A 115,343-nucleotide genomic window follows, 5' to 3' on the forward strand; every position below is an offset into this window, starting at 1 on the left:
AACGGCGTCAAGGCCGTGGCCGCCGAATCGACGAGCAAGCGCGTGCGTCCCGAGTTTTTCCAGGAGCACACGGTCACGGAATTGATGGAACAGTCGGACTATGATCTGGAACAACATGGCCGCCTGACGGACCCCATGGTCTACGACGCGGCCAGCGACAAATACCAGGCGATAGCCTGGGACGACGCGTTCGCCCTCGTGGCGCACCATTTGCACGCGCTGGACGACCCGAACCAAGCCGCCTTCTACACGTCTGGCCGCGCCAGCAACGAAGCGGCCTTTTTGTATCAGCTGTTCGTGCGCGCCTACGGCACGAATAACTTCCCCGACTGTTCCAACCTGTGCCACGAAGCGACGAGCCGTGGCTTGCCGGAAACCGTCGGTATCGGCAAGGGCACGGTGCTGCTCGACGATTTCGAGCATGCGGACACCCTGCTGCTGTTCGGCCAGAACCCGGCCACCAACCACCCGCGCATGCTGGGCGAATTGCGCGAAGCATCGCGCCGCGGCGCCACCATCGTCTCCATCAACCCGCTGCACGAACGGGGCCTGGAGCGTTTCACCAGCCCGCAGCATCCGCTGGAAATGCTGACGGGCGGCAGCACGAACATCTGCTCGCTGTTCATCTGCCCCACCCTGGGCGGCGACTTCGCTCTGATCAAGGCCATGGCCAAGCGCGTCGTCGAGCTCGATGATGACGCCATCGCCCACGGCCAGGAGCGCGTGCTCGACTGCATCTTCATCGCCGAACACACGAGCGGCTTCGACGCCTTCGCCGCCGACCTGCGCGCGGAAAGCTGGGACTTGCTGCTGGCCGAATCGGGCGTGGCGCGCGACAAGATCGAAGAGCTCACGCAAATCTACGTGAAGGGCAAGGCCGTCATCGCCACCTGGGGCATGGGCGTGACGCAGCACAAGAATTCGCTGGCCACCGTGCAAATCCTGTCGAACTTGATGATGATGCGCGGCAATATCGGCAAGCGCGGCGCGGGCCTGTGCCCCGTGCGCGGCCACTCGAACGTGCAGGGCGACCGCACCATGGGCATCGAGGAACAGCCGACCAAGGAATTCCTCGACCGCCTGGGCCTGGTCTTCGGTTTTGAACCGCCGCGCCACCACGGCTACGACGCCGTCGGCACCATCGAAGCCATGCTGGAGAAAAAGGTGAAAGTGTTTGTCGCCCTCGGTGGCAATTTCTCGATGGCCACGCCGGACACGCCGCGCACCTGGGACGCGCTGCGTTCGTGCGACCTGACGGTGCACATCGCCACCAAGCTCAACCGCAGCCACCTCGTGCACGGCAAGGATGCGCTGATCCTGCCTACGCTGGGCCGCACGGAAATCGACGTGCAGGGCGGCGTGGCACAAGGCGTGACGGTGGAAGACTCGATGAGCATGGTGCACATCTCGTTCGGCATGAACCAGCCCGCCTCGCCCAATCTGCGCTCGGAAATCGCCATCGTGGCCGGCATGGCGCAGGCGACGCTGGGCAGCGACAAGATCGACTGGCTGCGCTATTCCGGCAATTATGCGCTGCTGCGCGATTCCATCGAGCAAGTATTCGATGACTTTTTCGACTACAACTTGCGCATCGCCAAGCCGGGCGGTTTCCACCTGAAAATCGCCTCGCGCGAACGCGTGTGGAAGACGGCAAGCGGCAAGGCGCAATTCCTCGTCAACGCCGTCGAGCTCGACACGCCGATCCATCGCGCGCGCCAGCAATACGGCGAGCGCCTGATGGTGCTGATGACGACGCGTTCGCACGACCAGTACAACACGACGATCTACGCCATGGACGACCGCTACCGCGGCGTGTTCGGCCAGCGCCGGGTCGTCTTCATCAACAAGGACGACCTGGCCATGCTGGGCTTTGCGGCCGGCGACTGGGTCGACCTGATCGGCGTGTGGCATGACGGCATCGAACGCCGCGCCGACCGCTTCCTGCTGGTCGAGTACGACATTCCGCGCGGCTGCATCGGCGCCTACTACCCGGAAACCAATCCGCTGGTGCCGCTGGGCAGCGTGGGCGAAGGCTCGCGCACGCCGACCTTCAAATCCATCCCCGTGCTGCTGGCGCCTTCGGCCGCCGCCAGCTGAACAGGAGAACGCCATGTTCGGTTTCGATACCCTGGACCTGTCGCGCGCACAATTTGCGATGACGGCCATCTTTCACATCCTGTGGCCCATCTTGACGATCAGCCTGTCGCTGTTCCTGTTCGTCGTCGAGGCGCTGTGGCTGCGCACCAGCGACCCCGTCTACTACCGCCACGCGCGCTTCTGGAGCAAGCTGCTGGTGCTCAACTTCGCCGTCGGCGTCGTCAGCGGGATTCCCCTGGAATTCCAGTTCGGCACCAACTGGGCGCCGTTCTCGCACCATTCGGGCCAGTTCATCGGCAACATCCTCGGCTTCGAGGGCGCCATGGCCTTCATGCTGGAAGCGGGTTTCATCGGCGTCATGATGTTCGGCTGGGGCCGCGTACCGAAGGGCGTGCACCTGTTTGCCACCGGCATGGTGGCGCTCGGTTCCAGCATTTCCTCGTTCTGGATCATGGTCGCCAATTCCTGGATGCAGACGCCGGCCGGCGTGCGCGTGCTTGATGGCAAGATCATCGTCACCGATTACGTGGCCGCCATCTTCAATCCCGACATGGCCTGGGCCGTGGGCCACATGTGGGTGGCCGCCGTGGAAACGGGCTTGATCGTCATCGCCGGCATTTCCGCCTGGTATATGTTCAAGCGCCGCGAGCCGGCCTTCTTCGCCCGCTCGTTCAAGCTGGCGCTGATGCTGTTGCTGGTCATCGCACCGTTGCAAGTGTGGCTCGGTGATTCGAGCGGCGTCGACGTCTTCAAGACCCAGCCCGCCAAGGGCGCGGCCATCGAAGGCCACTGGCACACGAATCGCGATGGCGAAGGGGCGGCCTGGTCCCTGCTGGCCTGGCCCAACCAGGCGGAGCAGAAGAACGACTGGTCGCTCGAAGTGCCCGGCATGCTCAGCGTGATCGCCACGCATAGCGCCACGGGCAAGATCACGGGCCTGGCCGACATCGCCCGCGCAGACCAGCCGCCCGCGCTGCCGCTGCTGTACTACGCGTTTCGCGCCATGGCCGGCATCGGCATGTGGTTCGTGCTGCTGGCGTTCTGGACCTTTGTGGCCTGGCGCAAGGCAGGTGGGCGGGTGCAGGAGTTCGTGCGCAACCGCAAGCTGCTGCTGGCCTGGGTGCTGACGATACCGCTGCCGTATATCGCCGTCGAATGCGGCTGGATCGTGCGCGAAGTGGGACGCCAGCCATGGGTCGTGTACGGCCTGCTGCGCACGCGCGACGCCGTCTCCGACGTGGCCGCTCACGCTGTGGCCGGCAGCATGCTGATGTTCTTCGTGTTTTACATCGTGCTGTTCGTCACTTTCTTTGTATTTGCCAGGAAATGGCTGCAACAAGGCCCGGACGTGACGCTGCCCCTGCCGGACGCCGCCCATGCCGCGGGGTATTGAGATGCGCCCCCATCAATCAAGGAGTATGTAATGGATATCAATTCGCATGCCATGCTGGGCAATGCCTGGTTCGGCCTGATCGGCCTGATGCTGGTGTTTTACGTGGTCACGGACGGCTTTGACCTGGGCGTGGGCATCCTCAGCCTGTTCACGCGCCGCGAGCAGGAACGCAACCTGATCTTCCAGTCGATCGAGCACGTGTGGGACGCCAATGAAACCTGGCTGGTGGTGGTGGGCGGCGCCCTGTTCGGCGCCTTTCCCAGCGCCTACGCCACCCTGCTGGAACAATTGTACATTCCCATCATGCTGCTGATCGCCAGCCTGATCATGCGCGGCGCCTCGATCGAGTTCCGCCATGCGGCCGGCAACAAGCGCCTGTGGGACCTGGTCTTCGGCGTGGGCAGCCTGCTGGCCGCCGTGGCGCAGGGAGTGGTGCTGGGCGAGGTCATCACGGGCTTGCAGCCGGGCCCGCTGAGCGGCACCTTCACGGCGTGCACGGCGCTGGGCGTGGTGGCCGGCTATTGCCTGCTGGGCAGCACTTATCTGATCAAGAAGACGGGCGGCCAGCTGGAAGCGGCGGCGCGCCGTTACGCGACCACCAGCGTGCTGGCGACGGTCGCGGCCGCCATCGTGCTGTCAGCCGGCACCATGGTCTTCAGCGCCATCGGCCACGACCGCTGGGCGCAGCCGGGCGTGTTCGGCGTGCTGCTGGCCCTGGCCGCCGTCGCCGCCAGCGCGTTTATTTACATCCTGTGGGCCGTGCACGTGAATGGCGTGCGTGGCCCCTTCCGCGGCGCCATCGTGCTGTTCCTGGCGTCGTTCGCGGGCCTGGCCATCAGCTTCTTCCCCGACCTCGTGCCGGGCAAGCTGAGCATCGCGGCGGCCGCGTCCGATGAGCCGACCCTGATCTTCATGCTGATCGGCATGGGCACGATGCTGCCGATCATGATCGGCTATAACCTGTTCCAATACTACGTCTTCGAGGGCAAAGTCGTGCCCCGCAAGCATTGATCGGCATCAGATCATGATCATTCGGCCTACCACCAACTGGTTCCGCATGCTGTTCGTCTGGAACGGCTCGGTGCTGCAAGCCATCATCCCGCAACTGCTGCTGATGCTGGTCGTCAGTTCGCTGGCCTTGCTGACGGACGGCCGCATCTTCGGCGTCAAGATTCCGCTCGATACGGCGCCGTTCCCCATGGTCGGCATCAGCCTGGCGATCTTCCTCGGCTTTCGCAACAACGCCAGCTATGCGCGCTTCGTCGAGGCGCGGCATATCTGGGGGCAATTGCTGATCGCCGCGCGGGCCCTCGCTTCGCAGGCGCTCACGTATCTGCCGCAGCAAACGAGCGGCCTGGACCACCAGTTGCTGCTGCGCCGCCTGATCGCCTTCGTCTACGCGCTCAAGCACCAGCTGCGCCAGACCGACCCGCAGCAAGACCTGGCGCGCTACCTGCCGGCCGAAGAAGTGCAGCGCTTGCAGGGCGTCAACTTCAAGCCCATCGCCATACTGCATGCGGTGCGCGCCATGCTGCACGACGCCGTGCAGCGCCAGCCGGGCCAGACGCAGCTGCTGTGGATGCTCGACACCCAGCTCAACGACCTGGCCGCCACCGTGGCCGGCTGCGAGCGCATCAAGAACACGCCGATTCCGTATCCGTATGGCGTGCTCGTGCACCGCACCGTCTACATGTACTGTTTTTTACTGCCGTTGGGCCTGGTGGACGCCATCGGCGTGGCCACGCCCCTCATTTCCGTCTTCGTTGCCTACACCCTGTTCGCGCTGGAAGCCATCGCGCAGCAGATCGCCGAACCGTTCGGCCTGGCGCCCAACTGCCTGGCCCTGAACGCCATGACGCGGGAAACGGAACGTTCGCTGCTGGAATTGAACGGCGACCCGCTGCCGCCTTCGATACGGCCCTGCCCGCGCTATCAGATCGATTAACTGGAGGAAAAATCATGGAATGCGACATCGGCATCACCACCATCGAACGCGACGGTTTCCTGGAAGTGCCCATGGTGCGCCACCAGGCCGGCGTGGCCACGGCGGGCCGCGACATGGTGGCCGAGGAGTATCCGGTGGCCCTCGTCTACAACGGCATCGCGCATGCCGTGATGATGGCCACGCCGCGCGATCTCGAGGAATTCGCCGTCGGCTTCACCTTGACGGAGGGCATCGTCGGCAGCGTGCGCGACATCTACGACCTCGACGTGTGCTGCGGCGCGGACAGCGCGGAAGTGCGGCTGACCATCGCGCAGCCCGATTTGATCAAGCTCAAGGCCCGCCGCCGCGCGCTGACGGGGCGCACGGGTTGCGGCGTGTGCGGCATCGAAAGCCTGGCCCTGCTGGACCTGGTACCGGAAAAGATTACGCGGCCCCTGCCGCCGCTGGTAGCCAGCAGCGCCATCCTCGGCCGGGCCGCGCGCGAACTGCTGCCCTACCAGGAACTGATGCACAAGACGGGCGGCGTGCATGCGGCCGCCTGGTGCACGGCCGAGGGCGCGGTGGTAAAAGTGTTCGAGGACGTGGGCCGGCATAACGGCCTGGACAAATTGATCGGCTACCTGGCGCTGCACCGCATCGCCATGCACGACGGCTTCGTCTTCCTGTCGAGCCGCGCCAGCTATGAACTGGTGCGCAAGTCGGCGCGCATGCATATCGGGCTCGTCGCCACCATCTCGGCGCCCACCTCGCTGGCTATCCGCATCGCGCGCCAGGCCGGCATGCAGCTGGCCAGCTTTTGCCGCCGCGACGGCTTTGTCGATTACACGGCGGGCGAAGGGGAAAATAGCGGCCAGCATGCACCTTGAACAGCCGATGCTACATTTTTTTCCGCAAAGCAAGTGCACGCTTGACTTGCCGCCGCTGCGGGCATTCAATGGTAATGGTTACTAATTATTAACTTTGCCTGCTGCCACGCTCCCGGCGCGGCAGCGATGAAAGGATGGCGCGATGGCCCTGGCACACGAGCAGCATCTGGCAGATACCTGGCAGACGGGCGGCCTGAAGCCGCGCGCCTGCGACTGCGGCGGCACCGTCTTCACCATCCTGCACCAGCGCGTGATGGCGGACATGCGGCGCCGGCAATTTCTCGGCGGCACGGCCGCCATGCTGGCGCCGTTCATCGGCCTCGGCCTGTCCAGCGGCAACGCCATCGCCCAGCAGCCGCAAGCAGCCAACCGCCCCCTGTTGCTGACCAATCTGCGCCTGTTCGATGGCACGGGCAAGGCGCCGCGCGCAGGCATCCACGTGCTGGTGACGGGGGCGACAATTACCGCCCTGCTGCCGGCCGGCGAGAAAGTCGAGGGCGCGCAAGTGATCGATTGCCAGGGCAAGCTGGTGATGCCGGGCCTGATCGACGCCCACTGGCATACCATGCTGGCCGCCATCAATCAGGTGACGGCCATGACGTCCGATGTCGGCTATTTATATCTGGTGGCGGCGCAGGAAGCGCGGCGCACCCTGCTGCGGGGGTTCACGTCCGTGCGCGATCCCGGCGGCCCCGCGTTTGCATTACAACGCGCCATCGATGAAGGCATCGTCGACGGTCCGCGCATCTTCCCGTCGGGCGCCATGATTTCGCAAACCTCGGGCCACGGCGACTTCCGCATGCGTTCCGATATCCCCCGCGCGGCCAACGCGCCGCTGGGCATGGCGGAAACGGCGGGCATGGCCATGATCGCCGACGGCGAAGCGGAAGTGCTGCGCCGCGTGCGCGAGCAGCTGATGCTGGGCGCGACGCAAATCAAGATGATGGCCGGCGGCGGCGTCGCCTCGATGTACGACCCGCTCGACAGCACCCAGTATTCGGAACGCGAACTGCGCGCCGGCGTGGAAGCGGCCGCCGACTGGGGCACGTATGTGATGACCCACGTCTACACGCCGAAAGGCATCCAGCGCGCCATCCGCGCGGGCGTGCGCAGCATCGAGCACGGCCAGCTGGCCGACGACGAATCCGCGCGCATGATGCGCGACACGGGCACGTGGTGGAGCTTGCAACCGTTCCTGCAAGACGCGGATGCAAACGTGTATCCCGACGCGGCGCGCAAGGCCAGCCAGGCCATCGTCTCGGAAGGCACGGTGAAGGCATATGCGCTGGCGCAAAAGTACGGCATCAAAACCGGCTGGGGCACGGATATCCTGTTCAACGCGAAAAACACGCCCACGCAGGGCCGCCAGCTGGCCAAGCTCACGCGCTATTACGATCCCCTGACCCTGCTGGCGCAGGCGACGGGGCAGAATGGACAATTGCTGGCCCTGTCCGGCCAGCGCGCGCCCTACCCGGGCACTTTGGGCCGCCTGGCCGTGGGCGCCCTGGCCGACTTGCTGGTGGCCGAGGGCGACCCCGCGAAGAATCTCGATTTCCTCGCCCAGCCGGAAGAAAACCTGCTGCTGATCATGAAGAACGGGCGCATCTACAAGGACAAACTGGGCGCGCCGCTGGCAGGCTGAAGGCGGGCGCGTTGGCAACGGCGGTGGCTTGCCGCATAATGCGCCCATGTTCAAACTGACTTTTCTCGGCACGTCTTCCGGCGTGCCCACGCGCCACCGCAACGTCACCTCGCTGGCCCTGCAAACCACGCACAACCGCGACTGGTGGATGATCGATTGCGGCGAAGCCACGCAGCACCGGCTGCAGCGCCTGCCCTTGTCCGTACACGACCTGGTGGGCATCTGCATCACCCACGTGCATGGCGACCACAGCTATGGGCTGCCGGGCCTGCTGGCCAGCGCCTCGATGACGGGGCGCAAGAAACCCTTGCTGCTGATCGCCCCGGCCGCGATCAAGGCCTGGATCGACGCGACCCTGCTGCACACGGAACTGTTTTTGACGTACCCGCTGATCCACATCGACGTGGACAGCGCGCCAGTCGTCCATGCAGCAGCGGGCTTGACCGTCTCGCGCCACGCGCTGTCGCACCGCGCACCGAGCGTCGCGTATCGTTTTGCGCTGGAAACGAGCAGATGGAAACTGGACAAGACGGCCCTGCAGGCGGCCGGCGCGCCGCCCGGCCCCGCCTGGGGGCTATTGCAGGCGGGCCAGGATGCGCTGCTCGACGATGGCACGGTCTTGCGCGCCGCCGCTTTCCGCCAGACGGAAACGCAGCGCGCCACCGTGGTGATCGGCGGCGACAACGACACGCCGTCCTTGCTGACGGACGCCTGTGCCAATGCGCAACTACTCGTGCATGAAGCCACCTACACGGAAGCCATGCTGCAAAAAGTGGGACCCGGCCCCACGCACAGTTCCGTGCAGCGCGTGGCGCAGTTTGCCGAAGCGGTCCGCTTGCCAAACCTGATCCTCACGCACTTCAGCGCCCGCTATCACAATGCGGAAGGCATGGCCGAGCTGGAAGCGGAAGCACGGCTGCATTACTCGGGTAAACTGTTCCTGGCGCACGATTTCGACAGCTATGAACTCGATGCGGCGGGCGTGCTGACCAAGGTGCCGGCGAAATCGTCGTTCAGTGGGGATTGACGCCGTACTGCGCCGCATATTCAGCGGCCAGCGCGCGCGCCGCCTGCTGCTGTGACGGCGTGAGTATCTCCAGCAACTGGTCGCGGTTCTTGATCGATTGCGTGCTGCCCGCCTCGGCCGGCATGGCGATCCACGCGTACGCCTGCACGTAATCGAGCTCCACGCCCTGCCCTTGCGCATACAGCAAGCCGTATTCGTTCTGCGCCGACAGGGAACCGGCTTCGGCCGCCTGCTTGTACCAGAAGGCCGCCTCGGCGTAGTCTTGCGGTACGCCATCACCCTTGCGGTAGGCCTGCGCCAGGTTGAATTGCGACTGGCCATCGCCCGCCTCGGCCGCCTGGCGTCCGTACGCGAGCGATTGCGCCATGTCTTGCGCGACGCCGTCGCCGCTTGCATACATCAGGGCCAGGTTGGCCAGCGACGGGGGAAAGCCCGCCTGCGCGGCCGCCGTGAACAATTCCACCGCTTTCGGCAAGTCTTGCGTCACGCCATGGCCCTGGTAATACAGGCTGGCCAATAAATGCTGGCCGGCGGGATCGGCGGTGCGCGCGGCGGCATCGAATTGTTTAAAGGCCTCGGCGTAATTGCCGTCGTTATAAGCGAGGATGCCCGCTTCATTAAAAGATGCACTGGAAACAGTCATGAAGATTCCTTGTTCGGGGATTTTTGGCATTGTACACAGCACTGTTACTGGCAGAATGCACAATAGAAACCGTGTGGCGCATTGCCCATATCCTGCGTTATGATCATTCTCCACCTGATGCAATCGGGGCATTGTGACCGAAGAATAACGCCATGAAATTGATTGTTCTGCTTTTATCCCTGCTTTCCACCTCCGCTTATGGCGGTACGCTGCATCTGGACAAAGCCGCGACAGGGAAAGTACGGCAAGCGGCCGATATCCGCTATGCGAATCACGATGAAAAACAGACCTACCAGCTGAAAATCGGCAAGCAGTGGATGACTGGCAGTTGCAGCACCAGCGGCACGGGCAATTTGCACGCGCTGCTGGCCGACATGAATTTCGATGGCCATGCCGACCTGTGGGTGACCGGCTATACGGATAGCCAGGGACGCATCCGCTGTTCCGATGTGTGGCTGTGGGATGCGCAAGCAAAACAATACAGTTTCAACAAACCCTTATCCGCGATTCCAAATCTGAAAATTAGCATCGCCGGGCAAAGAATCGAAGGCGGCATCGCCAATTGCGGCTGCGCGGCGCAATGCTTTTATGAAGACAGCTATAAGTGGCAGGCTAACAAATTAATCACCGTCGCCCGGCGCGCACAGGATTGCGAGCGCTACCGGGAATATGGATTGAACGATAAAAACGACCTGGTCATCGTCAAGGATGAAAAAATCGATAGCGGCAATCCCGGCCAGCAAGCCATCGAACATACCCAAGCCTATGACTGGCAGCGCCACGCGCAGATCATGCGCAAATCCTGGGAATAAATCCTTCACTACCATCGAATAATTCACTTACACATGACGACACATTCAGCATCAATTACTTTCCATGCCGCCAGGGCGGAAGATACCGCGGCCTTCATCGCCTTGCGCGGCAAGACGCGGCAAAACGCCGTTTCCAAAGAACGCCTGGCGGAAGTGGGCATCACGGCCGACACCTGGGCCGATATGATGCGCTCGGGCAGCCTGCCCGGCCAGGTCTGCCATCACGATGGCCAGCTGGCCGGCTACTGCTTCGGCGAGCGCGACACGGGCGAAATCATCGTCCTGGCGCTGCTGCCGGAATTCGAAGGCCTGGGCATCGGCAAGACCTTGCTGGAACTGGTGATGGCCGAGCTGCGCGCGCAGGGCCACCAGCGGCTGTTCCTCGGCTGCTCCAGCGACCCCGCCTCGCGCTCCTACGGCTTTTACCGCTACCTGGGCTGGACGGCGACGGGCGAGACGGACAAGTATGGCGACGACGTGCTGGAGTTCGTGCTCAACTGACAGCAAGGGACGCCGTCGCAGCGCTTTCGTCGTCCCCTGTCATGCGCAGCTCCATCGTATTTCCCGCCGCCACCCGTGCTGTCGAGCATGACGATTTCGCGTATTGGCGACAGCCACGCCACCGTCATCAAAAAAACGCCTGTTGACAATTTCCTCCATGCATGAATTACCCACAAGGCAATCGCCTTGAAGCATGGGATTTCCGTCTGGAGCGGCATGTTCTCTCATGTCCACCGCCTCGTTGCCTCACGCTGCGCGCGTTTCCTTCCGATCATCATCTTCCGAAAACACGGAAATTTCAGCAGCATCCATTTGTAAAGAAAATCTTTACTGTTGTAAATAAGAGCAACAGTGATAGATAAAATTGACATTTCCCATATGGAAATGTTTTTATGTGTCTTCTAGGTAAAATGAATATCACATTTTACAAAAAATGACTGCAATTGAACGGTCAAACTAGATCGAGTTGGCAGGCGCGTGCCTATCGCAAGGTGCTTGTTTCAACAGTTTTTCACATATAACGGGTCCTGAGAATGACTCGTACGGAGAAGTGAATTGACTAAGAAGTTTGTTTTGAAGCGCAGCGTCGTCGCTGTCGCATTGACATTGTCCTCATCCCATATGGCGTTTGCCCAGGAAGCACCGGCAGAACCGGCATTGCAAAAAGTCCTGGTGACCGGTTCGAACATCAAGCGCACTGAAAAAGAAGGCTCCTCGCCTATCCAGACCTTGAATGCCAAGCAGATTGCCGCTACCGGCGCCAATACTGTGGCCGAACTGTTGCACTCGATTCCTGCCTTCGGATCGGGCTCGTCGGTGGACGTGACCGACGGCGGCTTTGCCCGCGGTGCGGCAACCGCCTCCATGCGTGGCCTCGGTTCGTCTTCCACGCTGATTTTGCTCAATGGCCGCCGTATCACCGCATCCGCCTATGCCGACCCGAATCAGGGAAAATCGGCCGTCTATGACTTGAACAGCATTCCCGTCTCGGCCATCGAACGCGTCGAAGTATTCAAGGATGGCGCATCGGCCGTGTACGGTTCCGACGCCATCGCCGGCGTCGTCAACTTCATTACGAAAACCAAGTACACTGGCGCCGAAATGAGCGCCAGCATCAGCGCCAACGACGACGGCGAATTTGCCCGCAAGAGCGCCAGCGGTATCTTCGGCTTTGGCAAGGACCGCTTCAATGCCTTCGTCAGCTTTGACGTAGCCAAGCGCGACAGCACCATCATCAAGAACGAAAATGACGTCGAGAAAGGCATGTATGCCGACATCAACGGCCGCCTGAACCCTTTCTCCAGCAGCCTGACCACGTCGCCTTTCTTCTACGCTGAAACGAAGCCTGGCACGAAGAACTTCGCCACCACCTACGCCCAGCGCGCGCAAATCATCAACCGCCTGGACTGCCCGGCGTCGCAGCAAATCACCGGCAACATGGCGGCGCATAACATGCTGGCAAGCGACCCGCTGGTAGGCCGCACCTTCTGCAACTTCAACATCGACGATTACGCCGAAGTGCAAAGCGCCGGCAAGGATGCCAACGTGCTGTCGCGCGCCACGTTCGAGATCAATGACGACGTGACCGCCTTTGCCGAAGCCGGCTACAGCCGTTCGGAGCGCACCTATCTGCGCGTGCCGACGGCCTTCCGCAGCACGGCTTCGACTACCGTGTATCAACTCAACGGCGCACCGCAGCAGTTCCAGATGATCTTGCCGGTAGGTCATCCTGACAATCCATTCCCGACGCAGCGCGCCGCTGTCGGCTACCGCGTCAGCGCCCCGGGCGGCGCCTCCAATCTGAACGAAAGCTATCGCTTGCTCGCTGGCGTGCGCGGCACGACAGGTGCGTGGGATTGGGAAACGGCCGTACTGTGGAACCGAGCCGAACGCACCGAAAACTGGAACGGCATGCTGTATCGTCCGACCCTCGAAAAAGTGATGACGCAGAACTGGACCCTGGCGCAGGTCAATGCCGACCCTAGCGTCACGCGTGACCTGGAAAACCGCGGCTTTGCCCAGGTAACGCAAGTCGACGCCAAGGCGAGTACCGCATTTGGCCAGCTGGCCGGCGGCCAGGTCGGCGTGGCGTTCGGCGCCGAATTCCGTCAAGAAAAAATCGGCCTGACGCCAGACATGGCGACGCAGCGCGGCGACATCATCGGCCTGGCCAACTCGTCGGCCGATGGCCAACGCAATGTCAGCTCGACATTCATCGAAGTACGCACGCCGTTTGCGAAATACTTTGAAATGGACTTTGCCGGCCGTTACGATAAATACCCTAACCTGAAGGGCAACTTCGTGCCGAAAGTCGGCGCCAAGTGGACCATCAGCGACCGCGTAGCCGTTCGCAGCACCTATGCCGAAGGTTTCCGTGCACCAGCGCTGACCCAGGTTTCGCCTGGCGGCGTGCAATCGTTCAGCAACGTGGTTGACCCGCTGCGCTGCCCGGACGGCGTCAATCCGGCCACCGGCGCGGATAAAACTGATTGCAAGAAAGGCATTTCCAGCCTATCCGCAGCCACGCCTGATCTGCGCCCTGAAACATCGAAGAGCTACTCGCTGGGCCTGATTCTGGCGCCGACCAAGGAAATCGACGTGCTGGTCGATTACTACCGCATCAAGAAAGTGGATGAAACCGCTTTGTTCAGCGCGCAGTACATGGTGGATCGTCAAGAACGCTATCCTGGCAGCGTGATACGCGATAACAATCCGGCCAATCTGGTGACCGATGCCAATGGCAACGTGGTGCCTAACTCGGGTCCGATTTCCCAGGTCAACCGTTCGTATGTGAACCAGGGCAGCACCGAAGTGCAGGGCATCGATTTCGAAGTGGCGTACCGCAAATCGCTGGGCGATCTGGGCCGTCTGACCGCCAACCTGAACTGGAGCTATCTGATGAGCTTCAAGCGCGCCGAACGTCCTGGCGAAGTGGCAACCGATACCTCCGGTGCGAACGGCGGCCTGTCCGACTATGCCACCTCGGTCGGCGACAATCCCAAGAACCGCGGCAACCTGTCGGTCAACTGGACCCGTGGCGACCACTCGCTGACGACATCGGTAGATTTCGTCGGTCCCGTATCGTTGCTGCGCCGTAGCGACAACAATGTGGTCTACGAGAAACCATACTGCCAGTACGGCGTGGGTCAGCCGAAGTCGGCATATGGGCTCGGTGGTCTGCCGAAGTACAGCAACTACATCAGCAGCTGCGACGTGAAGAGCTGGACGACGACCAATATGGCGTACTCCTACACGGGCTTCAAGGATCTGACCCTGTCGTTCAATATCAAGAACCTGTTTGATATCAAGGCGCCATATGATCCACGTTACCCAGTGGAAGGCTTCAATCCGCAGTTGCACAATGGTCAAGGCCGCTACTTCCGCATCAGCGCCAACTACCACTTCATGTAATCCTCTGCTGCCGGCGTGATGGTGCGCCAATAGCCAAGGGCTGAGTCCTGTGCTGCACAGGACTCAGCCCTTTTTAGTTTCAGATGGGGAATGCCGAAGGTCAGCCCATGCACCAAGCCCGGAATCGACAGTTTCCGCCAGGTTTCAGCCGCTGACAAGCAGTGTGCTGCCCGGCCACCGCCGGCTCAAGGCGTCTTCGTATCCTCTTCCTTGTCGGCCGCCGCCAGCCCCCAGTCATTCCAGCCTTCGCCAAACAGCTCGACCGGATGCTGCGTACGCTCGGAACCATTGCCGCAGCGCATGGCGTCCGGCGGACAATACTTGTCGCAACCCCAGCAGATGCGCTCGGGGTTCTTGGGGTTCAAGGGAAAGGGCTTGGCCATGGGGGCGATGGGGTCGGTTGAGGTCTCGTTGACGACTCTAGACCTGGCGCGGAGGACGGTCAAACGAATTTCGGTTGGGAATTTGCTTAAGTCAATTTTGCGAAGATTACTGCGGCGGCAGCTTGCACCCTGCGTGCCCCCAGAAGACCAGCGTATGTCATTCCCCCTCATAACTGCTTACCGCATCATTGGCATGACTCTTGATGACCTTCATTATTTTGGCATTGCCTTTATATTTCACCTCAAGAACTCTCTGCTGATTTTGCGCCACCTTGCAGTATTGATGTATGTTCTTGAGGAGATCATCCTGCTGCCGCTTAGGTAGCTCTCCATCAAATTCTCCCGCCAGGTGCTCACATGCTTCGGCGTTATAGATAAATCTGCTGACATCCTTAGGGAGTGGCTCGGCTGAAAAGGCAAAAGGAAGAACAAAGCAAATAGGCACTATCAGAAGAAATTTTCGCATGACTTTCCTTTAATAGCCATTATTGGACCAGTGTGGCCGGTCGCTTCCAGGCCCGCTGTATTTCTTTACCCCATATGTTGCAGCGACCGCAATAAGTTGCCTGTTCATGCCCGTCCTAGGCAAAGTGGCAATCCTCACCAGATTGCCGCTCGCATCTTTCACCTCAACCGCTCCGCTCCACAGCAAATCCATATCAATCGCCAGACCAGAATTGTGTTGCGAGCGCAGTGCGGGTTTGATGGGTAAATGATTAATCTGCAAGACAATCAACATTGCCTTTGCAGCCTTGACAGATGCGTCAATTTCGCCGTGATCCCATTCTATATGCACACCCGCCATTTTCGGGATGTGTTGGGGATCAAGCTGTTTTCTTGCGATTCTCCACGCATAATGCATCAGGTAGGAGCGCTGCGACGGTCTGTAGGTGGCATTGATTGCAACCCTGATCCCCGCCTCTTTCATTGCATATAGAAAATCTTCTACTGCCAAACGAAAATTTCCTGACAAATCCCTGGTGTTGGTGCTGCCTGGAAATTTTCGCCCCCATTTCTCACCACTGAGTTCGTCGTTCATCTCGCCTCCATCATCATCAAATACCCTTAATTTAATGCAAACCTGGAGGGATGTTGTTGACAGAGAACAGGAGGCTTATGGCAGCGGTATCAAGTGGATATAAGCGCCTTATGACGCAGAAACGGACACTTCCAGCACGATCCGCGCGTAGCAGGCACCACCGTCAGCCGCCTGCGCCTTCATCTCGTCCAGCGCATACACCATCGTCACCGTGGCGCCGGGCACGAACAGCTTGATGTCCTGCTTCCGATGCGTGTAGATGCTCTCGTCGACTGTCGAGCCATCGGTCAGGCGCAAAGTGAAGCTGTTGACTTGATCGCCGCGCCGGCTATCCTGGCCCGCGAAATACGTGCGCTCGATACAGCCCGTCAACGTTTGCGTCTGGATACGGCCGGCTTTGATGCTTTCCCACCATGCTACGGAAGCGAACAGGCCGTGCCTGCCTTTCAGGCCCATGTGGGGCCGGGAGCTGTCGAGGGTAAGAGCCTGGGTCTTGGCCACGCGAGCGGGGTCTTGCGCCAGGGCTTCGGCGAGGGTATAGACGGGTTTCATACGGGCACAAGCGTTCCTGGAAGCGCTCACTTAATGTTTGCGCCGAATGATAAAAGCATTGGCGGCAGGTTCAAAACCGAGCGTCGGATAGTAGGACATGGCATCAGGGGCGGAAAGCAATATCAGGGACACTTCGTCGCCGATGACGGCCTGGGTGCGCTGGACAAGCGCTTTGCCGATACCCAGGCCCTGGTATTGCTTGTCTACCGCCAGATCCGAGAGATAACAGCAATACGCATGGTCGGTCAACGACCGGGCCAGCCCCACAAGCTGGCCATCCACCCATGCCGACAGCACCAGACAAGGCGCGGCAAACATGCGCGCGATTCGCGGGAGGTTGCTGGTGGGCCGCTTGATGCCGGACTGATCGAAGACGCGAACAACGTCCAGTGGATCAAGAGGAAAGTTATGACGATATTCGACAGTGGTGTTTTTCATTGGTTCACGGGTGTAAGGAGATGGCGCATGGGAAACCTCTGCCATGCACCTAGTATAAGCAGCGATGATCGCGGCATGTGGACGATACGGCATCGGTGACGGGGCGCCAGGAGTGCGTGCCAGAGGCGCCATGCTGCCAGCGGCCACATCGCCGGCATGCCCGTTCAGTGATTAAACCGCCTCCGATCTGCTAAAATAGTTGAAAATTTTAATGATCCGTGAATAACCTGTATTTTCCGACACAAGGAATGTGTTTAGCAAATGAAAGCCATTATATTCTGCACCAGCTTTATAAAAGATGCACCATCATGGGAAAGCCGGTATCAACGGTGGCTCGATTACTATAAAGACATTCCAATCGATGCAGTAAAGAAGATAATGATTGACGATGGGTCGCCATTTCTTCCACCTGCCGACATTATCAAGACAGTTTCCCATAGCGCTCCTCTGGCTTCGAATGACGATAAAAATCTCATCATTCGCTTCGACAACAACCTGGGACGGCAAAGCGGGGCTGACTACCCTGGCTGGTGGCGCAGTTTTCTGCACTCGGTCAAGGTGGCCAATGAATTAGGCGTGGATAAAATCATCCATATCGAGTCGGACGCCTATATCATGACGCCGCGCCTGGTAAAATTCATCAATGAAATCGAATCAGGCTGGAATGTCCTGTGGTCCCCGCGCTATCGCATGCCAGAAACGGCCATTCAAGTCATCTGCAGAGATCAATTTGGAATTTTCGAGAAATTCAAGGATAACCACCCAGATTATTCTTTCCCGGATATTGCGGAAAAGTTGCTTCCTTTTACAACTGTACATAAACAGTTCAAGGGCGACCGTTACAGCGATTTCACGAAAAACAGATGGATATTTCGTTCGAAAAAATTCAACAAAATCCCCATTTTTAAACATGTTTTTTTCTGGGAAACAATCCCGCCCGATGCGGACTTCGTCACGCAAGGCATTCAGCGTCAACAATTCATGTTCAGGCGCGATGAAGTGGCTTGATTTTGTGATGGCGGGGGATATCAAACAGCCTCGGCAAGGAGTGTAAAGATGCAGCTACCGTTACGATGGAATCAACGCATGTGCGCCGCCCTTGCCGGCGCTCTTTTTCTTGCCGCTGGCATCGCCTCGGCAATCGCTGCCACGCTTGACGAAGATAGAACCCGCGGTGACATACATGGCTTGTTTGAGATCAGGGAGGCCGCAGTCAAGTTCATGGCAGCAGAAAATGCCAAAAACGGCACACGGTGGCAAGTATTGGAGCCGAACCGGAAGATTCTGGTGACGAAATGCGCGCTACCTTTGCATGTGGCATGGGTGCCGAAGAGCCATGGCCTTTCTGGACCGAATGTTGCTGTGAGTTGCGCCAGGACCGTAAAGCCGACAATACAACATAAATGGGAAGTGTTTGTGCCGGTCGACAAGAGGCCACAACGCGCCGCAGGTATGCCAGCAAACTCCTGAGATTCCCCAACGCGACGGGCAGTTCCGTCATTTGGACACGAACGGATGCGTTGGGCGTCGTAGAAGCCGGCTCGGCGCAAAAGCTACGCAGGCCGACTCGTCAGAGGCTCGATACAGTCGATACGGTGATGACGCGGACTGATGGTTACTCTCGCCCCATGCCGCTCGGTCAACGTCTTCCCAAACGGTCATGTAACGCACAACTCGTCCCTGCCCGAGTCAAGCTCCGCCAGGGACGAGACTCAAGTACATTGGCGGCGGAACTACTCTGCCGTAGTCGGATCAATGACTGAGATGACTTCCGACACACGGTTTGCAGGAAAGCCACCTTGCTGGGCATGTTCGCGAACCTGCGCTTCATTTTCAGCGATGTAAACGCAATAGATTTTATCGCCAGTAACATAGCTTTGCAGCCATTGAATTTGTGGCCCCATCTTGTTTAAGACACTGCAGGACTTCCGCGAAATGGCTTGAAGTTCTTGCTCAGACAACTTCCCGGCCCCGGGAATATCACGCTCGATAACGTATTTTGGCATAGCGGTCTCCTTATGAGGTTTCCTGGCGAGCACCACACTCGCCGGTTCTGTGCGTCACACATGCAGTGACATGTATTCGTTATATACCATGCTGGTGGGGTGATGTTGTTGGAATTGCTACAAAATACACTGGAGTTTGGTCTGACATTCAGGCACGGGCTTAGGCGTGGATGCTGTGAGAGCTGGTTCGGTCGAAAAGCTGAAAAGTCTTTGTATACCTGCACCAATGCAATTTTTGCTATGAAAATCAAATGTAGACTGAAATGGCGCGCAGCCGCATGCTCTCGCGCACGCTAGCCGCATGGCCGCGCGCATGGCATCATGCGCGCAGAACATTCACTATGGTGACACATGGAGCAATTTCATTTCCTTGTAGGCGAATTCAAAAAGAATAGCCCATTTATTCCTGCCGCCGCCAGCGCGCAACTGTTTGCCTGGTTTGAGCAGGTGGGCGAGCGCGTCGATCGCTACGGCAGCAAGACCGGCAAGGTCGTCAAGTTTTCGCAGAAAAACTACGAGAAAACCCTGTTCGCACCTGATGCCGACAGCATCAGCCTGTATTCGCCTCGGGTCGTACCACCCGACGATATAGACGAGTGGGCGAACTGCGACGTTCTCGCCCTGTATTCAAATAGCTGTTCGCTGATGCTGGCTATCAACGCCAGCAAACTGTCGCTGGCACAGCTGTTTCAATGCGCAGAGGGCATATCTGGCTTGCTCGATCATTGCGATTATGTGTACGGCTACAGCGAAACGCTGGGCTATGGTACGGGTTACGCAGGCGGCTATCGGATAATCGATGAAGCCCATCCGTTTGTACCGGCCAGTTCCGATCCTGGCAATAATTGGGGCGCCATCAAGCGCAACGGGCTGCAGTATGAGCATATACGCGACGTGTATCCCATCAATATTTTCAGCCAGTCCAGGCTCGACGCGCTACCGCCGGAGCGTCAACAGGCATTGCGCAAGGCGATGCAGGCATATGGCAGCAGTAATACGCAAGACGGCAGGACGCACTGGATTTTAAGCGGCGAGGAAGAGGCGGCGGCCCGTAGTGACCTTCAAGCGCACGCCATGCTGGGTTCCTTGATCGACCGTTAACCCCATGAGCACGCATCCTCGCGCACGCATCCGGTAAGGGCCGCAACCTGTTGCCGCTTGCATTCTGAACCGGTAGCCCTAGACTGGTCCAAAGTGGACTTCGTGCGCGGCTGGTTCGATTCCCGCCGTCTCCACCACTGAATTCTTTAAAATCAAGTAGTTAGCAAGAAGAAGCCTGTCATTATTTGGGTTGTTTTTGGGCTGTTCTAGCCTAAGAATGACAACAAAATGACAGCTTTTTTTCTGCGTGCAAGCCTAACACACTGATCTGGCATCGGCACTTCAATCATGCCCCTGCGAGACAACGATGATGCAATAGCGTATCTCACTATGAATCTAGCCCACAGAACATAAAAGTTACGCTAGTTACGCTATTCTTTTCGTCGTTTCCTGTTCGACTTGAGTTCTCCAGGAGCATTCAAAACATCCCGGATCGACTTGAGTTCCTGAGGAGCATCTACACCCTTCCGGTTCAACTTAAGTCCCCTAGGAGCATCAACAACGTTCCGGATCGACTTGAGTACTCCAGTAACATCAAGGCTTTCCCCAATCGACTTGAGTCCCCTAGTAACATCAAGGTCGTGATATGTGTAGAGTATACGTTGCAGTACTCCCAAAATAACCTGCAACGCAACTGTCAAATCCAGATATAAATCGCGTACTCTGGAACCTATCACTATGTTTCATTCCACTTTCCAAGGGGAAACTTATTCCGTTTCAGGCAATGATGAGTAAAAAACAAATTGGATTAGTTGGTATTTTAAGCGCTACAACGAGTATCGGTGCTGCTTTTCTGGCGTATATGTATGCTGAATCGCTCCCTGACGTCCTAAAGGTACTGGCGGTCATCGCGGCGGGGCTTTTAACAGGTATCCTTCAAGGTATAGTTTTAGGAAGCTCCTGGCTCAAAACCATTGGCATCAGTGCATTCCTTGGTGCGTTGGTACTATGGACACCTGTCGTCCTTGTTACTTACGGATTCGCGGTGGTGGCACTTCCGCTACTTGCTGCTTTCGCAGCTATAATTTGGTTAGGGGGCAAACTAGGTGCCAGTATTGCAATAAAACTCAGGAGGCGGGTCGGTGGCGCCGACTTATAATGGCTACTGGTGTTGCTTGGCAGCGAAATCAGCCTCACTTTGCCGGGGCGCGAGGGTCAGGTCCGCTATTCGGACACGAACTGATGCGTCGGGTGCTGTGAAAGCTGGCTCAGTCGCAAACCTAATTAGAACCACGAACGCGCGCCCTCGGCGCGCGGGGCTGCCGCGCAGCGGCAGCGGTTGGAGGATTCGGGGCGGGCTGGGCCCGTAGGCCCAGCCCTTCGAATCTCACACGCAGGGCGCGAAGGCGCCCGGGCGCGGGGGTCAGGTCCGCTATTCGGACACGAACTGATGCGTCGGGTGCTGTGAAAGCTGGCTCAATCGCAAACCTAATTAGAACCACGAACGCGCGCCCTCGGCGCGCGAAGCTGCCGCGCAGCGGCAGCGGTTGGAGGATTCGGGGCGGGCTGGGCCGGTAGGCCCAGCCCTTCGAATCTCACGCGCAGGGCGCGCAGGCGCCCTGCTCGCTTCCGCCAGGAAATAAAAAAAGCCGCCCAAGGGGGCGGCTCTTCTTTTTATTTCCTGGCGGAAGCGGTGAGATTCGAACTCACGAACAGTTTAACCCGTCGCTAGTTTTCAAGACTAGTGCCTTCAACCACTCGGCCACGCTTCCAGATGGCAGCATTATACATAAAGGTCACTGGCTTACCAATGGCTAGTACTGTCGTGGCCTTACTCCCCCAACGGCAAGGGCTGGGGCAGGCACCTACACACCCCAGTTTTCCCGCAGCGCCCGCTCGAACTCCCTCGCCGGCAGCGGGCGCGAGAACAGGTAGCCCTGCACTTCGTCGCAGCCGGAACTCTTCAGGAAGGCCAGCTGCTCGGCCGTCTCCACGCCTTCGGCGATCACCTTGTGGTGCAGCTGCTGGGCGATGCTGATGATGGTGCTGGCGATGGCGCAGTCGCTGGCGTCGGTGGGGATGCCGGTGGTGAACGAACGGTCGATTTTCAGGGTATCGATGGGAAAGCGCTTCAAATAGGACAGACTCGAATAGCCGGTGCCGAAGTCGTCCAGCGACAGGGCCACGCCCAGGGCCGTGATGCGGTCCATGATGGCGATGACCCTCTCGATGTTGTGCATCAGGGTGCTTTCCGTGATTTCCAGTTCCAGCCAGGCCGCTTCCAGGCCGTAGCGGGCCAGGGTCGCCGCCACCCTGGCGGGCAAGGCTGCCGTGAATTCGCGCGCGGAAACGTTGACGGCCAGGCGGATCGGCGGCAGGCCAGCCAGCTTCCATGCTTGCGCCTGGGCGCAGGCCGCTTCCAAGACCCATTCGCCCACCTGCACCACCAGGCCCGTCGATTCGGCCAGCGGGATGAATTCGGCGGGCGGGATCATGCCGTGCTGCGGGTGATGCCAGCGCACCAGTGCTTCGGCGCCGATGATGCGCCCGCTGCCGAGCGCGTACTTCGGCTGGTAGTGCAGCAGCAGTTGCTGTTCCGACAGGGCCTGGCGCAAGCCCGTTTCCAGGCGCATGCGCGCCTGCATGCCCTGGTTCATGTCCTGGCTGTAGAAGGCCACGCTTTCCGCTTCGCCGCCGCTATCCTGCTTGGCGCGGTACATGGCGATGTCGGCCAGGCGCAGCAGGGTTTCCGCGTCCTGCCCGTCCTGCGGATACACGCTGATGCCGATGCTGGCGCCCACGCGCAGGTCGTGGTCCTCGATCAGGAACGGCTCCACCAGCGAGGCGAGAAGTTTTTGCGCCACCATGCTCGCTTCGAAATGCTGGCCGATGTCGAACAGGCCGACGGCGAACTCGTCGCCGCCCAGGCGGGCCACCAGGTCCTGGTCGCGCAATACTTGGCGGAAACGCAAGGAGACCTGGCGCAGCAGTTCGTCGCCGATGCGCCGGCCCAGGGTGTCGTTGATCAGCTTAAAACGGTTCAGGTCGATGAACAGCACGCAACCGAGCATCTTACTGCGCTGCGCCACGCTGAGAGCCTGGTCAACCAGCTTGGCCAGCAAGGTACGGTTGGGCAGGCTGGTCAGCGGGTCGTAGTAGGCCAGGTGGTGCAGCCGCTCTTCGGCCAGCTTGCGTTCCGTGATGTCCGTCAGGTAGGCGATGAGTCCGATGGGCTTGTCGTCCAGGTCTTGCAGCGGCGACAAGGACAGGCTGGCCCAGAAGACCTCGCCCGACTTCTTTCGCCGGCGCACCTCCATCAGGCGCCCTCCCTGTTCCAGGAAGGCGTCGTGGAAGCCCGTGTCTTCGTCGTCGTACAGGAACAGGATGTTGCGCCCCACGGCTTCCACCGAGGTGTAGCCGAACAGGCGTTCGGCGCCCTTGTTCCAGCTGGTGATGTAGCCCGTCAAGTCCATCGTCAGCACGGATTCGTGCAACTGGTCGAGGATTTGCGTCTGCTGCGCCAGCAAGGCTTCGACTTGCGCGTAGGCATGGGTCGAGCGTTGCGCCAGCGAATGCACCTGCAAGACGCCGGCCGTCAACGATGCCAGGCTGGCCAGGTGGCGGCGGTCGGCATCGTTATACAGCGGTCGGCCGGCCACGCTGTAATGACCGAAGCAATGGCCGTCGAAGCTGACTTCCTGCAACAAGGCGGGCATATCGCGGGGAAACGGCACGGCTGGCGCAGCGGCGTCCGTACTGGCCGCGGGCAGGAACTGGCCATGCGGGCTGGCCATCACGGTGCTGGCGATACGGCCCAGCTCAGCTACCAGCGCGGAGCCGCGCAAACGCACGACGGCGTCGCACAGGGCGGCGCTGTCAGCGAGGAAATCCGACACCGGAAACAGGGTCATGCTAGAGATTCCGGCTGACCTGGATGGCCCATTGGTAGGCCTGCAGCAGGCTGCGCCAATAGGTTTCTCCATCGATGCCGGCGCGGCGCAAGCCGTCGGGCGGCGGCGTGGCGCTTTCGACCAGCGCCAGCAAGGTGCCCAGCTCGCCATTACGTTCGAGCAAGGCCGTGCTCACTTCGGGCGCCAGGTTCAGGGTGGCGATGATGTCTTCCATCGGCATGCCCAGCAGGACGTCGAGCAGGGAAAACACGCCTGCCATGAAGGCCAGGTCTTGCGCGTCGCGGTCGCCGCCGCGCAGCTGGCACAGCGCTTCCATCTGCGCCGCGCGCACGGCCGCCAGCGGCAGCAGCGCGTGGATCTTGCCATCGTCTTGCTGGCGCGCATACAGCAGCAGCTGCAGCCAGCGCTGCAGCTGGCGCCGGCCCAGCAGGGTGATGGCCTGGCTGAAGCTGCTAATCGGCGCCGTGAAACCGAAGGCGGCGGAATTGACCAGTTTTAATAGATGATAGCTGAGCGATGGGTCTTGCTTGAGCGGCACTTCCAGCTCGTGCGCGTCGGCATCGCGGGCCAGCAGGCCCAGCAGCGCCAGCACGCGGCGGCGCGACGTGGCGTCTTCCGGCTCGCTTTGCTGGCGCGCATGGTGCAGGGCGTAATCGCCGGCAAACCAGCTCACGCCGAGTTCTTGCAATTCGGCAATCTGCCCCGCGTCGGCGATGTTGTAGGCCAGGTGCGGCCCCGGCAAGGGCAGCAGCTGATGCAGGGCCGGGCGGGCGCCGGCCGCGTCAAAGCTCAGCGCACGCGCATCGACCTGCGCCGCCGTCACGGGACCGGCCTCGGCGCCATCGAGCAGGATGCGGTAGCCGGCGTCGCGCCATTGCCGGCATTTTTTCTGCAGCGCTTTGTCGTCGGCAAGATGGGCAGGCAAACGGAAGATGGTGCGTTGCGGCGCCAGTTGCGCCAGCACGGCCTCGTCCACGCCATGCGGGTCGGCCAGGGGAATGATGCAGTCGAGCGGCGCCAGGAAGGCATACGCATCGGCGGCGGCCAGCGCCGCCAGCAACGACGCCGTCGAGGCCTGCGGTACATGCAGGGTAACAGCGACCCACTCGTTATGAGCATTGGCTACTGCTTGTAATCCCACCAACGGAAACAGGTTTGATTCAGACGCTGACATCGGTATCTCAGTGTGGGTAGGGCGCCATAGTAAATAAACTGACCAGCATTGGCAACCCTGGCCCGACAGGGATGCCATTTCGACAGCGAGATTCATTCTATCCGAATCTCACCCATGAAACAGTTTAATTTTGGCAATAAATATTCAAAAAGAACATTCCCCCGCGAGACCCGCCTGGCATGCGGGTGCCGCCGCGCGCGCCTTCTCAGGCGCTGCCGCCCTGTGCATGCTCGACCGCATATTTGATCAATTCGGCCTGCCCTTCGATGCCGAGCTTGCGCTTGATGTTCAGCCGGTGCGTCTCCACCGTGCGCACGCTCAGGTCCAGCACGCGGGCGATCTGCTTGTTCGACTGGCCCGCCGCGATGTGCTGCAGCACTTGCTGCTCGCGCGTGGTGAGGAAGGAATCGTGGACTTGCGGGCGCGACAGCTGCCGCGCCAGCGCCGCACTGTAATAAATGCCGCCGGACATCACCGTCTCGATGGCAAACACGATATCTTTCCCTGGGGCATCTTTGAGTACATAGCCGCGCGCGCCCGCGGCGATGGCTTGCGACACGTATTCGAGCTTGTCGTGCATGGACAGGATCAGCACGGCAATCTGCGGAAACGCCTGCTTGAACTGCGCCGTCGCCTCGATGCCGTTCGTGCCGCGCATATTAATATCCATCAACACGAGGTCCACCTGGTGTGCGCGCGCCTGGGCCAGCGCTTCGTCGGCGCCGCCCGCCTCGGCCACCACGTCGAAATGCGCCACCGCTTCCAGGCGCGCGCGCAAGCCGTCGCGCACGAGGGGGTGGTCGTCCACCAGCAGGATGTTGATCTTCTCGGTCATGGTTGCGTATCTGTTCTTAGTGGGTGGATGAAAGGGCGAGCCGCGCCAGCACCACGGTGCCGGCCGGGGACGAGGTGATGTGCAGGCTGCCGCCGATGGCTTCCATGCGTTCCGTCATGTTGCGCAGGCCGATGCCGCGCTGCGGATGCAGGGCGATGCCGTCAAAGTCGAAGCCGCCGCCGTTATCCTCGATGCGCAATTCCACGGCCTTGCCCGCCTCGCGCAGGCTCACTTCCACGCCGCGGGCGTGGGCATGGCGCTCGCAATTGGTCAGCGCTTCCTGGGCGATGCGGAACAGCACGGTATTCACCATGTCGGGCAAGCCCTCGCCCGCCGCCGCCGGACTGGCCGTGAAACTGGCTTGCGCGCTGCTGCTGTCGTTAAATTCATGCACCAGGTGGTCGAGCGCGGCGGCCAGGCCCAAGTCGTCGAGGATGGCCGGGCGCAGGTTGTGCGAAATGCGCCGCACCTCGCCCAGCACCTTGTTCAGCTGCTCGGCGGCACGCTCGAACGTGGCCGGCGCCTTGTCTTTCTGTTCCGCATTGCCGGCCAGACGCGCGATGCCCGCCTCGATCTGCAGCTTGATCGACACCAGCCACTGGCTGATGCCGTCATGCAAGTCACGCGACAGCCGCGCCCGCTCTTCTTCCTGCGATTCGACCACCCTCTGCGCCAGCACTTTCAGCTTGGCATCGGCCACGCGCAGTTCGCGCAAGTTCAGCACGAGGCCGCAGGCGGCGACCAGCAGGGAGCCGAGGATGGCGATGGCGGCGATCAACTCCATGGTCGAGCGGATATTGCGCGACTGCTGGGCGTCGACCTTGGCCAGCGCCTGGTCCACGTCGTCCATATAAATACCGGTCCCCATCATCCAGCCCCACTCCGGCATCAGGATCACATAGCCGAGCTTGGGCGCGGACTTGTTGGTCGACGGCTTGATCCAGTTGTAGCGCTCGAAACCACCGCCGCTCTTCGCCCGCTGCATCAGGCGCTGGATGGTCAGATTGCCCTCGGCGTCGCGCAGCTCCCACAGATTCTGCCCCACCAGCTCGGGCTGGCGCGGATGCATCAGCGACTTGCCCTGCAAATCGTAGATGAAGAAATAGCCGTCGTCGCCATAGCTGAGGGCGGACAGGATGCGCTTGGCCTCCTCTTGCGTGGCGTCATCCTTGCGGCCAGAACCATATAACGAGGCGATGGAATGGCTGGCCAGGGTCACGTAATGCTTGAGCTCGGCTTCCTTGCTGGCCAGGTACGCTTGCTGGATGGTGGCGCGCTGCTGCTCGGCCAGGGTGATCGCCTGGTGCCGCACGGCAAACGCAATGGCGCACAGGGCGAGGATGAGCGGCGTGAGGGCCAGGAAGATGACTTTCTGTCTGAGTTTCATGGCCTTGCGCGCTCCGGCGGCGTCGATGCTGGTGGGAATGGGTGATTTTACGTCGCGGCGCGGCGATCGGTCTGCGTAGTAATACTGAGCGTTACTGCGTAGTGCTGCGCTTGCGGCAATTATACGATTCCTGAATACTCGCCATAAGCTGCAGATACACCAAAAGTAACATCCAAACTGGCGACGACCAGGCTCGGCAGCACACATCATCGCACGGCACAGCGCCCGTCAATCTCTGGAGGAAGCATGAACCGCATTTTCAAACAGCTCGGCTGGGCAGCGCTTGCGCTGGCAGGCGCCGGGTCCCTGGGCGTTGTCGCCCTGCAACGTGGCGAACCGATCAGCGCGATCTGGATCGTCATCGCCGCCGTCTGCGTCTATCTGATCGCCTACCGTTTCTACAGCCTGTTCATCGCCGACAAGGTGCTGGGCCTCGATGCACGCCGCATGACGCCCGCGTTCAAGCACAACGATGGCCTCGACCACGTGCCGACCAACAAATATGTGCTGTTCGGCCACCATTTCGCGGCGATTGCCGGCGCCGGCCCCCTGGTCGGGCCCGTGCTGGCCGCGCAGATGGGCTATCTGCCCGGCATGCTGTGGATTTTGGCGGGCGTCGTGTTTGCCGGCGCCGTGCAGGATTTCATCGTGCTGTTCATTTCCATGCGCCGCGATGGCCGTTCCTTGGGCGACCTGATCAAGGCTGAACTGGGCGAAATTCCCGGCATGATCGCTCTGCTCGGCTGCTTCATGATCATGGTCATCATCCTGGCCGTGCTGGCACTGATCGTCGTCAAGGCTCTGACGGGCTCGCCTTGGGGCAGCTTCACCGTGATGGCGACGATTCCCATCGCCCTGTTCATGGGCGTGTACTCGCGCTTCATCCGCGTGGGCCGCATCGGCGAAATCTCCATCATCGGCTTTGTCTTGCTGATGCTGGCCATCATCGGCGGCCAATACGTGCAGGAACATGCCGTTCTCGGCCCGATGTTCACGTTCACGGGCACGGAACTGACGTGGATGCTGATCGGCTACGGCTTCATCGCTTCCGTCCTGCCCGTGTGGCTGCTGCTGGCGCCGCGCGACTACCTGTCGACTTTCCTGAAAATCGGCACGATTCTGGGCCTGGCCATCGGCATCATCGTCGTCGCGCCTTACCTGAAAATGCCGGCCATGACCAAGTTCATCGACGGCTCCGGCCCCGTCTGGTCGGGCAATCTGTTCCCCTTCCTGTTCATCACGATCGCCTGCGGCGCCGTTTCCGGCTTCCACGCGCTGATTTCCTCGGGCACCACGCCGAAGATGATTGAAAACGAAAGCCACGCCCGCTTCATCGGCTACGGCGCCATGCTGATGGAATCGTTCGTGGCCATCATGGCTCTGGTGGCCGCCTCGACCATCGAGCCGGGCATCTATTTCGCCATGAACAGCCCGGCCGCCCTGATCGGCACCACGGCGGAATCGGCCGCCCAGGCGATTTCGCAGTGGGGCTTCTATGTCACGCCGGAAATGCTGACGCAAACGGCCAAGGACGTTGGCGAGCACAGCATCATTTCGCGCGCGGGCGGCGCACCGACCCTGGCCGTGGGCATGGCGCAGATCCTGTCCGGCGCCATCGGCGGCAAGGCCATGATGGCCTTCTGGTACCACTTCGCCATCCTGTTCGAAGCGCTGTTCATCCTGACGGCCGTCGATGCGGGCACACGTGCCGGCCGCTTCATGCTGCAAGACTTGCTGGGCAGCTTCGTGCCAGCGCTGAAACAGACGGAAAACGTCATCGCCAACCTGCTGGCCACGGGCCTGTGCGTGGCGGCCTGGGGCTACTTCCTGTACCAGGGCGTGGTCGATCCATTGGGCGGCATCAACACCCTGTGGCCGCTGTTCGGCATCGCCAACCAGATGCTGGCGGCGATTGCACTGATCCTCGGCACGTGCGTGCTGTTCAAGATGAAGCGTGGCCAATATGCATGGGTCACCATCACGCCGACGATCTGGCTGCTGCTGTGCACCTTGACGGCGGGCTGGCAAAAGATTTTCGACGCCAATCCGCGCGTCGGTTTCCTCGCGCATGCGAAGAAATACTCGGCGGCCCTCGATGAAGGCACCCTGCTGGCGCCGGCCAAGTCCGTGGCGCAGATGCGCCAGATCATCTTCAACGACTACCTCGACGCCGGCCTGGCCGCCTTCTTCGTGGTGGTCGTCGTCAGCGTGCTGTTCTTCGGCATCCGCACCATCATGAAGGCGCGCGCCGACAGCAAACCGAGCACCAAGGAAACGCCGTTCCAGGCCATGCCCACGGTGCAATGATGATCGATGAAATCATCAAGGCTGGACGGTATCTGGGGCAAAGCATGCGGCTCATGTGCGGCTTGCCCGAGTACGACACCTATGTGGCGCACCGGGAAGTGACCCATCCCGGCGAGCCGATGATGACGTATGAAGAGTTTTTCCGCGAACGGCAGGAAGCCCGCTACGGCGGGGCGGGAAAACGTGGAGGTTGTTGTTAATAGTATGGTCAGTCCCTTCGGGATCGGCATGTGCCCCATTGGGACACATGCCCCCTCCTGGGTCTGCCCCCGGCCTTTCAGGGGTTTAATTGCATCCCCAAAAGCAAATACCGGGGTCAGTTGCGTAGGTCGGATTAGCTCGTAGAGCGTAATCCGACAACATCGTTGGCGCGGCCGGTGGTGGTGTCGGATACGCGCGGCTTTGCCGCGCTAATCCGACCTATGTGCTGCCCTCCGTTGTTTCATCTCGTATAAGTTCCCCTCCCCTCTCCTCCATTAGACCCACATCAATATCGGGATGTGTCTTCGCGTCTATATTTTTCCAATAGGAAATTAAAAAACAGTCAACAGGCCGACCGGAGAAGCGCCACAACCATGTTCAATTTCCAACGCTCCAGCATCAGCCAGAAGCTGACCATGATTTCGGTATTGTCGTCGGGCTGCGCGCTGCTGCTGGTGTTCGTGGCGTTTGCGCTGACTTCCGTGCTCAACCACAAGAACGATGAAGGCAAGCAACTGCTGTCGCTGGCGGGCGTGATCGGCGCGGCCAGCGCGGCGCCCATGCTGCTGGGCAAGCCGGCGCAGGCGCAGGCGGAACAGGTGCTGGCGGCACTGTCCGCGCGCGACGAGGTCGCCCAGGCGGCCCTGTTCGACAAGGGCGGGCGCCTGTTCGCCCTGTACCGCGCGCCGCAGCATGCGGACGGCCTGGCGGCGCCGGAAGACATGGACCCGGCCCTGCTGGCCGACATGGCCGTGCAGCCCGTCACGCAAGGCTCGGGCACGACCCTGGCGCCCGCCATGCGCTTGTACCGCCCCGTCTACCGGCCAGGCGAGCCGCAACAGATCATCGGCGCCGTGCTGATCGAGGCGGACCTGAACCACATGTGGCGCGACATCGGCCGCCACGTGGGCGCCATCGGCGGCGCCACCGTGCTGTCCTTCCTGATCGCCGTGTTCCTCGCGCGGCGCTTCAAGAGCGTGATCGCCGAACCGATCACCAAACTGATCGATACGGCGCAAAAAGTATCGAGCAGCCAGACCTACAGCCACCGCATCGCGCACCAGCGCAGCGACGAGCTTGGTGTGCTGATCGACAGTTTCAACGATATGCTGGCGCAGATCGACAGCCGCGACAGCACCCTGGCCAATTACCGCGACCAGCTCGAGCGCCAGGTGGGCGTGCGCACGGCGCAGCTGGAAAAGGCCAAGGATGCGGCCGAGGCGGCCAGCCAGGCGAAGAGCGCGTTTCTCGCCACCATGAGCCATGAGATCCGCACGCCCATGAACGGCGTGCTGGGCATGACGGAGTTGCTGCTGGCCAGCCCTTTGAGCCCGCAGCAGCGCCACTACACGAGCATGGTGCAGCGCTCGGGGCAGAATCTGCTGGTGATCATCAACGACATCCTCGACTTTTCCAAGATCGAGGCGGGCAAGCTGAGCGTGGAATACATCCGCTTCAATTTCCGCGAATTGCTCGACGACATAGAACACGTGTTCGCGCCGCAGGCGGAAGCGAAGAATATCAGCCTGGAATTCGACATCGCCTACGACATTCCGATCGCCATCTGCGGCGACCCGAACCGTTTGCGCCAGATCATCGTCAATCTGCTGGGCAACGCCATCAAGTTTACGGAAACGGGCAAGGTCACCGTGAAGGTGACCGTGTGCAGCGAAGACGCGCCCAGCGTGGGCTTGCGCTTCGAGGTACACGACACGGGCATCGGCGTATCAAACGAGGCGCAGACGCGCATCTTCGAATCGTTCTCGCAGGCGGACGGCTCGACCACGCGCAAGCACGGCGGCACGGGCCTGGGGTTGACGATCTCGAAACAGCTGGTGGAACTGATGGGCGGCACTATCGGCGTTGATAATGCTTTAACGCAAGGCTCGATCTTCTGGTTCGAAGTAAATTTCGATAAGCGGCGAGTCGACAGCGACGACCCCTCCTTCAACCTGAAAACCACGCGAGGGTTACGCGCCTTGATCGTCGACCACACACCCGCCACGCGCGCCGTGCTGGAGCGGCAACTGGCCAGCTGGCACATCGTCAGCGACAGCGCCGGCACGGCCAGCGACTGCCTGGCCAAGCTGCGCGCGGCGGCCCAGGCGGGCACGCCATATGGCGTGGCGCTGCTCGACATGGAATTGCCGCGCACCAGCGGCCTGGCCCTGGCCGCCACCATCAAGAGCGACCCGCTGCTGGCCGACCTCAAATTACTGCTGCTGAGCACGGAACAGGCGGCGGCCGACCCCGTGCAGCGGCGCGAGGCGGGCGTGGCCTTCCAGCTGATCAAGCCGGCCCGCGAATGCGATTTGTTCGACTGCATCGTCACGCCGCCGCGCGCCAGCGATAGCCTGCGCATCCATCCGCCGCACGCGGCGCGGCAGGTGGGCCGGCGCCAGCGCCGCCGCGTGCTGCTGGCCGAAGATAACCCCGTCAACGTGGAAGTGGCGCTGGCCATGCTCGACAGCCTGGGTCTGGACGTGGTCTGCGCGCGCAACGGCGAAGAAGCCCTGCAGGCGGCGCAGGCCGAGGATTTCGATCTGATCCTGATGGATTGCCAGATGCCCGTGATGGACGGCTTTGCCGCCACGGCGGAAATCCGCCGCCACGAACAGCAGTGCGGCCACGCGCGCGTGCTGCCCATCGTCGCCATCACGGCCAATGCGCTGCAGGGCGACCGCGAAGCATGCCTGGCGGCCGGCATGGACGATTACCTGAGCAAACCGTTCACGCAGCTGGACCTGGGCCACACGATTGCGCGCTGGATCACCCTGCCGCGCGCGGCCACCGTGCACCACAGCGAAGCGCCGGAGCCGCAGACGCCGCAAGAAGCGCCGCAGGAAGCGCCGCCCGGGCCGCCGCCCGAGGTGACGCCGCCATCCGCCGCCACGGCATCGGTCCAGCCGCTGAACCGGCAAGCGCTGGAAAACATCCGCGCCCTGTCGCACGCCGACGGCGATGCGCTGCTGGAACGGGTCATCCAGGCCTTTACCGGCGAGACGCCGCGCCAGTTGAGCGCCATGCGCGAAGCGATCGCCGGCGCGGACGCGGAAGCGCTGCGCAAGGTGGCGCACAGCCTCAAATCAGGCAGCGCCAACGTGGGCGCCGACGGCCTGGCGCAGCTGTGCAAGGAGATGGAAAAACTGGGCCGCGCCGGCAGCACCGAGGGCGCGGCTCCCCTGCTGCTGCAGATGCAGCAAGCCTTCCTGACCGTACGCGAATCGCTGAACGCCATCCTCGTGAAGGAACACTGACATGACAGCGCCCCTCTCCCCTCCCCGCGGCCTGGTGCTGGTGGCCGACGACGATCCCGTGATGCGCTTGCTGATGCGGCAAATGCTCACGCAAGTGGGCCTGGACGTGATCGAGGCCGAAGACGGCGTGCAGGCGCTGGCCAGCTACAAGCACAGCGGGCCGGACCTCGTCATGCTCGACGTCGACATGCCGGCCATGGACGGCTTTGCCGTGTGCCGCGAAATCCGCCACCAAGAAGTGGGCGGCACGGTGCCCGTCATCATGGTCACGGGCGGCGACGAACTGGAAGCCGTCACGCGCGCCTACGAGGTGGGCGCCACCGATTTCATTTCCAAACCCATCAACTGGCCCATCCTCGGGCACCGCGTGCTGTACGTGCTGCGCGCCAGCGACGCCATCGCCCGCCTGCGCATCGCCGACGCGCACAACCGCGCCGTGCTGGCCGCCATCCCCGACACCTTCTTCCGTCTCAACCGCGAAGGCTTTTATCTCGACTACGAACAGGGCCACGACGCCAGCGCCGGCTTTTCCATCAGCAACTGCGTGGGCAGCCATATCCGCGACGTGCTGCCGCCCGAAATCGCCGCGCGCCTGCTCGACAAGGCGCACGCGGTGCTGGCCACGCAGCACATCGGCTCGGTCGACTACACGCTCACGCACGAGGACAGCACGCGCCATTTCGAGGCACGCCTGGTGGCGACGGGGGCCGACGAGGTGCTGGGCCTGGTGCGCGACATCAGCGAGCGCAAGCGCACGGAAGAGCAGATCCGCCGCCTCGCCTATTGCGACAGCCTGACGGGCATCCCCAACCGCCAGGCCTTCCTGGAAACCCTGGAACGGGAACTGCTGCGTTCGAAAGAGCACGACAAGAAATTCGCCGTGCTGTTCATGGACCTGGACGCCTTCAAGCGCATCAACGACACCCTGGGCCACGACGTGGGCGACCATTTGCTCAAGGTGGTGTCCGAGCGCCTGCGCGAAACCATCCGCCCCAGCGACCTGGTGCTGCGCGCCGAGCACGAGTTCGAGGCGTCCTCCGGCGGCAGCAACCTGGCGCGCCTGGGCGGCGACGAATTCACGATCCTGATCCCCGACCTGGAGCGGGTGGAAGACGCGCTGAACGTGGCGCACCGTGTCAAGGAAGCCATGCGCCGGCCTTTCATGATCGAGGGGCACGAGATTTTCGTCACGGCCAGCATCGGCATCTCGCTGTATCCGGAAGATGGCGAGGACTGCAACTCGCTGTTGAAATATGCGGACACGGCCATGTATCACGCGAAGAACTGCGGCAAGAACAACGCCAAGCTGTACAGCTCCTCGCTGACGATGGAAATCATGAGCCACGTCAAGATGGAAGTGGGCTTGCGCAAAGCCTTGCAAAACAACGAACTGTATCTGCTGTACCAGCCGCAGATCGATGTGCCCAGCACGCAGATCGTGGGCGTGGAAGCGCTGGTGCGGTGGCGCCATCCGGAGCGGGGCATCATCTCGCCCACGGAATTCATCCCGCTGGCCGAAGAGACGGGACTGATCGTGCCCATCGGCGAATGGGTGCTGCGCACGGCCTGCAACCAGGCCAAGGCCTGGCAAAGCCATGGCGGGCGCGCCATCCGCATGGCCGTCAACCTGTCGGCCAAACAATTCAAGGATGAAAACCTGATGCAGATCGTGCTCTCGGCACTGGCCGACACGGGCCTCGATGCGCGCCTGCTGGAACTGGAATTGACGGAAGGTACCCTGATGGACGATGCGCGCGCCACCATGGTGACCCTGGAGCAATTGCGCGGCATCGGCGTCTACCTGTCCATCGACGACTTCGGCACGGGATATTCGTCGATGAATTATCTGAAGCGCTTCGACGTGCGGGCTTTAAAAATCGACAAGAGTTTTATCGCCGGCTTGCCGCAGGATACGGAAAATGCGGCCATCACGCGCGCCATCATCGCCATGGCGCACGGCTTGAAAATGGTGGTGGTGGCCGAGGGCGTGGAGACGGACGAGCAACTGCTGATGCTGGAAGAATACGGCTGCGACATGGCCCAGGGATACTTTTTAGGCCACCCGTCGCCGCACGACACGATCACGGCCATGCTGGCCAGGCAGGCGGGCCAGCTGGCCAGCCTGGAAACTAGAGCACTTCGAAGGCAAGGATTTGCGTGACTTGCTGCGGATTGAAATTGTCGTCGGAAATCACCACCAGGCTGCGGCGGCCGTTTTCCAGACGCGGCCCCCAGCTGATGCCTTCGATATTGTCGACCCGGGGCAGGCCGGTCTTTTCCAGGTCCAGCAGCAATCGCTTGCGCGCCGGCACATAAGCCGCGCCCGCCAGGGCCGGGATATCCCGGATATCGGTGGCGCCATCCGTCTCCATTTCGTAGATGCGCACGTGATTCGTGTACAGGCCGTTCGCGTTGGCCACGCCGGCCCGCTCCACCACCAGCACCTGATGGCCGTTCACCGCGAGGATTTCCGACACGCCATTGTCCGCCTCGCGCCCCGGTGCGGGCCGCGACGCCACGGGCTCAATCGGATACGCATACTGGCCCAGCACCTTGCCCGCGCGGTCCAATCGCGTGATGCGCACCACGGAGCCGTTGTCGGGCGTGGCCAACGGGCCGTCCTGGTACAGGGCCGCTTCCATGCCCAGCCACAAGCTCTTGCCATCGCTGGCAAACGACAGCGCTTCAAACGTCATGTTGTTGCGCGAGCCGATTTCTTCCTTCGAGACATTGAACATGGCGGGCGTGGGCAAGGTGGCGAGGAATTTTCCATCGCGGTCCGCATGGCGCACGAACGGATGCAAGCCCACTTTACGGTTGCCTTCGCTGCCGTACCACAGGCTGCCGTCCTGCGGATCGACGCGGATGGTTTCGATGTCGGGCACCTGGTCGCCCCGGTCCAGTTTTGCATGGGCCAGGTTCGGGTAGCGGCTGCCGTCGGGCTGCGTGAAGAAATGCACACTGCTCAAGGTCACGCCGGAGAACGCCTTGCTGTCGTAATTCAAGGCAGCACGGTAGAAGCGGGCCGGATTGATTTCCGAGCGGTCATCGCTTTCCATCACCCAAGTATTGCTCGCCGCATCGTAGTCGATGCCGGACAAGCCGCCCACCGTGGTGCCCTCGAACGCGTACTTAAGCGCGATGCGCTGCTCGCCGATCAGGCGCAGGCCGGTAATCGGCGCGTCGTGGGGAAAGCTGGCGCAGGCGGAGAGGAGGATAGTGCTGGATGCCAGGACAAGCGCGGTACGGAAAATTCGATGCATGACAGGTATCAGTGAGTTGCGTAGGTCGGCTTAGCGCGAAGCGCGTAAGCCGACAACATTGTTGGCTTGGCTGGTGGTGTCGGTAACGTGGCGTGGTGGTGTCGATAACGTGACGTGGTGGTTGTCGGATTACGCAGCTACGCCGCTAATCCGACCTACCCGACCTACCCCACCTAGCCGTCACTCATCTATCTGATCCTATCTATACCACCCCATCGGCCTTCAGTTGCGCGATGGCGGCGGCGTCATAGCCGAGCGACGCCAGCACCTCGTCGTTGTGCTGGCCCAGGGCCGGCCCCAGCCACTGCGTCTTGCCCGGCGTGGCCGACAGTTTCGGGCTGATGGCGGGCAATTTGACGGGCGTGCCGTCGGCGAAATGGTGCTGTTCGAACATGTCGCGGGCGAGAAATTGCGGATCGCTCATCATGTCGCGCACCGAGTAAATCTTCCCGGCCGGTACGTCGGCGGCCTTCAGCACGGCCAGCGCGCTGGCTATCGTGTGCGTGGCGCACCAGGCGCCGATGGCGTCGTCGATTTCCTGCGTGCGCGCCACCCGGCCGTCGTTGCGCGCCAGCTGCGGGTCGCCCGCCATGTCGATGCGGCCCATGGCCAGCATCAAGCGCTTGAAGATGGCGTCGCCATTACCCGCAATCACGATGTTTTCGCCGTCGCCCGTCGTGTAGGTATTCGAGGGCACGATGCCGGGCAGCGAGCCGCCCGTGCGCTCGCGCACCACGCCCGCCTGGTCGTATTCGGGCACCAAGGACTCCATCAGGTTGAACACGGATTCATACAGGGCCACGTCGACCATCTGCCCTTGCCCGCCGTCCCGCCCGCCCGTCACGTCGCGGTGGCGCAGCGCCATCATGGCGCCGATCACGCCGTGCAGGGCCGCCACCGAGTCGCCGATCGACACGCCGACCCGCACGGGCGGACGGTCGGCAAAGCCGGACACATAGCGCAAGCCGCCCATCGATTCGCCAATGGCGCCGAAGCCGGGCAAGTCCTTCATCGGCCCCGTCTGGCCAAAGCCGGACAGGCGCACCATGATCAGAGACGGCTTTTCCTTTTTCAGCTGTTCATAGCCGAGGTCCCACTTTTCCAGCACGCCGGGGCGGTAGTTCTCGATGATGATGTCCGCTTCCAGGGCCAGCTGGCGGGCGATTTCCCGCCCTTCCGGCGCCTTCAGGTTCAAGGTCAGACTTTTCTTGTTGCGCGCCTGCACCGACCACCACAGCGAGGTGCCGTCCTTCAGCACTCTCCAGGTACGGATGGGGTCGCCGCCATCGGGCGACTCGATCTTGATCACGTCGGCGCCGAATTCGGCCAGCATGCGGGCGCAGAACGGCCCCGCGATCAGGGTGCCCAGTTCCAGCACTTTAATGCCTTGCAATGGACCAGTGGTCGCGGAGGATTCTGTCATGTTGTGCTCAGGTTGCCCTGCGGTCGAGCATCGCGCGGGCAATCGTGCCCGCGTCGACGTATTCCAGTTCGCCACCCACGGGCACGCCGCGGGCCAGGCGGCTCACGCGCAAGCCCCGCGCCTTCAGCATTTCGCTGATGTAATGGGCCGTCGCTTCGCCTTCATTCGTGAAGTTGGTGGCCAGCACCACTTCACCGACCACGCCATCGTTGGCGCGGTTTAATAGTTTTTCGAGGTGGATATCTTTCGGGCCGATGCCGTCCAGCGGAGACAGTCGTCCCATGAGGACGAAATACAAGCCCTTGTAGGTCAGCGTCTGCTCGATCATCAGCTGGTCGGCGGGCGTTTCCACCACGCACAGCAAGCGCTTGTCGCGCTCTTCGTCGAGACAGGTCTCGCACACTTCATGTTCGGTAAAGGTGTTGCACAGGCCGCAGTGATGCACGGCATCGACGGCCTGGAACAAGGCGCGCGACAGCATGGCCGCGCCTTCCCTGTCGTGCTGCAACAAATGAAACGCCATCCGCTGCGCCGACTTGGGGCCGACGCCGGGCAGGCGCCGCAGCGCCTCGGTCAAAAATTCAAGCGACTTGGACATGGATCAACCCTGCCCCGTGCCATCGATCGGGCGCATGCGGTATTGCATCAGAATGGCATTTTGAAGCCGGCTGGCAAGTTCATGCCGCCGGTCAAGCCTGCCATTTTTTCCGCGGACGTCGCTTCCGCCTTGCGCACGGCGTCGTTGAAGGCGGCAGCCACCAGGTCTTCCAGCATGTCCTTGTCGTCGGCCAGCAGCGACGGGTCGATGGACACGCGCTTGACGTCGTTCTTGCACGTCATGACGATTTTCACGAGGCCGGCGCCGGACTGGCCTTCCACTTCCACCAGCGCCAGTTGTTCCTGGGCCTTTTTCATGTTGTCTTGCATTGCTTGCGCCTGCTTCATCAGGCCAGCCAGTTGATTTTTCATCATAAGAATGCTCCGTTAATTCAGTTTGTGAGTGTGTTAATCATCAATGCAGGGTCGGCGCGGCGGAGCCGGCCGGTGCAGGGGTAATCGTTCCCGGCACGACAAAAGCGTCGAATGCACGCTTCATGTCGAGCACAAAGGGATCGCTGGCGATGGTTGCTTCCGCGGCAAGCTGGCACGCCTCGCGGTGGGCCTGCGCTTCCGCGCTGGCCGTGTACCAGACGGCGCCCAGTTCCGTATCGACATTGACCTTGCGGCCGAAGCGCTCGCTCAGCGCGGCCGCCAGTTTTTCCACGTTGGCCGGGCTGCGCCACGTGTCGATCGGCACGCGCAGGCGGAACGTGGTGCTGTGGCCGTCGTGCAGGCATTCGATCAGCTCGGCCTGCACGGCCAGCTGCTGGGCCACGCCGCGCAGAGGCAGCACGGCGGCCACGGCCGGCCAGTTGCCGTCCCAGTCCAGGCCGGGAACGGGCGTGATCACATACGGCCCGCTGGGCGCTGCTTGCTTGGCGGCACGCTGCGGCATGACGACGGCGGGTTGCTCGCTGCCCTGCGCGGCGGGCGCGGACACGGCGGCAGAGGCGCTGTCGTCGGAAAATTCGGTAACCCACGGCGGCAAGTCGTCATCTGCTTGCTGCTGTGGCGGCGGCGCGGCAGGACGCGCAGGCGGCACCGGCGCGGGCGCTTCCATCACGGCCACGGGCGGCGCATCGTCCCACGGCGCCGGCGCTTGCGCGGCGGCCGGTGGCGGTGCCGCCTGGACGGGCGCGGCCGGGGCTGGCGCGGCGACTACGGCGGCCGGTGCCGGAGCGGCCGGCTTGGGCGCCGACGATGGCGCCGACGGCGCGCTGCCAGGACGGCCTTTCGAGGCGGCGCGGGCCGCTTCCAGCGCCGCATTGATGGCGGCGCGGGCGGAACTGATCGGGGCGCCCGATGCTGCCGGGGCAGCCGCAGGAACAGGAGCGGCGGGCGGCGGCGCCGCTGGTGCGGCTGCCGGGGCTGCTGCAGGTGCGGGTGCGGGTGCCGGTGCGGGCGCCGCTGCGCGTGGCGGCGGCGCTTCGCTGCGGGCCATGCTGGCGGCGGCTGCGGCCACAACGGCGGGCGGTGTCACGGCGGCATGGCTGGCCACGCTGTTCGTGGCGGCGCGGGCGGCCGGTGCGGATGCGCCGGCGGCGGCGCGCGCGGCGGCCACGGCGGCGGGACGATTGCCAGGAGCCGACGCAGGTGCGGCAGCCGGCACGCCTTCGGCGCCGCCTATGCCGGGCCGAAAGGCCAGCATGCGCAGCAAGGTCATGGTAAAGCCTGCGTATTCATCGGGCGCCAGGCCCAGTTCATTGCGGCCATGCACGGCGATCTGGTAAAACAGCTGCACTTCTTCCGCGTCGAAGGCGGCGGCCAGACGCACGATGTCCGCGTATTCGGGCAAATCCTGCGGCAAGGCAGCGGGCACGGTTTGCGCCAGCGCAATGCGGTGCAATAACGTGCCCAAATCCTGCAGGGCGCCGTTGTAGGACAGGCTGCGCGAGGCCATCTCGTCGGCCACGGCCAGCAAGTCGGCGCCATCCTGCTGCGCCAGCGCGTCGAGCAGGCGCACCAGGTAGGACTGGTCGAGCGCGCCCAGCATGCCTTGCACGGCGTCGAGCGTGACTTCGCCGGCCGCATACGCGATGGCCTGGTCCGTCAGGGACAGCGCGTCGCGCATGGAACCGTGGGCGCCCTGGGCCAGCAGGCGCAAGGCCGGCTGTTCGAAGGCGATGCCTTCCTGCCCCAGGATATTGTCCAGGTGGCTGATGATGTGGCCGGGCGGCATCTGCTTGAGGTTGAACTGCAGGCAGCGCGACAGCACGGTCACGGGTATCTTTTGCGGGTCCGTCGTGGCCAGGATGAACTTGACGTGCTCGGGCGGCTCTTCCAGCGTCTTCAGCATGGAATTGAAGGCGTGATTGGTCAGCATGTGCACCTCATCGATCATATAGACCTTGAAGCGCGCATTGCTGGGCGCGTAGACCGCCTGCTCCAGCAGTTGCGCCATTTCATCGACGCCGCGGTTCGACGCCGCATCCATCTCTATATAGTCGACAAAGCGTCCCGCGTCGATCGCCGTGCACGCTTCGCACACGCCGCAAGGCTGAGCCGTGATGCCGCCCGTGCCGTCGGGACCGATGCAATTGAGCGATTTGGCCAGGATGCGCGACAGGGTCGTCTTGCCGACGCCGCGCGTGCCCGTGAACAGGTAGGCGTGATGCAAGCGGCCGCTGTGCAAGGCATGCGTGAGCGCGCGCACGACGTGCTCCTGGCCGACGAGCGTCTCGAAATTCTTGGGGCGGTATTTACGGGCGAGGACTTGATAGGACATGCTGAGATTTTACCATGCGATTTTGCGGGTGATCCTGCGCGGCGGGCGCAAGCCTCATGGCCGGGCCAGGCAAACCTGGCAAACGCGGCAAAGCAGCAATTGTATAACATGGCCAGCTGGAAATATGGAAAACACGGCAAGCCCGGCAATGCTGCGGCGTCGCAGGAAAATGGCGCCGTAAAAGCAAAAAAGCTGCCCATGGCAGCTTGATTGTTGATCCTGATAAAACATTCCCGAAGGAGGCGAGCCTGATCTGCGGCACTCATGGTTAATAGCCGTGGCTGCTTCGTTCCCGACCTGACCAGGTTAGCCATGCCACGATGCGCAGGGGCCCGCCAGGGACAATTATAACCGACCTGCGCAAGATTGGGAAATTGCCGTCTCAATGCTGTGTACGTCGGCGCAGGTCGGCGTAGGTCGGCTTAGGCCGCAGGCCGTAAGCCGACACTGCTGAATACGCGGCCGACACTGCCAAGCCGCAACGTCGGGTTACGCGCCAGCGCTAACCCGACCTACCCCGACCTACCCAATACCTACAAACCCAGCTCTTGCCAGATGCCGTCCACCCTGGCCTTCACTTCCGGCGTCATGGCGATCGTCGTGCCCCACTCGCGCGTCGTTTCGCCCGGCCATTTATTTGTCGCATCGATGCCCATCTTGCTGCCCAGGCCGCTGACGGGCGAGGCAAAGTCCAGGTAATCGATGGGCGTATTGTCGACCAGGGTGGTGTCGCGAATCGGGTCGACCCGCGTGGTGATGGCCCAGATGACTTCTTTCCAGTCGCGGATATTCACGTCTTCGTCGACGACGACGATGAACTTGGTATACATGAACTGGCGCAAAAAGCTCCATACACCGAACATCACGCGCTTGGCGTGGCCCGCGTACTGTTTCTTGATCTGCACCACGGCCATGCGGTAGCTGCAGCCTTCGGGCGGCAGATAGAAATCCGTGATTTCGCTGAACTGCTTTTGCAGCAGCGGCACGAACACTTCGTTCAGGGCCAGGCCCAGCACGGCCGGTTCGTCCGGCGGTTTGCCTGTATACGTGGAGTGGTAGATCGGGTCGCGGCGCATGGTGATGCGGTCGATGGTAAACACGGGGAAACTGTCCTGCTCATTATAGTAGCCCGTGTGGTCGCCATACGGTCCTTCCAGCGCGTGCTCGTAGCCGCTCGGATGATTTTCGTCCGGGTAGATATGACCTTCGAGCACAATTTCGGCCGAGGCGGGCACGCGCAGCTCGCTGCCGATGGCTTTCACCAGCTCCGTGCGGCTGCCGCGCAGCAGGCCGGCGAACTGGTATTCGGACAGGCTGTCCGGCACCGGCGTGACGGCCCCTAATATAGTAGCGGGATCGGCACCGAGGGCGACGGCGATCGGATACGGCTTGCCCTTGCTCTGGATCGCATGCTCGCGGAAGTCCAGCGCCCCGCCCCGGTGCGCCAGCCAGCGCATGATGACCTTGTTACGTCCCAGCACTTGCTGGCGGTAGATGCCGAGGTTTTGCCGCTTCTTGTTCGGACCCTTGGTGATCACCAGGCCCCAGGTGATCAGGGGAGCGACGTCGCCGGGCCAGCAATGCTGGATCGGCAGGCGCGCCAGGTCGACGTCATTGCCCTCCCAGACGATTTCCTGGCATTTGGCGCCGCGCAACTCTTTCGGCGACATATCCCACACGGATTTCACCAAGGAACCCAGGCCCAGCAGATCCTTGAAATCCTTCGGCGGCTCCGGTTCCTTCAGGCGCGCCAGCACATGGCCGATCTTGCGCAATTCGCTGACGTCTTCCGCGCCCATGCCCAGCGCCACGCGGCGCGTGGTGCCGAACAGATTGCCCAGCACCGGCATGTCGTATCCCGTCGGATTGTTGAACAGCAAGGCCGGTCCGCCCGCGCGCAGGGTGCGGTCGCACACTTCCGTCATCTCTAAAATCGGTGAAATGGGGGTCGAAATGGGCTTAAGTTCACCCATTTGTTGCATTTGAGAAATAAAATCTCGTAAATCTGAATATTTCATGTGTTTTTAATTTTTTTTGACGTCGGACGCCGTTGCTGAAGGATCTATGCCAAGTAATTGATTTTATTGGCTTTTGGCACAATGCAAGTCAAAAAGTAAGACATAAAAGTAATAAAGAAACGATTCGTTAGTATTGACTTGATATAAAACGGCTTCTACAATTCGCCCAACTTGAAAGAGCACGCCGGCCCAGAGCTTGATTTTAGCGTTTCTCTTTCATTCACGGAGTCGGGGCTCCACATGACATTTTAAGGAGTGTTTTCAAAAGGCGTCTGCCTTACCCCCGGTAAAAGTTGTATTGCGACTGATCCAATACCAGCATGGGACCGATCAGCTCAAGCAAGCAATGACGGCGTTTCTCGCACGCATCCATACGCGGCGGAAACGATGATATTTCTGATGCACGGCATTGGCAGTACCCACAACACCGCGACACCGCGGAGGGACCGCCTGTTGACGCGACATTTCGGGGAACTCTATGACTCATCGTAGCACTGAAGCAGCATTGCCTGCTTCAACCGTGGCTGGCCAGCCAGCGTTGGCGCGTTTGCGCGCCCGCGCACAAGCCATTTCGGCACGTGGTGTTTTGACCACCGCGCAACACACACTGACAGTCTTCGGCATTTCCGCCCTGGCACTGATCGCCCTGCTGATGTTCCGCCCGGACCTGGGCAAGCAACTGACGCACAGCCTGTTCCCGCTGCCGATGGCAGAGGCGCAAGCCGTTGAAGCGCCGGCCCTGTCGGCCCTGATGGAAGCGCCGGCATCCGTGCAAACGGCCGCCGCCAGCGAAGCACCTTTGACCAAGGAAGAAAAAGCCTTGCTGGGCACGCAAAAGCAGCAGCAATGGGTCACCAACTGGCTCTCCAAGCGCTACCGCGTGGCCAACGATGCGACCAATATGCTCGTCTCGACGGCATACCTGACGGCCCGCGAAATCAAGCTGGACCCGCTGCTGATCCTGGCCGTGATGGCCATCGAATCGGGCTTGAACCCGTTCGCGGAAAGCCCCGTCGGCGCGCAAGGCTTGATGCAAGTCATGTCGAAAGTGCACCATGAGCGCTTCCAGGAAATGGGCGGCGTGCAGGCAGCCCTGAATCCCGTCGCCAACATCCGCGTCGGCTCCCTGATCCTGAAAGACTACGTCACGCGTGGCGGTTCCGTCGAAGCGGGTTTGAAAACCTATGTGGGCGCCGCCAACTTCGCCACCGACTCGGGCTACGGCTCGCGCGTGCTGGCCGAATACCGCCGCCTGAAACAAGTATCGGCCGGCCAGCGCGTGCCGACCACGACGCCGGTGATGGCATCGAACACGCCGGCGCCAGCCAAGGCGCCTGCAGCGGAAAGCGGCAACATTACCATCAAGATTGCACAGCACAACGAGATCGCCGGCCTGTGACCCTTTAAAAGCCCTCACAGGGGCATCCGAAAAGCAGCATCCAATGAAAAAGCCACCGCACGCAAGTGCCGGTGGCTTTTTTATTGCCCTGCGGCATCAGCCGCAGGATCTCCTACGTTATTACTTGCGCTTGTTGGCGTTGACTTCTTCCTCACGGAATTTCACTGCCAGCTTGTCCAGCACGCCGTTCACATATTTGTGACCGTCGATGCCGCCAAACGACTTGGCCAGCTCGACCGCTTCGTTGATGACGACGCGGTACGGAATTTCCATGTTGTTCTTCAGCTCGAACGCGCCGATCAGCAGGATGCCGTGTTCGATGGGCGACAGTTCCGCGATATTGCGGTCGATCAAGGGTGCCATGCTGTCGCGCAGCGCCAGCGAATCCTTGATGGCGCCGTACAGCAGCACCGTGAAATGATCGCCATCGGCCTTGTCGAAGCCGTGGGCCGCGCGAATATTGTTCACGACGGTGGTCGCGTCTTCATTGTTCAGCAGCCACTGGTACAAGCCCTGCAGCGCGAACTCGCGCGCGCGGTGACGCGGCGTGCGGTTCTTGCTGGGGTTGGCGAGCAAATTTTTCTCAGTCATGATTGTTACCTGTTCTTAAGTACGTGTTCACTACAAATTCCGGCGAGACAGCACGGCGCGCTTTTCAACGCGCCGCAGCCAACCGCGTGTCAGAACGTTCGAGAAAATGCTCAGAGCAAGGCGCGAGCCCGAAGACAGTACGAATGTACGACGAGGGCTTGCAACGCAGCTATGGGCGTTTTATCGGACGTTCACTACACGGCTAGTCCTCCTCGGATTCTTGCAACTCTTCTAGCGCTTGCGCTAAATTAGCCATTTCCACTGCCACGCGTGCCGCTTCAGCCCCTTTGACCAGCATGCGCACTTCCGCCTGCTCGTCGTTTTCCGTCGTCAACACTGCATTGGCGATGGGGATGCCGTAATCGAGACCGACGCGCGTGATGCCCGCGCCCGATTCGTTCGATACCAGCTCGAAGTGGTAGGTTTCACCGCGAATCACGGCGCCCAGTGCGATCAGGGCGTCGAATTGCTCGGTTTCTGCCATTTTTTGCAGAATCAGCGGGATTTCCAGGGCGCCCGGCACGGTCACGTGCAGGATATCTTCATCGGCCACGCCCAGCTTGCTCAACTCTTCCAGGCATGCCGACAGCAAGCCACCGCCGACGATTTCATTGAATCGTGCCTGGACGATACCGACGCGCAAACCTTCGCCGGCAAAATTGGTTTCATAGGTTCCTACGGTCATCATATGCCTCTTTAATCTGGTGGTTCAGGGCGGCATGCACATGCCGCCATCGTTTACTCTCACATCGACGTCTGGCCAGGATGGCACTGAAAACCCGTGACTTCCAGGTCGAAACCGACCATCGACGGCATCTTGCGGGGGCTGGCCAGCAATTGCATCTTGCTCACGCCCAGGTCGCGCAGGATTTGCGCGCCGATACCGTAGCTGCGCAAGTCCATGCTGGCGGCACGGCCTTTCGGCTTGGCTTGCGGCGTATCGAGCGCGGCGAACTGGGCAAACAGCTCGCTCGAGGTCTCGCCGCAGTTCAGCAAGACCATCACGCCCCGCTCGGATTGCTTGATGGCGGCCATCGAGGCAGCCACCGTCCATGAGTGGGTGGTCGCTTCGCTTTCCAGCACGTCCAGCAGGGAAACGGGCTGGTGCACGCGCACCAGCGCTTCCAGGCCGGGCGCCAGGTCGCCATGCACGAGGGCCAGGTGGGCCGACGCGCTGGGCTTGTCGCGGAAGGCGATCAGGCGGAATTCGCCATGCGCCGTGTGCAGGGTACGCTCCGCAACGCGCTCGACCAGGGACTCCGTCTGGCTGCGGTAATGGATCAGGTCGGCAATCGTGCCGATCTTCAGGCCATGCTGCTCGGCAAACACCAGCAAGTCCGGCAGGCGCGCCATGGTGCCGTCGTCCTTCATGATTTCGCAAATCACGGACGCGGGCGTCAGGCCGGCCATGGCCGTCAGGTCGCAACCGGCTTCCGTATGGCCTGCGCGCATCAGCACGCCGCCTTTTTGCGCTTTCAGGGGGAAGATATGGCCAGGCTGGACGATATCGCTGGGCTGCGTGCCCTTGGCCACGGCTACCTGGATGGTCTTGGCGCGGTCGGCGGCGGAAATGCCCGTCGTCACGCCTTCGGCCGCTTCGATCGACACGGTGAAGTTGGTGCCATACGCGGTGCCGTTGCGCGACGTCATCATCGACAGGTTCAGCTCGTCGCAACGCTCTTCCGTCAGGGTCAGGCAGACCAGGCCACGCGCATGCGTGATCATGAAATTGATGGCTTCAGGCGTCACGAAATCGGCGGCAAGCACCAGATCGCCCTCATTTTCCCGGTCTTCTTCATCGACCAGTATCACCATGCGGCCGGCGCGCAATTCAGCGACGATCTCTTCGGTGCTCGATATAGACATTATTCATCCTCGTATGACGCCAGTCAAAACCTGCTGCGCGACGGTTTTGCCGGGCGTTGTTAATGTAACTAAAAACTGAAACTAAAACTGAACGTCGAGCGCGAATATTCCTCGGATTTCCGGGAATTTTCTTATAACCCGCTATTTTAAAGGATTTAGCGCTTGCAGACCTGAAATAAGACAGGTTTGCGGCATGGGTGCCGCAGCCTGCCCCGCAAAGCGCCGATTCCGCGATCCAGCGCACACGGCGGCGGCAAGGCGCGCGCCGCCGGCCTTGCAAAGAGCATAAGATCAGCCAGTCACCGCCACGGCGCTGACACCCATTCGCAGCGACACCCCACACAGGAGCGGCAACATGAAAACCAACGGATCGGCCATCTGGTCAGGCGGCATCAAGGACGGCAAGGGCGCCATCAGCACGCGCAGCGGCGCCTTGCAGGAATATCCCTACGGCTTTGCCAGCCGCTTCGAAGGCAAGCCCGGCACCAACCCAGAGGAACTGATCGGCGCCGCCCACGCGGGCTGCTTCACCATGGCCCTGTCGCTGATCCTCGGCGAAGCGGGCCTGACGGCGGAAAAGATGGAAACGACGGCCGAAGTGACCCTGGACAAGGTGGACGACGGCTTTGCCATCACGGCCGTCCACCTGATCCTGAAAGCGAAAATTCCCGGCGCCGACCAGGCGAAATTTGCGGAATTGACGGGCAAGGCCAAGGCCGGCTGTCCCGTGTCGAAGCTGCTTAAAGCCAACATTACCCTCGACGCCACCCTGCTGCCCTAGATTTTCGTCACGGGCTTGACGGGTTCCACGGGCGCCACCGGCGCCACCAGCGGCAGGCGCGAGTCGCTGGCCGGCAATGGCCGGTTCATCAAGCCGGGATTCAGGGCCGCATTGTTCAGGTTATACGCGGCGATGGCGGCCGCCACGGACGGGTCTTGCGATGACGGTGGCGGCACGGCCTGGCCCGCCGCTTGCGCCGCCATCTCTTGCGCCTGCGCATTTTGCTGGGCCAGCTGGGCTTGCGCCGTCGCCAGGCCCGCATCGGCTTGTCCCTGAGCGGCGCGCGCCAGCAATTGCGCCCGCTCGCTGGCCGCCTGGGCCGCCATTTGCGCATCGCTGGCGGCCAGCTGCGCCCGCGCCGCATCGTCCGCCGCCGCTTGCGCCTGCTGCTGCAAGCCCTGCTGCTGTACTTGCCCCTGGCGCAGCTCGGCCAACCGCGCGGTTTCCTGCTGCTGTGTCTGCTGACTGGTATTAATACGTTCGCTGTCGAGGCGTTCGTCGTCAACACGCTGGGCATCCACGCGCTGGCTGTCCGTGCGCTGCACCTGCAGCAAGTCCGCGGTATTGTCGGCTTGTTGCGCCGTCGACGGGGGCCGCAATTCCTGCAAGTCCAGGTTCAGCTCTTGCGCTTCCAGTTGCTGCTGCAATTCCAGCTGTCGCTGTGCAATCGCGGCCGTTTGCGGCGGCGCCTCGTCGATGGCTTGCGGCTGCGCGGCCTGCGAGTCCTGCGCAGCGCTGGCCGGCAGTGCGTCGCCCGTCAAATCCGCCTCGACAGCAGCAGCCAGCGGCGCGCCCTGCTGCTGGGCCAGCACGGCGCCCACCTGCGCCAGCACGTCCGTTCCCTGTTGCAGGGCATCCAGGGTGGCGTTGCTGTCGGCCGCATACGCGGCCTGCAAAGTGATGGGATCGACATCTTCATTGCGCAAGTCGATGCCGATGCGGGCCAGTTGCGCTTGGGTGAGCAGGCTACCGTCCTGCGCCAGTGCGGCCGCCGCATCCGTCGTACCGTCGCCCGACAGCAAATCGTAACGCTGCGCCAGGCTGCCCGGGGTGTCGCCGGCCGTCGCCAGCTGGCTCGCGTCGATGCCGCTCGTTTGCAGCTGGGCGAACGATTCCGTCAACTGCCGCGCCAGCGCCAGCAAGTCGTCATTGACATTCACGGGGGTATTGGCCGCCCTGGCCTCGTCCGTGGCGCCCTGCAAGGCCAGCAGTTGCCGGCGCGACAAGGCCACGCCGGACAGGAACTGGCACAGCGGAGAGATGTCGACCTGGGTCGATGACAAAGCGGCAAGGGTCGCCGCCGCGCTGGACGGCGGCACGGGCAGCGCGGGCGCCAGCGGCGCCGTCTGATCCACGCGGGACGTGGCCGGAATGGTGTTGGGCACGGTTGCGCGCGAAATCGGGTCCATGGCTAGCCTCCACTGCGGAAAGCTTCATAGTATGCGCGTCTGAAAGAAAAGCAACACACGCTTGGCAAGGCGAGAATGTGTTGCGGTGTTCTTGTATCAGGCGGCAGCCTTGTCCAGCGACAACATGCGCTCGACATAGCGGGCGATCAGGTCGATTTCCAGGTTGACCTTGCCATTGACCGTCAAGTGTTTCAGGGTCGTCATGGCGATGGTGTGCGGAATCAAATTAATCGAGAAGCGGCAGCCGTTGACGGCGCCCGCGCCCAGGTCTTCCACTCTGTTGACGGTCAGCGACACGCCATTGACGACGACGGAACCTTTGAAGGCCAGGTATTTCGCCAGTTCGTGCGGCGCTTCGATCACCAGTTCCCACGATTCGCCCACGGCTTCGAACTTGCGCACGATGCCCAGGCCGTCGACGTGGCCGGACACCAGGTGGCCGCCCAGGCGCTCGGCCAGGGTCAGGGCTTTTTCCAGGTTCACTTCCGTCGTCGTATCGAGGCCCACGGTGCAATTGAGGCTTTCGCGCGAGACATCGACGGCAAAACCCGTGTCCGACTTTTCCACCACCGTCATGCAGGCGCCATTGATGGCGATCGAATCGCCGAGGGCCACGTCGGCCAGCGGCAAGCCGCCCGCGTGGATGGTCAGGCGCACGCCTGCGTCGAGGCCGCCTTCGAGTGCTTGCACGGTTTCAATCTTGCCGATGGCGGCAACAATTCCTGTAAACATGAACTAACCCTATAAAATGTGAGTATTAATTATTGCGCTGGGCGAATCTTGCAAGGATACGCAAATCTTCGCCCACTTGCTGAACCTGGTGAAATTGCAAGGTGCGCTGCTGTTTGATATCCGTCAATGCGGGCAAGGCAAACATCCCTTGCGCGTCGCCCAGCAAGGTGGGCGCCAGGTAGACCAGCAACTCGTCGACGCAGCCTTCGCGGATCAGCGAGCCGTTCAGCCTGGAGCCAGCCTCGACGTGGACTTCATTGATTTGCCGGCGCCCCAGTTCCAGCATCAGCGCGGCCAGGTCGACCTTGCCGGCCGCGTTCGGCAACATGATGACTTCCGCGCCCAGGGCGCGCAGCTGCGCTTCCTTTTCCGGGTTGGCCACGGCCGCCACGATCCACGTGCCGCCGCCCTGCAAGATGCGCGCGTCAAGGCTGATGTCGAGCCGGCTGTCGACGACGATGCGGCGCGGCTGGCGCGGCGTCTCGACGGCGCGCACGTTCAATTGCGGGTCGTCGGCCTTGACGGTGCCGATGCCCGTCAGGATGGCGCAGGCGCGCGCGCGCCACGCATGGCCGTCGGCGCGCGCCTGCGGCCCCGTGATCCACTGGCTCTGGCCATTGTGCAGGGCCGTCATGCCATCCAGGCTGGCCGCCGTTTTCAGGCGCACCCACGGCTTGCCGCGCTGCATGCGCGAAAAGAAGCCGATATTCATTTCATACGCCTCGTCGGCCAGCACGCCCGTCGTGACGGCGATGCCGGCCGCTTCCAGCTTGGCCAGCCCCTGCCCGGCCACCAGCGGGTTCGGGTCCGTCATGGCGGCCACGACGCGCCCCAGTCCCGCGCGCACGAGCGCATCGGAGCACGGCGGCGTGCGGCCATGGTGGTTGCACGGTTCCAGGGTGACATAGGCCGTGGCGCCGCGCACGTCGTTGCCGCGCGCCGCCGCATTGGCCAGCGCTTGCACCTCGGCATGATCCTGCCCGGCCGCCTGTGTCACGCCAGCGCCGATCACCTGGCCATCCCGGACGATCACGCAACCGATGCGGGGATTGGGCGAGGTCGTGTATAAACCGCGCGCCGCCCATTCCAGCGCCAGGCGCATGCCATCGATATCGTTGAGTATTTCCACGGTCTTCTTTGAGAGTGAGTAATAGATAAGTCGGGTTACGAACTGTCGGCCACGCCGCTGCAGTTGGCCGCCTGCTGCGGGTCGCACACGCGCACCCTGCCCAGCATATTGATTTTAATATGGCGCACCTGCTTTCCCAAAGTCAGGGACAAGGTACCCCAGCGCGCCGCCAGGCTATTGGTCGCGCTGCAACTGCGTCCTGCGCCATTGTAGGCGATATAAAACGGCGCCGTGGCAGACGAAAACGCAAACTGGGCCGTGATGCCCGGCGGCAGCGGTCCCTGGCGGAACAGCAATTCGTCGCCGTCGTCAAACGCCAGGTTGGCATTACGGTCGATAAACACCAGCCAGCCCGTGCGCCAATCCGTGCCGCCCGGCCCGGCCGGCATCAACAGCACGCGCTGTCCGCGCGCCATCGCCTGCGCCCGCGTCAATTCGATCGCCGAGAACAAGTCCATGGCCGCCGCGCGCACCTGCTGGCGCGCCAGCACCTGCTGCAAGCTGGGCATGGCGGCGGCCGCCAGCAGCGCGGCAATCGTCAGCACGGCCAGCAATTCGAGCATGGTGTGCCCGAAGGCCCGCCCAAAGGTGCGCCCGGTCCGCGGTGGCCGCTTGCGCGTGGCCATGGCCTAAGTAATCCTCAGGAAATTATTGTGAATTTATGACGAACAGAACCGGATGCTATGCAAGGCGCCCGCTGCGACGCAGTGCGAGCACTGCTAGCAGCGGGCAACGCCGCAGAGGGCCGGTTATGGAAGTCAGAAATCACAATAATTTATTGGGGGTTACTTAGCGCCAGCAATGGCTGGCGGGGCCGCTGCTGCCGCGCTGGCCCGTGCTGCTCAAGGACAGCACGCCGCAATCGGCATCCTGGAACTGCGCATCAACCTTGGACGTGCCCGGCGTGGCGCGCAACAGCACGCATTGCCCGATCGCCAGGCCGGGACAGGCCAGCGCCTCGATTTCATACGCACTGCCGGCCGCGCCCCCTTCGCCAGACCACCATGGAAACGCTTGCGCCTGCGGCGCCGGCGAGGCCGAGGAAAACGCCAGATAGCGGTTGTTTTGCGAGTAATAGCGCTCCTGCTGCTGCATCAGCCGCAGCAGGGCCGCCTGCCCCTGCACCCGCTTGGCGCGCACGACATGGCCGTGATAAGCGGGCACGGCCAGCGCCAGCAGCAGGCTCATGATCGCCAACGCGGCCAGCAGTTCGATCAGGCTGAAGCCCGGGACGGCGGCAGGGGCGCGACCGTTTGCAGCGGCCCAGTTCCGGCTTGCCAGCATTTCCATCTGACCTCCCTTCTTCTCAAAAACCGCCAGCCGATGCGCGGCGCCGGTCTGCACGCCGGTCACTTGCGACACGCCAGCCATGCCCCTCTCTTATTTCTTCTTGGCCGCCTCATGCAATTCGCGCCAGTTCGCCACTTCGCGCCAGCTGAGGCGCCGCGCCGGCAGCGGCGCGCTGACGACCTTGAGTCCCGCCACGCTGGCCGCGCCGGGCAAGCCCGGTTGCAGCACGGCCAGCTCCTTGCGGCCCTCGGCCCGCCCTGTCGCCGTTGCTGCGCCCACCGTGCTGTTCAATTCCAGCGCCAGCGGCGGCGCGCGCGCCAGGCCGTCGAACAAGCGTCCCGTCTGCTCGCCCGCCTGCACCACACCGGCGCCATCGGCGGCAAAGCCGCTGAGCACATCGAGCACGTACAGGCGCGTGACCGGCTTGGCGCAAGCGTCGCGCCCCGGCAGGACGGTATTGAACAGTACCTTGCCGGCGGCCAGTACGGGAATGCTGATGCTGCGCTCGCCCGTCTGCGCGGTATCGAGAAAGTCGAGATACCAGCCGCGCATGGCGTCGCTGCCCGTGTAGCGCAGTTCGGCGCCGTCGACGCGCACGCCGCCCGTCGTCTCGCCCAGACTGCGCTGTTCCAGGTCGGCCCGGCTGCGCGTAGGGGATGTTTCCCGCACATCGTCGTGCACGGCATAAAACGACTGCGACAGAAAGGCGGAAGGCCAGGTATCGCCCGCTTCGACCAGCTTGCCCGTGCCGAACAGCAGCAGATAGCCGCCACCGGGCGCATACGCCACGCTCAGCTGCTGCGTCACGGGCTGGCGCCGGCCCTGTACATCGCGCGCGACAAACACGAGCTTGCGCCCCTGGCCCTCCTTCCAAGGCGGGCCGCCAGTCATGTCGAGGCGCCAGATATTGCCCTGCAAATCGCCCGCATAGATATACGCGAGCGCGCCATCGCGGCCCGGCACCACGGCGGGCGGGCCCAGCGCGTGGGGCATGGCGTCAATGACCGCATCAGTGTCGTGGCCGCCATCGCCACCACCGTTGGCGTCGGCCACAGGCACCTTGAACCGGAAGTAATTACTTCCTATCACCCATGGCGTGCCAGGCGCCTTGTCCAGGGCCAGCAGGAAGATGGCGGCGGCCGATGCGGGCGCCGTCGTGTCCTTGCCGTCATTAACATGGTTGTTGTAGCCGCTGGCGACGATGGCAAAATCGCGGTAGGCCGGCGCGCCCTCCTTGCCGCCCATGTTGATGCGGGCAAAGGCGGGCGGCGCGCGCACACTGCCCATGAGCTTGTCGTCGCGGTCCGTGAATTCCCACAACGCACCGTCTTGCGCAAAACGCATCGGATCGGTGATGTCGAGCGCAAACACGCCTTGCGCCCCGCCGCCCATGCCCGACACCAGCACCGTCTTCCAGTGTCCCAGCGCCAGCACTTCCGCCGTGGCCGCCGCGCCATCGAGCAGCGGGCCGGGGCTGTAGTGAGTGCTCGCAGCAGCTGGCGCCGCGCGCAGCAGCGCCTGCGGCAGATAGGCAAATAATTCGCTGCCCGTGCGCGCATCGAACGCATGCAGCAAACCGTCGTTGGCGCCCAGGTACAGCATTTTCCGCCGCTGCAGCAGCGCCTGGCGATGCACGCCATAGCCGGCCCCCGGCATGCCCAGACCCGGCGCGCCCACGTACAGCAGGTTGCCGTGCGGCGCCGCGCCCAGGCTGCCGGACCTGCGCCGCAGGAAGCCGCCGGGCTGGCCCACCTCGTGCGTACGCTGGCCCAGCAAATATGCCAGACGCGCCTCGCCTCTGCCATCGCCGCCGTCGAATGCGCCGCGCTGTGCTGCATCGAGCGCCTTCCAGGCCAGCGGCATCAGGGCGCCCTTGGCGTCAAGCGTGTAGACGGGACGCAAGGCCGTGGATGGTCCATCCGGCATGGTCTTGGACTGTCCGCCAGCAGTCCACAATGGCTTGCCGGGAAGCAGTGCGCCATCGGCGCCCACGGCAAACGCGCTGCGCGACAAGATCATGCCGCCATCGGCCAGGCGCATCCGCGTGCGAAACCAGTAAGCCTCTTCCGTACCGCTGGCCAGCGCCATCAGGGCCGGCCCCGGCAGCGTCGCCGCCAGCGTGCCCTTGTCGGCGGAGACAAAGGCCGCGCGCAGTCCCGCGATCAGGGCGGCCGGATCGCTGCCGGGCAAGTAATGGGTGGGCCAGCGGCCGTCCAGGCTCCATTCATCGAACGCGCTGCCCGTTGCGCTCTTGAATGGGTTGGCGTCGCCGTTCGCATCAAGAAAACCGCCATACTTGGCCGCCAGCAGCAAGGGAGTAGCGGCGGGAGTGGCTGCAGATTCGCCGGCCGGGTCGCCCTGGCGCAAGTCGCCCGCGTAGTGCTCGACCTTGGCAAGGCCGTCGTTCTTGCCGCCAGGACGCAGCGCCTGCACATGCGACCAGTAGGCCAGCCCTGCCGCATGGTAGCTGGCGCCGCCCGCGCCGTCGGCCAGCAATTCCAGTCCCGCCAGGTCGGGCCGTGGCGCGGGATTGCCCTGCGCGCCGCCGCTTTCCAGGCTGCCCACCGCATGCGTCCAGGCCATCGCATCGAACGGCGGCGGCGCAAAGCCATCGGCGGCGCGTGCGCGGTCACCGGCCGAGGCAGGCACAACAGGGACGTTGCCGGGCACGTAGCGGTCCCCCGCCATGCCCGCATCGCCGAGGCTGACGACGACGTGGCGCTGGCAATTGGCCGTTTGCGGGTCGCTCCATGGGGTCACGACCGGCAAGCCGTCGTCGATGGCAGGCGGAGCCGTGGCGGGCGGCACGGCGGCGCTCGCTTGCCGCCCCTGCAGGTAGCGCAGCGATTCGTACAGCAATTCAGCCAGCGGCGCGGCCCTCGCGTACGCGCCCGGATGCCCGGCATTGCTGCGGCCCAAGCCGTTGATGTAAGCGGTCACCCCGCCGCCAGGGCCTGCGCCCTGGTCAGCGCCTTGGACGGCAAACACGCCATTGACGGGATTCCACTCGGCGCCGGTATTGTCTTGCGGCAAAAAGTCGGGCGCCGTCCAGCGTTGCCTGCCCATGTGGGCCAGCGGCGCGCGCAGCACGCCGCCATACACGGGGCCGGCACTGGCAGAGACGCCGTTCAAATGGCCAAACACGCCCACGCGTACCCTGCCGCCAAGGCGCTGCACGGCGCCCACCGGTTTGTAGTTCTTGCCGTACGCGAGGCACAGGTCGTCGCGCAGCGGCCCCTCATCGGCATCGCAAACGCGCACGCGCGCGAGGAACACGCCGTGCGTGGCGGCGATGCCGGGCGCGTCGCAACTGCCGCCCGGAGGCACGCTGGCGTCGCCGAACAGCAGGCGATTACGGCAGGAAACGATGGCCAGTTGTGCCAGCGCAAACGGCGTCGCCGCCGCCACGCCGGTGTGCAAGACCTTGCGCGGGAAAAAGACGGGGTGGGCATAGAAATCGACGGGACCGTCGGCATCGGGCAGCCAGGCGCGCTGCAGCACCGTCTTGCGCACTTCGTCGATGACGCGGTCGCCGCCCGTCAGGGCATAGCGGACGATGTCGAGCATGCTGGCGCTGGCCCAGTTCAGAAAGTTGCCGCTAAAACTATCGCCGCCGCAGCCGTGCAGCGCGTCCGCCGGTTTCAGTACGGAGAAGTAAGCGGTCGCTACGCGCAAGTCCGGCAGCATGACGCCGTCCTTGCTGCGGTAGGGATAGCTGTAGCACATGCGCGCATGGAAGTACCCCAGGTACTCGCGCTGCGGCGCATACTCGCCGCCATGCGCGGCGGCGGCCGCCGCATGCGTGAGCGACAGATTGAGCAGCAGGTTCGGCGGCACTCTGGCGCCGTGCAAGCCAGCGTCGGCCCGCGCCAGCGTCACGGGAGGTGCGGCCGCAACAGCGGCGCCGCAAGCCAGGCAAACCAGGCTGATCAGCAGCAGCCAGGCGGACCACCAAGCGGATGGCAAAGCAAACGACCAAGCCCTCATGGTCCCGCTCCCGCCGCCTGCTTGCGGTAATAACTTTGCAACACGACTTGCGTGCTTTCCTGCGCGCCAAAACCGATGGCCGTGATGCGGTACACATAACTTTCCGTCGCCAGGCCGCCGGCCACTGCCGCCGCCTGCGCGCCGGGCGGGTGAAACGGCAGCAATTCGATCAGATAACGGGGCCGGCGCGACGGCAGGAAACCCTGCCCCGTCTGTATGACGGCGCCCGTAAACTGGCCATACGGCACGGTGTGGCTGCTGCCTTCAGGACCGTCGAGGTCCATGCTCAGCCAGAGCGCCGGCGCCTCCGGGGCTGCGGGCAGGCACAGGCCCAGTGCGCCTGCCTCGCCGCAGCCGTCCGCGAACCCGGCCGCACTGCCTGGTGCGAAGAGGCTGCTACGCCCCGGCGCGCCGGGCAAGCCTTCGATATCGTTCTGCGCATCCATCAATGCTTCCTCCGCCGCCTGAAACGCGATCTGCCGGTCGCGCTCGCCGCGTGCCGCCTTTTCGCCCTGCAAGGCCATCTGCGCCGCCGATATGCCCAGCAGCAAGATGATCACCAACAGGCACAGCACATACACGAGGGTGGCGCCACTGTGGCGCGCGCAAGGTGAACAAGGCACGCAACGAGGTAGGCAGCAGCGGACGCCCGCGCCAGCCATCGTGCCGCCCGCCTAGGCCGGCCCGTTGCGCAGCATGATGCTCGTCTGCACCAATTGCCGCAGCCGGGAGCGCGTCGCGGCGGGCAAGGACGCGCGCGCGATGCGCACGCCCGTGTCGCCGGCGCCGTGCGTCTCGGCATATGCCTTGCCGAACAGGTCGAACTGCGCCGGCCCCAGCTCCGCCATCTTGTCCGCCTGGTCCGCCTCGCCATGCAGCAGCAAGGCCACGCGGACGCTGGCCACGCGCTTCCAATGCGTGCGGCGGCGCAAATCGCGCTGGCGCGCGGCCGCATCGGCGCCCACCAGCACCAGCGCCGCATCGTAGGCGTCGAGCGCACTGGCGTTGACATAGCGGTTCGCCACGCCGTCGGGCGGCGTATCCGTGTCGAGGCCATACAGCACCTGGAAACCGTCGACGCCGCGAATGACGGCATCCGCGCCCCAGCCGTTCGCGCCACGGTATTTACAGCGCAGCTCGCCATCGCCATCGGCGCCGTGCGCCACATAGAAAATGCTCCAGCCCCGCTGCGCCTCCGTTTGCGCGGCACCCACGCCAAAGCCGGCGCAATTGAGCACGGAACCGTCGCCACCCTCTTCCTTGCCGGCCCCGTAATAGCGCAGGGCCAGCACATCGCTGCCATGCAGGGCGCCGGGCAACGCGCCACTGATGCCTTCGCTGTTCTTGCCCAGGCTGCGCGCGTCGAGCCCGGCGACATTGGCGCTGTCGTCATCGGCATGGGCGACGGGCGCGGCGCTGCTGTCCCAATTCACGTACGCCGTCTGGCGCACGGCGCGGGCGATGGTGTCGAGCGCATAGCGGCCATTGTCGTCCAGGCGCGCGCTGGCGGACTGGTCGCCATAGCTGCCGCTGGCCGCCAGCAGCACGCTACTGGCGGCCAGCATCAGCAGCGCGCCCAGCGACAGGGCCACCAGCAATTCGACGAGGCTCATGCCGCGCCGCCAGCGCCACGCGGCATGCACGCCGTTCATGCGCCGCCTCCGCCCAGCTGGAATACCAGCCTGGGCAGCGACTCGCCTGCCGCATTCACGGCGGGCGAGCCATCGGGCAAGCGGCCGCGCCAGCCCAGCTTGATGACGATGGGCGCGCCCTTGCCGCCGCTGCACGCCCAGTGCAAGCCTTGCGCGGCGGCATCCCAGACAGAGGCATCGCGGCAGATATGCAGGCGCGCGCCGGGCAAGGCCGCATGCAGCGATTGCTTCCATTCAGCGATGTCGAATTGCGCCAGTTCGGCCGCGCTGCAGGCGCTAGCGCCAAAGCACTCCGGCGCAGTGCCGCCTGCTTCGGCGTCGTCCGCCGCCGCGTAGGCCACGTTCAAGTAGGGATTGCCCGCATCGGGTCCATTCATGAGCACGCCGTTTGCGCGCATGCGCTCGGCCATGCCGGCCGCCAGCTGCGCGCCCGCCGACAACAGCGCCGACTCATGGCGCGCGCGCAGGGAGTGCAGTTGCAAAATGCTGGCACCGAGCAGGCCCAGCGCCAAAAGCAGCAGCGACACGAGCACCTCGACGAGGCTGCTGCCACCCGCTGGAAACATAGTGCGACCGCTCATGTGCATGCCTTGCTCCCTTCCGCAGAAAGAGTCGCAAGAACAGGCGGCCCAGCTACACGATAGGCGCACGCAAAAACCAGGATCTGCGCTAGCGCAAACAGCGCAGCGATAAGGGGAGAGGAATGGCGTAGTTATTGATCAGACCGCTTGCCAGGCGAGCGTTGGCGTGGTGAACACGGGGCGCAAAACGGGGCACATGAGCAGCCCCGTCGTCGAACAAGAGGCTTCGAGCAGGCGTCAGGGCTTGCGCGCCTGCCCCACTTCGGCGATCGCATCCTGGAACTCGGCCAGGTCTTCGAAATTTTTATACACTGAGGCAAAGCGGATGTAGGCGATCTTGTCGAGGCGCTTGAGTTCCTGCATGACGAGTTCGCCGATATAGCCGGAATCGACTTCGCGCAAGCCGCTCGTCAGCAGTTTTTCCTGGATGGACGCGATGGCCGTATCCACCGAGGCGGCCGCGACGGGACGCTTGCGCAAGGCCAGCATCAAACTGCCGCGCAACTTATCCGCAGCGAACTCCGTCCGGCTGCCATTCTTTTTGACGACGGCCGGCATGATAAGTTCAATGCGCTCGTACGTGGTAAACCGCTTGTCGCATTTGCCGCAGCGGCGGCGGCGCCGAATGGCATCCCCTTCCTCCGATACGCGCGTATCGAGAACCTGGGTGTCGCCGTGCTGGCAAAATGGACATTTCATGGGCTGGTTACAACTTTATAGTAATAATTACGGGAAATCGCCGCCCTTGTACAAAGGGCGCCCGAATCACTCCGGGCGCCCTTGGGCACGAAGGAATGTGTCATACGGAATCTTACTCCGTATGACACATTCTGGACAAATAATTATGAGGCGTACACAGGGTGCGCGTCGGCCAGCACCTTCACGGCCGCTTTGACGCGCTCGATGGTGGCGGCGTCATGCGGGTTATCCAGCACGTCGGCGATCAGGTTGCCCACTTCTTCCGCTTGCGCTTCCTTGAAACCGCGCGTCGTCATCGCCGGGCTGCCCAGGCGGATGCCAGAGGTGACGAAGGGTTTTTGCGGGTCGTTCGGGATGCCGTTCTTGTTGCAGGTGATGTGCGCGGAACCGAGGATGGCTTCGGCTTCCTTGCCCGTCAGGTTCTTGGCGCGCAGGTCGACCAGCATGACGTGCGATTCGGTGCCGCCGGACACGATGCGCAAGCCGCGCTTGATCAGGGTTTTCGCCAGCACGTCGGCGTTCTTGATCACTTGCTTCTGGTATTCGACGAATTCAGGGCTCAGCGCTTCCTTGAAGGCGACGGCCTTGCCGGCGATCACGTGCATCAGCGGGCCGCCCTGGATGCCAGGGAAGATGGCCGAGTTGATGGCTTTTTCGTGCTCGGCCTTCATCAGGATGATGCCGCCGCGCGGACCGCGCAACGATTTGTGCGTGGTCGAGGTGACGAAGTCGGCGAACGGCACCGGGTTCGGGTACAGGCCGGCGGCGATCAGGCCCGCGTAGTGGGCCATGTCGACCATGAAGTAGGCGCCCACTTCCTTGGCGATCTTGCCGAAGCGTTCGAAGTCGATTTTTTTCGAGAACGCGGATGCGCCGGCGATGATCAGTTTCGGTTTGCGTTCGCGGGCCAGGCGCTCCATCGCCTCGTAGTCGATGTCTTCTTCCGCCGTCAGACCGTAGGAGACGACATCGAACCATTTGCCGGACATGTTCAGCGGCATGCCGTGGGTCAGGTGACCGCCTTCGGCCAGCGACATACCCATGATCAGGTCGCCTGGTTTCAGCATGGCGAAGAACACGCCCTGGTTCGCCTGCGAGCCGGAATTCGGCTGCACGTTCGCGCATTCGGCGCCGAACAGTTTCTTGACGCGGTCGATGGCCAGTTGCTCGGCCACGTCGACGTATTCGCAGCCGCCGTAGTAGCGCTTGCCCGGGTAGCCTTCGGCGTACTTGTTCGTCAGCTGCGAGCCTTGCGCTTCCATTACGGCTGGCGACGTGTAGTTCTCCGAGGCGATCAGTTCGATGTGATCGTGCTGGCGCGTGTTTTCTTTTTGAATGACGGCGAACAATTCAGGATCGACGTTGGCGAGGGTGTGATCTTTTGCAAACATGTAAAAACTCCAAGTATGAGGGTGCTTGTACTGGCAGGTTGGATCGAATGAGGGGAGCCGGCGTTAAGTGAATAACAACATTGGACGGGCAGCCTCTTCGTGCTTTTCCATAGTGGCTACCCAGGCGAACGGCTGATGAAAAATCTCACGTTTCCCGGTGGGTGCCCACCTTTCGCCGGTTTGCCGATCGCCACTCAGGGAGATCGCCCGACTTTTCGCCAGTCACGTGAGACGTAATGGAAGTCAAATTGTAAGTTAAGTGCCCAAATTGAGCAAGGAATGCAACCGTGCGGCTATAATCGCCGCGCGCCGCCGCAGCCCGGACAGGGCCGCGGGCCGCCCCGGGGCATGGCTGCCGCTCTTAAGCTGGACTTAAACCTGGCCATGGCATGTAAGCGTATGTTACGAAGCTTGCCATTGCACACGCCGGATTTATAATGCTGCGGTGCAACTTATATGCAGCTTTTGCATGGCTTTCCAGCAAGCGCCCACAGTCACAAGAAGAAAAATCGCGTAAAATGTTGCTCAATCTCACTACTGGCGCAATAAACATGCCTTCAGTCTTTACCTGGAACGTACGTGTCTACTATGAAGACACCGACGCCGGCGGCATCGTCTATTACGCTAACTACCTCAAATTCTTCGAGCGCGCACGCACGGAATGGCTGCGCGCCATCGACGTGGGCCAGCAGGAACTGCTGGAACAGCATGACGCGATGTTCGTTGTCAAAAGCGTCAACGCCGACTATCATGCGCCAGCCAGGCTCGATGACACGGTAAGATTAACCTTAAGCATAGAAAAAATGGGGCGCGCCTCCATCGTTTTCCTGCAACAAGCCTGGTGCGGCGACCGCCTGCTCAACACGGCCCGCGTCAAGATCGGCTGCGTCGACTCAAGCATGCGCCCGCGCGCCGTGCCTGATGCAGTCGCGGCCCGCATGCGCGCCACCTGAGCCCTACCGCCACCCCCGGATAATTCACCCAACAGACTGCCTGCCAATGAACGTTACACAAGATCTTTCTTTCCTCGCGCTCATCACCAATGCCCACCTGATCGTGCAACTGATCATGGCCCTGCTGCTGCTGATTTCCCTGACCAGCTGGACCTACATTTTCCGCAAGATGTTTGCCGTGCGCCAGGCGCGCAAGCAAACCATCGAATTCGAACGCAGCTTCTGGGCCGGCGGCAACCTGCATGCGCTGCACCAGAACGCCAGCGGCAACCGCGACCAGAGCGGCGCGCTGGCCCGTATCTTCGACGCCGGCATGGGCGAATTCATCAAGGGCAAGGCTTCCTACGGTTCGCGCGAAGCGCTGGACGTGGGCGCAGTGCTCGACGGCGCACGCCGCGCCATGCGCGCCGCTTTCCAGCGCGAAATGGACGTGCTCGAATCGCATCTGGCCTTCCTCGCGTCCGTCGGCTCCGTCTCGCCGTACATCGGCCTGCTCGGTACCGTCTGGGGCATCATGAACGCCTTCCGCGGCCTGGCCAACGTGCAGCAAGCAACCCTGGCCGCCGTCGCGCCCGGCATTGCCGAAGCGCTGATCGCCACGGCCATCGGCCTGTTCGCGGCCATTCCCGCCGTCGTCGCCTACAACCGTTTTTCGCATGACATCGACCGTCTGGCGATCCGCTTCGAAAGCTTCGTCGAGGAATTCTCCAACATCTTGCAGCGCCAGTCGCGCTAAGAGGGAGCAGCGTCCATGGGTTCCTCATTCAATAGCGGCGGCATGCGCGGCGGCCGCGGCCGCAAGTTCAAGTCCGAGATCAACGTCGTGCCGTACATCGACGTGATGCTGGTGCTGCTGATCATTTTCATGGTGATGCCGTCGTCGAACAATCCCAGCGTGGTGAACCTGCCCAACGCGGAAAAGTCGGCGAAACCGCCCGATGACTATATTCAGATCGTGCTGAAACCGAATGGTTCGCTGTCGATCGGCGTCATCGGCAAGGAACAGCTGGCGCCGGAAACGGAACCGAACCGCGACGCCCTACTGCGCAAGCTGCGCGGTTTGCACGAGAGCAATCCAGACTATCCCGTGATGATCGCGGGCGACAAGGAAAGCAAGTACGACGATGTGATCCAGCTCATTTCGGAAGCGAAAAAGATGGGCATTACCCGTGTCGGCCTGGCCACCAAGTAAGCGCAGCATCCTGTTTCCAGACTTGACCGTTTTTAGATAGACTAGACTTTGCAGAACAAACAAATCGACCATGTACTCGGCAAGCCCTACAGCGTGCCGCGCGAACGCAGCCGCTGGCCCTCGCTGGGCCTGGCGCTGGCGATGCACCTTGGCCTGCTGTTTTTCCTGTGGGTGGGCGTACACTGGCAAAATACGGAACCTGTCGCCGTCGAAGCGGAAGTGTGGGACATGAAAGTACAGACGGCCGCGCCGCCGCCCGAAGTGGCGACGGAACCGGAGCCGACACCCGCCCCGCCGCCGGAACCGCAAGTGGAACAGCCGGCCCCGCCGCCACCGCCGCCCGTGGCCGCGCCCGAGCCGAAGGTCGACCTGCGCGAGGCGGAGATCGCCCTGGAACGCAAGAAGGCCAAGCTGAAGGAAGAAAAAGAGAAAGCGGCAGAGCAAGAACGCCGCAAGCAGGAACAGAAGGAACGCGAGGAAGAAAAGCGCGAACTGGAAAAACAGAAGCAGAAAGAAAAAGACAAGGCTGAAAAGCTGGAAAAAGAAAAGGCCGACAAGCTGGAGAAAGCCAAGCTGGCCAAAGAGAAAGAAAAAGCGGCGGAAGAAAAAGCCGAGAAAGAACTGTCCGAGAAAAAAGCGGCGGCGGAAAAAGCCGCCAAGGCAAAAAAAGCAGCTGCGGAAAAAGCGGCGGCAGACAAATTGCGTGCCGATGATATGAAGCGCCTGATGGCGCAGGCAGGCAACGGCACAACGGGCACGGCCGCGAAAGCGACCGCGCCACGCAAGGACAGCGGCTATGTCGCTGCCCTGACGAGCAAGATCAAGAGCAATATCGCGTACAGCGGTAGCACGGAGGTGCCGGGCAACCCGCGCGCCGTGTTCAAGATCGAGCAACTGCCAACTGGGGAAATTATTTCGGTCCGAAAGATTAAAAGCAGCGGCCTGCCGGCGTATGACAGCTCGGTGGAAAACGCCATTAATAAATCGTCGCCACTGCCGAAGAAAAAAGACGGCACCGTGGAACGCGAGATTGAACTCATATTCGAGATGAAGGATTTGCCTAAATGATGACCATGAAAAAAATGAGCTATGTCGTGCTCTGCGCCAGCCTGATGCTGGGAGCGTCAAGCGCCCAGGCGCAGCTGCGCGTGGAGATTACGGGGATCGGCAGCAACCAGATCCCGGTGGCTGTGGCCAGCTTCGTCAATGAATCGGCGGCGCCGCAATCGCTGTCGGGCATTATCAAGGCCGACCTGGCGCGCAGCGGCGTGTTCAAGCTGATCGACGCCGATGCGCCCGTGGCGGAAACGGCGCCCGTCAGCTACGAGCAGTGGAAATCGCGCGGCGCCGACGCGCTGGCGGCCGGCAGCGTGCAAAGCATGGCCGATGGCCGCCTGGACGTGCGCTACAAACTGTTCGACACCATCAAGGGCGCGCAGATTTCCAGCATGAACAATGCGGCCGCGCCGCAGTTCAACCGCCTGCTGGCGCACAAGATCGCCGACGACATCTATGAAAAGCTGACGGGCGTCAAGGGCGCGTTCGCCACCCGCATCGCCTACGTCACGCAATCGGGCCGCGAATACCGCCTGGAAATCGCCGACGCCGATGGCGAAGGCATTCAGGTCGCCCTGCGCTCGAACGAGCCGATCATTTCGCCATCGTGGTCGCCGGACGGCACCAAGGTCGCGTATGTGTCGTTTGAAAAGAAAAAGCCCATCGTCTACGTGCAAAACCTGGTGACGCGCCAGCGCACCATCGTGTCGAATGAAAAAGGCAGCAATTCCGCGCCGAGCTGGAGCCCGGACGGCTCGCGCCTGGCCGTGGCCCTGTCGCGCGACGGCCATACCCAGGTCTACACCGTCAATGCCGACGGCAGCGGCTTGCGCCGCGTCAGCACCAGCAGCGGCATCGATACGGAACCCCAATTCTCGGCCGATGGCCAAAGTATTTACTTCACCAGCGATCGCAGCGGCGGACCACAAATCTACCGCATGTCGACCAGCGGTGGCGAAGCCAAGCGCGTGACGTTTGGCGGCTCCTACAACATCAGCCCGCGGATTTCGTCCGACGGGAAGACACTCGCTTATATTTCCCGTCGCGACGGCAATTTCCAGCTCTACGCGCTCGACCTGGCTAGTGGCCAGGAACTGCGCCTGTCGGACACCGCCAACGACGAATCACCGAGCTTTTCGCCCAACGGGAAATATATCATGTACGCGACCGAATCCGGACGACGCAAGTCGCTGGCAGTGGTATCGGTGGATGGCCGCGTCAAACAGCGTTTGACTACGCAAGCTGGCAATATCAAGGAGCCCACCTGGGGTCCTTTTATGAAGTAAATGCTGTACAGTTTCACCTTTAACCATGACCCGGAGAATAAAAATGAGTAACTTTAAAAGTTTGGCTTTCATCGCCGCTACCGCAGCCCTGCTGTCCGCCTGCAGCACCCCAGTCAAAGTTGCAGAGACCCCAGTGGTTGAGCGCGCTCCTGAAAAAGTCGCAGCTCCAGTTGACACCCGTCAAGTTCAGCCAGTAACGACCGCATCAGTCGATCCACTGGACGATCCAAAAGGCGTGCTGGCTAACCGCAGCATCTACTTCGACTTCGACAAATACGTCGTACGCGAAGCGGACACCCCAGTCGTGCAAAACCACGCTGCTTACCTGGTGAAAACCCCATCGCGCAAGATCCTGATCCAAGGTAACACCGATGAACGCGGTGGCGCTGAGTACAACCTGGCCCTGGGCCAGAAACGTGCTGAAGCCGTGCGCAAGTCGATGGCTGCCCTGGGCGTGCCGGAAGGCCAAATGGAAGCCGTGTCGCTGGGCAAAGAAAAGCCTAAAGCACAAGGCAGCAACGAAGCAGCATGGGCTGAAAACCGCCGCGCTGACATCGTTTATTGATGTTGACGGGTGAGCGCGGCAGCATTGGCGCTTACCTAACTGGCCAGTCATAGGCATAATAATGGGGCGCAGCGCGGTGATTCACCGCCCGGCGCCCCGTTTGCATGTTTTGCGTAACCTTAGAAAGCCCGACCCATGATGACATTCTCGAAAGCCGGCGTCGCCGCCGCCTTGATGGCCGCGTTTGCCTACCTGCCCCTGCACGCCAACGCCGCCCTGTTCGACGACGACGAAGCACGCAAAGCCATCCTCGAGCTGCGCGCCAAGGTCGACGCGATGGCGCGCGACCTGAACGGCCGCATCGACGCCAAGGCGGACAAGACCAGCACCCTGAGCCTGCTCAACCAGCACGACCAGACCATGCAGGAGATCGCCCGCCTGCGCGGCCAGATCGAAGTGCTGGGCAACGACCTGGCGAATGTGCAAAAGCGCCAGAAGGATTTCTACACCGACATCGACGCGCGCCTGCGCAAGCTCGAACCGCGCCAGGTCACCATCGACGGCCAGGAAGCGGCCGTGGGCGTGTCCGAGCAAAGCGCGTACGAGTCCGCGTTCGGCCTGTTCAAGTCGGGCGACTACAAGGGCGCCGTCACGGCCCTGGACGCCTTCGTCAAGCGCTATCCGGAATCGGCGTACGCAGCCAACGCGCAATACTGGCTGGGCAACGCCTATTACGCCCAGCGCGACTGCAAAAACGCCATCACGGCCCAGCAGGCAGTGCTGAAACACTACGCGGACAGCCCGAAGGCGCCCGACGCCATGCTCAACATCGCCAGCTGCTACACGGAGCTGAAAGACAAGCCGAACGCCACCAAGACGCTGAACGCGCTGATCTCGCGCTACCCGGACTCCAGCGCGGCGCAAGCGGCCAAGGAACGGGCCGGCAAAAAGTAAAAGCGGGGAAAAAGTTGCCCGTTAGGTTTGACAGAATCCCGGGCACCCCCTATAATCTTTCTTCTTCGGGTCGTTAGCTCAGCTGGTAGAGCAGCGGACTTTTAATCCGTTGGTCGCAGGTTCGAATCCCGCACGGCCTACCACGAATACGCAGTACTGATCTGCTTGCGAGTTGTTATAGCAAGCATTTTTTTACGGCACAGTGTTACCGAAGTTGTTGTAAAAAGTTTTTGGGTCGTTAGCTCAGCTGGTAGAGCAGCGGACTTTTAATCCGTTGGTCGCAGGTTCGAATCCCGCACGGCCTACCAAATACTACAGAGAAGCCAACCGTTCGCGGTTGGCTTTTTTGTTTTCGGCAGCATCACCTGCGCGGGATGCCATCGCTGACTCAAAGTTCCCTCCCCCGCATATCGAAAACCAGTCGTTAACGCGACGCCAGCGCCGGCCTTCCAGCCAGATGCGCGACCACCGCGCCCACGACCCGCCCCAGCGGCACCTCCACCCAGCGGTAAAACGCGGCGCCGGCCGCCAGGCTGGCGCCCCAAGCCGTCAGCATGCCCAGCGCCTGCCACTCCGGCTCGAGCGGGACATAGCTGATAAACAGCGCATTCACCAGCAGGCTGACGGGGAAGTGCACGAGGAAGACGGCATACGAGATGCGGCCCAGAGTGTTGACGATGTTCCAGGCACGGCCCTGCGACGGGGTGCGGGCGCGGCCGAACAGGAACAGGGCGCAGGCGACGATCAGGGCCAGGGCGATCCGGCTGCGGTAGTCGACGGCCAGGGCCAGCAGGACGGGCACGGCGGCCATGGCCATGAGCGCGGTCATGGCGCCGGGCTTGCGGGCCGGGTCGCTGGCCCACCAGGCCATGAGCCCCAGGCCATAGCTGCCGAAGAAATACGGCGCCCAGTTATCCCAGCCCGCATCGAGGTTGAAATACAACAGGGAAAAAGTGATGCCCACAGTGATGGCCAGCGGCATCAGCCAGTGCCCGCGCCGCTGGCCGGCCAGGCGGCCGCCCAGCCACAGCAGCAATACCGTCAGCAGGTACAGCTGGAAATCGATGGCCACATACCAGGCGCCGGCCGACAGCGACTCATAGCCGAGCACGCCATGCAGCAGCAAGGCATGGGCGCTCAGCTGGCCCAGGGTGACGGCGGCCGACATGGAGTCGTGCATCATCCAGATGCCAGCCACAGGGGTGATGATGGCCGCGAGCAAGGTGGCCGCCAGGAAAGGCGGCGCCAGCTTGGCATAGCGGCGCCAGACGGCCTGCAAGGGCGTGGCGATGCCGGGACGGCCTGCGGGAGAGAGCGACTTGGCGACCAGGAAGCCGCCGATGACGAGAAACACTTGCACGGCGATGCGCGCGCTGCCGCCCAGCCAGCCCAGCAACTCGGGCCACAGGGGCTGCACGTAGTCGGACATGGGCCCGTAAAACGCCAGATGGTGCAACACGATCAACTGCGCCGCGCCTGCCTTCAAACCATTGATCCAGCCAAACTGCGGACGATTTGCCAGGTCCGCCTGTGATACCACTGCTGCTGCCGTCATTCCCAATCCTTGCCGTGCCAGGTAGTGTCGCCAGCCCATCGCGCAACAGGCGCGCGGCCGAGGATTTACCGAAAGGCCGACATCATAGCCGAGCCTGGCACTTTGGTGACGCGCGGCAGATGAGCTGCATCAGTCCTTACGCGACAAATCGGCGCGCAACAGGGTCTGGATCACGCTGCCGCCCTGCGCGTTCGCGCGCACCGCGACCACCATCGACGGCATGACGAACAGCACGCCATCCCGCTCCTCCCAGGTATCGAGCAACTGCTCCAGCTCGCGCCCCAGCGATTCCGGCCGCTTGAGCTGCTGCGCCAGTTGCGCCGCGCACTTGCCGTCATTGCCAGTGCGGCGCGGACACTCATCGACGCGCACGAAAGGCGTCTTGCTCTCGCGCAAGCGCGCGGACAATTGCGCCGTCACCGCTGCCGGCGCGCCATCCAGATACAGATGGTAGGACGGCACACGGCAGCATTCCCTGGACAGCAACAGCACACCGACCGCGGAGCCAAAAGCGGCCGTTGGGGCTGATGGCACGTAGGCAAACGGCGGCGCGTCGCCGTCCCGCACAAAAGTCCTGGCCTGCTCGGCGGCGTTCGCGGCGCGCCAGCCCGGCAGACAGGCGGCATTGGCGGCGGCAAAACAGCGACGGTAGCCGGTTTGATCGCTGATAAACAATTCCTCGACCGCATTGCGCGCGCCGGCAGCGCCCGGCGCAATACCGTCCGGACGGACCTCCCAGCTGCCCGTGCCGTTCCTGTGCCATGCAAACGCCGTGCGCGACCAGGCCCACAGCCGCTCGTAGGGGTTGAATTGATAGCTGGGTGCGTCCGCCAGGTAGATTCTCGGCAAGGGAATGGGATCGCGCCGCTTGCCGTCCGCATCGACCACCAGCACCACGGACGGCGCATATTCGCTGTCGACATAGGCAAACGATGCCCCGTCGGGCGAGATGGCCGCCAGAACATGGGCTTGCAGGTGGCCGTCCCCTTCGGGCGGACTGGGCAGCACGGTGGTTTTCAACGGCAGGCCACGCAACAGGAAACCGGGACGCTGATCGACGGGAAAATAGCGCACGCCGGGAGACAGGGGGAAGCCATGCATGTACGTCTCGTTACCACGGTAGCCGTATTCCGACGCCGCAATCTTCTCGACCACGGCCTTGCCCGCCTGCTCGTGGACCAGCGCCAGCATGCCGTCGTCTTCCTGCCGCTTGACGAAATACACGGGCTGGGCGAAATCGGTCCAGCGTTCGATGCCATCGGTGGTCTTGACGACGATTTTGTCGTTATGTATCAGCCGCATGGAGTGGTTCTCGGTGGACATCAGGGAGCCGCCGCCCTGGCGGTACTCGACCGACAAGGCGGCAAACCGCCCGTAGGTATCGGCCTTGGTCACCTTTTCGCCGCGCCGCAGCACGGCCGCATATTCGCCCGTGGCCGGCTCCGTGTAAGGCCAGCAGCCAGTCAGCAATACGAAAGCGGCGGCGCACCACCAGCGGTACCGTGCGAAAATTTTCATGCGTCGTCAGCCCTTCAGGTCAGGACTGCCCGCCCATGCTGCAAATTCGGCAATCTTGCAGGCATTCTACGGCAGATTCAGGACTGGCTCAGGACTGATTCGCTTGCGGCTGCTGCGCGAGGATGGCGTCGAGCAAGCCGGGGAAACGGCTCTCGATATCGGCGCGGCGCAGCGTATTCATGTGCGTCGTGCCCGCGTTTTCCGTGTAGACGAGGCCCGCTTCGCGCAAGACCTTGAAATGGTGAGAGACGGTCGATTTCGGCCGCCCGCCGTCGAGGTCGCCGCAAGCGGCCGCGTCGACTCTAGCCAGGTGGCGCACGATGTCGAGGCGGATCGAATCACTCAAGGCGTAGAGCACGCGCTCGAGGACGAATTCGCTGGCGGGAGGATGTTTGTGTGGACGCATGTGCAGAATCATACAGCATGCGCTATACTAATTCCATTCTTCGAATATTTACGAACTACCGAATCAGAATCTCCCCCTACTTTTTCATCAACACACACAAAGGCCACCATGTCCGCCCTCTTCCAGCCCTACACCCTCAAAGACATCACCTTGCGCAACCGCATCGCCGTGCCGCCCATGTGCCAGTACATGGCCGTCGATGGCCAGGCCAACGACTGGCATCTGTCGCATTACGCGGGCATGGCCCGTGGCGGCGCCGGGCTGGTGATCGTCGAAGCGACGGCCGTGGCGCCCGAAGGCCGCATCACGCCCGGCTGCACGGGCATCTGGAACGATGACCTGGCGCAAGCCTTCGTGCCTGTCGTCAAGGCCATCAAGGCGGCCGGCTCCGTGCCCGGCATCCAGATCGCCCACGCGGGCCGCAAGGCCAGCGCCAACCGCCCATGGGAAGGCGACGACCACATTGCTGAAGGCGACGCGCGCGGCTGGCAAACCATCGCCCCGTCCGCCATCGCCTTCGGCGGCGGCTTGGGCAAGATGCCGCGCGCCATGGACCTCGACGATATCGCCCGCGTGAAACAGAACTTCGTCGACGCGGCCATTCGCGCCCGCGAAGTGGGCTTCGAGTGGCTGGAACTGCACTTCGCCCACGGCTACCTGGCACAAAGCTTCTTTTCCGCCCATTCGAACCAGCGCGACGACATCTATGGCGGCAGCGTGGAAAACCGCAGCCGCTTCCTGCTGGAAACCTTGAAAGCCGTGCGTGAAGTGTGGCCCGAGCACCTGCCGCTGACCATCCGTTTCGGCGTGCTGGAATTCGACGGCCGCGACGAGCAAACCCTGCTCGAATCGATCGGCCTCGTGCGCCAGTTCAAGGATGCGGGCATGGACATGATCAGCGTCAGCATGGGCTTTACCATTCCCGACGTGTCGATTCCGTGGGGCCCGGCCTTCATGGGACCGATCGCCGAGCGCGTGCGCACGGAGGCGGGCGTGCCCGTCTCGTCCGCCTGGGGCTTCGGCACGCCGGCCATCGCCGAGCGCGTCGTCAAGGAAGAACAGCTCGACGTGGTGATGGTCGGCAAGGCGCACCTGGCCAATCCGCACTGGGCATACTTTGCCGCCAAGGAACTCGGCGTCGAGCGCGCCTCGTGGACCCTGCCGGCGCCGTACGCGCACTGGCTCGAGCGCTACTGATCGGTCTTGGGCTTTAACGTTGCCGGATGCCCCTCCAGGGGCAGTTCCGGCAAGAACAACAGGAAGACCAGTCCCACCAGCAGCAGCACGGCGCCGGCGCCAAACACGCTGGCGATCGCATGGCGGTACACTTCCACCGTCTGCGCCGCAGCATGCGCGCCCAGCGCCGACACGGCTTCCACACCATGCTGGTGCAGCTGGTGCGCGAGGATGGCGCCGGACGCCGTCACGCCGAGCAAGCCGCCCAGCGAACGGAAAAAGGCCAGCATGGCCGTGCCCACGCCGCGGCGCGCCAGGGGCAAGGCATTTTGCACGGCGATCGTCATGTTCGGCATCACCAATCCTAATCCCGTGCCGAGCAGGAAGATGGCCGGCTCGATGATCCAGTAACCGCGCGACGTTTCCATGGCCCAGGCCAGCACGGCAAACGCCAGCAGCGCCACGGCCAGCCCCGCCACCTGCACCATCTTGTACTTGCCCGAGCGCGACAGCACCCGGCCGTTGAACATCGACGACGCCACCAGGCCCACCATCATCGCCACCGTCATCACGCCCGATTCGGCGGGACTCGTGCCCATCACCAGCTGGAAGAACAGGGGGAAGAAGACGCTGGCGCCCATCAGCCCCATGAAAGTCATGGCCATCACCAGGCTGGCGATATTGAAAGTGCGGTTCTCGAACAGGTCGGGCGGCAGCACGGGTTCGTCCACCCTGCCCACGTGGAAGGCCAGCCAGGCGCCCAGCAACAGGGCGACGCCGCCGCACACCTTGACGGCGAGAGAGTCCCACGGCCACTCCGTGCCGCCCAGCGCCAGCACCAACAGGGCCGCCGTGATGGCGCCCGTCAGCAAGGCGGAACCCAGGTAATCGATCTTGTGCGCATGCGTGCGCGCCAGCTTGCGCATGGCGCGCGCGATGATGACAAAGGCGGCCGCGCCGATGGGCAGGTTGACATAGAAAATCCAGTGCCACGACAGGGCATCCGTGATGACGCCGCCCAGCACGGGCCCCAGCACGCTGGTGACGGCAAACACGATGGGCACCATGCCTTGCCGCTTGCCCCGCTCGGCCGGCGGCACGATGTCGCCGATGATGATTTGCGCCAGCGGCATGAAGCCGCCCGCCCCGAGGCCCTGGATGGCGCGGAAGATGATCAGCTCCGTCATGTTCTGCGCCAGCCCGCACAGCACGGAACCGAGCAAGAAGGTCAGCAGCGCCGTGAAGATCATGGGACGGCGGCCATACTGGTCGGCCAGCTTGCCGTACAGGGGCATGGTGGCCGTCGACGCCAGCACATACGCTGTCACCACCCACGACAGATGCGCCATGCCGCCCAGGTCGTCGACGATGCGCGGCAGGGCCGTGGCGACGATGCTCTGGTCCAGCGCACCCAGGCCCAGCACGGCCATCAGACCCAGGTAGATGGCGCGCACTTCGCGCTCGGTGACGGGTTTCGCTGCGCCTTTGTCTGCGCCTGCGGCGTGATCGTGGCCGCTCATGCTTGGCCGATCTCAAGCAGCGGCTGCATGGCGGCTTCCAGCGCATCGACCTGCTGCGGCGTCAGACGGGCGATGCGGCGCGCCAACGCATCGCGGCGCCGCGCGCGCAAGGTTTCGAGGATCGCCAGGCCTTGCGCGGACACGTGCAGGCCCGAACGCCGGCGGTCCTGCGGATCGGGCGCACTGCGCTCGACCAGCCCCGCCTCTTCGAGCGACTTGACCTGGGCGCTGACGGTGGGCCCGCGCACATTCTGCAGCCGCGCCAGCGCGGCCACGCCGATGCCGGGCTGCTCATGGATCAGGGCCAGCAGCATGTACTGCATCATCGACACATGGGCATCCAGCTCGCCCCCTTCGCGCTGCATGGAGCGCAACAGGCGCTTGAACGCCACGCGCAAGTCATCGGACAGCGCCAGCGCGCGCTCGGGGATGGGAAAGTCTTCGGTATTGGGCATGAGATCACATAAATAGGTAGGCTATCTACTTATATTAGTCCGTCCATGACCGCGCTGCAAGGCTTTTTTTCCATCTCGGCCCTTCCCAAAACCGCCATTGGCCGTCATAATAGCCGCCCTTGGGTCGTTAGCTCAGCTGGTAGAGCAGCGGACTTTTAATCCGTTGGTCGCAGGTTCGAATCCCGCACGGCCTACCAAGAATTTGCAGTTCGTTTGCCTGCCGCCATGGCAAGTGCCGTACCGCACAGTGTTACCGCAGTAGTAGTAAAAAGTTTTTGGGTCGTTAGCTCAGCTGGTAGAGCAGCGGACTTTTAATCCGTTGGTCGCAGGTTCGAATCCCGCACGGCCTACCAAATACTTCAGAGAAGCCAACCGTTCGCGGTTGGCTTTTTTTTGGCCAATTTGCGCCTTATCAAGAAAAAATTACTATAGCAACCAAAGTAATAAATAAGCAACGTTAGCTGATATACTCCATTTTCCAGCTATTCCAACACGTTAAAAACATGGACTCGAGTCAGCTATACATTCTAAAGAACAAGTCTTTCCAAAGAAACATTTTAAAGATTGGAATGACAAAAAAACAAACCAACTCCCGAGCAAAACAACTGTACTCAGGAGCCACTGGAGTACCAGAACCGTTTGATGTTCTATTTGCATGCAGTGTTGCGGACTGCAGAATTGCAGAACGCATAGTACATCGCCGCCTTGCTGCTTTCCGCGTAAATAATTCCCGAGAATTTTTCCGAATTCCGGCAAAAATAGCGCGACATATTGTTCTTGAGGTCTGCTCCAATTTAAATACTGAGCATCAGCATGACCGGCCTATTATTTCGGTTGATCTAATAACAACCCAAGAACCAGAACCTCCAATAAATGATCAATACCAAGAGAAGTATGGTGAAATTATTTCAATCCCTCTTGAAGAAATAATACAGCTACCCATTGGCACTAGCACTTTAAGCAAAGCTCAAAAAGAAAGAATATCTATCGTCAGCCATATTCTGCATGAAGTTTTTCCAGAAGGTGAGGAAGGATGGCATGAATCTTTCTCTCGCGACAAGAAACCAGAAATAGAAATACGAATCTGGGAACATATTGCAAAAGCTTTTCTGAAAATAGATGAGATCGATTATTTAAATACTAGCGAAAAAGAAGAAGCCTATGAACTTCTGTTCGCTAGATCCCTAAGTCCAACCAAAATTGTTATGCAACAACACACGCTCCGTTACTTCACAAAAGAAGCTGCCCTGAAAATTATGGCTGGTTATGAGTTATCGCCAAAACCCATTACGGTATCAAGGGTGCCCCCTGAAACCTGGGTCCCTAACCCACCAACCTTAAAACCAATCACATCAGTGATATCAGAAATATTCGCATCGCAGCGAAAGAGAACCTAGCACACAAGGACAATCAGCGCTTTACAACTCAGAGTTCAACAACTATTCCTGAAAAATTCCGCAAGGGGCCGGGGTCACGCAAGGGGCCGGGGGCAGGTCCGGCATTCGTACACGATTTCAGCCTTGGCCGCCTCTATCAACAGCCAGTTGCGCTTTATCCAATACCGATATTTCCCGATTCATTGCCTTCCCCATACCTCCCCGGCGTCACCCCCATCACCCTCTTGAACATGGCGATGAAGGCGCTGACGTTGTCGTAGCCCAGGTCCAGCGCAATCGTCGTCACGGGCTGGCCGGCGGCCAATAGTTCCAGGGCGCGCAGGATGCGGGCGCGCTGGCGCCAGGCGGAGGGCGTAAAGCCGGTCTCCAGCGTAAAACGGCGCGCCAGGGTGCGCGGCGAGACGCCGGCCCAGGCGGCCAGTGCTTCCACGCCACGCTCGTCGGCCAGGTCGTCAAGCACGGCGCGCGCCACGCGCAGCAGGCGCGGGTCCGTGGGCAGGGGCAAGCCGAAGGATTCGTGCGGCGCGGCGGCGATCTCATCGAGGATCACGCCCGCCACCCGGGCCTGACGCGCGTCCAGTGCCTCCAGCGCGCCCTCGCCCCAGGTGCTGGCGCGGCTCACCGCCTCGCGCAGCAAGCCCGAGACGCGCATCACGCAAGGCGCGGCGGGCAAGCCGGCGCAGCTGGCCTCATCCACATATACGCTCCAGCCCGCAAACGGGCCGTGCGAACGCAGCGCGTGCACGTGATGGGGCGGCACCCACACGCAGTGACTGGCCGGCACCACCCACTGTCCGCTGTCGGCCGTAACGGAGAGCAAGCCCCGCATGGCGCCGAACAGCTGGCCGCTGGCATGGCGGTGCGCCCCCGTCACCCTTTCCTGCGGCTGGACAATGCGCATGGCGCGCAGCGGCGGTGCTGGCGGCAAGATTGGCGGATTTGACGTATCGAATGACATAAACAACGCAGGCAAGACAGTCCGGCCATCATACAGTGAAGTCTTTCCAACCTTCAGGAGTTCAGCATGCGTGCAGAAGACGTGTTACCGGATCAACAAAACCAGGGCCAGTTCAATGGCGTCACCGTGCGCAAAGGCACGGTGGGCGCTTTTCTCGCCAATGCCCGGCTGTGGCTGGACGACGCCAGCAGCATCGAGGACAAGGCCATCGCCGAGCGCGACATTGTCGACGCCCTGCCCGCCCTGCACGCGCTGGGACTGTTCGAGATCCTGCAGGTGCGCGATGCGGCGCTGCGCGAACTGGTGGCCGTCGCGGCCGCGTGAGCGGGCTGACTCGTCCCCGGCGCGCATTTCCTCTATCATGCTGCTTTGCCCGCCTTCGCACCCGCCATGCCGTTTACCATTGCCGCCCCCGTCCACAGCGAACTGATCATCAAGAAAAGCCGTTTCATCGGTTGCGTGCAGCCGATGACGGACCGCGCCAGCGCGCAGCAGGTGGTCAATGACTTGAAGGCGCAGCATCCGGGCGCCTGCCATGTGTGCTGGGCGCTGCTGGCGGGCGGGCAATCGGCGGCCGTCGACGATGGCGAACCGAGCGGCACGGCCGGGCGGCCCATGCTCGACGTGCTGCGCCACCAGGACCTCGAAGGCGTGCTGGCCACCGTCGTGCGCTATTTTGGCGGCATCAAGCTCGGTGCGGGCGGCCTCGTGCGCGCCTACACGGACAGCGTGGCGCAGGCACTCTTGCAGGCGGAAAAGACGGCCATCGTGCGCCAGCGCACCCTGCGCTGCACGGTACCGTATGCGATGGAAGGCATGCTGCGCCGCGAACTAGATGGCGCCGGCGCCACCCTGCTGAACGTGGCGCATGGGGAAGACGTGCTGTTCGACTTCAGCCTGCCTGAAACGGCGGCCACCGCCCTGCTCGCCCATCTGCATGAGGCGGGCAATGGGCGGATAGCCTGGCTGAAGGCAGAAGCCGAAGAGGAAGAATAAACCCTACAGGTCGCGCGGCCGCTTGATCTGCAACAAGATGAAATGCGTCCACGCCAGCGCCGGCAGCACCAGCAACAGCAGCATCAGTCCGGCCGGCATGTCCGGCACGAAACGTACGAAGCAGGCAAGGAAGCCGGCGATGGCCAGCCAGAAGCGCCAGTTGAATGCATAGGCCTTGCGCGCCACCGTCGCCAGCGCGATGCGCCAGAATTCCAGCAAGGCCCACAGGCCGCCCGTCAGCAGCAGCGCGGCCAGCGCATTGGCGCCGGGGGCGTCGGCCCAGGTGCGCACCAGGTTGTACAGCAGCAGGGGATAGCCGGCCGTGATGGCCAGGGTGGCGGGGCCGGCGGCGATGACAGCTTCAAACAGCTGCCCTTTGGAACGATGATCCACTAAACCGTGCTCCTCAAGCCACGACGCCCGAATGGGCGGCGATCACTTGCAGCGCGCCGGCCGCATCCTGCGCCCACACGCGCGTAAAACGGAAGTCGCCATGCGTTTCCACGTCGTGATACTTGCCCGTCAACTGCATGCGCACGGAGACCACGGCCACGTTGCCGTTGATGCGCACATGGCGCTCGGACGCGCGCAAGTCCGTGATGGCCAGCAGGCGCTGCTCGTGCGCAGCCAGGTCCGCATGCTTGCTCAGCAGATGACCCAGGTGATTCGTAAACAGTAGCTCGTCGGCCAGCAAGACATTCAGCGCGGCCACGTCGGACGCCATCATGGCCAGGCGCAAGCGCTCTTCCGCATCCAGCACTTGTACTTCCGTTAAAGCATTCATTTTTTTCCTTATTAAAATCACGCGCGCATATTAACAAACGGGAAAACCATGCTGGCACGAAATAGCCAATTTCACAATCATCCTGAAGGCTTATGCCTGTGGAGCATATTTATATAGCGTAATATTCGCAGCAGTATCGCGTAAAACACCCCCATAGTACTGTACAGTGCTTGCCCTTTCGCCCCAGGCTGGGGCAGCAATGACTTGTAGTAAAGTGCTCTCCGCAGTCTCGAATAAAACCAAGATAAGGCCCCTTCATGGCAATTAACATCATTCTGAACCTGCTCGTTGCGCTGATCGTCTTCGCCTTCATGTTCCACCAGCAACGCAAACACGCGACGTTCACCGTGCGCGTCTTCACGGGCCTGGGCCTGGGCGTGCTGCTGGGCGCGGCCGTGCAGTGGCTGTACGGCGCCGGTTCGCCCGTCATCGCGGGCACCAATGAATACATCGACATCGTCGGCAGCGGCTATGTCAAACTGCTGCAGATGATCATCATGCCGCTGATCATGGTCTCCATCATCTCCGCCATTTTAAAGCTCAAGGATGCGAGTTCCCTGGGCAAGATCAGCGCGCTGACCATCGGCACCCTGCTCATCACCACCACGATCGCCGCCGCTCTGGGCATTTTGATGGCCAAACTGTTCGGCCTGACGGCAGTAGGCCTGACCTCGAGCGCGGCCGAAGTGGCGCGCGGCGTGCAGCTGCAAGGCTCGCTGGAAACGGCGAAAGCCCTGTCCCTGCCGAAACTGCTGGTCAGCTTCGTGCCGACCAACCCCTTCCTCGACATGACGGGCGCGCGCAAGACGTCGACCATCGCCGTGGTCGTGTTCTCGATCTTCATCGGCATCTCGGCCACGGGCATCGCGGCGAAGAAGCCGGAAATTTTCGCGTCCTTCGAGCACTTCATGAAAGTGGCGCACGCCATCGTCATGCGCATGGTCACCCTGGTGCTGCGCCTGACGCCGTACGGCGTGTTCGCGCTGATGTTTGAAGTGGTGGCGTCGTCGAGCTACACGGACATCTTGAAATTGATCAACTTCGTCGTCGCCTCGTACAGCGCACTGATATTGATGTTCCTCGTGCATCTGGCCATCATCGCTGGCGTGGGCCTGAACCCGCTGCGCTTCGTGAAAAAAGTCTTCCCCGTGCTGGCCTTCGCCTTCACCTCGCGCACCAGCGCCGGCTCGATCCCGATGAGCGTGCAGACGCAAACCCAGCGCCTGGGCACGCCGGAAGGCATCGCCAACTTCGCCGCCTCATTCGGCTCGACCATCGGCCAGAATGGCTGCGCCGGCATCTATCCGGCCATGCTCGCCGTCATGATCGCCCCCACCGTCGGCGTCGATCCGTTCACCATCAGCTTCCTGCTGCCCTTGCTGGCCATCATCACCATCGGTTCCGTCGGCGTGGCCGGCGTGGGCGGCGGCGCCACGTTTGCCGCCCTGATCGTGCTGTCGGCGATGGACTTGCCCGTCGCGCTGGCCGGCTTGCTGATCTCCGTCGAACCGCTGATCGACATGGGCCGCACGGCCCTGAACGTGAGCGGCTCGATCACGGCCGGCACCGTCACCAGCCGGGTCATGGGCGAAACCGACCTGGCCGTCTACAACAGCGACGACGCGCCTGACTTGGATGAGGCGGAACACGCGGCCTAAAAGCCCAACGAGTTGCGCGCCGCGCCTTGCCGCTTTCGTCTATATTGGATCGCAATCAATACGGAGGAAGGCGCAAGGCGATGGAACAGAAATGGCCGCAGCAAATCTGGATCGTGCGTCACGGCCAAAGTGCCGGCAACGTGGCGCGCGATGCCGCCGAAGCGGAAAAACAGTTATTAATCGCCATCGCCGAGCGCGATGTCGACGTCCCCCTCTCCGAGCTTGGCGCGCGCCAGGCGCAAGCCCTCGGCGACTGGTTCGCCACCCTCCCCCCTGAACAACAACCGACCGTCGTGCTGTATTCGCCCTACGTGCGGGCCCAGCAGACGGCGCAAGCCGTGCTGGCGCGCATCGATGCGGACAGCTTGGGCGCCGTGGTGGCCGACGAGCGCCTGCGCGAAAAGGAATTCGGCATCCTCGACCGCCTGACCGTGCACGGCATCGCCAGCAAGTACCCGGAATTGCACGAACAGCGCCAGCACGTCGGCAAGTTTTATTTCCGCCCGCCGGGCGGCGAAAGCTGGTGCGACGTCATCCTGCGCCTGCGCAGCGTGCTCGACACCATCACCCGCGAATACCGGGGCGAACGGGTACTGATCGTCGGCCATCAGGTCATCGTCAACTGCTTCCGCTACCTGCTCGAGCGCTGCGACGAGCAAGCCATCCTGGCCATCGACAAGGCGGCCGACGTGCCCAACTGCGGCGTCACCTCGTATGCCTTCAATCCCGCCCTGGGCAGACACGGCAAGCTGCAGCTGGACCTGTGCAACTTCGTCGCGCCGCTGGAAGCGGCCGGCACACCCGTCACGGCACAGCCCGACATGCCGGCTGCGCCGAAATCCTGATCTCTCGGAGCTCATCCATGGACGCCATCGACATCACGCCTTCCCTGCTGCGCTCCTGGCCCCTGCCCATGCCCCAGCCCGATGGCGACAAGGAAGTGCGCGGCCATCTGCTGATCGTCGCCGGTTCCGAGGAAATGCCGGGCGCCATTGTGCTGGCAGCCACGGCCGCCCTGCGCGCGGGCGCAGGCAAGCTGACCCTGGCGACGGGCGCGTCGGTGGCGGCGCAAGTGGCCGTCGCCATGCCCGAGGCGCGGGTCATCGGCCTCGATGAAACGGTGCAGGGCGGCTTCCGCCACGAGGCGCGCCACCAGCTGGCGCCGCTGGCCGGCAAGGTCGATGCCGTGCTCGTCGGGCCCGGCATGTGCGACACAGCCGCCAGTTGCGAGCTGATGCGCCACCTGCTGCCCCTGTTTGCCGGCAGCCGGCTGATTCTCGACGCCTGCGCCATGCAGGTCGTGCGCCAGCCGCCGCAGTTTCATTTTGAGCAGCCCGTGCTGCTGACGCCGCACGCAGGCGAGCTGGCCCAGCTGATGGGCCTGTCGAAGGATGCCGTGCTGGCCGACCCGCATGCCTGCGCCATGGAGGCGGCGCGGCGCTGGCATGCCATCGTCGCGCTGAAAGGCGCGCTGACCGTCATCGCCATGCCCGATGGCAACACCTGGACGCATGCGGGCGGCAATATCGGCCTGGCCATTTCCGGTTCCGGCGACACCCTGGCCGGCATCATCACGGGCCTGGCCGCGCGCGGCGCACCGTTGGAGCAAGCGTGCGCCTGGGGCATCGCCCTGCATGCGCTGGCGGGTGAACAGCTGGCCTTGCGCTTCGGCCTCCTCGGCTACCTGGCGCGCGAAATCCCGGCCGAGATTCCCGCCCTGCTGCGCAATCTGGCGGCATAAAAACAACAGCATAAGCATATCCAGAAAGAATCGTTAGCGCACACCGCCACCTCCCTTAAGCTCATTGCAACTGTTTCCGTACCAACACTAATCGAGCCCAAAGGACACCGCCTTGTATCCGCGCCACTCATCCGCCACGCCTTCCCTTCCCGCCACGCCGCTGCGCGCCATCGTGCTGGCCTGCGCCATGCTGGGCGCCGTGCCCGCGTGGGCCCAGACTGACGACACCGCCACCGGCGCCGCCACGCCAGCGAGCGCCAGCATCGACCAGGTCACCGTCGTCGGTTCGCGCGCGCGCAACCGCACGGTGTTCGACAGCAGCGTGCCCATCGACCGCTTCGGCGCGCGTGAAGTGAGCAATGCGCTGGCCTCGGGCGACGTGGGCGCGGCCCTGCAAAACCTGTCGCCGTCGATCAACTTCCCACGCATTGAATCGAGCGGCGCGTCGGACTCCGTGCGCGGCATCCAGTTGCGGGGCCTGGCGCCCGACCAGGTGCTGGTGCTGATCAACGGCAAGCGCCGCCACACGAGCGCCGTGCTGGACACGGAAAGCAGCTTTGCCGGCACCGTGCCGGTCGACATCAACGCCATTCCACCGAACGCCATCGACCACATCGAAATCCTGCGCGACGGCGCCGGCGCCCAGTACGGCAGCGACGCCGTGGCGGGCGTCATCAACATCGTGCTGAAAAAGGCGCGCACGGGCGGCGCCGCCTCCGTCAGCTACGGCGCCAACCACACGCATTTCGAGCCCACCGATCAAACCCTGACGGATGGCCAGACCGTCATCGTCAACGCCGACTACGGCGTGCCGCTGGGCGAAGCGGGATTCTTCCGCTTCGGCGCTGAAACGCGGCGCCGCTCGCCCACGGAACGGGCCGGCCCCAGCGACGCGGGCTGGACGTCCTACAACTTCACGCCGGCCGACCAGGCGCTCGACGGCAAGGTGGTGTTCAAGTCGGGCGACTCGCGCCAGCGCAACAACTATTTGTTCTACAACACCCAGCTCACCCTGGCCAGCGGCCTCGACCTGTACTCGTTTGCCACCCTCAACGAACGCACATCGGACGGCAGCGCCTACTTCCGCTATCCGGGCGACCCGTCGAACGTGCCGGCCCTGTATCCGCACGGCTACCGCCCCGTCACCAACGGCGACAAGCGCGACCTCAGCATCGTTGCCGGCGTGCGCGGCAGCGCGGGCGCGTGGAACTGGGACGCCAGCGCGCGCCACGGCAGCGACCGCTTTGACTACGGCGTAAGCCACTCCGTCAACGCTTCGCTGGGCGCGGCCAGTCCCACGCGTTTCAATCTGGCCGGTTTCGACTTCCGCCAGAATGCCTTGAATATCGATGCCACGCGCAGCATCGACATCGGCTTGCCCGCTCCGTTCAGCGTGGCCGTGGGCGCCGAGTGGATGCGCGAAACCTACACCAGCTCGGCCGGCGATGCTGCCTCGTATGCGGCCGGCAGCTTCACCGATGCGCCACCGGGCGCGCAGGCGGGACCGGGCCTGCGCCCGTCGGACGCCTACGATGGCAGCCGGCAAATCCGCTCCGTGTATGCGGACGTGGAAAGCGACCTCACGCCGCGCCTGCTGGTGGGCGCCGCCGCCCGCTATTCCGACTACAGCGACTTCGGCAGCGCCAGCACGGGCAAGTTGTCCACGCGCTATAAAGTGACGGACAATTTTCTTGTGCGCGGCTCGCTGTCGAACAGCTTCCGCGCACCGGCCCTTGTGCAGACGGGTTTCCGCTTCGCCACCTTGAACTTCAACGCCGATGGCACGGCCCTGCAAACGGCGGCCCTGCTGCCGGCCAGCGACCCGCTGGCGCGCAGCTTCGGCGCACAACAGCTGAAACCGGAAAAATCGGCCAACGTCTCGCTGGGCCTGGCCTGGAAACCGGCAGCCGCCACCAGCGTGACGGTGGACGCCTACGTGATCCGCATCCGCGACCGCATCACGCGTTCGAGCGACTTGCAAAGCGACGCCGTCACGGCCTACCTGGCCGCGAATGGCCGCGGCGATATCCAGTCCGTGGCCTACCTGGCCAATTTGCTCGACACGCGTACCAAAGGCCTGGACGTGGTACTGAACCACGATCTGGCCTTCACGTCAGGCAAGCTGAACCTGAATGCGGCCCTGAACCTGAACAAGACCAGTCTCGACAAGGTGCGCCAAAGTTCCACCGCGCTAGCCGCCATCGATCCGAGTCTGACCCTGCTGACGGAGACGAGTTTGTTCCGCATCAAACATGCGTCGCCCACCAGCAAATTGATACTCGGCGCCGACTGGCAGGCGGCAGGCTGGGGCGTGCAGGCGCGCGCCACGCGCTTTGGCGAGCTGAAAGATTTTTCCTACGACAGCGATGCGCCCCTGATCGACGGCATTCCCGCCCAGCGCTTCGGCGCCGTCTGGTCGCTGGACCTGGAAGGCCAATTGAAACTGAGCAAGCAACTGACGGTGAGCGTGGGCGGCAACAATATCCTCGACCGCTATCCGCAGCGCGTGCGGGAAACGAACAACGCCACGTATGGCGGCGCCCTGCCCTACAATTTCATCAACCCCATCGGCGTCAATGGCGCCTACTTTTACGCTAAATTAAGCTACACGTTCTGACACGGACAAGGATAAATCATGATCATCAAACGAATCTCCCATCTCGCCGCCGGCGCCTGCCTGAGCGCCCTCCTGTTATCCAGTGCCCAGGCTGCCGCGCCGCTGGTGCTGATGACGGACTTCGGCACGGCCGACGGCGCCGTGTCCGCCATGCATGGTGTCGCCTATGGCGTCGATCCCCAGCTCACCATTTCGGACCTGACCCACCAGATTCCCGACTACGACATCTGGCTGGGCGCCTACCGTTTGTACCAGACGGCCAATTACTGGCCGCAAGGCACGGTGTTTGTTTCCGTCATCGACCCGGGCGTGGGCACGGCGCGCAAGTCGGTGGTGCTGAAAACCAAGAGCGGACGCTACTTCGTGGGTCCGGACAACGGTCTGTTCACGTTGATCGCCGAGCGCGACGGCGTGGCCGAACTGCGTGAAATCGATGAAAAGGTCAACCGCCTGGCGGGCTCCGCCGAGTCCTACACTTTCCATGGCCGCGACGTGTACGCGTACGTGGGCGCGCGCCTGGCCTCGGGCGCCATCACCTACGAACAGGTGGGCCCGTCATTGCCCAGCGCATCCGTGGTCAAGATCGCGTACCAAAAACCCGTACGCGACGGCAATACCATCCGCGGCATCGTGCCCGTGCTCGATGTGAAATATGGCAATGTCTGGACGAATATCCCGAAATCGCTGCTCGACGAATTGCAGGTGAAACTGCACGATCCGCTGCAAGTACGCATCCTGCACAAGGGCAAGCAAGTGGCCAAGGTCACGGCGCCGTTCGAGCACACGTTTGGCGGCGTCGCCAAAGGCAAGCCGCTGGTTTACCTGAACAGCCTGCTCGACGTGGCCGTGGCCATCAGCCAGGGCGACTTCGCCGCCAAACACCACGTCGCGTCAGGCGTGGATTGGGAAGTGGAAGTGAGCAAGGCCCCTGCCGTCAAATAAGGCCCTCGCCCGCGGCCGGGACGTCCTGTCCTGGCCCTTTCTTTCTCGTTCACGTGGCGCGTTTGCGCCATATCAAAACGGATCGCCGATCCTGCTGCCGATAGCCGTTGATTTGTAAATCCGGTGAACCTGCGCGCACCTGCCCACTCTAATTTTTTGCAAGCGATGCCAGCCTTGCTACGACGGCCTGCCCGCACCGTGGCAGGCAGTTGGCAAGGTATGACTACCCACGACAGCTTTCCAACGAGAAAGGAACAATCATGACGGCCCCACTCCCTAGCACCAGCAAGCTTGTCCTCGGCACCGCCATCGTCTGCGCGCTGCTGGGCGGCTGCAACAAGCATAACGAAACCACCACCGCCCCGGCCACGCCAGCTACGCCCGCCACCACGCCCGGCACAGGCGGCAGCGGCACCTCGGGCACCAGCGGCACCACCACGCCGGACACCACCACGCCCGCTACCCCATCCGTTGCACCGGGCACGACCACCAATCCCGACGGCACGACCACGCCGCCGACCACCACGCCCAACACGACGCCGGGTACCGGCACCGGTAACGGGACAGGGACCGGAACCGGCACTGGGACCGGAACTGGCACAGGGGGCGGGACGGGCACAGGGACCGGCACCACCCCACCACGCGGCAGCTAAATACCGCCTGCGCTCCGCCCCGACGACCGGCCGGGCTGCAAGCCCGTAGCAGAATACGCAACAAAGAGCCTTCCGATGAAGGCTCTTTTTATTGCAGAGCGCAATATCTCGCAGCCACCGCGCGTCAGTGGGCCGGAACCGCCTTGCCAGCCGCCCGTGCGCTCAGCGCCTGGTGGTCCGCCGCCAGGAACAGATACATGGCCGGCACCACGAACAGGGTAAACAAGGTGCCAATGGACAGGCCCGTGAAAATCACCAGCCCCATCGCGTGGCGCCCGGCCGCGCCCGCGCCCGAGGCGATCACCAGGGGCAGCACGCCAAACACCATGGCGGCCGTCGTCATCAGGATGGGGCGCAGGCGCACGGCAGCCGCTTCTTCCACCGCCTCGCGCTTGCTCTTGCCTGTCTTTTGCAGCTGATTGGCCACTTCCACGATCAGGATGCCATGCTTGCTGATCAGGCCCATCAGGGTCACCAGGCCCACCTCCGTGTAGATGTTGATCGACGCAAAGCCGAGGAAGATGAACATGGTGGCGCCAAACAGGGCCAGCGGCACGGAAACGAGGATCACGACGGGATCGCGGAAGCTCTCGAACTGCGCCGCCAGCGCCAGGAAGACGATCACCACGGCAAACAGCATGGTGACGATGAAGCCGCCCGATTCCTGCACGAACTGGCGCGACTGCCCCGCATAATCGGCCGTGTAGCCGCTGGGCGCCACCTGGGCCAGTGTGTCGCGCATGAAGCCCAGCACCTCGCCCTGCGAGGCGCCGGACACGCCGGCAAGCGTCACGGAATTGAGTTGCTGGAAGCGGTTGATCGACTCGGGAACGACGTCGTACTGGATATGCGCGACGGTACTGGCCGGTATCATCGTGCCGCTGGGCGTCTTGATGTGGAAATCCAGTACTGCCGACGGGTTCAGGCGGTCCACCTGCAGCACCTGCGGGATCACTTTATACGAACGCCCGGCGATGGAAAAATAATTGACGTAGTTGCCGCCCAGAGCAGCGCCCAGCGCCTGCCCCACATCCTGCTGCGTCATGCCGAGCGCGGCGACACTATCGCGGTCGATCACGACGGTCGCTTGCGGCTTGTCGATTTTCAAGTCCGTATCGATGAAATAGAACTTGCCCGATGCGCGCGCCTTCTCCAGCACCTGCTGCGCGATGGCATCGAGGTTTTCAAACGGTTCCGTGGTGGCGATGACGAATTGCACCGGCAAGCCGGAGGAACCGGGCAAGGCGGGAAACTGGAAGGCGGCCACGCGCGCGCCGGCGATCTTGTTCCAGCCCGCCTGCAAGTCTTGCTGCACCTCCTGGGCGCTGCGCGTACGCTGGTCCCAGGGCGTCATCAGCATGCCGCCAAAACCCGAGTTGACCGTCGGCACGCCCGTGATCTGGAACATCTGGCTGTATTCGGGCATGGCCTTGGCCACCTGGTAGATTTGCTCCGCATACACTTGCATCTGGTCCGACGTGGCCGTCGGGTCGCCCACCACCTGCGACAGCACGACTCCCTGGTCTTCCTCGGGCGCCAGCTCGGACTGCGACATCCTGAACATCAGCCCCAGCACCACCATCAATAGCGCCGCCATGACGATGAGCACCACCCAGGTGTCGAGCAGCGCATGCAGCAGGCGTTGATACGTGTCGTGCACCTTGCCGAAGACGCGGTCGATGGCTTGCACGAAGCGGCCGCTGTCCTGTTCCGGACGGAAAAAGCGCGAACACATCATGGGCGACAGAGTCAGGGCCACCACGCCCGACACGGCCACGGCGCCGGCCAGGGTGAAGGCGAATTCCGTGAACAGCGCCCCCGTCAGGCCCCCCTGGAAACCGATGGGCACGTACACGGCGATGAGCACCACCGTCATGGCCAGAATCGGACTGCCCAGTTCGCGCGCCGCCAGCAGGCTGGCTTCCAGCGGCGGCTGGCCCTGCTTCATGTGGCGGTCCACGTTTTCCACCACGATGATGGCGTCGTCGACCACCAGGCCGATGGCCAGCACGATGGCCAGCAAGGTCAGCAAGTTGATGGAATAGCCGAGCGCCAGCATGGCCGTAAACGTGCCGATCAGCGATAGCGGCATGGCGATCACGGGGACGATCACGGCCCGCAGGCTGCCCAGGAACAGATAGATGACGATGGTGACGATCAGCAGCGCCTCGACCAGGGTCTTGATGACCTCCTTGATCGAGGTATTGATGAAGAAAGTCGAGTCGTACACGATTTCGCCCGTCAGCCCGGCCGGCAGCTGGGACTGGATGTCGGGAAAGCTGGCGCGCACGCGCTTGGCCACGTCGAGGATATTGGCTTCCGGCGCCACCTTGATGCCGATGAAGACGGAGCGCACGCCGCTGAAGGCCACGTTGAAATCATAGTTTTCCGAACCCAGCACGACGGTGGCCAGGTCTTCCAGCCGCACGATGGAGTCGCCGCTGCGTTTGACGACGAGCTTCCTGAATTCCTCGACCGAATGCAGGTCCGTGCCCGCCGTCAGGGGAACGGTCACCATCTGCCCCTTGCTGGACCCCAGCGCGGCCAGGTAATTGTTATTGCCCAGGGCGGTACTGACCTCGGCCGCCGTCACGCCGAACGCGGCCATCTTGTCCGCATCGAGCCAGGCGCGCAGCGCGAACAGGCGTGCGCCCAGCAGTTCCGCCGTCTGCACGCCGCTGATGGAATCGAGCTTGGGCTTGACCACGCGGCTCAGGTAATCCGTCACATTATTCGTCGGCAAGGTCTTGCTGTAAAAGCCCAGGTACATCGCGTCCGTCGTCTGCCCCATCTGCACCGTCAGCACGGGCGTCTGCGCCTGGGCGGGCAGCTGGTTCTTCACGGAACTGACCTGGGTGTTAATTTCCGTCAAAGCCCGGTTCGCGTCGTAATTGAGGCGCAGGGTGGCCGTGATGGTGGACACGCCGCTGCTGCTCGACGAGGACAGGTAATCGATGCCCTGCGCCTGGGCGATGGCCGATTCCAGCGGCTGCGTGATGAAACCGGCCACCGTCTGCGAGTCGGCGCCGTAATAGGTGGTCGAGATCGTCACGACGGCGTTCTGCGTCTTCGGATACTGGTTGATGGGCAGGCTGAACAGGGAGCGCAAGCCCAGCACCACCAGCAGCAGGCTCACCACCATCGCCAGCACGGGCCGGCGGATAAAGAGATCGGTGAAGTTCATGGCGGCGCCTCAATGTTCTTGCGGCGTGGGCTGCGGATTATTGCGCGGCTCGACGACGTTGCTGATCACCACGGGACTACCGTTCTTGAGCTTGATCTGCCCGCTGGTGACGACTTGCTGCCCCTCGGTGAGCCCGGTCAGCACGGCCACCTGGTCGCCGCGCGTTTCGCCCGTCGTGACGAACACTTGCCGCACCACCAGCTCGCCCGCCTTCGGCGGTGGGGCGGCGGGAGCGGCGCTGCCCGGCGCGGCGGCCTTGGGCGCCTGCTGCGCCGGCTGCACGACGAAGACGGTGGAACCATACGGGTTGTAGGTGATCGCCGTCTGCGGCAAAGTCAGGTACTGTTTCTTTTCTCCCACCTCCACCTTGACGTTGGCAAACATGCCCGGCAACAACTGCCGCTGGGGATTGGCCACCGTGGCCTCCACCTGCACATTGCGCGTGGCCGGGTCGACCTTGGAACTGATGGCGCTGACCTTGCCCGCAAACGCCGTGTTCGCATGCGCATCGCTGGACAGGTTCAGCACCTGTCCCACCTGCAGCCCGCCCAGCTGCTTTTGCGGAATATAAAAGTCCACATAGATGGGATCGATGGTTTGCAAGGTGACGATCTTGTCGCCGGGATTCAAATACTGGCCCGGGTTGACCGTGGTGATGCCGAGCTTGCCCGCGAACGGCGCGCGGATGGTTTTCTTGTCCACCAGCGCCGCCTGCTGGGCCGCCAGCGCCTTGCGGCTTTTCAGGTCGGCCACGTCGTTGTCGACCTGCGCCTGGCTGATCGCCTGCACGGCAAATTGCTGGCGGTCGCGCGCCAGCACGGATGCGGCCAGTTCAGCCGCCGCCTCCAGGGCGCGCAGCTGCGCCAGGTCGGCGTCCGCATTCAGCTGCAGCAGCACTTGCCCCGCCTTCACTTCCTGGCCGGACTTGAAATGGATGGATCTGACGAGACCGGCGATTTCGCTCGTCACGTCGACACCGCGCACGGCCACCAGGGTGCCCACGGAAGCCAGGTGCGGCTGCCACTCGACCTTGCGGATGACGGTCGCCGACACCGTTTCCGGCGCGGGCTTGGGCGAACTGGCCATGAGCTGGCGGATGTGCAGGAAAAATCCCAGCGCCAGCAGGGCAATCAACAGCACCACCGCCCCCAGCATGATGAGCATGCGCTTATTGCGTTTCGTCATGGATGCCCTCCCCGTTTATGCCAGCGTCCAACAGTCAATCCGTGCCTGCCGCCACCGGCAAGGTGGTCGTGGCGGAAACGTTATCCAGCGCAGGACGGTTCCACCAGCCGCCGCCCAGCGCCTGGAACAGCGCGGCACTATCGGCATAGCGGGCCGCCTGCGCCTGCACCAGCCCCACCCTGGCCTGCTGGTAGGTGCGCTGGGCGTCCAGCAGGCTCAGGTAGCTAATAGCGCCCAGCTTGAATTGCTGCGTACTCAGCGCCAGCGATTCGCTGGCCAGCGCCTCCACCTCGGCTTGCTGCTGCAAGGCGGCGGCATCGGCCTCGAGGGCGCGCAAGCTGTCCGCCACATTCTGGAAGGCGGCCAGCACGGTGGCGCGGTAATCGGCCGCCGCGCCCTCGTAGGCGGCGATGGCGGCACGCCGCTGGGCGCGCAATGCGCCCCCATTGAAAATAGGCTGTGCCAGCCCGGCCGCCACGCCCCACACGGCAGAACTGGCGTGCAGCAGCGCGGGAACGCTGGTGGCCAGCGCGCCGGCATTGCCCGTCAGGGTGAACTGGGGATACATGGCTGCCGTGGCGACGCCGATCTGCGCGCTGGCTTGCTGCAGCAGCGCTTCGCTGGCGCGGATGTCGGGACGCTGACGCACCAGGGCCGACGGCAGGGAGACGGGCAAGTCCTGCGGCAGGTGCAGCGACGCCAGGTCGAATTCAGGCATGCCGGGCTCGCTGGGCAAGCGGCCCGCATACACGGACAGCTGGTGGCGCGTCAGGGCCAGCGCCTTTTCCAGCGGCGGCACGCTGGCCCGCGTCTGCGCCACCGTGTTGCGCTGGACCAGCACCGTAGCGCGGCCGATGGCGCCGAAGCGCAATTGCTGCTCGATCAGGTCCAGCTGCTTTTGCTGCGCGTCGAGTATTTCTCCGGTGGCCTGCAGCTGGGCGCGCAACGACGCTTCGCGGATGGCCGCCGTCACCAGGTTGGCCGTCAGGGCCAAGTACACGGCTTCGAGCTGATACTGCCGATAGTCGACCAGCGCTTGCAAGCCCTCCAGCTGGCGCTTGTTGCCGCCGAATACATCCAGCGCATACGACACATTCACCGAGGCATTGTACAAATTGAGGACGCCGCCCGCCCCTTCCAGGCTGCTGTTTTTTTCGCGGCTGACGCCCAGCCGGGCGCCCACTTCGGGATACAGCAGGCGGCCGGACAGGGTGCGGTAGTTTTCATCGGCCTGGCGCAGGGCCGCCTGGGCCGACGCCAGGCCCGGACTGCGCGCGAGGGCGCCGCGCACGAGCTGGTCCAGCGCCGGCGACTGGAACAGCGACCACCATTGCGCGGGAATATCCTGGCCCGGCACGAAGCGCTGCGCCTGGCCGGCGGGACCAGGGGCCGCCACGGTGTGCGCCGGCAACGGTGCCGGCGTGTAGCGGTCGCCGCCAGGGGCGGCGGGAGGCCGGAAGTCCGGCCCGACGGCGCAAGCGGCCAGCAGGCATGCCATGAGGATGCCGAGTATGGGCTGCCGGATGCTGAAGAACATGGTGCTGGTCCGTTACGTTGCCGTGCCACATTGCCGTTGAAAAATATCGCAAAAGTATCGCGATACCAGGCTGGCGATCCTGCCCACCCGTCCTACGATTGTAGAGCACCAGACGTAAAAAGAGCCTTCCGAAGAAGGCTCTTTGACCTGGCACAAGGATTGCGCAGCCGAGGCTGCCTGACTTACTTTTGCAGGCTGACCGACGCCGCTTTCGACGCGCGGCGTCCCATCAGGAACAGCACGGCCTTCTTCAGCATGCGGTAGACGAAGCGCACCATCAGCAGGGTCAGCACGCATTCGATCAGGGTCAATATCATGGCCACGACCACGGGCATGCGCGCGGCGCGGCGGTGGAACTTGGCCACGGCGCCATCGCGGGCGATTTCGATGCTGTCATAGAAGGTCGGCACGACGAGCAAAGTCAGAATCGTCGAAGTGATGGTGCCGCCGATGATGGCGATCGCCAATGGACGGTAGAACTCGCCACCCTCGCCCAGGCCCAGCGCCACGGGGAACATGCCGGCGATCAGCGCGAACGTCGTCATCAGGATGGGGCGCAGACGCATGCGGCCCGCATACATGAGCGCATCTTCGCGGCCATGGCCCTCTTCCTCGCGCTTGCGCGCCGCGTCGAGCAGCAGGATGGCGTTCTTGGCGACCAGGCCCATCAGCATGATGATGCCGATAAAGCTCATCAGGTTGAGGGTGTTGTTCGTGATCACCAGCGCCACCACCACGCCGATCAGGCTGAGCGGCAAGGACATCATCACGGCCACCGGCGCCGTGAAGGAACCGAACTGCATCACCAGGATCAAATACATCAGGCCGATACCCATCACCAGCGCGATCAGCATTTCCGTGAACAGCTCTTGCTGATCCTGGCCAGCGCCGCCCAGCGCCAGGCCGTAGCCGGGCGGGAAGTCGATGGAGTTGGCCAGTTTCATGGCATCGCTCGTCACTTCGCCGTTCGAACGGCCCTGCGCATTGGCCGACACGGTGATCGTGCGCTTGCCATTCTTGTGCTCGATACCGGACGGGCCCTTGCCCATGGTAATGGTGGCGATCTGGTCGAGCGGCACCATTTGCGAGGTGCCCGTCACGCTGATCGGCAGGCGCTCGATGTTTTCCGATGCCACGCGGTCGTCGGGATGCAGGCGCACGGCCACGTCGCGCGTTTCGCCCGTCGGATCGACCCAGTCGCCCACTTCCACGCCGGCAAAGGCCACGCGCAACGATTGCGCCGCATCATTGACGGAAATGCCCATGGAGTTGGCCAGGCCGCGGTTGAGCTCGATCTGCAGCTCGTTCTTCGGGTCCTGCTCGGACAAGCCCACGTCGACGGCGCCGGGAATGGCGCGCAGCTTGTCCATGTAGGCGTTGGTAATTTCCATGAGTTTACGCGAATCGGGACCGGTGAATTCCACCTGGATCGGCTTTTGCGAACCGTTGCTCAAGTCGTCCTGCACCACGTATTCGGCGCCCACCAGGCGCGACATCTTCTCGCGCAGCTCGACGGCGATTTCCTTGGCCGAACGCTTGCGCGTGTTGCGCTTGCCGATATCGACATACACACGGCCGCCGCCCGCATTGATGGAGCTGTTGGTATCCTTGGTTTCAGGCAAGGTGCGCGCCAGCACGGCCGCCGCTTCCAGTTTCAGACGCGAATACTCGATGCTGCTCGACGATGGCGTGCGCACATTGATCATCAGGTTGCCCGAATCGGATGCAGGCAAGAAACTCGTGCCGCCGTGCGTGATGTGCAGGGCTATGGCGCCCGCCAGGCTGATGACGGCGATGAAGGCCATCCAGCGGCGGTGGTGCAGGGCCCAGGCGATCACGCGGCCATAGCGGTCGGCCTGGTGGTCGAACCAGTGGTTGAATTTATCGAGCACGCGGCCGATGCCTTTTTTCGGCGCCGAGTGTTCCTCGACCGGATCGCCCCAGTAGGCCGACAGCATCGGGTCGAGCGTAAACGAAATGCCCAGGCTGACCAGCACCGAGCACGTCACCGTCAAGGCAAACGGACGGAACCATTCGCCCGAGATCCCCGGCATGAAGGCCACGGGAATGAAGACGGCAATGATCGAGAAGGTCGTGGCGGCCACTGCCATGCCGATCTCGGCCGTACCTTCCAGCGCGGCCGTGCGGCGGTCCTTGCCCATCTGCATGTGGCGCACGATGTTTTCACGCACGACGATGGCGTCATCGATCAGCACGCCGATGGCCAGCGACAGGCCCAGCAGGGTCATGAAGTTCAGGGTAAAGCCGCACAGCCACACGGCGATGAAGGCGGCAATCACGGACGTGGGCAGGCTCAGCGCCGTGATCAGGGTCGAACGCCACGAGTTCAGGAAGGCGTAGACGACGAAAATCGTCAGCACGGCGCCCAGGACCAGCGATTCGATCACATTGTTCAAGCTATGCTGGGCGTTTTCGCCGCCATCGCGCGTCACTTGCAACAAGGTGCCTTTCGGCAAAGTCTTGTTGATGTCCGCCACCATGTCGCGGATCTTGTTGGCCACGCTGACGGTGGACGCGTCGCGCACGCGGGTGATCGAAATGCCCACGTTGGGCTTGCCGCTGCGCATGCTCAGGCTGTTGACTTCGGCAAAGCCGTCCTCGATGGTGGCCACTTGGGCCAGGCGCACGATTTCCTCGCCGCGGCGCTTGATCACTACTTTCTCGAAGTCGCTTGGCGACTCGATGCGGCCCACGAGGCGGATGCTTTTCTCGTCCAGGGTGCCGCGCACCTTGCCGACGGGGGCATTCGTGTTCTGGTTGCGCAGGGCGGTCACGACGTCGCTGACGGACACATTGTATTCACGCAGTTTCTCCGCCCGCAGCAGCACGGACAGTTCGCGCTTGAGCGAGCCGCCCACGTTGACCAGCGCCACGCCATCGACGGTGCGGAAGCGGTCCGACAGCACGTCTTCGGCCAGGCGCGAAATTTCCGCATGGCTTTGCGAGTTCGACGACAGCGCCAGCTGCATGATCGGCTCGGCAGCCGGGTCGATGCGCTGCAGGATGGGCTCGCGCATTTCCGTCGGCAACTTGTAGCGCACGGCGGCAATCGCATTGCGGATATTGTCGGACGCTTCGATCAAATTGGTATTGAAGGAAAACTTCAGGAAGATGCTGGCCGCACCTTCATTTGAATCGCTGTTGACCTCGGTCACGCCGGAAATGCTTTGCAGCGACTTTTCCAGGCGGTTCACCACTTCGCGCTCGACCGTGTCGGGAGATGCGCCAGGGTAAGGAATGCTGACGACGATGAACGGCACTTCGACGTCCGGATTCTGGTTGACGCGCAGTTTCTTGAGCGCCAGCAAGCCGACGCACATCATCGCCAGGATCAGGACAATGGTGGCGGTGGGCCGCTTGATACTGAAATCGGAAAGGAACATGGCTTAGTTTCCTTTACCGGCAACGGCGGCGCTGCTGCTGGCCATGGCAGCGGCGGGCACGGCCTTGGCTGCCGTCAATTCCACTTTCTGCCCATCCTTGAAGGTCGAACCGGGCGTGCGCAGCACGGTGTCGCCGCTGGCCAGGCCGCTTTGCACTTCCCACTGGCCCGTGCGCACGTCGCGCGCGCCGATGCGCAAGTTAGTTTTATGCAAGGCCTTGTCCTTGACTTTCCACGTGTACGTGACGTCGCCCGCCTTCACCAGAGCCGAATCGGGGATCATCAGCGCGCTGACGGTTTCCGTCTCGATGCGCCCTTCCGCGTACAGGCCGGCCACGCGCGGCTGTTGCTTGTCATTGAAATCGACGAGCACGGCCACCTGGCGCGTGACGGCGTTGGCGGCAGGATCGACGCGGCGCACCTTGCCCGCGAAATCCTGGCCGGGATAGCCATTGATGCGGAACAGCACGGGCTGGCCCACCTTGACGACGCCGATCTTGTCGGCCGATACCAGGCCCTCCAGGCGCATGCTGGTCGGATCGATGACCTTGATCAATTCCTTGCCGATTTGCGCCGTATCGCCATTCGATACCTTGCGCTCGCTCACGATGCCGTCGAACGGCGCGCGCACGAGGGTGCGCTGCAGTTGCTGGCGCGCCTGGGCGGCGCGGCTCTTCGCGGCGGACAAATCGCTTTGCGCATTGTTGCGGCGGATTTCCGCGTCTTCCAGCGCCTGCGTCGACGTCATGCCCGAGGCGCGCAGGGTTTTCATGCGCTGGAACATGCGTTCGGACTGCTCCAGCACCTGGCTCGAGGCGCGGCTGGCTTCCTCGGCCGAATTGAGGCTGTCGCGGATGGCCGTTTCGTCCAGGCGCACCAGCACGTCGCCCCGTTTGACGATTTCGCCGTTTTCCTTCATCACCTGGATCACCACGGCCGACACTTCGGCGCGCAAGTCCGCGTTGCGCTCGGGCTGCACGGAACCGGTGATGACGGGGCCCGATGCCAGCGCATTGCTCTGGATGGTCAGCAAGTCTTCCGGGGACACCAGCAGATTGACGCTAGCGCCCGCCTGTTCCTTGCCATCCTTGCCGCCCTTGCCGGGATCTTTGGACTCTTTGCCACAGGCGGCCAAGGCAGAAGCAATTGCCAGAACAAACAGGGTTTTGCGCAACATGGGTAATTCTCCGGATAGATAGCGCCACGGCCGTCCCGGCGGCCCGGATAGGACTGCAGGCGATGGCAGGCATATATTTTTATTAAAACCACAAGCGCCAAAGTATCCATGAGCGCATCCGGCCATGTCAATCGGCCGTTTCCTGTAATGCTTTAATCAGTGGATGAAACGTAGTTTTTGCGCCCTGAAACGCAAAACCCCGCCTTGAAGCGGGGTTTTGACTAGAAGAAACGAGTGCTTAGCGGGCAAACACGTAATTGATCAGGAAACCGATGGCCACGCCCGTGCACAGGCCGCCGGCGATTTCCACCAGGGTATGGCCCATGCGCTCGCGCAAGGTCTTGTGCGCGGGGCTGGCCACTTCCCCCGCCAGGCGGTTGATGGCGGCCGCCTGCTTGCCCACGTGCTGGCGCAGGCTGTTGGCGTCGATGATGACGATGAAAGCCAGGGTCACGGCCACGCCGAAGGCGGGATGGCCTATGCCTTCGCGCAAGGCGATCAGGGTGGCCATGCTGGACACGACGGCGCTATGGTTGCTGGGAAAGCCGCCATTGCCGACCAGGCCGAACGCCCATTGCCGCGTGCGGACACTGTTGATCAGGAATTTGATCGGTCCGACCAGGATCCAGGTGATCAGGGGCGTGACGAGGTAAGCGATATCCACGGGGTATTCCTTCTTCTATATATGTCGAGAGTGTGCAAGAGACTGCGGCAGCCGGATGGGCGCGCCGCAATTATCGCAGATCGTCCGCGCCAGCAGAACTGTCTGTCGCCGGTCTATAAAACGCCGCCCCGGGCGGCAACTAATATAAAATCATGGCATATACAACAATTGACGTATATCAACACTGAGCGCGGCGCGCACAGCGGCGCGGATAATCAAACGTCTTTCACTTGCAACGGGGTACTCATGCGGCATTTCAGAATTTCCTTTTTAGTCACTTTTATCCTGATGGCGGTGTCGGGCTGGTGGGGTTACAGCCATGGCGGCATGCCCGGCCTGATCAATGCGCTATGGATCACGGGCGTGCTGGGCGTCATGGAAGTGTCGCTGTCGTTCGACAATGCCGTGGTGAATGCCTCCGTCTTGCGCCACTGGAATGAATTCTGGCAAAAACTGTTCCTCACGGTCGGTATCCTCGTGGCCGTTTTCGGCATGCGGCTGCTGTTCCCGCTGGTCATCGTTTCCGTCGCCACGGGCCTGGGCCTGGTCGACGTGTGGACCATGGCGACCACGACGCCGGACGTGTATGCCAAGCACCTGACGGACAACCATGCGCAAGTGGCGGCCTTCGGCGGCGCCTTCTTGCTGCTGGTGTTCCTGAACTTCCTGTTCGACGACGAGAAGGAATTGCACTGGCTGGGCTGGGCCGAGGAAAAAGTCAACGCGCTGGGCACGGAAAGCCTGGCCGTCCTGATCACCATGGGCGCCGTGGCCGCCTGCGTGGCCATGGGTCCTGCGGAAGCCAAATACAGCGTGCTCGCCTCGGGCATCGTCGGCATCGCCGTCTACATCGGCGTGAACTGGATCAGCGGCTTGCTGGAAGAAGGCGAACCGGACTTGCAGGATGACGCAGAAGAAGGCGCCGCGCCAGCCAAGAACGGCAATGGCGACCTGGTAAAGACGGTGGCGCGCGGCAGTATCGGCGGCTTCCTGTACCTGGAAGTGCTGGACGCCTCGTTCAGCTTTGACGGCGTGATCGGCGCGTTCGCCATCACCAACGACGTCGTCATCATCATGCTGGGCCTGGCCATCGGTGCCATGTTCGTGCGCTCGATGACAGTGTACCTGGTGCACAAGGGCACGCTGGACGAATTCGTCTACCTCGAGCACGGCGCCCACTATGCGATCGGCATCCTCGCCTTGATCATGCTGGCGTCCGTCAAGTACCATATTCCGGAGTGGTTCACGGGCCTGTCGGGCGTGGCCTTCATCCTGGTCTCGCTGTGGTCGTCCTTGCGTTACCGCAAACGGCACGCGGCACAAGCTTGAAATCGGGGGTTCCGCCCCCAATTGAGAGAGTGATGGCACGAGCGCCTGGCGCTCATCCCATGAAGGCATGATCAAGTTTAATTATTTAAGGAGCACCACATGGCAATCAGTTTGCAAAAAGGCGGCAACGTCAACCTGAGCAAGGAAGCACCGAACCTGAAGAAGATCATCGTCGGCCTCGGCTGGGATCCTCGTTCGACGGACGGCGCCACTTTCGACCTTGACGGCAGCGCGTTCCTCCTGAAAAACGACGGTAAAGTCCGTGGCGACTCTGACTTTATCTTCTACAACAACCTGAAGTCGACCGACGGTTCCGTCGTGCACACGGGCGACAACACGACCGGTGAAGGCGAAGGCGACGATGAGCGCATCGAAATCGACCTGACCCGCGTGCCTGCCGACATCGACCGTATCAGCATCACCGTCACCATCCACGACGCCGATGCGCGCCGCCAGAACTTCGGCATGGTCTCGAAAGCCTTCATCCGCTGCCTGAACGCGGAAGGCGAAAAAGAAATCGCCCGCTACGACCTGTCCGAAGACAGCTCGACGGAAACGGCGATGATCTTTGGCGAAATCTACCGCTACAACGGCGAATGGAAGTTCAAGGCCATCGGCCAGGGCTTCAACGGTGGCCTCGGCCCCCTCGCCCGTTCTTTCGGCGTCAACGCTTAAATTCACGCTCGTTAAACCTGCTGCGCCGCTCACTTTCGGGCCTGCGTTGCTCGCTGTACCTCCGTACAGCTGCGCGACTTAACCCGAAATCGAGCTTGCTCGCTACGGTTTTCCGAGGTGAATTATCTTAATGTCATATCATTACTGCCGCCTGCACAGATCAGGCGGCTTTTTTTTGGAGATTTATCATGCCAGTATTTAGTGTCACGGGCGACGTCGATCCCTTCCTGCACGTCAGCATGAAGCAGGGCGAAACCATCTATTGCGAATCCGATGCGATGGTGATGATGGAAACGGCGCTCGATTTGAAGGGCAAGATGACGGGCGGCCTGGGCAGCGCCATCATGCGCCGCTTCGCCAACGGCGAATCATTCTTCCAGCAGCACATCGAAGCGGTGCGCGGCAGCGGCGACTGCCTGCTCTCGCCCACCCTGCCGGGCGCCATCGAAGTGGTCGACGTGGGCGCGCGCCAATACCTGCTCAACGACGGCGCCTTTGTCGCCGCCACCTCGGGCACGGAAATGAAGGTACGCACGCAAAGCATCGGCAACGCCTTGTTCGCGCAGTCGGGCGGATTCTTCGTCATGGAGACGGCCGGCACGGGACAAGTGGTGGTGTCGGGCTTCGGCTCCATGTTCCAGCTCGACGTCGAGCCGGGCAAGGACGTCGTGATCGACAATTCCCACGTCGTGTGCTGGGACAACAGCCTGAAGTACGAGATTTCCGTGACCACGGGCGGCGGCTCGGGCGGCGGCGGCATCGGCGGCTTCCTCGGCAATATCGTCAACAGCGTGACCAGCGGCGAAGGCATCGTGCTGCGCTTTTCCGGCTCGGGCAAGGTGTTCATCTGCTCGCGCAACCGCGACGCCTTCCTCAAGTGGACAGCGAGCGGCAAGGCCGGCTGATTCCCAAACGCCCGCCAAAACCGTCGCGAGCGGATGGGGACGTGGCCGAGAAGCGCAACTGTGCGGACGCACAGTGAGCATCGCAGGCCGCGTCCACGACGCGCAGCAGGTTTGGGCTGGCGTTTTTCTAAGGCCATGTTAAGTTTTTCTGGCTACACTGCCCGCGCGCGCACCTGCGCGCGGCTTCTCCTATTTCCACCCGGTCCCCGTACATGCAAAGAGTCTGGTTCAACAAAACATTTTCCTCGGTCGGCACGGCCATGCGCCTGATCCGCGAAGCCGATAGCGCCGCGACCAGTGGCGCGCCCCGCTATCACATCGTATGCAGCAATACGAACGCCCATGCGGCCGCCTTTTTGTCGGCGCACGAATACGCGGTCGAACCGTCGGGCCTGACGGGACACAACTATGTCGAGTGGTGCCTGGAATTTTGCCGCGACCGGGGCATCACGATTTTCTGGCCCGGCAAGGAAGCGGGCCTGATCGGCAGCGCCAGCGCGCGCTTCGCCGCCATCGGCACGCGCGTGCTCAGCGTGGCCAGCGAAGACACCCTGACCCTGATGCATGACAAGGCGCGCTTCTGCGAGGGCCTCGACCTGCCCATGGCGCGCCCGGCCGACTACCGCGCCGTCACCACCATCGCGCAATACGACGCCGCCTACGCCGAACTGCGCCCCCTGCACCGCAAGCTGTGCATCAAACCGTCCGAATCCGTGTATGCCCTGGGCTTTGCCATACTCGATGAAGAACGCACCAGCGCCCAGCTGCTGCTGGCCGGCGCCGCCTACCAGATCAATGCGCAGGAGCTGCGCGCCGGCCTGGCGCAGATGGGTACATTTAAAACCCTGCTGCTGATGGAATACCTCGACGGCCACGAATACAGCGCCGACTGCGTCGCCGACCAGGGCACGCTCATTTGCGCCGTGCCGCGCAAGAAGCTGCATGGGGGCGGCAGCGGCCAGCTGATCGAACTGCGCGCCGACCTGCTGGCGGCCTGCGACAAACTGGCGCGCGACTACCGGCTCAATGGCGTGTTCAACATCCAGTTCCGCGAAGGGGCGAACGGCCTGGCGCTGCTGGAGATCAATCCGCGCATGTCGGGCGGCATCGGCATGGCCTGCGCGGCCGGCCCCAACCTGCCCTACCTGGCGCTGGCCGGCTTCGACCAGGGTTTCGACAAGCTCGCCGTGCCCGCCATCCGCGATGGCATGCGCGTGGGCGAAGCCGCCTACGCCGTGGAGCTGCCATGAACCTCGTCAAGCAGCAAATGCCCACGGGCGAACTGACCCTGAAAGTGGACGAGGCGCGCTTTCCGCTGGACTGGCTGATCGGCTTTGCCGCGCGCGCCAACGCCAAGCGGGGCTTTTTGTTCCTCTCGAAGGTGCTGGGCAAGCACTGGCCCGTCACGCCGCGCGCCATGCAAGCCATCCACGACGACCTGGCCGCGCAGATTCCCCCCAGCCTGCCCGGCCCCGTCGTCTTCATCGCCATGGCGGAAACGGCCGTCGGCCTGGGCCAGGGCGTGTTCGAGGCCTGGCTGCGCGCCAACCCCAATGGCAAGGCCTTGTTCCTGCACAGTTCGCGCTACCGCGTGGGCACGGTGCCCTTCTTCGAATTCGAGGAATCGCACAGCCACGCGCCGCGCCAGTTTTTGCATTTGTCGGACGCGGCTAGCGCCCTGTTTTCCACGGCCCGCAGCCTGGTGCTGATCGACGATGAAGCGTCGACCGGCAACACCTTCGCCAACCTGGTGCAAGTGTGCCGCGCGCGCTATCCGCAGCTGGAAAAGCTGCACCTGGGCGTGATCACCAATTTCATGGGCCAGGCCGCCAACGCGGGCTTGAGTGAGCGTTTCGGCCTGCCCACGACCATCGGCGCGGCGCTCTCCGGCCACTACGCCTTCCAGGCCGGCGCCGCGCCCGCTCCCGTGGCGGCCAGCGCGCAGCGCTTCGAGGCGAATGAAGAACGGGGCGCCAGCCCCGCCTTTGGCCGCATCGGCGTGGGACGCGCCCTGGCGCCGCCGCAAGGCCTGGCCGTGCAGCTGGCGCAGGAAATCGGCGCCGGCGACTCCGTGCTGGTGCTGGGCACGGGCGAATTCATGCACCCGTCGTTTTTGCTGGCGCGCGAATTGGAAAGCCTGGGCAAGAACGTCGTGGTGCAGTCGACCACGCGCTCGCCCATTTTGTCGTGGGGCTCCGTCAGCCATATCGTCCACTGCGACGACAATTACGGCGAAGGCATCGCCAATTACCTGTACAACGTGGCGCCGGGCCAGTACCAGCACGTGTTCATCTGCCATGAAACCCCGGCCAGCCCCGCCCTCATGCAACTCGCCGGCCAGTTGAACGGCCGCCTGTTCCACTTTCAGTCAGAGACCAAAATTGAAGAAATTCCTGTTTGTTGATCTGGACGACACACTGTTCCAGACCCCGAAAAAATGCCCTGGCGAGACCGATTTGCAAGCGGCCGCCTATCTGAAAAATGGCGACGCCTGCTCGTTTACGACGGCGCGCCAGCGCGCCTTCTTTGAATTCGCGCAAAGCGGCATGACATTGATCCCCGCCACGGCGAGAAATGGCGATGCGTTCCGCCGCGTCGACCTGCCGTTTACCAGCTACAGCGTGCTCGATTACGGCGGCATCGTGCTGCAGCCGGGCGGCGCGCTCGATGCGGGCTGGCTGGCCCTGATGCAGGACGACATGCAGACGGCCCTGCCCGGCCTGCGGGACGCCATGCGTATCATCGACGATTTTCAAATCAAGACGGGCATGCCTTCGCGCGCGCGCCTGATCGAGGACTACAACACGCCGTTCTACATTGTCGTCAAGGACCATGAAGCGCGCGGCGAGCGCCTGGCCGACATCGAGGAGCAAGTGCTGCAGCAGTGGATCGCCGGCGAAGGCGCCGACTACTTCATCCACCGCAACGGCAACAACCTGGCCGTGCTGCCGAAAACCTTGAACAAGGCGCGCGCCGTGGCCTACCTGCGCGCGGAACTGGAAGCCGAACATGGCCCCATCGTCAGCTTCGGCATGGGCGACAGCCGTTCGGACGCCCGCTTCATGGCCGCCTGCGACTACGCCATCATCCCCAACGGCACCCAGCTGGCGGCCCTCACGGTGGCGGCGCTATGACCCACAGCACGCAGCATTTCAGCGGCAGCTACCGCCAGGAAGACGTGGAGTTTCTGTTGACGCCGATGGCGCTCGAACCCATCCTCGACCTGGCCGAAAAAGAGCGCTTGATCCAGTCGGGCCAGCGCCACTACAGCGAGATGCTGTCGCCGGAGTCCCTGCCCTCGCCCGCCTACCTGGCCCTGTTCCAGAGCGCGTTCGCGGCCAACCGCCTGCAGATGGCGCGCGACTGCCTGCGCCTGGCCGCCCTGATCGCGGCGCGCCGCACGGGGCCCATCACACTCGTGTCGCTGGCGCGCGCCGGCACGCCCGTGGGCGTCATCCTCGGGCACTTGCTGCGCCAGGTCTTCCAGCGCGAGTGCAGCCATTATTCCGTCTCCATCATCCGCGACCGCGGCATCGACGCGAATGCCCTGAAACATATCATGGCGCAGGGTCATGCGGCCGACTCCCTCGTCTTCGTCGACGGCTGGACGGGCAAGGGCGTGATTTCGCGCGAACTGCGCCAGACGGTCCACGATTTCAACGCGGCCAATGGCACGGCGATCGATGGCGGCCTGTTCGTGCTGTCCGACCTGGCCGGCACGGCCGCCTGCGCCGCCTCGTCGGGCGACTACCTGATCCCGTCGAGCATCTTGAATGCCACCGTCTCGGGCCTGGTCAGCCGCTCCGTATTGAATGATGCCATCGGCCCGGACGACTTCCATGGCTGCGTGTACTACGCGCAGTTCGAGCAGCACGACCAGTCGCGCGCTTTCGCCGACGGCCTGGTGGCCGACGCCATGGCGATTGCCGCCAGCAGCGGTATCCCGCTGGCCGAAGCGAGCGATGCGCCAGCCATGGCGGCCCGCTCGCAAGCCTACATGGCCGCCGCGCAGCAGCAATACGGCATCAGCGACATCAACCTGATCAAGCCAGGCATCGGCGAAGCGACGCGCGTGCTGCTGCGCCGCGTGCCCGAGCGCCTGATCGTGCGCGACACGAATGCGCCGGACGTGGCACATTTGCTGCTTCTGGCGCAGGAAAAAGCCATACCCGTCATAGTAGAACCGGCGCTGCCTTACCAGGCGGTCGCCCTTATCAGGAGCGCAGTCGATGGATAACAACTCCCTACACCCGCAAAGCGAACATAAAGCGGCGCTGGGCGCCTCCATGTATGTGCCGACCACGCACAAGGACTTGCTGGCGATCGCCAATGGCGACAAATTCAGCCATTTGCGTTCGGTCATCCTGTGCACCGAAGACGCCATCGCGGAACGCGACCTCAGTTACGCGCTGTTCAACCTGTCGCTGGCGCTGCAAAACATGGCCGACGAATCGGACACCTTGCGCTTCGTGCGCGTGCGTAATCTCGAGGTGCTGGCGCGCGTGCTGGCCATGCCGGGCGCCGACAAATTGAGCGGCTTCGTGCTGCCGAAATCCACGCGCCACAATTTCGCCACGTATTTCGACCTCGTGCGCCACACGCATCATTTGCTGATGCCGACCCTGGAAACGGCGGAAGTGTTCGACGACGAGGAAATGAAGCAGTTCCGCCTCCTCCTGTCGGCGCCGGAAGTGCGGCGCCGCATCCTGGCCCTGCGCATCGGCGGCAACGATTTATTGGCCCTGCTGGGCCTGCGCCGCCCCACCAGCGGCACCATCTATCAAACGCCGCTGGGCCAGGTCATCGGCCGCCTGGTGACGATCTTCAAGCCGCACGGCTTCCAGCTGACGGCGCCCGTCTTCGAGCACCTGTCGCAGGGCAGCTGGCTCGATGCCGAAGTGGCGCAGGACATGGCGCACGGCATGATCGCCAAGACGGCCATCCACCCGGACCAGGTGCCGCAGATCGAGCGCCACTACCAGGTGGCGCAGTCGGACATCGAACTGGCGCTGCGCATCATCGACCCGGACAGCCCGGCCGTGTTCCGCATGCAGGAATCGATGTGCGAAGTGGCCACGCACAGCAGCTGGGCGCTGCGCATCATCGAGCAGGCGCGCCTGTTCGGCATCCGCCATGCGGCCGACAACGCCGCCGCGCACGTGCCGACTATCTCATTGACTCAACTCTCAAGCGACGAAGGGATTGCACGACCATGACCAATTTCACACGCGGACAAAAAGGCAAACTGGCTGACCTGGGCTTGAACGGCCCGTTTGCCGTCACGCTCGATATCGTTTCGGGCTCGATGGAAGTGGACGTCAGCTGCTTCGGCGTCGATGCGGCCGGCAAGCTGTCGGACGACCGCTACATGGTGTTCTACAATCAGAAAAGCGCGCCGGACAACGCCGTCACGGTGGAATTGAACGGTCCCCGCTCCACCTTCCAGGTCGACCTGTCCCGCCTGCCCGCCTCGATCGACAAGCTGGTCTTCACGGCCGCGACGGAACAGGGCAGCATGCGTGCGCTGGGCAACTCCAGCATGGCGCTGGGCCAGGCGGCCACGTTTGCCTTCACGGGCAATGACTTCCAGGACGAAAAAGCCGTCATCATCGGCGAACTGTATCGCCGCGACGGCAGCTGGCGCTTCGGCGCCGTGGGCCAGGGTTTCGCGGGCGGCCTGGCGGCGCTGCTGAAGCACTTCGGCGGCAGCGAAGCGGCTTCGTCTTCCCCTGCTCCCGTGCCTGCGCCAGCGCCAGCGGCCCCGCCAGCGGCGAATAAAATCTCGCTCTCAAAAATTCGCCTGGAAAAGCGCGGCGACAAGATCTCGCTCGACAAGCGCGACAGCGGCGGCTATGGCCGCATCCGGGTCAATCTGAACTGGAACCAGAACGCGTCGCAAGGCCAGGCGCCCGCCTCAAAACTGGACACGGGCTTCCTCGGCAAGCTGTTCAACAAGCCGGCCGCCCGTTCGGGCGGCATCGACCTCGATATCGGCTGCCTGTTCGAGATGAGCAATGGCAGCAAGAGCGCCGTGCAGGCGCTGGGCAACAGCTGGGGCGCGTATGACAGGCCACCGTACATCCACCTGGAAGGCGACGACCGCACGGGCAGCGTCAGCAGCGGTGAAAACATCTTCATCAACGGCACCCATTTCGACCAGATCAAGCGCGTGCTCGTGTACGCGTTCATCTACGAAGGCGTGCCGAACTGGGCCGCCACGGATGGCGTCGTGACGATCGAGATTCCCGGCCAGCCGACCGTGGAAGTACGCCTCGACACAGACAGCCCGCACGCCATGTGCGCCATCGCCATGCTGGAAAACCACGGCGGCAACCTGCAGGTGACAAAATTGGTGGAATACTTCGGCGGCCAAGGTAAAATCACGGCGCACCAGGCCATGGACGAGCGATACAATTTTGGCCTCAACTGGAAAGCCGGACGGAAAGACTAACTCTTTCTCCAACTAAACAATTCACCCCTTAACATGACCCCTACGACCAAAAAAGTCACCTTCGCCTTCGTCATCTTCCTCGTAGCCGGCTTCCTGCTGCTGGCCGCCTACACGTGGATGGCCCTCAGCTTCTCGTACTCGGAAGGCGAACGGGCGGGTTACCTGCAAAAGTTTTCCAAGCGGGGCTGGATTTGCAAGACATGGGAGGGTGAATTGCTGCTGACGGCGCTGCCGGGCACCATCCCGGAAAAATTCCAGTTCAGCGTGCGCGACGAGGAAGTGGCGAAGCAACTGTCGGCCGCCGCCGGCAAGCGCATCCTCGTCACCTACAGCCAGCACAAGGGCGTGCCCACGCAATGCTTCGGCGAGACGGAATACTTTGCCGACAAAGTGATCTTGAGCCAGTAAGAGAGACACAAGAGAAAGTAATACAACCGCAGGTCCAGCAATCCCGCGCCGGCCAGTCATACTCGCGCCGGCGCCCCTCCCCGCTCTCCAGCCGCATGGCGCGCCTCACACATTCTCACTTTCTTATACACTCGCAATTAGTTCTGACTGGAACTGTTCATTGCTGTAGTAAAAACACACAATGCTTGCGCTAGCGCAACACGTTCAGCCAGCCCACCATTAGCGTGTATCACCACTATCGGAAATACCATGCGCATATGCCCCGCCGCCCTGACCTTGCTGGCCGCCTCGCTCGCCCTGTCCGCCCAGGCACAGGATATCTCCGGCATGGCCGGCGCCCTGAAAGTGAACTCGACCAACGAGCATACCTTTGTCGCGGCCATCAGCTACACCCAGCCGGTGGGCGACTACAGCGCCGTCAGCCTGTCGTACATCAATGAAGGCCACCCGCAAGACCATCACCGCGACGGCATGGCGGGCCAGGTCTGGCTGCGCACGAAAAAAGTGGAGCAGGGCCTGATGCTGGGCGCCGGCGCGGGCCGCTACTTTTTCTTCGACACGGCCAAGACCGACGACGGCCTGCACAACTTCGACAATGACCACGGCTGGGGCTCCATCGTCAGCCTGCAGGCGCGCTGGCAGTTCGACAACCGCTGGTATGCGCAAGCGCAGCTCAACCGCATCCGGCCCAGCGGCAAGGACAACACCACGCACCTGCTGATCGGCGCCGGCTACCGCTATGACGGCGTGCCGGGCGCCAAGCTGCACTTGCAGAACTGGGCGCACGACGACACCTTGACCTTATCGACCGGCCACACCATCGTCAACAGCTTGCGCTCGGAGTCCTCGCGCCCGTTCACCCTGGAATACCGGCGCGCGGCGGGAAAATACGTGGACTGGACGGTCACCGCCCTCGACGAAGGCAACACCGACCTGGCGCACCGCCGCGGTATCGCCGCCCAGCTGTGGCTGATCCGCTCACTGAATGAAAAGGTGGAATTCGGCATGGGCGGCGGGCCCTACGTGGCGTGGGACGGCCGCGACACCCAGGGCCACAGCACGCGCCTGACGGGCTTGCTGTCGGCCGTGGCCCGCTACCACGTCGACCGCCGCTGGGTGACGCACGTGGCGTGGAACCGGGTCATCACCGATTATCACCGCGATGCGGATGTCATTTTGGTGGGAGTAGGACGCAAGTTTTGATGGGAATACAGATGCAACCCAAACCTGGGACTGGGGTCGGACCCTGAGGGTCCGACCCCGGCTGTTATCGGGTTTTCAGGCTCTCAGCGCGAACGCCAGACGGCGCCAGCGTCGTTAGGCTGCGTCAGCCGCTCGATCACTTCGCGCGTCAGACTGGCCGAGCTCACCTGTTCGGCTTTCGCGCGGGCGGCGGTCAATGAACTGGAAAACGCGCTTTGCGGCTGCTCCAGGCTGGCGCGCAGGGCCGCCAGTTCGCGCTCCTGCTGCTGCGCGCGGGCCGTATCGCGTTCCAACAACTGCTGTTTGGCAGCCGCCATCGCGCGCGTCGTCTCGGCCGCCTTGCGCTGCAGGGCGGCATGGGCCTGGGCGCTGGCCAGCAAGGCTTGCTGCGCGTCGAGTTTCTCGCTGGCGGCCTGCTGCGCCGCCAGTTCCAGCTGCTCGCGCTGGCGCACGGCTTCCAGCGTTTGCTGTTCCATGGCGGCGCGCGCTTCGGCTGCCGCCGTCGCCTGTTTTTCCGCTTCCAGGCGGCCGGCGATCGCTTGCGAGGCACGCTCTTCGGCGCTGCTGGTCTGACGCTGCTGCACCAGTTTTTGCGCGATCAGCGCCAGCGACTCGCGTTCGGCCGCGACGAAATCGCGCTCGGACGCCAGCAGCGCTTCGGCAGCTTGCGCCTTGTCTTCCTCCACGCGGGCGCGCTCGCTATGCACTTGTCCCAGTTCCACGGCCAGGCGCGCCTGCGCCTGCACGGCTTGCGCGGCAGCGGCCTTTTTTTCGCCCTCGACCAGCGCCTGGTCCATCAAAATGCGGATGGCATCGGCTTCCTTTTGCGCCGCCTCCCGCAAAGCCTGTTCGGCCGCCTGCTGGCCGCGCAGCAGTTCCGCTTGTGCGCCTTCGGCGACGATGCGCTCCTGCGCCGCGTGGCACGCCAGCGCTTCCGCTTCCAGTTTTTCTTTCAAGGCGGCGATGGCGGCCTGTTCGGCGGCCAGGCGCTCCTGCTCCGCCTGCAGCAGCTGCGCTGCCTGGCGCGCTTTTTCCTGCGCCAGCTGCGCTGCCTGCTCCTGCGCGGCCAGTGTCGCCTTGCCGGCATCGACCTCGGCCTGCTCGGCGTCGTTCTGGCTGGCGGCCAGTTCCGCCGCCTGGCGCGCCAGTTCGGCGCGTTCCTGCGCCAGACTGGCGGCGCGCTGCTGCTCTTCCAGTTCGCGGGCCGCTGCCACGGCCGCCGCCTGCTCGGCCGCTTCGCGGGCCTTGGTTTCTTCAAGGGCCGCCGTTTCCGCTTCCAGCTTGGCGTGGCCGGCGATTTCCGCATCCTGTTCGGCGGCCACGCGGGCCAGGGCCACGGCGCGCAGCTGGCGGTCCACCTCGATGCGCGCCTCGGTGGCGGCCAGGATGCGCACGTCGGCGTCGCGGCGCGCCTGCGCGCTGGCCACGGCGACCATTTCCAGGCGCTCGCGGTGGATGGCCGCGTCGCGCAATTCCTTTTCCGTCTGCAGGCGCAAACGCAGCGACTGCGCCGCATGGCGTTCCGATTCGGCCTGCGCCAGCGCGATGGCTTCGCGTTCCTGCTCCAGGTGCGCCAGCGCGCGCGCTTCTTCCAGGGCGCGCACTTCGGCGGCGGCGCGGTTGAAGGCCGATTCCAGCGCGATCTGGTCGGCGCGCTCGCGCTGCACCGTCAGATCCAGCGCTTCGCTTTCCGCTTCGGCCAGCATCTGCGCCGTCTGGCGCGCGCCGTGCGCATGGCGCTCGCGTTCGCGGGCCAGCACGGCGACACGGGCGTCGGCCGAGGCGATGCCCACCATTTCCTCCTTGGCCGCGTGCACGGCGGCCACGCGCTCGACGGCCTGCAAGCGCGCCTGCTCCGTCTGCACCTGCAATTCCTCGGCGGCGCGGGCGGCCTGCTCGGCCAGTTCCGACTGCACCGCCACCTGTTCGCTGGCACGCAAGCGGCTTTCCTGCTCGGCGCGGGCGCGCTGTTCCGCGGCCAGGCGGATTTCATTGTCGGACTCCACGCGGGCGCGCAGTTCGGCCGTCTCCTGCTTGACGGCTTCCAGGCGGGCCACGCTGGCTTGCGCGGCAGCGCGCATGGTTTCCAGGCGTTCGCGGTTGGCGGCGATCGCTTCTTCGGCCGCCTGCGCATTTTGCTGCGCGGCGGCGGCGGCGGCCGCATCGATGGCGGCGCGGTCCTCGGCCAGCGAGCGCACGCGCGCCTCGGCCAGGGCACGGCTTTCGGCGGCGCAGGTGGCCTTCGCTTCCGCTTCCACGCGGGCAATCGCCTCGTGGATGGCTTTCAATTCCATTTTCTGGCGTTCGGCGGCGGGCGCCTTGCTGTCGGTTTCCGCTGCCGGCTCGGCTTGCGGCTCGGGCATAGGAGTGGCAGGAGCGGCTGGAACCGGCGCTGGCGCTTCCGCCTTGCGCTCCAGGTCCTTGAAATCATGCAGCGAAACGATGCTGTCCTGGTCGAACTCGTCGTCGGCGGAATACGCGACGGTGAGGGAGGCGGCCTGGCGCTGATTTTGCTGTGCTTGCATGATTTCTCGCTTATTCGGGTGAATTCCGTTGCTTATGGGAATTTATTACCACCATTATCGAACAGGCATGCACAAATCAGCGCGGCAAGAAGAGCCTGTTTTACCGCCCTTTTCATCATTTCACCAATCAAACCTACTGCGCGTCGCGCTTTGCGGCCGGCGATGCTCACTGGGCGTCAGCCCAGTTGCGCTTCTCGACCACAAATCACTGCCGCTCGCTACGGTTTTATTGGCAAAATACTCATTCAGATGGGCCAGAGGGGCGCCTCATCCATCAAGGCCACCTGCTCCCTGAGTTCCAGGATGCGGTCCTGCCAGTAGCGCTGCGTGTTGAACCACGGGAAGGCGACGGGGAAGGCGGGATCGTCCCAGCGGCGCGCCAGCCAGGCCGAATAATGGATCAGGCGCAGGGTGCGCAGCGCTTCGACCAGGTACAGCTGGCGCGGGTCGAAATCGCAGAAATCTTCGTAGCCGGCCAGGATGTCGCTCATCTGGCGCACCTGGTCGCCGCGCTCGCCCGACAGCATCATCCACAGGTCCTGGATGGCCGGACCCATGCGGCTGTCGTCGAAATCGACGAAATGGGGGCCGGCGTCCGTCCACAGCACGTTGCCGCCATGGCAATCGCCATGCGTGCGCAGCACGGCCACGTCGCCCGCGCGGTCATAGCAGCGCTTGACGCCGTCGAGCGCCTGCTGCGCCACGCTGGAATACGCGGCCAGCAGTTCGGGCGGCAGGAAGTTACCCTCCAGCAAAAATTCGCGCGGTTCGACACCGAACGTCTGGTGATCGAGCGCCGGGCGTTCCTTGTACGTGGACAGCGCGCCGACGGCGTGGATGCGGCCGATGAAGCGCCCTATCCATTCCAGGGTCGCCGGATCGTCCAGTTCGGGCGCGCGGCCGCCGTGGCGGGGGAAGACGGCGAAGCGGAAGCCCTGGTACTGGTGCAGGGTGCTGCCGTTGATCGCCAGCGCGGGCACCACCTGGATTTCGCGCTCGACCAGCTCGGACACGAACGCGTGTTCTTCCAGGATGGCCGCATCGCTCCAGCGCGCAGGACGGTAAAACTTGGCCACCAGGGGCGCGCTGTCTTCGATGCCCACCTGGTAGACGCGGTTTTCATAGCTGTTCAGCGCCAGCAGGCGGCCATCGCCGCGCAAGCCCACGCTGTCGAGGGCGTCGAGCACGCAATCGGGACTCAGGGCGGAAAAGGGATGGACGGGCCGGTCGTCCTCGTGCGGCTGGTTTTCATTGTGCATAAGCGACATTGTAAGGCGCGCGCGGGCCGCCGGTGCAAACACTTCGGTGATGAAGCGCCGCAAGGCGTATACTGGCGCCTTACATTTTATCAAAGAGCAAGCCATGTCACTCGAACAGCCATTATCAGAAAAAGAATTCGACGAATTAGACCAATTCCTGTTGTCGGAGCGCTGCTCCGAAGACGCGATGACCATGGATATGCTGCACGGCTATCTGACGGCCGTCGCCATCGGCCCGGAACCGATCATGCCGGCCGAGTGGTTGCCGCGCGTGTGGGGCGAAGATGCCGAGGATGCGCCGAAATTCAAGAACAGCAAGGAAGAAGAGCGCATCGTCAACCTGATCATGCGCTTCATGAACGAAGTGCTGGTGACGTTTGAAGTGGCACCCAAGGAATTCGAAGCCCTGTTCGTCGAACACGACTACGAAGGCCAGACCCTGATCGACGCCGAAGCGTGGTGCTGGGGCTTCTGGGACGGCATGGAACTGCGTCCCGGTTCGTGGAACGAAATCTGGGATTCCGAAGTGGCCGCGCTGATGCAGCCGATCTACCTGCTGGGCGCCGACGAAATCAAGGAAGAAGAGCTGAAACTGGTGGAAGACCCGGTCAAGGCGCACAAGCTGGCGCAGGAACTGGAAGCGAACCTGCCGGCCATCCACCGTTTCTGGGTCCCGCGCCGCAAGGCACCGGTGCAAACCCTGAAGCGCGAAGAGCCGAAAGTGGGCCGCAACGACGACTGCCCTTGCGGCAGCGGCAAGAAGTACAAGAAATGCTGCGGCGCCGAGCCGGCAGCCGAGTAATACCGCAATAGCATCCCCACTGCGCCGGCGTCCTGCCGGCGCAGCGCTGGCGCTGGCCCCCGGGCTATAATCGCCGCATGAAACTCCCAGACCTGAATCTGCTCGTCGCCCTCGACATCCTGCTCGAGGAAGGCAGCGCCGTGGCCGCCGCGCGGCGCATGAATCTGAGCGCGCCGGCCATGAGCCGCACCCTGGCGCGCATCCGCGACGCCATCGGCGACCCCGTCTTCGTGCGCTCCGGGCGCGGCCTGGCGCCCACCCCGCGCGCACTGGAATTGCGCGAACAGGTGCGCGGCGTGGTGGAGCAGGCGCACGCCGTCTTCACGTCCGGCCGTGAAATCGACCTGCGCACCCTGGAACGCACCTTCAGCCTGTGCGCCAACGACGTGTTCGTCGGCGCCTACGGCGGCAAGCTGCGCGACCTGCTGGCCAGCCATGCGCCGAACACGGTGCTGCGCTTCGTGCCCGAAGGCGATGGCGCCACGGAAAACGACGCCCTGCACGCGGGCCGCATCGACCTGTACATCAGCGCGCGACGCGCCTTTGCGCCCGACATCAAGCTGCAGCAGCTGTTTAGCAGCGGCTTTGTCGGCATCGCCCGCAGCGACCATCCGATCTTCGACGGCCCCATGAACCTGGACAGCTTCACCGAGTACGAACATATCAGCGTGTCGCGGCGCGGCCTGGCGCGCGGCCCGTTCGACACGGCCCTGGCCGAGCGGGGCTACATGCGCCGCGTTTCGCTGATCACGCCCAATTTTCAGTCCGCCATCTTCGCCGTGGCCGATTCGCGCCTGCTGCTGCCGCTGATGCCCACGCCCCTGCTGCCCATCGTCGAGCGCCTGGGATTGAAGCTGCGCACCTTCGCGCTGCCCATTCCCGTCGACAACGTCGACGTGTTCCAGGCCTGGCATCCGCGCCTCGACCACGACCACGCACACCGCTGGCTGCGCGCGACGATCAAGTCGCTGTGCGGCAGCGCGCCGGGCGCGTAGGCGCTGAACCCAATATCATTGCGCCAGACGCAATCGAGACTTCATCAATTATCAATTTTCACAAGATTAACGGCTACCTATACTGCGTGGACTGATTCTCATCCACGGAGTTCCCTGTGTCCGCTGTATTACTTCCTGGCGCCATCCCGACGATGGCGCCGCCTCCCCCTTCACCGCCGGCGCCACCCGTCTTTGGTCCGCGCCTGGCCACCGGCCTGGCCGGCGTGCTGCTGGCCGTGCTGGTATCGGGCCTGAATGAAAACATCACCAAGGTCGCGCTGGCCGACATCCGCGGCGCCATGGGCATCGCGCGCGACGACGCCAGCTGGCTCGTGGCCCTGTATGCGGCCGCCTCGGTGTCGGCCATGGCGTTCGCGCCGTGGTGCTCCGTCACCTTCTCGCTGCGCCGCCTGACGGCCGCCGCCATCGTCGTCTGCATGGCCGCCGGCGTGCTGTGTCCGTTCGCGCCGAACCTGCCCGTGCTGATGTTCCTGCGCGTGGTGCAGGGCTCGGCCGGCGGCGCCCTGCCGCCCATGCTGATGACGGTGGCGCTGCGCTTCCTGCCGCCGAACATCAAGCTGTATGGCCTGGGCGGCTATGCGCTGAGCGCCACCTTCGGTCCCAGCCTGGGCACGCCGCTGGCCGCCTTCTGGACCGAGTACCTGGGCTGGCGGTGGGCCTTCTGGCAAGTCGTCCCGGGCAGCATCGTCGCCCTCTTGATGGTGTCGTGGGGCTTGCCGCAAGACCCGCTGCGCCTCGAGCGTTTCCGTCAATTCGACTGGCGCGGCCTGCTGCTGGGTCTGCCCGCGATCAGCATGCTGGTGGTGGGCTTGCTGCAGGGCGAACGCCTGGTGTGGTTCGCCTCGCCGCTGATCTGCGTGCTGCTGGGTGGCGGTCTATTGCTGCTGGTGCTGTTCTTTGTCAATGAATGGTCGCATCCGCTGCCGTTCTTCAAGCTGCAGCTGCTGTCGCGGCGTAACCTCAGCCACGCCCTGCTGACCCTGGGCGGCGTGCTGTTCGTGCTGCTGGCCGTGATCCTGATTCCCTCGTCCTACCTGGCGCAGGTGCACGCCTACCGCCCGCTGCAGACGGCGCCCGTGATGCTGATGGTGGCGCTGCCGCAGCTGGTCGCGCTGCCGCTGGTGGCCGCCCTGTGCAATCTGCGCGCCGTCGACTGCCGCTGGGTGCTGGCCATCGGCCTGACCTTGCTGGCCCTGTCCTGCGTGCTGGGCGCGCGCATGTCGCCGGACTGGATACGCACGCACTTCTACCTGCTGCAGGCGGTGCAGATCTTCGCGCAACCGATGGCCGTGATTCCCTTGCTGCTGCTGGCCACCACGGGCCTGGCGCCGCAGGATGGCCCTTTCGCCTCGGCCTGGTTCAACACCATCAAGGGCATGTCGGCCGTCGTCGCCACCGGCGTGCTCGACGCGCTGATCACGCGCCGCAACCATTTTCATTCGACGGTGCTCAGCGAGCGCCTGGGCAACCTGCCTGGCGTCGTGGACGTGCCGGGCCTGAGTGCGCGCATGCATGCGCAAGTCATCACCCTGACCTCGTCCGACCTGTACCTCATTGTCGCCGCCATCGCGCTGGCCATGATTGTGATCATTCCCATCCTGCCGACGCGCGTCTATCCGCCGCGCGCAGCCTGACTTTTATTTCAAGAAAGAGCATCCCCATGCAAACAACCATACTGCGCTCACGCGCATTTCTTCTCGGCCTGGCCCTGCTGGCCTGCGCCCTCGCCTTTTGCGCCTGGCAACTGCTGTTCGCCCGCGGCGACGAACAAGGCACCGACGACGCCTTCGTCAGCGCCGACTACACCGTGCTCTCCCCCAAGGTGGGCGGCATCGTGCGGGAAGTGCTGGTGGAAGACAACCAGACTGTCAAGGCGGGTCAGCTGCTGGCGCGCATCGACGACCGCGACTACCAGGCCGGCGCCGCCTCGGCCCGCGCCGAGGTAGCCGGCGCCGAGGCGCAGCTGGCCAATGCCCGCGCCACCTTGCAGCGCCAGCAATCGGTGATCGAGCAAGCCACGACCCTGGTCGACGCCAATCAGGCGGAAGACAAGCTGGCGCAGCAGGAACTGGCCCGCTCAACGCACCTGGCCGGCCAGGGTGCGGGCAGCGTGCAGAACGCGCAGCAGGCGCAATCGCGCTTCGACGTGAGCCGGGCGCGCCTGGCGCAAAACCGCGCCGCCCTCGTCGCCACCCGCAAGCAGACGGACATTTTGCAGGCGCAGCAAGGCGCGGCCGAAGCGGCCTTGCTGCGCGCCCGCGCCAGCCTGCAGCGGGCCGAACTTGACCTGTCGCATACGCAGCTGCGCGCCCCCATCGACGGCATCGTGGGACGCCGCGCCGTGCGCGTCGGCGCCCTGGTGGCGCCCGGCGCCAGCCTGATGGCCGTGGTACCCCTGAACCGCAGCTTCGTCATCGCCAACCTGCAGGAAACCCAGCTGACCCACGTGCGCCAGGGCCAGCGCGCCAGCATCGCCGTCGACGCCTATCCGGGCATGCTCCTGCGCGGCACGGTGCACAGCATCGCGCCCGCCACGGGCGTGACGTTTGCCGCCATCGCACCGGAAAACGCCACCGGCAACTTCACCAAGGTGGTGCAGCGCATCCCCGTCAGGATCGCGCTCGATCCCGGCCAGGATGACGGCAGCCGCCTGCGCGTGGGCATGTCGGCCGAAGTGCGCATTAGTACAGCTGCGGCCATGCGCCGTCAACTGCTGCAACAGGTGAGCGCGCGATGAAAGCACTGATCATTTTCACGGCCCTGGGCCTGGCCGGCTGCGCCAGCGTCGGCAGCGATTTCCAGCATCCGCAAGCGCCGTTGGGGCAGCAATGGCGCCAGGCGCAGGATGCCCGTTTCGCCGCCCAGCAGGACGCCGCCATCGAGCAACGCTGGTG

General features: G+C 63.0%; 100 protein-coding genes, 5 tRNA genes, 1 other RNA gene and 1 riboswitch (2 of these 107 running past the window's edge). Of the genes, 57 read left to right on the forward strand and 49 right to left on the reverse strand.

Features of this window, described 5'->3' with window-relative positions; translation table 11 throughout:
* From OX462_RS19745 to OX462_RS19775, 7 genes are all read left to right on the forward strand, one after another.
* A protein-coding gene (locus tag OX462_RS19745) for an FdhF/YdeP family oxidoreductase (RefSeq protein WP_409026867.1) crosses the window boundary here: on the forward strand, positions 1-2,097 show its 3' portion. The gene continues 216 nt to the left of window position 1, outside the view; the window shows 2,097 of its 2,313 coding nt (coding positions 217-2,313); its start codon lies off the left edge, out of view; it ends in the stop codon at positions 2,095-2,097.
* A gap of 13 nt (positions 2,098-2,110) precedes the next feature.
* Positions 2,111-3,490: a cytochrome ubiquinol oxidase subunit I gene (locus OX462_RS19750; RefSeq protein WP_409026868.1), complete on the forward strand. Its 1,380-nt coding sequence runs from the start codon at positions 2,111-2,113 to the stop codon at positions 3,488-3,490.
* Between the two features lie 30 nt (positions 3,491-3,520).
* Positions 3,521-4,501: a cytochrome d ubiquinol oxidase subunit II gene (locus OX462_RS19755; RefSeq protein WP_409026869.1), complete on the forward strand. Its 981-nt coding sequence runs from the start codon at positions 3,521-3,523 to the stop codon at positions 4,499-4,501.
* 13 nt (positions 4,502-4,514) lie between these two features.
* The gene (locus tag OX462_RS19760) at positions 4,515-5,435 is read left to right on the forward strand and encodes a bestrophin family protein (RefSeq protein WP_409026870.1); all 921 of its coding nucleotides are present in this window, start codon (positions 4,515-4,517) and stop codon (positions 5,433-5,435) included.
* 14 nt (positions 5,436-5,449) lie between these two features.
* Entirely contained in the window at positions 5,450-6,301 is an 852-nt protein-coding gene (gene fdhD / locus OX462_RS19765) for a formate dehydrogenase accessory sulfurtransferase FdhD (protein WP_409026871.1), read from the forward strand.
* 142 nt (positions 6,302-6,443) lie between these two features.
* Positions 6,444-7,943, forward strand: coding sequence for a metal-dependent hydrolase family protein (locus tag OX462_RS19770; RefSeq protein ID WP_409026872.1), 1,500 nt, complete (start codon positions 6,444-6,446; stop codon positions 7,941-7,943).
* 46 nt (positions 7,944-7,989) lie between these two features.
* Positions 7,990-8,970: a ribonuclease Z gene (locus tag OX462_RS19775; RefSeq protein ID WP_409026873.1), complete on the forward strand. Its 981-nt coding sequence runs from the start codon at positions 7,990-7,992 to the stop codon at positions 8,968-8,970.
* On the opposite strand, the gene OX462_RS19780 is transcribed toward OX462_RS19775, so the two are convergent.
* Complete coding sequence (locus OX462_RS19780; RefSeq protein WP_175444812.1) at positions 8,957-9,613, reverse strand: tetratricopeptide repeat protein; 657 nt, start codon at positions 9,611-9,613, stop codon at positions 8,957-8,959. The genes OX462_RS19775 and OX462_RS19780 overlap by 14 nt on opposite strands.
* A gap of 152 nt (positions 9,614-9,765) precedes the next feature.
* Between OX462_RS19780 and OX462_RS19785 the strand changes: the two genes are divergently transcribed.
* The 3 genes from OX462_RS19785 (at position 9,766) to OX462_RS19795 (ending at position 14,337) form a co-directional block, all read left to right on the forward strand.
* The gene (locus OX462_RS19785) at positions 9,766-10,425 is read left to right on the forward strand and encodes an XAC2610-related protein (protein WP_409026874.1); all 660 of its coding nucleotides are present in this window, start codon (positions 9,766-9,768) and stop codon (positions 10,423-10,425) included.
* A gap of 33 nt (positions 10,426-10,458) precedes the next feature.
* Positions 10,459-10,926, forward strand: a complete 468-nt coding sequence (locus OX462_RS19790) for a GNAT family N-acetyltransferase (protein WP_409026875.1) — start codon at positions 10,459-10,461, stop codon at positions 10,924-10,926.
* 606 nt (positions 10,927-11,532) lie between these two features.
* A complete protein-coding gene (locus OX462_RS19795) occupies positions 11,533-14,337 on the forward strand; it encodes a TonB-dependent receptor plug domain-containing protein (protein ID WP_409026876.1) in 2,805 nt (934 codons plus the stop codon).
* 185 nt (positions 14,338-14,522) lie between these two features.
* Here OX462_RS19795 and OX462_RS19800 read toward each other — a convergent pair whose 3' ends face one another.
* The 5 genes from OX462_RS19800 to OX462_RS19820 form a co-directional block, all read right to left on the reverse strand.
* Positions 14,523-14,720, reverse strand: coding sequence for a DUF3079 domain-containing protein (locus tag OX462_RS19800; RefSeq protein ID WP_070224865.1), 198 nt, complete (start codon positions 14,718-14,720; stop codon positions 14,523-14,525).
* Between the two features lie 157 nt (positions 14,721-14,877).
* Complete coding sequence (locus OX462_RS19805) at positions 14,878-15,186, reverse strand: hypothetical protein (protein ID WP_071650301.1); 309 nt, start codon at positions 15,184-15,186, stop codon at positions 14,878-14,880.
* Positions 15,187-15,195: 9 nt separating this feature from the next.
* Positions 15,196-15,759, reverse strand: a complete 564-nt coding sequence (locus OX462_RS19810) for a hypothetical protein (RefSeq protein ID WP_070224863.1) — start codon at positions 15,757-15,759, stop codon at positions 15,196-15,198.
* A gap of 108 nt (positions 15,760-15,867) precedes the next feature.
* Complete coding sequence (locus OX462_RS19815; RefSeq protein WP_070313005.1) at positions 15,868-16,311, reverse strand: immunity protein RhsI2 family protein; 444 nt, start codon at positions 16,309-16,311, stop codon at positions 15,868-15,870.
* Between the two features lie 30 nt (positions 16,312-16,341).
* Positions 16,342-16,749: a GNAT family N-acetyltransferase gene (locus OX462_RS19820; RefSeq protein WP_070224861.1), complete on the reverse strand. Its 408-nt coding sequence runs from the start codon at positions 16,747-16,749 to the stop codon at positions 16,342-16,344.
* Between the two features lie 261 nt (positions 16,750-17,010).
* On the opposite strand from OX462_RS19820, the gene OX462_RS19825 reads away from it, so the two are divergent.
* Together OX462_RS19825 and OX462_RS19830 are read left to right on the forward strand one after the other, a co-directional pair.
* Complete coding sequence (locus OX462_RS19825) at positions 17,011-17,757, forward strand: hypothetical protein (RefSeq protein ID WP_099409942.1); 747 nt, start codon at positions 17,011-17,013, stop codon at positions 17,755-17,757.
* A 78-nt stretch (positions 17,758-17,835) separates the two neighbouring features.
* Entirely contained in the window at positions 17,836-18,219 is a 384-nt protein-coding gene (locus OX462_RS19830; RefSeq protein ID WP_071654450.1) for a hypothetical protein, read from the forward strand.
* Between the two features lie 263 nt (positions 18,220-18,482).
* Here OX462_RS19830 and OX462_RS19835 read toward each other — a convergent pair whose 3' ends face one another.
* Positions 18,483-18,755 (reverse strand): DUF4242 domain-containing protein, encoded by a 273-nt coding sequence (locus OX462_RS19835; RefSeq protein WP_070224858.1) that lies wholly within the window; start codon positions 18,753-18,755, stop codon positions 18,483-18,485.
* 351 nt (positions 18,756-19,106) lie between these two features.
* Between OX462_RS19835 and OX462_RS19840 the strand changes: the two genes are divergently transcribed.
* Positions 19,107-19,856: a hypothetical protein gene (locus OX462_RS19840; RefSeq protein ID WP_409026877.1), complete on the forward strand. Its 750-nt coding sequence runs from the start codon at positions 19,107-19,109 to the stop codon at positions 19,854-19,856.
* A 727-nt stretch (positions 19,857-20,583) separates the two neighbouring features.
* Positions 20,584-20,955, forward strand: a complete 372-nt coding sequence (locus OX462_RS19845) for a hypothetical protein (protein ID WP_409026878.1) — start codon at positions 20,584-20,586, stop codon at positions 20,953-20,955.
* A 523-nt stretch (positions 20,956-21,478) separates the two neighbouring features.
* Here OX462_RS19845 and OX462_RS19850 read toward each other — a convergent pair.
* The 5 genes from OX462_RS19850 to OX462_RS19870 all read right to left on the reverse strand — a co-directional run bounded on the left by OX462_RS19850 (position 21,479) and on the right by OX462_RS19870 (position 27,103).
* Positions 21,479-21,568, reverse strand: a tRNA-Ser gene (locus tag OX462_RS19850).
* A gap of 93 nt (positions 21,569-21,661) precedes the next feature.
* The gene (locus OX462_RS19855; RefSeq protein WP_070291389.1) at positions 21,662-23,707 is read right to left on the reverse strand and encodes a putative bifunctional diguanylate cyclase/phosphodiesterase; all 2,046 of its coding nucleotides are present in this window, start codon (positions 23,705-23,707) and stop codon (positions 21,662-21,664) included.
* Position 23,708: 1 nt separating this feature from the next.
* Entirely contained in the window at positions 23,709-24,881 is a 1,173-nt protein-coding gene (locus OX462_RS19860; protein ID WP_070291390.1) for an EAL and HDOD domain-containing protein, read from the reverse strand.
* A gap of 205 nt (positions 24,882-25,086) precedes the next feature.
* Positions 25,087-25,716 (reverse strand): response regulator transcription factor, encoded by a 630-nt coding sequence (locus tag OX462_RS19865; protein WP_409026879.1) that lies wholly within the window; start codon positions 25,714-25,716, stop codon positions 25,087-25,089.
* Positions 25,717-25,732: 16 nt separating this feature from the next.
* Positions 25,733-27,103: a cache domain-containing protein gene (locus tag OX462_RS19870; protein WP_409026880.1), complete on the reverse strand. Its 1,371-nt coding sequence runs from the start codon at positions 27,101-27,103 to the stop codon at positions 25,733-25,735.
* Between the two features lie 246 nt (positions 27,104-27,349).
* On the opposite strand from OX462_RS19870, the gene OX462_RS19875 reads away from it, so the two are divergent.
* From OX462_RS19875 to OX462_RS19890, 4 genes are all read left to right on the forward strand, one after another.
* Complete coding sequence (locus OX462_RS19875; protein ID WP_070291392.1) at positions 27,350-29,410, forward strand: carbon starvation CstA family protein; 2,061 nt, start codon at positions 27,350-27,352, stop codon at positions 29,408-29,410.
* Positions 29,410-29,610 carry a YbdD/YjiX family protein gene (locus tag OX462_RS19880; RefSeq protein ID WP_010396213.1) on the forward strand — a complete coding sequence of 67 codons (201 nt, stop codon included), beginning with the start codon at positions 29,410-29,412 and terminating at the stop codon, positions 29,608-29,610. The genes OX462_RS19875 and OX462_RS19880 overlap by 1 nt, the downstream gene beginning before the upstream one ends.
* A 375-nt stretch (positions 29,611-29,985) precedes the next feature.
* Positions 29,986-32,868, forward strand: coding sequence for a hybrid sensor histidine kinase/response regulator (locus OX462_RS19885; RefSeq protein WP_121668839.1), 2,883 nt, complete (start codon positions 29,986-29,988; stop codon positions 32,866-32,868).
* 1 nt (position 32,869) lies between these two features.
* The gene (locus OX462_RS19890) at positions 32,870-35,029 is read left to right on the forward strand and encodes a putative bifunctional diguanylate cyclase/phosphodiesterase (protein WP_409026881.1); all 2,160 of its coding nucleotides are present in this window, start codon (positions 32,870-32,872) and stop codon (positions 35,027-35,029) included.
* Here OX462_RS19890 and OX462_RS19895 read toward each other — a convergent pair.
* From OX462_RS19895 to ubiD, 7 genes are all read right to left on the reverse strand, one after another.
* Positions 34,998-36,131 (reverse strand): esterase-like activity of phytase family protein, encoded by a 1,134-nt coding sequence (locus tag OX462_RS19895; protein WP_409026882.1) that lies wholly within the window; start codon positions 36,129-36,131, stop codon positions 34,998-35,000. The genes OX462_RS19890 and OX462_RS19895 overlap by 32 nt on opposite strands.
* A 202-nt stretch (positions 36,132-36,333) precedes the next feature.
* On the reverse strand, positions 36,334-37,554 hold the full coding sequence (locus tag OX462_RS19900; protein ID WP_409026883.1) for a CaiB/BaiF CoA transferase family protein: 1,221 nt from the start codon (positions 37,552-37,554) through the stop codon (positions 36,334-36,336).
* Between the two features lie 7 nt (positions 37,555-37,561).
* A complete protein-coding gene (gene recR / locus OX462_RS19905) occupies positions 37,562-38,152 on the reverse strand; it encodes a recombination mediator RecR (protein ID WP_034786598.1) in 591 nt (196 codons plus the stop codon).
* 47 nt (positions 38,153-38,199) lie between these two features.
* The gene (locus OX462_RS19910; RefSeq protein WP_034759121.1) at positions 38,200-38,526 is read right to left on the reverse strand and encodes a YbaB/EbfC family nucleoid-associated protein; all 327 of its coding nucleotides are present in this window, start codon (positions 38,524-38,526) and stop codon (positions 38,200-38,202) included.
* Positions 38,527-38,566: 40 nt separating this feature from the next.
* Positions 38,567-40,879 (reverse strand): DNA polymerase III subunit gamma/tau, encoded by a 2,313-nt coding sequence (dnaX, locus tag OX462_RS19915; protein ID WP_409026884.1) that lies wholly within the window; start codon positions 40,877-40,879, stop codon positions 38,567-38,569.
* 238 nt (positions 40,880-41,117) lie between these two features.
* Positions 41,118-41,216: signal recognition particle sRNA small type (ffs, locus tag OX462_RS19920), an RNA gene on the reverse strand.
* 196 nt (positions 41,217-41,412) lie between these two features.
* On the reverse strand, positions 41,413-42,897 hold the full coding sequence (gene ubiD / locus OX462_RS19925) for a 4-hydroxy-3-polyprenylbenzoate decarboxylase (protein ID WP_409026885.1): 1,485 nt from the start codon (positions 42,895-42,897) through the stop codon (positions 41,413-41,415).
* Between the two features lie 478 nt (positions 42,898-43,375).
* Here ubiD and OX462_RS19930 point away from each other — a divergent pair, with 478 nt between their 5' ends.
* Positions 43,376-44,296 carry a transglycosylase SLT domain-containing protein gene (locus OX462_RS19930; protein ID WP_409026886.1) on the forward strand — a complete coding sequence of 307 codons (921 nt, stop codon included), beginning with the start codon at positions 43,376-43,378 and terminating at the stop codon, positions 44,294-44,296.
* A gap of 120 nt (positions 44,297-44,416) precedes the next feature.
* On the opposite strand, the gene nusB is transcribed toward OX462_RS19930, so the two are convergent.
* From nusB to ribBA, 3 genes are all read right to left on the reverse strand, one after another.
* Positions 44,417-44,887: a transcription antitermination factor NusB gene (gene nusB, locus OX462_RS19935; protein WP_070219581.1), complete on the reverse strand. Its 471-nt coding sequence runs from the start codon at positions 44,885-44,887 to the stop codon at positions 44,417-44,419.
* 202 nt (positions 44,888-45,089) lie between these two features.
* On the reverse strand, positions 45,090-45,572 hold the full coding sequence (gene ribH / locus OX462_RS19940; protein WP_070219579.1) for a 6,7-dimethyl-8-ribityllumazine synthase: 483 nt from the start codon (positions 45,570-45,572) through the stop codon (positions 45,090-45,092).
* A gap of 59 nt (positions 45,573-45,631) precedes the next feature.
* A complete protein-coding gene (ribBA, locus tag OX462_RS19945; RefSeq protein ID WP_070219577.1) occupies positions 45,632-46,753 on the reverse strand; it encodes a bifunctional 3,4-dihydroxy-2-butanone-4-phosphate synthase/GTP cyclohydrolase II in 1,122 nt (373 codons plus the stop codon).
* A 355-nt stretch (positions 46,754-47,108) separates the two neighbouring features.
* On the opposite strand from ribBA, the gene OX462_RS19950 reads away from it, so the two are divergent.
* Positions 47,109-47,534 carry an OsmC family protein gene (locus OX462_RS19950; RefSeq protein WP_409026887.1) on the forward strand — a complete coding sequence of 142 codons (426 nt, stop codon included), beginning with the start codon at positions 47,109-47,111 and terminating at the stop codon, positions 47,532-47,534.
* On the opposite strand, the gene OX462_RS19955 is transcribed toward OX462_RS19950, so the two are convergent.
* The 11 genes from OX462_RS19955 to glyA all read right to left on the reverse strand — a co-directional run bounded on the left by OX462_RS19955 (position 47,531) and on the right by glyA (position 60,404).
* Positions 47,531-48,943 carry a hypothetical protein gene (locus OX462_RS19955; protein ID WP_409026888.1) on the reverse strand — a complete coding sequence of 471 codons (1,413 nt, stop codon included), beginning with the start codon at positions 48,941-48,943 and terminating at the stop codon, positions 47,531-47,533. The two genes, OX462_RS19950 and OX462_RS19955, sit on opposite strands and share 4 nt — an antisense overlap.
* Positions 48,944-49,039: 96 nt before the next feature.
* A complete protein-coding gene (locus OX462_RS19960) occupies positions 49,040-49,675 on the reverse strand; it encodes a riboflavin synthase (RefSeq protein ID WP_099409954.1) in 636 nt (211 codons plus the stop codon).
* Positions 49,676-49,700: 25 nt separating this feature from the next.
* Positions 49,701-50,777 (reverse strand): bifunctional diaminohydroxyphosphoribosylaminopyrimidine deaminase/5-amino-6-(5-phosphoribosylamino)uracil reductase RibD, encoded by a 1,077-nt coding sequence (gene ribD / locus OX462_RS19965; RefSeq protein ID WP_409028768.1) that lies wholly within the window; start codon positions 50,775-50,777, stop codon positions 49,701-49,703.
* 62 nt (positions 50,778-50,839) lie between these two features.
* A complete protein-coding gene (locus OX462_RS19970; RefSeq protein WP_409026889.1) occupies positions 50,840-51,367 on the reverse strand; it encodes a GspH/FimT family protein in 528 nt (175 codons plus the stop codon).
* A 226-nt stretch (positions 51,368-51,593) separates the two neighbouring features.
* On the reverse strand, positions 51,594-52,094 hold the full coding sequence (locus OX462_RS19975) for a type IV pilin protein (protein WP_409026890.1): 501 nt from the start codon (positions 52,092-52,094) through the stop codon (positions 51,594-51,596).
* A gap of 90 nt (positions 52,095-52,184) precedes the next feature.
* The gene (locus tag OX462_RS19980) at positions 52,185-56,081 is read right to left on the reverse strand and encodes a PilC/PilY family type IV pilus protein (RefSeq protein WP_409026891.1); all 3,897 of its coding nucleotides are present in this window, start codon (positions 56,079-56,081) and stop codon (positions 52,185-52,187) included.
* On the reverse strand, positions 56,078-56,704 hold the full coding sequence (locus tag OX462_RS19985; RefSeq protein ID WP_409026892.1) for a pilus assembly PilX family protein: 627 nt from the start codon (positions 56,702-56,704) through the stop codon (positions 56,078-56,080). Before OX462_RS19985 ends, OX462_RS19980 begins: the two co-directional genes overlap by 4 nt.
* Before the next feature lie 51 nt (positions 56,705-56,755).
* The gene (locus tag OX462_RS19990) at positions 56,756-57,733 is read right to left on the reverse strand and encodes a PilW family protein (RefSeq protein WP_409026893.1); all 978 of its coding nucleotides are present in this window, start codon (positions 57,731-57,733) and stop codon (positions 56,756-56,758) included.
* On the reverse strand, positions 57,730-58,314 hold the full coding sequence (gene pilV / locus OX462_RS19995; protein WP_409026894.1) for a type IV pilus modification protein PilV: 585 nt from the start codon (positions 58,312-58,314) through the stop codon (positions 57,730-57,732). The genes OX462_RS19990 and pilV overlap by 4 nt, the downstream gene beginning before the upstream one ends.
* A gap of 237 nt (positions 58,315-58,551) precedes the next feature.
* The gene (gene nrdR, locus OX462_RS20000; protein ID WP_034759169.1) at positions 58,552-59,013 is read right to left on the reverse strand and encodes a transcriptional regulator NrdR; all 462 of its coding nucleotides are present in this window, start codon (positions 59,011-59,013) and stop codon (positions 58,552-58,554) included.
* 143 nt (positions 59,014-59,156) lie between these two features.
* Complete coding sequence (gene glyA, locus OX462_RS20005) at positions 59,157-60,404, reverse strand: serine hydroxymethyltransferase (RefSeq protein ID WP_070219562.1); 1,248 nt, start codon at positions 60,402-60,404, stop codon at positions 59,157-59,159.
* A gap of 111 nt (positions 60,405-60,515) precedes the next feature.
* Positions 60,516-60,640: riboswitch (ZMP/ZTP riboswitch) on the reverse strand.
* 315 nt (positions 60,641-60,955) lie between these two features.
* On the opposite strand from glyA, the gene ybgC reads away from it, so the two are divergent.
* From ybgC to OX462_RS20050, 9 genes are all read left to right on the forward strand, one after another.
* The gene (gene ybgC / locus OX462_RS20010; protein ID WP_070219560.1) at positions 60,956-61,357 is read left to right on the forward strand and encodes a tol-pal system-associated acyl-CoA thioesterase; all 402 of its coding nucleotides are present in this window, start codon (positions 60,956-60,958) and stop codon (positions 61,355-61,357) included.
* A gap of 46 nt (positions 61,358-61,403) precedes the next feature.
* Positions 61,404-62,093, forward strand: a complete 690-nt coding sequence (gene tolQ / locus OX462_RS20015) for a protein TolQ (RefSeq protein WP_046682323.1) — start codon at positions 61,404-61,406, stop codon at positions 62,091-62,093.
* Between the two features lie 15 nt (positions 62,094-62,108).
* Positions 62,109-62,549: an ExbD/TolR family protein gene (locus OX462_RS20020; RefSeq protein WP_226939836.1), complete on the forward strand. Its 441-nt coding sequence runs from the start codon at positions 62,109-62,111 to the stop codon at positions 62,547-62,549.
* 48 nt (positions 62,550-62,597) lie between these two features.
* Positions 62,598-63,617, forward strand: a complete 1,020-nt coding sequence (tolA, locus tag OX462_RS20025; RefSeq protein WP_083287381.1) for a cell envelope integrity protein TolA — start codon at positions 62,598-62,600, stop codon at positions 63,615-63,617.
* Between the two features lie 5 nt (positions 63,618-63,622).
* A complete protein-coding gene (gene tolB / locus OX462_RS20030) occupies positions 63,623-64,891 on the forward strand; it encodes a Tol-Pal system beta propeller repeat protein TolB (RefSeq protein WP_070219589.1) in 1,269 nt (422 codons plus the stop codon).
* Positions 64,892-64,934: 43 nt separating this feature from the next.
* A complete protein-coding gene (pal, locus tag OX462_RS20035) occupies positions 64,935-65,456 on the forward strand; it encodes a peptidoglycan-associated lipoprotein Pal (RefSeq protein ID WP_034759187.1) in 522 nt (173 codons plus the stop codon).
* A gap of 135 nt (positions 65,457-65,591) precedes the next feature.
* Positions 65,592-66,350, forward strand: coding sequence for a tol-pal system protein YbgF (gene ybgF, locus OX462_RS20040; protein WP_070219558.1), 759 nt, complete (start codon positions 65,592-65,594; stop codon positions 66,348-66,350).
* Between the two features lie 67 nt (positions 66,351-66,417).
* A tRNA-Lys gene (locus OX462_RS20045) sits at positions 66,418-66,493 on the forward strand.
* 89 nt (positions 66,494-66,582) lie between these two features.
* Positions 66,583-66,658, forward strand: a tRNA-Lys gene (locus OX462_RS20050).
* A 116-nt stretch (positions 66,659-66,774) separates the two neighbouring features.
* Here OX462_RS20050 and OX462_RS20055 read toward each other — a convergent pair.
* The 3 genes from OX462_RS20055 to OX462_RS20065 all read right to left on the reverse strand — a co-directional run bounded on the left by OX462_RS20055 (position 66,775) and on the right by OX462_RS20065 (position 69,829).
* Positions 66,775-67,905 (reverse strand): acyltransferase family protein, encoded by a 1,131-nt coding sequence (locus OX462_RS20055; protein ID WP_070312455.1) that lies wholly within the window; start codon positions 67,903-67,905, stop codon positions 66,775-66,777.
* 129 nt (positions 67,906-68,034) lie between these two features.
* Positions 68,035-69,423: a hypothetical protein gene (locus OX462_RS20060; protein ID WP_409026895.1), complete on the reverse strand. Its 1,389-nt coding sequence runs from the start codon at positions 69,421-69,423 to the stop codon at positions 68,035-68,037.
* 88 nt (positions 69,424-69,511) lie between these two features.
* Positions 69,512-69,829 carry an ArsR/SmtB family transcription factor gene (locus OX462_RS20065; protein ID WP_099410002.1) on the reverse strand — a complete coding sequence of 106 codons (318 nt, stop codon included), beginning with the start codon at positions 69,827-69,829 and terminating at the stop codon, positions 69,512-69,514.
* A 108-nt stretch (positions 69,830-69,937) separates the two neighbouring features.
* Between OX462_RS20065 and OX462_RS20070 the strand changes: the two genes are divergently transcribed.
* Positions 69,938-71,026: an NADH:flavin oxidoreductase/NADH oxidase gene (locus OX462_RS20070; protein WP_409026896.1), complete on the forward strand. Its 1,089-nt coding sequence runs from the start codon at positions 69,938-69,940 to the stop codon at positions 71,024-71,026.
* Here OX462_RS20070 and OX462_RS20075 read toward each other — a convergent pair.
* Positions 71,020-72,525: an MDR family MFS transporter gene (locus OX462_RS20075; protein WP_409026897.1), complete on the reverse strand. Its 1,506-nt coding sequence runs from the start codon at positions 72,523-72,525 to the stop codon at positions 71,020-71,022. The two genes, OX462_RS20070 and OX462_RS20075, sit on opposite strands and share 7 nt — an antisense overlap.
* Positions 72,522-72,980 (reverse strand): MarR family winged helix-turn-helix transcriptional regulator, encoded by a 459-nt coding sequence (locus OX462_RS20080; RefSeq protein WP_409026898.1) that lies wholly within the window; start codon positions 72,978-72,980, stop codon positions 72,522-72,524. The genes OX462_RS20075 and OX462_RS20080 overlap by 4 nt, the downstream gene beginning before the upstream one ends.
* Positions 72,981-73,101: 121 nt before the next feature.
* On the opposite strand from OX462_RS20080, the gene OX462_RS20085 reads away from it, so the two are divergent.
* The 3 genes from OX462_RS20085 (at position 73,102) to OX462_RS20095 (ending at position 74,377) form a co-directional block, all read left to right on the forward strand.
* Positions 73,102-73,177: transfer RNA gene (locus OX462_RS20085), tRNA-Lys, on the forward strand.
* An 80-nt stretch (positions 73,178-73,257) separates the two neighbouring features.
* Positions 73,258-73,333 (forward strand) — tRNA-Lys (locus OX462_RS20090).
* 150 nt (positions 73,334-73,483) lie between these two features.
* Positions 73,484-74,377, forward strand: coding sequence for a GIY-YIG nuclease family protein (locus OX462_RS20095; protein WP_409026899.1), 894 nt, complete (start codon positions 73,484-73,486; stop codon positions 74,375-74,377).
* A gap of 154 nt (positions 74,378-74,531) precedes the next feature.
* Here OX462_RS20095 and OX462_RS20100 read toward each other — a convergent pair whose 3' ends face one another.
* Positions 74,532-75,278, reverse strand: a complete 747-nt coding sequence (locus tag OX462_RS20100; RefSeq protein ID WP_409028769.1) for an AraC family transcriptional regulator — start codon at positions 75,276-75,278, stop codon at positions 74,532-74,534.
* Positions 75,279-75,401: 123 nt separating this feature from the next.
* On the opposite strand from OX462_RS20100, the gene OX462_RS20105 reads away from it, so the two are divergent.
* The gene (locus OX462_RS20105; RefSeq protein WP_409026900.1) at positions 75,402-75,659 is read left to right on the forward strand and encodes a hypothetical protein; all 258 of its coding nucleotides are present in this window, start codon (positions 75,402-75,404) and stop codon (positions 75,657-75,659) included.
* Positions 75,660-75,725: 66 nt separating this feature from the next.
* Positions 75,726-76,331 (forward strand): IMPACT family protein, encoded by a 606-nt coding sequence (locus tag OX462_RS20110; protein ID WP_070290668.1) that lies wholly within the window; start codon positions 75,726-75,728, stop codon positions 76,329-76,331.
* Positions 76,332-76,334: 3 nt separating this feature from the next.
* Here OX462_RS20110 and OX462_RS20115 read toward each other — a convergent pair whose 3' ends face one another.
* Together OX462_RS20115 and OX462_RS20120 are read right to left on the reverse strand one after the other, a co-directional pair.
* Entirely contained in the window at positions 76,335-76,724 is a 390-nt protein-coding gene (locus tag OX462_RS20115; RefSeq protein ID WP_070224691.1) for a hypothetical protein, read from the reverse strand.
* Positions 76,725-76,737: 13 nt separating this feature from the next.
* Complete coding sequence (locus OX462_RS20120) at positions 76,738-77,115, reverse strand: nuclear transport factor 2 family protein (protein ID WP_070290666.1); 378 nt, start codon at positions 77,113-77,115, stop codon at positions 76,738-76,740.
* 257 nt (positions 77,116-77,372) lie between these two features.
* Here OX462_RS20120 and OX462_RS20125 point away from each other — a divergent pair, with 257 nt between their 5' ends.
* From OX462_RS20125 to OX462_RS20150, 6 genes are all read left to right on the forward strand, one after another.
* Positions 77,373-78,773, forward strand: coding sequence for an L-cystine transporter (locus OX462_RS20125; RefSeq protein ID WP_070224693.1), 1,401 nt, complete (start codon positions 77,373-77,375; stop codon positions 78,771-78,773).
* 80 nt (positions 78,774-78,853) lie between these two features.
* A complete protein-coding gene (locus tag OX462_RS20130) occupies positions 78,854-79,618 on the forward strand; it encodes a histidine phosphatase family protein (protein ID WP_409026901.1) in 765 nt (254 codons plus the stop codon).
* A 17-nt stretch (positions 79,619-79,635) separates the two neighbouring features.
* Positions 79,636-80,514, forward strand: a complete 879-nt coding sequence (locus tag OX462_RS20135; protein WP_070312449.1) for an NAD(P)H-hydrate dehydratase — start codon at positions 79,636-79,638, stop codon at positions 80,512-80,514.
* Between the two features lie 112 nt (positions 80,515-80,626).
* Positions 80,627-83,131, forward strand: coding sequence for a TonB-dependent receptor plug domain-containing protein (locus OX462_RS20140; protein ID WP_409026902.1), 2,505 nt, complete (start codon positions 80,627-80,629; stop codon positions 83,129-83,131).
* Between the two features lie 18 nt (positions 83,132-83,149).
* Entirely contained in the window at positions 83,150-84,073 is a 924-nt protein-coding gene (locus tag OX462_RS20145; protein ID WP_409026903.1) for an SAM hydrolase/SAM-dependent halogenase family protein, read from the forward strand.
* A gap of 260 nt (positions 84,074-84,333) precedes the next feature.
* Positions 84,334-84,726 (forward strand): hypothetical protein, encoded by a 393-nt coding sequence (locus tag OX462_RS20150; RefSeq protein WP_162995587.1) that lies wholly within the window; start codon positions 84,334-84,336, stop codon positions 84,724-84,726.
* Positions 84,727-84,850: 124 nt separating this feature from the next.
* Here OX462_RS20150 and OX462_RS20155 read toward each other — a convergent pair whose 3' ends face one another.
* The 6 genes from OX462_RS20155 to OX462_RS20180 all read right to left on the reverse strand — a co-directional run bounded on the left by OX462_RS20155 (position 84,851) and on the right by OX462_RS20180 (position 95,876).
* Positions 84,851-87,910 carry an efflux RND transporter permease subunit gene (locus tag OX462_RS20155; RefSeq protein ID WP_409026904.1) on the reverse strand — a complete coding sequence of 1,020 codons (3,060 nt, stop codon included), beginning with the start codon at positions 87,908-87,910 and terminating at the stop codon, positions 84,851-84,853.
* A 9-nt stretch (positions 87,911-87,919) separates the two neighbouring features.
* Positions 87,920-89,095 (reverse strand): efflux RND transporter periplasmic adaptor subunit, encoded by a 1,176-nt coding sequence (locus OX462_RS20160; protein WP_409026905.1) that lies wholly within the window; start codon positions 89,093-89,095, stop codon positions 87,920-87,922.
* A gap of 34 nt (positions 89,096-89,129) precedes the next feature.
* Positions 89,130-90,632, reverse strand: coding sequence for an efflux transporter outer membrane subunit (locus OX462_RS20165; RefSeq protein ID WP_409026906.1), 1,503 nt, complete (start codon positions 90,630-90,632; stop codon positions 89,130-89,132).
* A gap of 182 nt (positions 90,633-90,814) precedes the next feature.
* A complete protein-coding gene (locus tag OX462_RS20170; RefSeq protein ID WP_409026907.1) occupies positions 90,815-94,036 on the reverse strand; it encodes an efflux RND transporter permease subunit in 3,222 nt (1,073 codons plus the stop codon).
* A gap of 3 nt (positions 94,037-94,039) precedes the next feature.
* Positions 94,040-95,212: an efflux RND transporter periplasmic adaptor subunit gene (locus tag OX462_RS20175; RefSeq protein WP_409026908.1), complete on the reverse strand. Its 1,173-nt coding sequence runs from the start codon at positions 95,210-95,212 to the stop codon at positions 94,040-94,042.
* Positions 95,213-95,450: 238 nt separating this feature from the next.
* On the reverse strand, positions 95,451-95,876 hold the full coding sequence (locus OX462_RS20180) for a divergent PAP2 family protein (RefSeq protein WP_409026909.1): 426 nt from the start codon (positions 95,874-95,876) through the stop codon (positions 95,451-95,453).
* Between the two features lie 246 nt (positions 95,877-96,122).
* Between OX462_RS20180 and OX462_RS20185 the strand changes: the two genes are divergently transcribed.
* From OX462_RS20185 to OX462_RS20235, 11 genes are all read left to right on the forward strand, one after another.
* Positions 96,123-97,205, forward strand: coding sequence for a DUF475 domain-containing protein (locus OX462_RS20185; RefSeq protein ID WP_409026910.1), 1,083 nt, complete (start codon positions 96,123-96,125; stop codon positions 97,203-97,205).
* 99 nt (positions 97,206-97,304) lie between these two features.
* Positions 97,305-97,880, forward strand: a complete 576-nt coding sequence (locus tag OX462_RS20190; RefSeq protein WP_070290657.1) for a TerD family protein — start codon at positions 97,305-97,307, stop codon at positions 97,878-97,880.
* Positions 97,881-98,068: 188 nt separating this feature from the next.
* The gene (locus tag OX462_RS20195; protein ID WP_070224704.1) at positions 98,069-98,785 is read left to right on the forward strand and encodes a TIGR00266 family protein; all 717 of its coding nucleotides are present in this window, start codon (positions 98,069-98,071) and stop codon (positions 98,783-98,785) included.
* A 212-nt stretch (positions 98,786-98,997) separates the two neighbouring features.
* Positions 98,998-100,035 (forward strand): ATP-grasp domain-containing protein, encoded by a 1,038-nt coding sequence (locus OX462_RS20200; protein ID WP_409026911.1) that lies wholly within the window; start codon positions 98,998-99,000, stop codon positions 100,033-100,035.
* Positions 100,032-101,189, forward strand: coding sequence for a phosphoribosyltransferase domain-containing protein (locus OX462_RS20205; RefSeq protein WP_409026912.1), 1,158 nt, complete (start codon positions 100,032-100,034; stop codon positions 101,187-101,189). Before OX462_RS20200 ends, OX462_RS20205 begins: the two co-directional genes overlap by 4 nt.
* Positions 101,167-101,919: an HAD family hydrolase gene (locus OX462_RS20210; protein WP_409026913.1), complete on the forward strand. Its 753-nt coding sequence runs from the start codon at positions 101,167-101,169 to the stop codon at positions 101,917-101,919. Before OX462_RS20205 ends, OX462_RS20210 begins: the two co-directional genes overlap by 23 nt.
* Complete coding sequence (locus OX462_RS20215) at positions 101,916-103,022, forward strand: cysteine protease StiP family protein (RefSeq protein WP_409026914.1); 1,107 nt, start codon at positions 101,916-101,918, stop codon at positions 103,020-103,022. The genes OX462_RS20210 and OX462_RS20215 overlap by 4 nt, the downstream gene beginning before the upstream one ends.
* The gene (locus tag OX462_RS20220) at positions 103,015-104,001 is read left to right on the forward strand and encodes an HpcH/HpaI aldolase/citrate lyase family protein (RefSeq protein WP_409026915.1); all 987 of its coding nucleotides are present in this window, start codon (positions 103,015-103,017) and stop codon (positions 103,999-104,001) included. The genes OX462_RS20215 and OX462_RS20220 overlap by 8 nt, the downstream gene beginning before the upstream one ends.
* Complete coding sequence (locus OX462_RS20225; RefSeq protein ID WP_409026916.1) at positions 103,998-105,236, forward strand: TerD family protein; 1,239 nt, start codon at positions 103,998-104,000, stop codon at positions 105,234-105,236. The genes OX462_RS20220 and OX462_RS20225 overlap by 4 nt, the downstream gene beginning before the upstream one ends.
* A gap of 33 nt (positions 105,237-105,269) precedes the next feature.
* Complete coding sequence (locus OX462_RS20230) at positions 105,270-105,644, forward strand: DUF8785 domain-containing protein (protein ID WP_409026917.1); 375 nt, start codon at positions 105,270-105,272, stop codon at positions 105,642-105,644.
* A 249-nt stretch (positions 105,645-105,893) separates the two neighbouring features.
* Positions 105,894-106,847 (forward strand): hypothetical protein, encoded by a 954-nt coding sequence (locus tag OX462_RS20235; protein ID WP_409026918.1) that lies wholly within the window; start codon positions 105,894-105,896, stop codon positions 106,845-106,847.
* Between the two features lie 83 nt (positions 106,848-106,930).
* Here OX462_RS20235 and OX462_RS20240 read toward each other — a convergent pair whose 3' ends face one another.
* Positions 106,931-109,372, reverse strand: coding sequence for a coiled-coil domain-containing protein (locus tag OX462_RS20240; RefSeq protein ID WP_409026919.1), 2,442 nt, complete (start codon positions 109,370-109,372; stop codon positions 106,931-106,933).
* Between the two features lie 245 nt (positions 109,373-109,617).
* Entirely contained in the window at positions 109,618-110,631 is a 1,014-nt protein-coding gene (locus OX462_RS20245; RefSeq protein ID WP_121670981.1) for an SrkA family protein kinase, read from the reverse strand.
* A gap of 103 nt (positions 110,632-110,734) precedes the next feature.
* Between OX462_RS20245 and OX462_RS20250 the strand changes: the two genes are divergently transcribed.
* The 5 genes from OX462_RS20250 to OX462_RS20270 form a co-directional block, all read left to right on the forward strand.
* Entirely contained in the window at positions 110,735-111,433 is a 699-nt protein-coding gene (locus OX462_RS20250; protein ID WP_409026920.1) for a UPF0149 family protein, read from the forward strand.
* A gap of 77 nt (positions 111,434-111,510) precedes the next feature.
* Positions 111,511-112,428 (forward strand): LysR family transcriptional regulator, encoded by a 918-nt coding sequence (locus OX462_RS20255; protein ID WP_070290648.1) that lies wholly within the window; start codon positions 111,511-111,513, stop codon positions 112,426-112,428.
* A gap of 116 nt (positions 112,429-112,544) precedes the next feature.
* Positions 112,545-114,083 (forward strand): MFS transporter, encoded by a 1,539-nt coding sequence (locus tag OX462_RS20260; RefSeq protein WP_409026921.1) that lies wholly within the window; start codon positions 112,545-112,547, stop codon positions 114,081-114,083.
* A 26-nt stretch (positions 114,084-114,109) separates the two neighbouring features.
* Positions 114,110-115,186, forward strand: coding sequence for an HlyD family secretion protein (locus tag OX462_RS20265; RefSeq protein ID WP_409026922.1), 1,077 nt, complete (start codon positions 114,110-114,112; stop codon positions 115,184-115,186).
* Positions 115,183-115,343: the start of an efflux transporter outer membrane subunit gene (locus OX462_RS20270; protein WP_409026923.1), read on the forward strand. It continues 1,279 nt past the right edge of the window; only the first 161 of its 1,440 coding nucleotides appear in the window; it begins with the start codon at positions 115,183-115,185; the stop codon falls past the right edge of the window. Before OX462_RS20265 ends, OX462_RS20270 begins: the two co-directional genes overlap by 4 nt.

The sequence above is a fragment of the Janthinobacterium aestuarii genome, from assembly GCF_046113285.1.
Lineage (GTDB): Bacteria > Pseudomonadota > Gammaproteobacteria > Burkholderiales > Burkholderiaceae_D > Janthinobacterium.

Coding starts and splice junctions, on each gene's coding strand:
- ybgC (WP_070219560.1), top strand. CDS start 60,956: ATGCCTTCAGTCTTTACCTGGAACGTACGTGTCTACTATGAAGACACC.
- OX462_RS20125 (WP_070224693.1), top strand. CDS start 77,373: ATGGCAATTAACATCATTCTGAACCTGCTCGTTGCGCTGATCGTCTTC.
- OX462_RS20160 (WP_409026905.1), bottom strand. CDS start 89,095: ATGACGAAACGCAATAAGCGCATGCTCATCATGCTGGGGGCGGTGGTG.
- OX462_RS20190 (WP_070290657.1), top strand. CDS start 97,305: ATGGCAATCAGTTTGCAAAAAGGCGGCAACGTCAACCTGAGCAAGGAA.
- OX462_RS20020 (WP_226939836.1), top strand. CDS start 62,109: ATGGGTTCCTCATTCAATAGCGGCGGCATGCGCGGCGGCCGCGGCCGC.
- glyA (WP_070219562.1), bottom strand. CDS start 60,404: ATGTTTGCAAAAGATCACACCCTCGCCAACGTCGATCCTGAATTGTTC.
- OX462_RS20130 (WP_409026901.1), top strand. CDS start 78,854: ATGGAACAGAAATGGCCGCAGCAAATCTGGATCGTGCGTCACGGCCAA.
- tolB (WP_070219589.1), top strand. CDS start 63,623: ATGAAAAAAATGAGCTATGTCGTGCTCTGCGCCAGCCTGATGCTGGGA.
- nrdR (WP_034759169.1), bottom strand. CDS start 59,013: ATGAAATGTCCATTTTGCCAGCACGGCGACACCCAGGTTCTCGATACG.
- OX462_RS19895 (WP_409026882.1), bottom strand. CDS start 36,131: ATGCATCGAATTTTCCGTACCGCGCTTGTCCTGGCATCCAGCACTATC.
- OX462_RS20265 (WP_409026922.1), top strand. CDS start 114,110: ATGCAAACAACCATACTGCGCTCACGCGCATTTCTTCTCGGCCTGGCC.
- OX462_RS19800 (WP_070224865.1), bottom strand. CDS start 14,720: ATGGCCAAGCCCTTTCCCTTGAACCCCAAGAACCCCGAGCGCATCTGC.
- OX462_RS20195 (WP_070224704.1), top strand. CDS start 98,069: ATGCCAGTATTTAGTGTCACGGGCGACGTCGATCCCTTCCTGCACGTC.
- ybgF (WP_070219558.1), top strand. CDS start 65,592: ATGATGACATTCTCGAAAGCCGGCGTCGCCGCCGCCTTGATGGCCGCG.
- OX462_RS19890 (WP_409026881.1), top strand. CDS start 32,870: ATGACAGCGCCCCTCTCCCCTCCCCGCGGCCTGGTGCTGGTGGCCGAC.
- ribBA (WP_070219577.1), bottom strand. CDS start 46,753: ATGTCTATATCGAGCACCGAAGAGATCGTCGCTGAATTGCGCGCCGGC.
- OX462_RS20120 (WP_070290666.1), bottom strand. CDS start 77,115: ATGAATGCTTTAACGGAAGTACAAGTGCTGGATGCGGAAGAGCGCTTG.
- OX462_RS19875 (WP_070291392.1), top strand. CDS start 27,350: ATGAACCGCATTTTCAAACAGCTCGGCTGGGCAGCGCTTGCGCTGGCA.
- OX462_RS19870 (WP_409026880.1), bottom strand. CDS start 27,103: ATGAAACTCAGACAGAAAGTCATCTTCCTGGCCCTCACGCCGCTCATC.
- dnaX (WP_409026884.1), bottom strand. CDS start 40,879: ATGTCCTATCAAGTCCTCGCCCGTAAATACCGCCCCAAGAATTTCGAG.
- OX462_RS19990 (WP_409026893.1), bottom strand. CDS start 57,733: ATGAACGGCGTGCATGCCGCGTGGCGCTGGCGGCGCGGCATGAGCCTC.
- OX462_RS19785 (WP_409026874.1), top strand. CDS start 9,766: ATGAAATTGATTGTTCTGCTTTTATCCCTGCTTTCCACCTCCGCTTAT.
- OX462_RS19760 (WP_409026870.1), top strand. CDS start 4,515: ATGATCATTCGGCCTACCACCAACTGGTTCCGCATGCTGTTCGTCTGG.
- OX462_RS20225 (WP_409026916.1), top strand. CDS start 103,998: ATGACCAATTTCACACGCGGACAAAAAGGCAAACTGGCTGACCTGGGC.
- OX462_RS20230 (WP_409026917.1), top strand. CDS start 105,270: ATGACCCCTACGACCAAAAAAGTCACCTTCGCCTTCGTCATCTTCCTC.
- OX462_RS20245 (WP_121670981.1), bottom strand. CDS start 110,631: ATGCACAATGAAAACCAGCCGCACGAGGACGACCGGCCCGTCCATCCC.
- OX462_RS19835 (WP_070224858.1), bottom strand. CDS start 18,755: ATGCCAAAATACGTTATCGAGCGTGATATTCCCGGGGCCGGGAAGTTG.
- OX462_RS19810 (WP_070224863.1), bottom strand. CDS start 15,759: ATGAACGACGAACTCAGTGGTGAGAAATGGGGGCGAAAATTTCCAGGC.
- OX462_RS19855 (WP_070291389.1), bottom strand. CDS start 23,707: ATGACCCTGTTTCCGGTGTCGGATTTCCTCGCTGACAGCGCCGCCCTG.
- OX462_RS20175 (WP_409026908.1), bottom strand. CDS start 95,212: ATGTTGCGCAAAACCCTGTTTGTTCTGGCAATTGCTTCTGCCTTGGCC.
- OX462_RS19780 (WP_175444812.1), bottom strand. CDS start 9,613: ATGACTGTTTCCAGTGCATCTTTTAATGAAGCGGGCATCCTCGCTTAT.
- OX462_RS19930 (WP_409026886.1), top strand. CDS start 43,376: ATGACTCATCGTAGCACTGAAGCAGCATTGCCTGCTTCAACCGTGGCT.
- OX462_RS19860 (WP_070291390.1), bottom strand. CDS start 24,881: ATGTCAGCGTCTGAATCAAACCTGTTTCCGTTGGTGGGATTACAAGCA.
- OX462_RS20145 (WP_409026903.1), top strand. CDS start 83,150: ATGATCATCAAACGAATCTCCCATCTCGCCGCCGGCGCCTGCCTGAGC.
- nusB (WP_070219581.1), bottom strand. CDS start 44,887: ATGACTGAGAAAAATTTGCTCGCCAACCCCAGCAAGAACCGCACGCCG.
- OX462_RS19885 (WP_121668839.1), top strand. CDS start 29,986: ATGTTCAATTTCCAACGCTCCAGCATCAGCCAGAAGCTGACCATGATT.
- OX462_RS20165 (WP_409026906.1), bottom strand. CDS start 90,632: ATGTTCTTCAGCATCCGGCAGCCCATACTCGGCATCCTCATGGCATGC.
- OX462_RS19880 (WP_010396213.1), top strand. CDS start 29,410: ATGATCGATGAAATCATCAAGGCTGGACGGTATCTGGGGCAAAGCATG.
- OX462_RS20220 (WP_409026915.1), top strand. CDS start 103,015: ATGGATAACAACTCCCTACACCCGCAAAGCGAACATAAAGCGGCGCTG.
- OX462_RS20250 (WP_409026920.1), top strand. CDS start 110,735: ATGTCACTCGAACAGCCATTATCAGAAAAAGAATTCGACGAATTAGAC.
- OX462_RS19755 (WP_409026869.1), top strand. CDS start 3,521: ATGGATATCAATTCGCATGCCATGCTGGGCAATGCCTGGTTCGGCCTG.
- OX462_RS19955 (WP_409026888.1), bottom strand. CDS start 48,943: ATGGACCCGATTTCGCGCGCAACCGTGCCCAACACCATTCCGGCCACG.
- ribD (WP_409028768.1), bottom strand. CDS start 50,777: ATGCGCCTGGCGCTGGAATGGGCGGCGCGCGGTTTATACACGACCTCG.
- OX462_RS20075 (WP_409026897.1), bottom strand. CDS start 72,525: ATGAGCGGCCACGATCACGCCGCAGGCGCAGACAAAGGCGCAGCGAAA.
- OX462_RS19840 (WP_409026877.1), top strand. CDS start 19,107: ATGGAGCAATTTCATTTCCTTGTAGGCGAATTCAAAAAGAATAGCCCA.
- OX462_RS20205 (WP_409026912.1), top strand. CDS start 100,032: ATGAACCTCGTCAAGCAGCAAATGCCCACGGGCGAACTGACCCTGAAA.
- OX462_RS19825 (WP_099409942.1), top strand. CDS start 17,011: ATGAAAGCCATTATATTCTGCACCAGCTTTATAAAAGATGCACCATCA.
- OX462_RS19815 (WP_070313005.1), bottom strand. CDS start 16,311: ATGAAACCCGTCTATACCCTCGCCGAAGCCCTGGCGCAAGACCCCGCT.
- OX462_RS19980 (WP_409026891.1), bottom strand. CDS start 56,081: ATGAGGGCTTGGTCGTTTGCTTTGCCATCCGCTTGGTGGTCCGCCTGG.
- ubiD (WP_409026885.1), bottom strand. CDS start 42,897: ATGAAATATTCAGATTTACGAGATTTTATTTCTCAAATGCAACAAATG.
- OX462_RS20070 (WP_409026896.1), top strand. CDS start 69,938: ATGTCCGCCCTCTTCCAGCCCTACACCCTCAAAGACATCACCTTGCGC.
- OX462_RS20150 (WP_162995587.1), top strand. CDS start 84,334: ATGACGGCCCCACTCCCTAGCACCAGCAAGCTTGTCCTCGGCACCGCC.
- OX462_RS20055 (WP_070312455.1), bottom strand. CDS start 67,905: ATGACGGCAGCAGCAGTGGTATCACAGGCGGACCTGGCAAATCGTCCG.
- OX462_RS19845 (WP_409026878.1), top strand. CDS start 20,584: ATGAGTAAAAAACAAATTGGATTAGTTGGTATTTTAAGCGCTACAACG.
- recR (WP_034786598.1), bottom strand. CDS start 38,152: ATGTCCAAGTCGCTTGAATTTTTGACCGAGGCGCTGCGGCGCCTGCCC.
- OX462_RS19900 (WP_409026883.1), bottom strand. CDS start 37,554: ATGACAGAATCCTCCGCGACCACTGGTCCATTGCAAGGCATTAAAGTG.
- tolQ (WP_046682323.1), top strand. CDS start 61,404: ATGAACGTTACACAAGATCTTTCTTTCCTCGCGCTCATCACCAATGCC.
- OX462_RS20255 (WP_070290648.1), top strand. CDS start 111,511: ATGAAACTCCCAGACCTGAATCTGCTCGTCGCCCTCGACATCCTGCTC.
- OX462_RS20105 (WP_409026900.1), top strand. CDS start 75,402: ATGCGTGCAGAAGACGTGTTACCGGATCAACAAAACCAGGGCCAGTTC.
- OX462_RS20100 (WP_409028769.1), bottom strand. CDS start 75,278: ATGCGCATTGTCCAGCCGCAGGAAAGGGTGACGGGGGCGCACCGCCAT.
- OX462_RS20155 (WP_409026904.1), bottom strand. CDS start 87,910: ATGAACTTCACCGATCTCTTTATCCGCCGGCCCGTGCTGGCGATGGTG.
- OX462_RS19970 (WP_409026889.1), bottom strand. CDS start 51,367: ATGCTCGAATTGCTGGCCGTGCTGACGATTGCCGCGCTGCTGGCGGCC.
- OX462_RS19770 (WP_409026872.1), top strand. CDS start 6,444: ATGGCCCTGGCACACGAGCAGCATCTGGCAGATACCTGGCAGACGGGC.
- OX462_RS19805 (WP_071650301.1), bottom strand. CDS start 15,186: ATGCGAAAATTTCTTCTGATAGTGCCTATTTGCTTTGTTCTTCCTTTT.
- OX462_RS19910 (WP_034759121.1), bottom strand. CDS start 38,526: ATGATGAAAAATCAACTGGCTGGCCTGATGAAGCAGGCGCAAGCAATG.
- fdhD (WP_409026871.1), top strand. CDS start 5,450: ATGGAATGCGACATCGGCATCACCACCATCGAACGCGACGGTTTCCTG.
- pilV (WP_409026894.1), bottom strand. CDS start 58,314: ATGAGCGGTCGCACTATGTTTCCAGCGGGTGGCAGCAGCCTCGTCGAG.
- OX462_RS19950 (WP_409026887.1), top strand. CDS start 47,109: ATGAAAACCAACGGATCGGCCATCTGGTCAGGCGGCATCAAGGACGGC.
- OX462_RS20065 (WP_099410002.1), bottom strand. CDS start 69,829: ATGCGTCCACACAAACATCCTCCCGCCAGCGAATTCGTCCTCGAGCGC.
- OX462_RS20200 (WP_409026911.1), top strand. CDS start 98,998: ATGCAAAGAGTCTGGTTCAACAAAACATTTTCCTCGGTCGGCACGGCC.
- OX462_RS19775 (WP_409026873.1), top strand. CDS start 7,990: ATGTTCAAACTGACTTTTCTCGGCACGTCTTCCGGCGTGCCCACGCGC.
- OX462_RS19790 (WP_409026875.1), top strand. CDS start 10,459: ATGACGACACATTCAGCATCAATTACTTTCCATGCCGCCAGGGCGGAA.
- OX462_RS19960 (WP_099409954.1), bottom strand. CDS start 49,675: ATGTTTACAGGAATTGTTGCCGCCATCGGCAAGATTGAAACCGTGCAA.
- pal (WP_034759187.1), top strand. CDS start 64,935: ATGAGTAACTTTAAAAGTTTGGCTTTCATCGCCGCTACCGCAGCCCTG.
- OX462_RS19820 (WP_070224861.1), bottom strand. CDS start 16,749: ATGAAAAACACCACTGTCGAATATCGTCATAACTTTCCTCTTGATCCA.
- OX462_RS20135 (WP_070312449.1), top strand. CDS start 79,636: ATGGACGCCATCGACATCACGCCTTCCCTGCTGCGCTCCTGGCCCCTG.
- OX462_RS20185 (WP_409026910.1), top strand. CDS start 96,123: ATGCGGCATTTCAGAATTTCCTTTTTAGTCACTTTTATCCTGATGGCG.
- OX462_RS20060 (WP_409026895.1), bottom strand. CDS start 69,423: ATGAAAATTTTCGCACGGTACCGCTGGTGGTGCGCCGCCGCTTTCGTA.
- OX462_RS19975 (WP_409026890.1), bottom strand. CDS start 52,094: ATGGAAATGCTGGCAAGCCGGAACTGGGCCGCTGCAAACGGTCGCGCC.
- OX462_RS20080 (WP_409026898.1), bottom strand. CDS start 72,980: ATGCCCAATACCGAAGACTTTCCCATCCCCGAGCGCGCGCTGGCGCTG.
- OX462_RS19830 (WP_071654450.1), top strand. CDS start 17,836: ATGTGCGCCGCCCTTGCCGGCGCTCTTTTTCTTGCCGCTGGCATCGCC.
- OX462_RS19865 (WP_409026879.1), bottom strand. CDS start 25,716: ATGACCGAGAAGATCAACATCCTGCTGGTGGACGACCACCCCCTCGTG.
- OX462_RS19750 (WP_409026868.1), top strand. CDS start 2,111: ATGTTCGGTTTCGATACCCTGGACCTGTCGCGCGCACAATTTGCGATG.
- OX462_RS20110 (WP_070290668.1), top strand. CDS start 75,726: ATGCCGTTTACCATTGCCGCCCCCGTCCACAGCGAACTGATCATCAAG.
- OX462_RS20240 (WP_409026919.1), bottom strand. CDS start 109,372: ATGCAAGCACAGCAAAATCAGCGCCAGGCCGCCTCCCTCACCGTCGCG.
- OX462_RS20215 (WP_409026914.1), top strand. CDS start 101,916: ATGACCCACAGCACGCAGCATTTCAGCGGCAGCTACCGCCAGGAAGAC.
- OX462_RS20170 (WP_409026907.1), bottom strand. CDS start 94,036: ATGTTCCTTTCCGATTTCAGTATCAAGCGGCCCACCGCCACCATTGTC.
- OX462_RS20095 (WP_409026899.1), top strand. CDS start 73,484: ATGGACTCGAGTCAGCTATACATTCTAAAGAACAAGTCTTTCCAAAGA.
- ribH (WP_070219579.1), bottom strand. CDS start 45,572: ATGACCGTAGGAACCTATGAAACCAATTTTGCCGGCGAAGGTTTGCGC.
- OX462_RS20235 (WP_409026918.1), top strand. CDS start 105,894: ATGCGCATATGCCCCGCCGCCCTGACCTTGCTGGCCGCCTCGCTCGCC.